We start from the raw sequence: 104,933 nt of genomic DNA, 5'->3' as shown, positions 1-104,933 counted from the left end.
GGCCAGTTCGTCGTGCGATAGCGGGCGGGAGACGGCTTGCTCATGAGTGCCCAGATAGGCGCCACGGGTCCCTACGCGAGCACCCGCCACAGGGTTGTGCAACAACGCCCTTAGGCTGCCTCAGCCTTTGGCACCTTTGTGTCCGACATCCTGTAGCGGAACGTTGTATCTGTCAGCCCAGCAGCATCGGAAAGTACAGCTGCGATGAGTTGGGCGGCAAAGATATCGAGAATGCCCTGCGCGATCAGGTTATCGGCCTTCGGCACCTTGATGACCGTCAGGCGGTTCCCATCCGGCACATCTTCGGTCGTGACAAGCAGCGCCGGGCAACCGATGGCGTCGACCTGCTGCGCCAGCTCGATTTCGCGCCCCGCGCCAAAGATCACGACGCCGGTGGTGGCATCCATCGCTTCCATCGGCCCGTGCAGGTAATGCCGGGTATCATAGGCCGAAGCTGGAATGCGAGCCGCTTCGCGGATCAGAAGCGAGGCGCCGTCCGCAGTGCCCAACGAGGCGACTGCGCCCACGCAGTCAATGGCTCGACGCGCCGAGAACAGCTCGCCCAGCCTCTCCATGCGGTTGCCCGCAGCCGCTAGCACCTCTTTCGCCAATTTTGGAATTGCAGCGAAGTCATCGCCGCCGCCGATCAGCTTCTCGAAGGCCATCCCCATCGCGAGCAAAGTGGCCGTATATCCGGTGCTGGAGGGGGTGGCGTCGGAGCCGTTGTTCAGCCGGATGTGCAGGTTAGCGGCTTGCGCCAGCGGGCTTTCCGGGTCGTTGGTGATCGCAAGGCGGCTGGCCTGGGGCAGCTTCTCCAACGCCGCAACGGTCTCGACACTGCGGCCCCGGTGCGAGAGGCCTACAAGGGCGTCGCAGAGATCCCAACCGTCGGCCATGTCGACCGACCGGATAGCGAAGCCACGGCGGCCCTTGGCCTGAAGCTCGGCGGCGCCCACGACGGCGGCAGCGAAGCTTGCTCCGATGCCAGTGACGCCAATCACCGGCTTGTCGAGGATCGACAGATCCAGATTGGCCAATTCGACGCGCGCTGCGGCATAGGTGTCCGCCAGCGCCTCGGGCTGACGGGCAATTGTGGAGCGATAGCTCATAGGTTCGTCCTTCCTGGAGTTACGGTCTGGCCTGCACCGGATGCGACCCCACCCCGGACACAGCTTTGGGGGGAGGTCAGCACGCGAGCGAGGCGGCAGGCGCCCTCGACCGGGCTGCCGGTGAAGAGATGCGGCGTCAGGCGATCGGCTGTGAGCTCAGCCAAGCCCTCAGTGAAGGCTTGCCAGAGACGCGGCTGCGAGACGATGACGCTGCCCCCCGCGACGGCATGGGCTGCCCCTGCCCCGCGCTTCTCGAGCAGCAGCACCATCTGCGCCAACGCCCGTCCACCTTCACGGACAACCTGCCTGGCGAGGTCCGATCCGCGGTCGGCGGCATCGAACACCGCAATAGCATGGCGGCCGACAGCCGTGGCCGAACCGAGTTGCCCAAGCGTGCTGCCCAGCCGCGGGACCGCCGGAACCTCCAGCGTCTCGATCATCGCCTCGACTAGGGGTCTCGCGCAGCCAGCCCGGCGTCGAAATGATGAGCCACGGCGCGGACGGCTTCGCGTACCAGGCTTGCCGCGCTGCCCTCATCGCCGATGATCCAGCCCCAGCCCCAGAAACCAGCATCTCGCCGGAAGCCGGTCGACAGACCGCGATGGCACCGGTGCCGGCGACGACGCCGATCTGCCCGTGTAGGCCGAGCGCAAGCGGCATTAACTCGGCATCATTGACGACGGCGAGCGGAACAAGAGTCCGTTTGGAAAAGGCGGCTTGGAAGGCGTCGCATTCATCGGCGTCGTCGCAGCCGTGAGCGCCGATCCCGAGCGCGACCACAGGATGGCCCCTGGTCAGCTCGGCTACCATGCCCAGCAGAGCCTGGGCATCGCTATCCCAATCGCGGCGGCGCCATTCGGCGCTGGGCCGGATCAGGTCGCGCGTGCCGCCTCCGTCTGCAAGTTCTGCGCGAAGATGCGTCTTGGTTCCACCGATGTCGATGCCGACGATCAGCGCTTCCGGATCGGCCCCTGGAACAGCCGTCATGCGAGCCGTCCACCCTTGGGACGGATGCGTTGCCCATCGGGTCCGAACAGGAGCGCGTACTGCAGGTCAGCTCTGGCTCGGACCTGGCCCTTGGGCCTTGCTGCGTCGCGGCCTGCGCGCACCGTTATGCGCGTGCCATCTTCGACAGTCATATGGACGAAGCTCTCGGCACCCAGTTCCTCCACAAGAGTCACCGTGCCGTCCAGCACCAAGCCCCCACCCTCGGCGTTGTCTGGGACCAGCCGAAGATGCTCGGGGCGAATCCCGATCTCGACCTGTCCTGACTCCGCCCTGACCCCGGCCATCGGCATCGCGGCGGACGCCCGCCCGCCTATGCCCTCTAGCCGGACCACTGCAGGTTCGACGGCAGCGATCCGGGCCGGGAGGAAGTTCATCTTGGGTGAGCCGACAAACCCGGCCACAAAACGGTTGTCTGGGTCATCGTAGAGCGCCAATGGCCCGCCGGCCTGCTGGATGCGCCCGCCATTCATGACGACCATCTTGTCGGCCAGCGTCATGGCCTCGACCTGATCGTGGGTCACATAGATCATGGTGGTACCCAGCCGCTGGTGCAGGTCCATCAGCTCGGCCCGCATCTGCACTCGGAGCTCGGCATCAAGGTTCGAGAGCGGCTCGTCGAACAGGAACACGCGCGGCTCGCGGACGATGGCGCGACCGATCGCGACGCGTTGCTTCTGTCCTCCGGACAGTTGTCCCGGTCGCCGGTCCATCAGCCGGTCGAGCTGCAGGATCGTGGCCGCGTGCGTCACCCGGCTCGTAATGAAGTCGCGAGCCTTATGGGCCATGCGCAAGCCGAACGAGACGTTCTGGAAGGTCGTCATGTGCGGGTAGAGCGCATAGGACTGGAAAACCATGGCCGTGCCACGCTCAGCCGGCTCGACCTTGTTCACGACCTGACCCTCGATGGAGATGGTCCCAGAGGAGATCTCCTCGAGGCCTGAGATCATCCGCAGCAGCGTGGACTTTCCGCAGCCGGAGGGGCCGACGAAGACGACGAACTCGCCCCGCTCAATGGAAAGGTTGATCTCGTTCAGGATGGGGACGGCGCCGTAGGATTTCGACACCGAAGAGATATCGAGAAAAGCCATTTGATGCTCCAATCAGCCCTTCGTCCCCGACATCGCGACACCTTCGACGATCTGACGTTGGAAGATCAGAAAGAAGATCAGCGGGGGAATGGCGGCCAGAAGGTTGGCGGTCATCACCGTATCGACGGTGTGGTGGGACAGAGGAGAGTTGAAGAGGCCGACAACCTGCCCGACCGTGTACATCTCGGGTCGCGAGGCGACGATGAGGGGCCACATGTAGTTGCCCCAAGTCTGGATGAAGGTGAGAATGGCCAGCGTGACCAATGCATTCCGGCACAGCGGTAGCGCGACGTGCCAGTAGATCTGGAAATGGCCCGCGCCGTCGAGCCGCGCGGCCTCGATCATGTCCTTCGGGATAGCCCGCATGAACTGGACCAGCATGAATAAGGCGAATGCCGAGGCGAGACCGGGCACGACCAGTCCTTGCATCGTGTTCAGCCATCCAAGGCGCGAGGTGAGCAGGTAGGTCGGAATGATCGTGACGGCGGTCGGCACCATCAGCGCGAGCATCACGATGCCGAACAGGATACGGCGGCCCGGGAACTCGAAGAGCGAGAATTCGAAAGCGGCCAGTGAGCCGATCAGCAGAACGCCAATAATCGTCAGCAGCGCATAGGCGATCGAGATGCCGTAGGCGCGAAGATACTCTGTCTCGGTGAAGATCATGTGGATCTTCTGAAGTCCCGCCGACAGCGAGGTCGGCCAGAGCCGTGGGTTGAGCGACACTGGTTCACCCGGCAGGGCGAATACGACGTTGATCGTCCACCAGATAGGGAAGATGGCAATGAGCGCGATGGTCAGGGCCACGACCCATTTGAGGACCACCCAGACCGTGATGCGGCTCATCTGCGCTCCCTCCACGTGCGCAGCCCGAACATGACGGCGGTCACCGCGACGATGGCGACGGTCAGCAGGAACCCATAGGCGGCGGCCTCGCCGAACTTCACTCCGCCGAACGCCCGCCCCATCATGTCCATGACCGGGAAGAGCAGAGCGTTACGGCGCCCGCCATAGCTAGCGAAGGACGAGCCCGTCAGCAGCCACGGCTTGTCGAAGACCTGCATGGCCGAGATCAGGCCGTAGGTGAACACGAAGAACAGCACCGGCCCCAGCATCGGCAAGGTGATGTGGACGATCTGCTGCCATTTATTCGCGCCATCGAGGCGCGCGGCCTCGTAGAGCTCGGACGGGATGTTTTTGAGACCGGCAAGAATGATGACCATGTTGAATCCGGCTGAGACCCAGATGTCCACGGCGATCAGCGCATAGAGCATCGTCCCGGTATCGTTGAGAAAGTTGACCGAGGGCATCCCCAGCCAGCCGAGGACCACGTTGAGCAGGCCGAAGTTCGGCGCGTAGATCCAGCGCCAGATGGTCGCGGCCAGGAAGGCCGGCAGAACTACAGGCAAGAAAAAGGCGTTGCGGAAGAAATTGGCCCAGCGCCCGGTGAAGCTGTCCACCAGAAGAGCGAGGCCCAACGCCGCGAGAATGCCGAGCGGGACCGTGAGAGCGATGTACCAAAGAAGGTTGGTCATGGCTCTCGAGAAATCACGGGAGCCGAGGACCTTTTCGTAGTTGCCCAGCCCGATGTATTCTGGCGTCTGCACGCCGTTCCAGTCGTGGAAGCTGTAATAGAAGCCACTGAGGATAGGATAAAGGAAGAATGCCGCGAACAGGATCATGAAAGGGGCGATCATGAGATAATGCGGCAAGTATCTCCGGAACGACATGCAGTGTCCTGTCTGAATGGCGGCCGGCGAGCTTCGCCGGCCGCAGGATGTGTCTGTCAGTTCAAGCGACCTATTCCGCCAGGCAGTCGTTCAGTTCGGCAATCATCTCCTTGGCGCCCTCTTCGGGGGTGTATTCCCCATCGGCTGTGGCCGAGGCGTAGTCGATCACGACCGAGTTGTAGCAGCTCGGCACCGAGTCGACGAAGTACGGCGCCGCGACATCCATGGCGCCGCGTGCTGCGTCGACCGAGACCTTGATGAGAGGCAGCGCCGCGACTTCGGGATCCGCCATGGCCGCCGCATTGGCGTTGTAGCGGGCCAGCAACGTCGCCCATCGCGCCATCTGAGCCTTCTCGGTGATGAAGGCGGCGAATTCGAACGCGATTTGCTGGTTCTCGCCGGGCGCGACCCCGATCATCTCGTAGCTACGGATACCGCCGGTCTTGCCGGCCTCATCACCGGGGATCAGAACGAAATCGTATTTGAGTCCGCTGTTTTGCGCTGCTTCCTCGTAGGTCGGATTCACCCAAGGACCCACCGTATGGAAGGCCAGCTGGTCCGAGATGAAGAGGTCCTTCGTCGCCTGATCGTTTCGGCTGGTGCCGCTGTTCAGCGGAGCCATATCCACAAACTTCTGAAGCACCCTGGTCATGATCTCCGGGTCAATCCGCGTGGTGCGGTCCTCCCAGTTGAAGCCCCAGGTGCTGCTGTCACCCGAGGTGGCGTAGATCTCGGCGATGGAGTTGAAGACCAGCGTCTCGTCCGGAATGGCATACATCCCGGCGTCTTTGACCTGCTGCATCTGAGCGAACCAGTCGTCCCACGTGGCGGGAGGCGTGCTGGTGTCGATGCCTGCCTTCTCCAGGACCGTCAGGTTGCGGAACAACAGCGACCCGAAGCCGGTATACGGAAGGCAATAAAGCTCGTCCGGCTTGGGCATGCAGCCGGCCAGCGCGCTCTCGTCAAACTGGTCGCGGAACTCCTGCGGCATGGCCATCCACTGGTCGTAGAGGTTGGACAGAGCTCCCACCTCGACTAGTTGCGCGCCCACCGACTGGGCGTTCATGAACACATCTGGCAGATCACCGCTGGCCGCCCCGGCCACCTGCCCTGCGGTCAGGTCGTCGTCGCCCTTGCCGGTGATGTTGATCGTCACCCCCGGATGCTGCTCGGTGAACTCCTTGATGAACTCCTGTTGCAGCGCGAGCGCGTCACCCTGCGCGAAGTCCGAATAGACCCAGTATTCGAGCGTCACATCCTGGGCGACGGCGGCTCCAGCTGCTCCAAGCGCAACCAGGGCAGAAGCGCCGGCGATACTAGCGCGCAGTTTATTCATGGTGTGCATGTGTCCTCCTGTTGGGCTCCGCCCTGCGTGCTGCGGGTCGGTCTGTTCTTGTTAGGCATCTTAACTAACTAAATTGAGCAGACAAGAGGGATGCTGTAGCTGGAGCTTGTAGACCTGCGGCGGAGACGGAATTAGGCTTCTTCGCCCAGAGTTGCAGCCACCGTGTGATCAATCGCAAGCCGCTCAATGCCCAGCACCGTGGCGTCGGCCCCCAGCGAACTGCTGCGGATTTCAGCCGCGTAGGAGAGGCGGTCGACCATCTGGCGCACTTTTGGCAGTAGCAGTGGCGAGGCGCCCAGCCCTCCGCCAAGCACCACAAGTCCCGGATCGACAACACTCACGCAGGAGGCGACGATCGCGCCAATATCGGCGGAGTGACGCTCCACGTGGCGGCGCGCCACTGAACTGCCTTGGTTAACTAAATGGAGGAGTTCGGCGGTGTCAGTTGGAGGCTCCCCTTCGTCTGCGGGCCAGTCAGCGTGGACACGGGCCATGAGCGCCTCGGCACCCAGATACTGTTCAGCTGCACCGGGTTGCGGTTCAAGTCCTGGGGCAAGCGGGAAGCTCAGGTGCCCAATCTCGCCCGCTCCACCGTTTCGGCCGCGGAGCAGTTGCCCGCCTAGCATCAGCCCCATGCCGATCTTCAGTCCGATTTGGATGTAGGCAAAGGTCGTCTCGCCCTGCGCTGCGCCATATTGTTGCTCGGCCACCGCTGCGCAGTTGACGTTGTTCTCCAGCACGACAGCAGAGCCCTTGGGTGGCCGGAAGGCGGTGAAGACCATATTCTGTCGGCTGGCTTCAGCATCGCCATCGGGTCCAACGACACGCGTAGGTACAGCGATACCCACCGTTCGAAGCGGGCCCCAGTCCGGGCCGGTCGAAGCTATTGCAGCGGCGACCTGACCGGCAACGGCGCGGCTGATCTCCTCATTGAGCACGAACTGCCGAATCGGCAGCCGATAGGCGCAGCTGTAAAGAAGCCTTCGATCGAGAGTGGAGACTCGCAGCCGGATGTGTGTCGCGCCAGCGTCCACCGCGAGCACGTGCCCAGCTTCAGGTCCAACTCTATACTGCGCCGCGCTCCGGCCCAGCGGACCCCGTATCAAGCCGATCATCTCGACATAGCCCAGCCGCTGCAGCTCACCGATAGCGGCTGACATCGTCGGCCGAGACAAGCCCAGCGCCGTGCCGATCTGCGGACGAGTAGATGGACCGTCGTATGCCAGCCGCCGGAACACCGCTCGCGCACTGCCAGTCAATGCCGGCCGCGCGGCGATTGCTTCACTCCGATTCAAAGAATCCCTCGGGCTACTAGGTCGCTCAAATGTGTCACTACGGACTCACTTGGTAAAGGTGCCCTACCCAAAGGGTCCGCGTGGAACTAGGGGCGGAGCGTAGGCGAGCTGCCAACTTTGATAATAGGCGTGGCCACGGACTTTGCTCGTTGCGTCGTGCCTTGGAGTGCGCCCGTGTCGTTGGACGGGATCGGGCTGCGTCTTTGAGACGGGCACGGGCCTTGCGGCTCTCGAACTAGATGGGGCTGAGGTAGCCCAAGGCGGAGTGTAGGCGCCGGGTGTTGTAGACCTTGTCGATGAAGCGGGGCAGATCGGCGGCGACATCCTCGTAGGTCTCATACTCAGCGAGATAGACGGCCTCGACCTTCAGCGTCTCCATGTGGCCTGCTGCCGCTTTCGTGGACAGCGGGTTGAGGTAGCGCCGCCTGCTGCCGCTCAAATTCCATCGGGCTGAGCCGGCCCGGCGCACGGCACGGGTTCGCAGGGGTAAGGACAGCTGGGACCGGCATGGAAGGCTGCGAGCCGCCCCTCCGGAGCGGCCCGCAGACGATTAGAAGGCTGGTTCGTGCTCCCCGACGTTCTCCGGCGTGACGATCGTCAGATCCATGGGGATGCGCTTCTCGACGGTCTCACCGTTCAGGATCTTAGCCATTGTATCGATGGCGAGACGGCCATCCACGGCCGGAGACTGGATGATCGTGGCGGCCATCTCGCCGGCCTGGAGGGCAGCGAAGGCGTCCTTCTGGCCCCCGATGCCCACGACCGGGGGCGGCGGCTGGTCCGGCCGCGCCTCCTTCCAGGCATCGAGGAAGCCACGCGCCATCATGTCGTCGTTGGCGTAGACCCCGGTGATCTCGTCGCCAAAGCGCGTGATGAGATCGCGGCTAGCCACCAGCGATTTCTGCTGGTCGAAGTCTGCGTTGACGGTATCGAGCACCTGTATCTGGCTGCCGATCTTGGCGAGCTCCTCGTTGAACCCGTCCACGCGTCCGATGGTGGTGCCATTCCCGGCCTGACCAGCGATGATGACGACCTTGCCCTGCCCGTTGAGGGCCGTGTTCAGAGCATCGGCTGCCATCTGTCCTTCCATGTAGACGTCGGGGCCGGTGAAGGACGAGTAGAGTGGCTCGGCCTGGGGGTCCATGGGCGAGTTGATCAGGACCACGGGGATGCCGGCCTGCTGGGCACGAGCAAGGCCGGGGATGTAGGCCTGGGGATCGAGAGGCCACAGGATGATGCCGTCGACGCCGCGGGCGATGCAGGTGTTCAGCTGGTCCGTGCCGGTCTGGGCGCTGAACTCCTGGCTGAGGCTCAGGATCTCGATGCCGAGCTCCTTGGCCCGGGCATTCAGCGCCTCATTGGCGGGCGTCACATAGGCGTGGCTGTCGGCCGCCGTCACGTAGCACACCGTCTTGGTGTCCTGGGCCATGGCTCCCGTGGCAAGGCCCAGGGCCGCACCTGCGGCCAGGATGAACGTGGTTCTCCGGTTCATTGAGGCTCCTCCCTTTGGTGATTGTTGTCGGCTGAACGTCATGGTGTTGCTGGGCGCGGGGTCGCCGCGCGGTCCAGGGCGACCAGGGCCAGAAGGATGGTCCCGGTGACGATTTCCTGCACGTAGGCGGGCACCGACTGGAACTCCATCGCGGTGGTGAGAGCCGCCAGGGTCAGGACGCCGCCCAGGGTCCCCAGAGCCGTGGCCCTACCCCCCTCCAGCCGCGTGCCCCCCACTACCACAGCCGTCAGCGCCAGGATGGTGAGGTCGGAGCCGAAGACCGGAGACCCGGTGTTGACCGAGAGGCTCTGGAGCACCCCGCCACCCCGGCGAGCAGCCCCGCGAAAGCGAAGGCCGCGATCATCATCCGTCCGGCATGCAGGCCACTGGCGGTCGCCGCGGCGGGCGACGACCCGAGCGCCAGGAGGCTGCGGCCGCCCACGGCGCGTGTGAGCCAGACATGAAGGAGGACCAGCAGGGCCAGGAACATGCCGGCCCGGAGCGTCAGCACGCCCAGGAACATCTGGCTGATGGTGAGCGAGAACATGATGTCCGTGCCGCTCATGGGCTGGCTGTCAGTGATCCAGTGACCGAGGGCGCGGAACGCGAGGAGAGTGGCCAGGGTCGCGACGAGGGAGTTGATCCCGAAGCCCACCACGACGATGCCGTTCACGAACCCGGCGAGGAGGCCCGCCGCAGTGCCGACGAGCGCGGATGGCCCGATTCCGAAGGAGGGCTGCAGCGCCATGGCCACGATGCCGCTCACAGCGAAGACCGCCCCGCCCGACAGGTCAATCTGGCCGGCCGCGAGAAGGACCGTGAGGCCAATGGCGAGGAGGCCGATCGAGGCCGCCCGGTCGAGGGCCAGCCCGGCCGTGGTCAGGCTCGTGAAGCCAGGCACAAGGATGGCGCCCGCGAGCAGCGTAACTATCAAGATGGCAATGACGCGGTGCCGAGCCGCTACATTCAGGACGCGTCTCATGATCCACCTCTCCGCCGGACCGCCACGTCGAGGGCGACGGCCGCGATGATGAGAAGGCCCAGGGCGAGCCCCTGCACGGGCGTACGGACTCCCGCCAGCGTCATGACATTGGTCAGGAGTTGCACGAAGACGAGGCCGCCCACGGCGCGCCCGACGCTGCCCTGTCCGCCGAGGATGGAGACACCCCCGACCACGACGGCGGTGATCGCGTCGAACTCGTAGCCTTGGCCGATGCCGGGGCGCGCGTTCTGAAGGGTGAGGCCGAGAAGCCCGCCGCTGACCCCTCCGGCCAGGCCTGTCAGCACAAAGGCGCCCGCACGGACCAGACGCACGGGCACAGTGGCGGCCGTGGCGGCGGCATAGTTGTCGCCAGTAGCGCGCGTCCAGCGACCCCAGACCGTCCGCGACAGGAGCAGGTGCCCCATCAGCGCTGCGAGGCCGAAGACGAGCACGATACCCGGGACACCGGCGATGCGGCCCTTCAGGAGGTCGCCGGACGTCGGATAGGCGCCGTAGACGATCACTCCGCCCACGCTCCACTGCGCGGCCCCCAGGATGATCGTCCCGGTCGCGAGGGTCACGATGATGGCATTGATCCGACCATAGCCGACCAAGACGCCATTGAGCACTCCAGCTGCGGTGGCGGCCATCACGCCGGCCCCAAACGCACCAACGGTGCCCAGGACAGGCTGAAAGGCGAGCGACAGAATGGCGCCAGTGGCCACCGTTGCGGGCACCGAGAGATCGGCCAGGCCGCCGGCCACCAGAACGAAGGTCATCGCCACCACCACGACGCCAATGATGGACATGGAGGTCAGGACGTTGAGCAAGTTACCGACGGTCAGAAAGCTGGGGGAAACGGCGGCTCCGATCCCGAGGACTAGGGAGAATGGCCAGGGGCAGCGCCAGCGACGACAAGAGGACAACGGCAGGAACCCGGCGGTGGCGGGTGGAGGCCGGCACGGCACTCATGCGGTGGCCTCGCCCGTGGCGAGCTCCATGATGCGAGCCTCGCTCAGCTCGCCCCGGGCGAGCGGCGGAGCGATCCGCCCCTCGTGCATGACGTAGACCCGGTCCGACACGGCCATGACCTCGGGCAGCTCCGACGAGATCATAAGCACCCCGAGGCCCTGCGCCACGAGATCCCCGATGATCGCGTGGATCTCGGCCTTGGCGCCCACGTCCACGCCCCGCGTTGGCTCGTCCAGGATGAGCACAGCGGGCTGAGTGGCCAGCCATCGGGCGATCACCGCCTTCTGCTGGTTGCCGCCCGACAGGGTAGCGATCCGCCGTTCGGGATCGGCGGGCGAGATGCCGAAGGTCCTGGCCTGCTGACGGGCGAGGCCCTGCTCCTTGCGGAGCCGCACCGTCCCGAGCCAGGCCAACCTGCTCAGGATGGGCAGGGTGATGTTCTCGCGCACCGACAGGTTGGGAGCGATGCCGTCCCGCTTCCGGTCCTCGGGCACATAGGCAAGGCCGGCGCGGCGGGCCTGAGCGGGCGAGCGCGGGCAGACCGGCACCCCACGCACCCGAATGGACCCGGCCGAGCGTGGTGCGAGGCCGAAGAGGGCCTGCGCCACCTCTGTCCGGCCGGCGCCCACCAGCCCAGTGAGCCCCACGATCTCGCCCGCGCGGACGGTGAGCGACACATGGCGGACGCGCCCGCCGTCCGACAGCCCCTCAACCTCGAGCACAGAGGCACCAATCGTGGCGGGCCGCTTGGGGAAGAGGTCGGTGACGTCCCGCCCGACCATGAGGCGGATCATCTCGGCCGCCGTCAGACCGGCGCAGAGCCGTGGCCCACCATGGCCCATCGCGGAGCACCGTCACCTCGTCCGCGATCTCCAGCACCTCGCGCAGGCGGTGGCTGATGTAGATGATGGAAGTTCCAGCCTCGCGCATCCGGCGCAGGACCGCAAAGAGAAGGTGCGCCTCGTGCTCGCTGAGCGAGGAGGTGGGCTCGTCCAGCACGATGATCCGGGGACGCGAGACATAGGCCTTGGCGATCTCCACGAGTTGCTGCTGGCTCACGGCGAGGTCGCCGACGCGGGCCCCTGGGTGCAGCTTCGCGCCAAGGACCGCCAGTACCTCCTGCGCGCCCCGCGTCAGAGCCTGCTTGTCCACGAAGAACCCCCGGCGCGGCATGCGCCCGAGATGGATGTTCTCCGCCACCGTCAGGTCCGGCGCGAGGTTAAGTTCCTGGTGGACCATAGCGATGCCGCGCGCCGCCGCGTCAGCCGGTCCCGAGAAGGTCACGGGAGCGCCGTCCAGGCGGATCTCGCCGGAGCTCGGCTGGTACTGGCCCGAGAGGATCTTCATCAGCGTGGACTTGCCCGCACCGTTCTCGCCTACGATGGCATGGACAGAGCCGGCACGGACCGTCAGGTCCACGCTGGAAAGCGCGCGCACGCCCGGAAAGGTCTTGGCGATGCCCCTCATCTCAAGGACGGGCGGGCTCATGCCAGCTCGTCCACCGACAGCGTCAGCCGGTAGGCGCGGGTCTCGCCGGGTGCGAGGATGGGCAGTTCGCCGTCCGCCCGGGCACGGGCGCGCCCGAAGATGGCGCGGGTGTTCACCGGCTCGAGGCCCATCACGTACTGGCGCCGGCGCAGGAGCTTCCACTGGAACATCGCGGGGAGCGTGGAGGCGTCCCACGATAGCGCAGCGACCAGGCCGAGGCGCGGGTTCTCAAGACGAGCCCGGCCCTCGGGGCCCTGCACGTCATGTACGAAGACCTGCTCGGGATAATCATCGACGGGCCCGTGGACCTCAGCCCAGGTGTCGAGGCCGGCGGCGGCGGGCGGGTCGCGGGGCGTGGGCGCAGGTCCGGGGCCAACGACCCGCGCGCCTTCGTCCAGGAACGGCCAGCCGAAGTTGCAGTGATAGAGGATCATGTGCCCTTCCGGGTCCATGCCCTCGTTGGTCACGCGATCCTCGATCCGGATGGAGGCGCCCCCGACCTCGGCCGAAATCGTCCGGTCGAGGCGAAGCGTCTCGCCGAAGAGGGCCGCCTGCCGCACGGTGCCGCCGATGATCACCTGCTGGTCGGTGACCTCGCAGCGCGTGACCGAGGCCGGCATCCGGCCGATCCGGCCATGCAAGCCGTGCTCCCGGCCACCGTCCAGCGAGGCCGGACCCATGCTGTCGAGGCCGCAGGTCGCAAGAAGTCCTCCGCCGAAGCCGCGCAGCCAATCCACGCCTCCTTCGCCGACACTCGCTCCAAGAGGGAAGTCGACGGGGGACCGCCAGGCGAGCGGGAGGCCGCGGAACGTCGCTCGGCCGATGTCGAGCGCACGGTCGGGCAGCACCTCGAAGGCGAGCCCCCCGCCCGCTCTCGACCAGGATGCGGCGGGTGCCGGTCCCCGGACCATCGATCGCCATCACGGCCTCTGCGCGGGCGATCTGGCCCAGACTTCCAATACGCTCGCGCCAATCGGCCGGAAGCTGGAGCCCGTTCATGTCACTGCTCATTGTTAGGTCGCCAGGGGCGCCGTGCTGCGGGCGATCGCACGTGAGTGCCAAGTGAGTCGTCCACTCGGCCAGCCCAGCTTGGCTTGGGTCGAAATGACGCCAACATCGATTTGGTCGAGCCTCCCCCGACGTTGAGGGAAGGGTTCCATGATTGACGCAACACTGCAAGATCTAATATGTTAGTTGAATCAGAAGGAGGTCTGATGGGGCGTGCTGCGGTCGTCCACGGAAGGCGGAGCCGGACGCAATCGCTGGCCGGGATGGTCTACGAGGACCTCAAGGCGGACATCTTGGCATTGCGGATCGAGCCGGGCACATCTTTGGATAAGGCAGAACTGTGCCTCCGCTTTGGCACGTCGCGATCTCCCATCAATGAGGCGATCCTTCAGCTTTCCTTGGAAGGGCTCGTGGACCTCGTGCCCCAGTCCGGGTCCTACGTGAGCCGACTCTCCGTCCCAGCGATCGCTGAAGGCGTGTTCCTGCGGGAGGCGATCGAGGTAGCGGCAGCCATCCACGTCGCCGACGAGGCCGATCCGCACGTGCTACGAGGCTTGCGACGCAACATCGCCATGCAGGAGTTGCTAGCAGCGGACGGCGATCAGGATGGACTTCATGACATGGACAAGGCTCTTCACGCCCTTATCTTGGAAGCCACCGGCCATCCGAGCATCCTAGACGTGGCGGCGGACGTCGGTCTTCGGCTGGAGCGGGCGCGTCGACTCGCGCTTCCAGCCCGCGAGCGCGCGGCGGACCTCGTCCAGGAGCACCGGGAGATCGTGGAGGCCGTGGCACGGGGCGATCACAAAGAGATCCGCCACGCGATGACCACCCACCTGCGCAGGCTGAACGAGCGAATTGGGCCGGTCGTGGAACGATTGCCGCATTACTTCAAGATAGAGTCGCAGAGACGTCCGTCTTGAACAGCATTAGGGAAACCGCCTACGGCCCAACTGGCATGAGTAGCATCACGTCCGTCCTGGCCGGACCAGGCTTGGCTTCCCGCGCCGTTGCTGGATCTCCGGGCCCCTCGCAGAGCGAAGTCGCCTAGGCTGGTCTCTTTGGGCAAATCTAACGGCGGTCCTTCACGATGAGGTTGATGATGTAGGACATGGTCGCTTCTCGGCTCTCGCTTTCCTTATCCCATCTGCGACGGCTCTCACTGCACCCGCCGTGCCTTGCTCATCGGTAACGTCCAGCTGCCGGTCCAGTTCGGTCGAGAAAGCCAGCGAGATCAGACCTCGGAAGAGTCAGGGCCTGGGTTCTTTCACAGCAGGTGTCGATGCTGCACTCTCGAGCCAACGTAGTCGGAACGGGCGCCGACGCGGCTGTGCTCATCGGCGTTGGGTAGGGATTGGGGGTGCTCCATGAGGCTGACGCGACGGCGGGTTCTGGCCTGGACCGCCGGCCTTCTGGCCGCGCCTGCCACGCTGGGCGCCTGTGCCGTGGGTGTAGAGCCTCTCCTCTTGGAGCGGGTGGTCAGCTACCGCGTCACGCCGAGCACGTGGGGCGCAACACCCACCCTGCGCATCGCCGTGCTCGCCGACCTCCATGCCTGCGAGCCCTGGATGACGGAACGGCGCATCGAGAGCATCGTCGCGCAATGCAACGCCCTAGGGGCTGACTTGGTCGTCCTCCTGGGCGACTACGTGGCCGGGCATCGCTTTACGACGGGCCAGGTCCCCTCGCCCAATTGGTCGCGGCCGCTCGCCCGACTCGTCGCTCCGCTCGGCGTCTATGCCATTCTGGGCAACCACGATTGGTGGGCGGATGAGACCGCGCAGCGGCAAGGCCGTGGCCCGGTGCTGGGGCGCCTTGCACTGGAGGCGGCCGGCATCCGGGTGCTGGAGAACGAGGCGGTGCGCCTCAGCCTGAACGGGTCAGCATTCTGGCTGGCCGGACTGGCCGACCAGCTGGCCCTGTTGCCAGGACGGCAGTGGGGACGGACCCGCATGACCCGTCTCGACGACCTGCCCGGCACGCTGGCCCAGATCCCCGACGGGGCGCCGGTCGTGCTGCTCGCGCACGAGCCCGACATCTTTCCCCAGGTGCCGCCCTCCGTGGCGCTGACCCTGTCGGGGCACACGCATGGCGGACAGGTGCGGCTCTTGGGCTACTCGCCGGTCGTGCCCTCGCGCTTCGGCAACCGTTACGCCTACGGGCACGTGGTCGAAGAGGATCGCCACCTGATCGTGTCCGGCGGGCTCGGCTGCTCCATCGCACCGGTCCGGCTGGGCGTGCCGCCGGAAATCAACCTCGTCGAGGTCGCCGGGCCGGCGCTGGCGTAGGGAACGCCGGCCGCTGCTCTGAGGACCAGCCGAGCGGGCCGAGGGACATCCGGGGGCGGCACGCTGGGCTCAGATGGCCGACAGGTAGTCAGCGGAGACGTAGCCCGTGATCTGCGGCGCGGCGGAAAGCGAGACCCGGCACCAGAGCTGACCCCCCTCGGTCACACAATCGCGGCGGATGAGCTGGGTGCCGTCCGGCAGACCCAGGACGATGCGGTAGCCCAGCCCTGGGCCGGTCCGCAGCTTCAGGAACTCGTCGGGCCCGGCCCCTTGAACTACAACGCGGCTAGCCTCTCCAGCGCCGCCGGCGCTGCAGCCGGCAAGAAGTGCGAGGGCCAGAAGAGTTGAAGCGACGCCGCGGCGCATGATCGGACCTCGTGTGCTAGCTCTGGGTGCTCAGGGTACAGCGGCTTTAGACCCAGATGCCCCACTTGGCCCGGTACTCGGCTACGAAGGCGGCTGGAAGGGCCGAGCGCCAGCCGCAGTCGCAGCGGAACTGGGCGCCGTCCCAGCGGGCGCGCGGCCAGTCGCGCGAACAGTCCTGAGCTCCGCAGTAGGGGGCATAGCCGGCTTGTGTCAGTAGGTTCTGTCGGACCACGTTCACGCCTACTCTCCTCCTCGAGCCCAACAGGAGTCTGCGCCGATTGCTGATGCCGTGACATCGGCCAGGGTCTAAGGGCCACCCAGAATAGACCACAGTGTTAGCGTTATAGCCGCACAACCTGCACGAGCTAACTTCCTCCTTGACCAGCCGGTGGGAGCGGGTCGGCGCGAGACTGTACTCCCACCTCTCCTCGAAAGGATCCGGACATGGCCAGCGACGACTCCGCCCAGAAGATGAAGGATGCCCTAAGAGCTGGTTTCAAAACGGCGCTCGTGGGTGCATAGGAGGCTGATGAAGCATTGCGCCCTCAACGTTGCGTATAGCCGCCGCTCGCTTCCACCGGGTTGTCCGGCGAGATCCCCTATTCTTGGAGCGTACGCGGCGACTCGCGCACCACTCAACATCTCCGGTCACGATAGAACAATAGAAGAACGGAATGCGAGCGTTCCGTGTCCCAGCGTCCGTTCGGAGTTCGTAGCAGGGGGTATTCGAAAAATGTAGCGGACACTGAGCGAGCCGCTCAGCAGCGAAGCTGAAGCCCCTGATCCGTGCTGGGCGCCTGCCGCTCGCTTCAGCTGATCGCTCCGGAGCCGGGGCGTGCGGCGGAAATACTGCGCCGGCCCAACCCGTCCCTTGAGGGTGCCTCCCTGCTGGAGATCATGCTGTGCGATGGCCTGCCGGGCATCTCCCGAGTCAGAACTCACCTCGTCGCCAGGATCGCGCGTTAGTTCGACCGTTCGACAAAGGCGCCGCCGTGCCCTGTCCTACCGGATAACCTCGGCGGCCGCACCCGCCTCTACCTTGCCCCAAGCTTGGTCGGCCGTGAGAACCGTGGGCGCCAAGCTCCACCGCCAGCGCTAGGCAGGCCCGGTCGCCGAGCGAGAGCCCCTGCGACCGCGTCGCGTGCCGCAGGTGACCTGAGGCTTAGGCCTGGACGGCCGTGAAGGGCCGGACCTCGAGGTTAAAATCACCCAGGGCCTCCTCGACCTCCTCCGCACTCAGACCACGCTCGCGTTCGGGGACTTAGTCAGTTCCCAGCTCAGGTGGATAGCGAACCAATACAAGACAGATGTTACCCCAACTGTTACCCCAGAACTCCGGAGCAACCGGCACCTTGGCCCTAATCTACTCTAACCTATTACTTTCAATGAGTAAAAATGGTGCCCGGGGGCGGATTTGAACCACCGACACGTCGATTTTCAGTCGACTGCTCTACCCCTGAGCTACCCAGGCACGGGGATGCGGGACGGTCGGTCCCGCATCGGGTGGCGGCCTTCTAGGCGACCCTTGCGGGGCTGTCCAGAGGGGTCGCGACGTAAATCGAGGGCCGCCCTCAGGCCGCGACCGGCGGGAAGCCCACGGCCTGCAGCGCCCCCGCGACCTCGCCCTCGGGCCGCTGCGACCGGACCTCGACCAGCCGCCCGTCCACGTCGATGCTGACCTCCGCCGCCGGGTCCAGCTTCTGGATGGCGCGGGTCACGCTGCGCGCGCAGCCGCCGCAGGTCATGTTGTCGATCCGGAACTTCATGGCACGTCTCCAAGTGGCACCTGCCCATCGAGATAGGGCTTCCCATCATGGCAAGGTCAAGGACCCGGCCTGCGACATTTTCCCCGCTCGTCCCATCTTGACCTTCCCATGATGGGAACCCTTATCTCCCTCAGCGGACCGATTCAGGAGACCGCGCCATGACCGCCGCGCCCCAGCCTCACAGCTTCGACACCATCGACCTCCCCGTCGTCGGGATGACCTGCGCCTCCTGCGTCGGCCGCGTGGAGCGCGCGCTCAAGGAGGTCCCCGGCGTCGCCTCCGCCTCCGTGAACCTCGCCACCGAGCGTGCCACCGTCACCGGCACCGCCCCCCGCGCGGCCCTCGTCGCCGCCATCGAGGACGCGGGCTACGACGTCCCCGCCGCGCCAACCTCCCTGGACCTCGCCATCGAGGGCATGACCTGCGCCTCCTGCGTCGCCCGCGTCGAGAAGGCGCTCCTCGCCGTCCCCGGCGTGACCTCCGCGAACGTCAACCTCGCCACCGAGCGCGCGACCGTCCAGGGCGCCGCCGACCCCGCCGCGCTCGTCGCCGCCATCGAGGACGCCGGCTACGACGCCCGTCCGATCCGGGCCCAGGCCGCCCCGGACACCGAGGCCGATGCCCGCCGCGAGGTCGAGCGCCGCGCGCTCCGCCGCGACCTCCTCGTCGCCGCCGCCCTGACGCTGCCCGTGTTCGTGCTGGAGATGGGCTCGCACTTCATCCCGGCGATCCACGCCTTCGTCATGAACACCCTCGGGATGCAGACGAGCCGCATCCTCCAGTTCGTGCTGACGAGCTTCGTCCTCTTCGGCCCCGGCTTGCGCTTCCTCCGCAAGGGCCTGCCCGCGCTCGGGCGTCTGGCACCCGACATGAACAGCCTCGTGGCCGTCGGCACCCTCGCCGCCTGGACCTACTCCACGGTGGCGACCTTCGCGCCCCGCGTCCTTCCCGCCGGCACGGCCAACGTCTACTTCGAGGCCGCCGCCGTCATCGTCACCCTGATCCTCCTCGGCCGCACCCTCGAGGCCCGCGCCAAGGGCCGCACCTCCGAGGCCATCCGACGCCTCCTCCACCTCCAGCCCCCCACCGCCCGCGTCCGCCGCGACGGCGCGGTCACGGAGATTCCCGCCGCCGACCTCCGCCCCGACGACCTCGTCGAGGTCCGCCCCGGCGAGCGCATCCCCACGGACGGCGAGGTCACCGAGGGCGGCAGCTTCGTCGACGAATCCATGATCACCGGCGAGCCCATCCCCGTCGAGAAGGGGCCCGGCGCCCGCGTCACCGGCGGCACCGTCAACCGCACCGGCGCCTTCACCTTCCGCGCCACGGCGGTCGGCGGCGACACGGTCCTCTCCCAGATCATCCGCCTCGTGGAGCAGGCGCAGGGCTCCAAGCTCCCCATCCAGGCCCTCGTGGACCGGGTGACGCTCTGGTTCGTCCCCGCCGTCATGGCCGCCGCCGCACTCACCTTCCTCGTCTGGCTGGTCCTCGGCCCCGACCCCGCCCTCACCTTCGCGCTGGTGAACGGCGTGGCCGTCCTCATCATCGCCTGCCCCTGCGCCATGGGCCTCGCCACGCCGACCTCGATCATGGTCGGCACCGGGCGCGGGGCGGAGCTCGGCGTCCTCTTCCGCAACGGCGAGGCGCTCCAGTCCCTCCGCGACGTCCGCGCCGTGGCGCTCGACAAGACCGGCACCCTGACCGAAGGCAAGCCCGCCCTGACCGACCTCGAGACCGCCCCCGGCTTCGACCGCGACGCGACCCTCGCCGCCGTCGCCGCCGTCGAGGCCCGGTCCGAGCACCCCATCGCCCGCGCCATTGCCGAGGCCGCCGAGGCGCGTGGCCTGACCTTGGCCGCAGCGGAAGGCTTCGCGTCCGTCACCGGCATGGGCGTCCGCGCCGAGGTGAACGGGCAGCGCGTCGAGATCGGCGCCGACCGCTTCATGGCCTCGCTCGGGCTCGACGTCTCCCCCTTCGCGGCCACGGCCCAGCGCCTCGCCGACGAGGGCAAGTCGCCCCTCTACGCCGCCCTCGACGGCCGGCTCGCCGCGATCCTCGCCGTGGCCGACCCGATCAAGCCCACGACCCCCGCCGCCATCGCCGCGCTCCACGCGCTGGGCCTCAAGGTCGCCGTGGTCACCGGCGACAACCGCCGCACCGCCGAGGCCATCGCCCGCCGCCTCCACATCGACGAGGTCGTGGCCGAGGTCCTCCCCGAGGGCAAGGTGGACACGATCAAGCGCCTGAAGGCCCAGCACGGCGCGCTCGCCTACGTGGGCGACGGCATCAACGACGCCCCGCGCTCGCCGAGGCCGACGTGGGCCTCGCCATCGGCACCGGCACCGACATCGCCATCGAATCCGCCGATGTGGTGCTGATGTCCGGGAGCCTCCGCGGCGTCCCCGACGCCATCGCCCTCTCGCGCGCGACCATGGCCAACATCCGGCAGAACCTCTTCTGGGCCTTCGCCTACAACGTGGTGCTGATCCCGGTCGCGGCCGGCATCCTCTACCCCCTGAACGGGACGCTCCTGTCCCCCGTCCTCGCCGCCGGGGCCATGGCGCTGTCCTCCGTCTTCGTCCTCGGCAACGCCCTGCGCCTGCGCCGCTTCGCCCCGAACCGCGCGGGCGAGGCGGCCCCCTCCCTCCAACCCGCCCCCGCGGAGTGACCGCCATGAACATCGGCCAAGCCTCCAAGGCCTCTGGCGTCTCGGCCAAGATGATCCGCTACTACGAGCAGGAGGGCCTGATCCCTCCCGCCGCCCGCAGCCTCTCCGGCTACCGCGCCTACACCGAGCAGGACGTGCAGCGCCTCCGCTTCATCCGCCGGGCCCGGGACCTCGGCTTCCAGATGGACGGCATCCGCGAGCTCCTCGCCCTCTGGTCCGACCGCTCCCGCCACAGCTCCGAGGTCAAGCGCCTCGCCCTCGACCATGTCGAGCGCCTGGAGGCCCGGATGCGCGAGCTCCGGTCCATGGCCGACACGCTCCGCACGCTCGCCGACTGCTGCGCCGGCGACGACCGCCCCGACTGCCCGATCCTCGCCGACCTCGGCCAGGACGGCACGCCTCCGGCACCGCCCTCGCCACCGCGCCTCCGCAGTCCCCGCGCCGCCTGAGGCGTCCCGCGCAAGCCTCCCCGCCGGGCGCCTCGACCCGCCGGCCGCCATGCGACCGGGCACCCCGCGAATCGGGGCGTCCCGTCCCTGCCACAGTCCCACGCGAATCGCGAATCGGCGCAAGATTTTCCGCAATCGGGACGGAACCTCGGAGCATCCTGCACCCACACCCCCAGCAGAGGAGCCCCCATGTCCGTCCGCCTGCCCGCCCTCCCCGCCCTGGTGGCCGGCCACGCGCTCAAGGCCGACGCGACGGCCGCCGCGCAGCGGGCGCTCGCCCAGGTGAGCCAGCTCCTCGCCTCCTACGACACCACCCGCGCGCTGCTCGACGACGTGCCCCACCCCGCGCGCGAGGCTCTGGCCGCCGCCATCCACCGCCGCTTCGCCGCCGCGGGCCGCCTGGCCGAGTCCTGCCGCGAGCGGCTCGACGAGGCCACGGGCTTCTGCGACGCGCTCCGCTGCGCCCCCTCGCCCACCACCATGGTCGAGGTGCCCGCCTCCTTCTTCGAGATGCTCTCGCCCTACATCGACGACGCCATGGCGCCGGTCCTCGCCGCCATCTCGCGCCGCGCGGGCCCGGGCTGCACCCCCGGGGACGTCGGCGCCTGGCTCTCGCGCCCCGGCTCGCCCCTGGCGGCCTGACCTCCGGAAACGACTCGGCCCCGAACGCCGGAGGGGTCCAGCGCCGGGGCCGAGAATCCGGCCCCCGAAGGGGCCGGAGCGACGTCGGATCAGTTCTGGGTCAGGTACTGGTCGATGTTCTCGGGGGTCACGAGCTCGAAGGGCACGTAGACCTTCTGCTCCACCGGCTCCCCACGGGCGAGCGCGAGCGCCGCGTCCAGCGCGCCCTTGCCCTGGCCGGCGGCGTTCTGGAACACGGTCACGTCGAGGTCGCCCGCCTGCATCGCGGCCAGCGCGTCCTGGGTGGCGTCCACGCCGCCGACGATCACGTCCTTCATGTCCATCCCGGCGGCCTTCATCGCCTGGATCGCGCCGATCGCCATCTCGTCGTTGTTCGAGACGACGGCGTCGAACTGCGTCCCGGCCGAGAGCCAGTTGGACATCAGGTCCGCGCCCTGCTGGCGGCTCCAGTTGCCGGTCTGCTCTTCCACGATCGTCATGAACGAGCAGTCGGGCGTGCCGATCACGTCATGCACGTCCTGGGTGCGCTGCACGGCGGCCTGGTTCGACAGCTCGCCCTGGATGACGATGATGTTGGCCTCGGTCTTGCCGGCTTCCTTGAGGAGGCGGCAGACCTCCTGCGTCTCCAGCGTGCCCGATTCCCGCTCGTCCGAGGCGACGAAGGCCTGGTTGTCGGGCAGCGAGTCGACGTTGATCGGCTGGCGGTTGACGTAGACCAGCGGGATGCCGGCGTTGGCGGCGGCCTGCGACATCGCCTCGGTGGCCGAGGTGTCCACCGGGTTCACGATGATCGCGTCCACGCCGGCGGCGATGAAGTTGTTGATCTGGTCGAGCTGCTTGCCCACGTCGTTGCCGGCGTCCTCGACCTGCACTTCCACGCCGTCCAGCGTGCCGGCGTATTCGGTGATCCCGTTGCGCAGCACGGTCAGGAAGTTGTCGTCGAACAGGGCCATCGACACGCCGACGGTCTCGGCCATGGCCGAGCTGGACATCAGGGCGGCAAAGCCGGCCAGGATCAGGGTCTTCTTCATAGGTGTTCCTCCCAGTGCGGCGTCCGGCTCGCCGCGGGTCCGATCATGCCGGAGGGCCTCCCGGTCAGGGACGCCCGATGACAGCGGTCGTCCGGACGGGGACCGCCCCCACGTCCGCGACGCCTGGATTCTCGATGGTGGCTTGCACGCCGGTCCTCTCCCGTCCTCGCGGCGTCGTTGGCCGACGCTCCCCCGCTCGCTGCGGTTCTTGCCCTCGGACTGCTACTCATCGCCTGCGTCAAGTCAACGCACCATTCTGGCCTTTCCGCCAAGTTTGACGGATTTGCCCTCAGCCTCCTGACGAGATTGCGTCACGCTTTGGGGAACCGATCCGGCCACCTGCGGTTCTCCCCCGCGACAGCCCCAGGCCCAGGGAGGCCCGCGATGCGCCTCGGTCCCGACGGCTTCCACGACCGCCGCGAGGCCGGCCGCCTCCTGGCCGAACGCCTCGCGCCCCTCTCGGTCCCGACCCCCGTCGTCCTCGCCCTCCCCCGGGGCGGCGTCCCCGTGGCCTACGAGGTCGCCCGCGCCCTCCGCGCGCCCCTCGACCTGATCCTGGTCCGCAAGATCGGCGCCCCCGGCCACGAGGAATACGCCATCGGCGCCGTCGTGGACGGCGAGCCCCCGCAGGTCGTCCGCAACGAGGCGGTCATCGCCGCCCTCCGCGTCCCCGAGTCCTACATCGCCGAGGAGACCGCCCGTCAGGTGGCCGAGATCGCCCGCCGCCGCGCCGCCTATCTGGGCCCCCGCCCGCCCCTCCCCGTCGAGGGCCGCACCGCGATCGTCGTCGACGACGGCATCGCCACCGGCGCCACCGTCAAGGCCGCGCTCCGGGGCCTTGCCCGGGCGCGCCCCGCCCGCCTGATCCTCGCCGTCCCCGTCGCCCCGCCCGAGGTGCTGGCCGAGCTCCGCCCCCTCGTGGACGAGCTCCACTGCCTCCTCGCCCCGGACCCCTTCCGCGCGGTGGGCCTCTTCTACGACGACTTCTCCCAGACCGCCGACGAGGAGGTCGTGACGCTGCTCGAACAGGCATCCGCGCATCGGTTCGGCGAAAAGGCCCCGAGGTAAGGGACTCCCGACTTTTCCGGCGCGCACGGCCGCACTACCACCGCAGCAGATTCTTGCCTGACGCTAACGGAAATCACTGGACAGGACGGCCCGCCTGCTCCATGTGAATGAACGTTCATTCACTTCGATTCGACTCAGGGGATTCGCCGCGTGCTCCAGCAGCCCATCGCCACCACCGACACGGCCGAGGCCAGACAGCGCGCCGAGGCGATCCTCGCCCATGCCCGGCAGGCCTTCGTGGAGAAGGGCTTCGACGGCGCCTCGATGCAGGACCTCGCCCGCGCGGCGGGCATGAGCGCGGGGAACTTCTACCGCTACTTCCCCTCCAAGGCCGCGCTCGTGGAGGCGATGATCGCCCGCGACCTGCAGGAGATCGACAAGGGCTTCCAGGAGATCATCGCCTCCCCCGACCCCCTCGCCGCCTTCCGCGCCCGCCTGCGCGAGGAGATCGTCAAGAAGTGCGAGGGGGGCGACCGCCTCTGGGCCGAGATCGCCGCCACCGCGACCCGCAAGCCCGAGGTCGCCGCCGCGCTGGGCGGCCTCGAGGAGGGGATCAGCCGTCGCATGGCGCAGGTCCTGGGCCATGTCGCGGGCCTCTCCGACAACGGGGCGCAGGCGCGCCTCGGCACCCACGCCCATCTCATCTTCCTCATCATGCACGGCGTCATGTGCGGCCCCTCGTCCAAGGGCTCGCCCGACGAGGGCCTCACCGACCTCGTCCTGCGGACCATCGACGGGGTGATCGACGACGCCCTCTCCCTCGCCAAGGACCGCTGACATGCCCGCCCTGATCCGTGCCCTGACCATCGCCGCCCTCCTCGCCGCGCCCGGACTCGCCCGCTCGCAGGAGGCGAGCGCCTCCGAGGCCCCGCCCGCGACCGAGACCGCGCTGCCCGCCATCACCGTCTCCGAGGTGCGTCCGCAGACCCTCACCGACCGCGTCGTCGCCTCCGGCCTCGTGGACGCCGTGGAGGAGGTGCAGGTCCAGCCGCTCGTCGAGGGGCAGCCCATCGACGCGCTCCTCGCCGACGTGGGCGACAGCGTGGAGGAGGGGCAGGTCCTCGCCCGCCTCTCGACCTCGACGCTGGAGCTGCAGCTCAGCCAGCTCGCCGCCAACCGCGCCTCCACCGAGGCGCAGATCGCGCAGGCCGAGGCCAACGTCATCCAGGCCACCGCCAACGCCGAGGAGGCCGAGCGCCAGGCCGCCCGCAACGCCGAGCTCGTGCAGGCCGGCTCCGTGCCCCAGGCCCAGGCCGACCAGACCGCCGCCGCCGCCAAGGCCGCGCGCGCCGGGGCCAACGTGGCCGAGCAGGGCGTGGCCTCCGCCCGCGCGCAACTGGAGCTCGTGGACGCCCAGATCGCCAACGCCCGGCTCCAGCTCTCGCGCACCGAGGTCAAGGCGCCCGTCGCCGGCCTCGTCGTCGCCCGCAACGCGCAGGTCGGCGCCATCGCCTCGGCCGCCGGCGCGGCGATGTTCACGGTCGTCCGCGACAACGCCATGGAGATGCGCGCCGACGTGTCCGAGCAGGACCTCCTGCGCCTCCGCCCCGGCCAGGTCGCCCGTCTCACGTCCGTCGAGGGCGCCGAGCCCATCGCCGGCACCGTGCGCCTCGTGGAGCCCGCCATCGACCCGACCACCCGCCTCGGCACCGCCCGCATCCAGATCGACGACCCGTCCCGCGTCGTGAAGGGGATGTTCCTCACCGCCGAGGTCATCGTGGCCGAGGAGGACCAGCTCGCCGTCCCCGTCACCGCCGTCGGCGCGAACGCGGAGGGCGCGACCGTCATGCGCGTGCGTGACGGCATGGTGGAGCGCGTGCCCGTGACGCTCGGCATCCGCGACGGCGGCCTCGTGGGCATCGCCGAGGGCCTCTCCGAAGGCGACCTCGTCGTCACCAAGGCCGGCGCCTTCGTCCGCCCCGGCGACCGCATCAATCCCGTGCCGGCCGACGCCCAGGCCAGCGCCCAGGCCCCTACGGAGTGACCCCATGAACTTCTCCGCCTGGTCCATCCGCAACCCGGTTGCGCCCATCCTGGCCTTCGCGCTCCTCCTCCTCCTCGGGTGGCAGAGCTTCAACACGCTCCCGATCACGCAATTCCCGTCCATCGACGTGCCGCTCGTGTCGGTCAGCGTCTCCCAGCCCGGCGCCGCGCCCGCCGAGCTGGAGACCCAGGTCACCCGCAAGATCGAGGACGCCGTCGCCGGCATCTCGGGCGTGAAGAACGTCCGCTCCACCATCACCGACGGCCTCAGCTCGACCATGGTCGAGTTCCGCATGGAGGTCCCGACCGACCAGGCCGTGCAGGACGTCAAGGACGAGATCGACCAGATCACGGGCGACCTGCCCGCCGACGTCGAGACGCCCACCGTGACCCGCGTGGACGTCGAGGGCGGGGCCATCATGACCTTCGCGGTCTCGGCCCCCGCCATGACCTTCGAGGAGCTCTCCTACTTCGTCGACGACACCATCAAGGGCGAGCTCCAGGGCCTGCCCGGCGTGGGCCGCGTCGACCGCTACGGCGGCGCCGACCGCGAGATCCGCGTGGACCTCGACCCCATCCGCCTCGACGCCTACGGCATCACCGCCGCCGCCGTCAGCCAGCAGCTCACGCTCACCAACGCCAACCAGGGGGCGGGGCGCAGCGAGCTCGGCAACGGCGAGCAGGCGATCCGCGTGCTGGGCGACCAGGGCGACGCCGCCCGCCTCGCCGCCACCACCATCGCGCTGCCGACCGGCCAGCAGGTGCGCCTGGACGACCTCGGCGCCGTCACCGACACCTACGAGGAGCTGCGCTCCTTCACCAAGGTCGGCGGCCAGCGCGTCGTGACCTTCGGCGTCTACCGCGCCAAGGGCGCCTCCGAGGTCAGCGTCTCCGAGGTGGTCAACGAGACGCTCGACGAGATCCGCGCCGCCAACCCCGGCGTGGCCATCACGCTCGTCGACGACACCGTCTTCTACACCGAGGGCAACTACGAGGCCGCGCTCCACACCCTGATGGAGGGGTCGATCCTCGCCGTCATCGTGGTGCTCCTGTTCCTCAGGAACTGGCGCGCGACGCTGATCTCGGCCATCGCCCTGCCGCTCTCGGCGATCCCGACCTTCTACGCGATGGACCTCCTCGGGTTCTCGCTCAACCTCATCTCCTTCCTGGCGCTGACGCTGGCCACCGGCATCCTGGTGGACGACGCCATCGTGGAGATCGAGAACATCCAGCGGCACATCCGCATGGGCAAGACGCCCTTCCGCGCCGCCATCGACGCCGCCGACGAGATCGGGCTCGCGGTGATCGCCACCACCTCGACCATCGTGGCGGTCTTCGTCCCCGTCTCCTTCATGCCCGGCATCCCCGGCCAGTACTTCCGGCAGTTCGGCCTCACGGTCGCCATCGCGGTGATCTTCTCGCTGCTGGTGGCGCGCCTCATCACGCCGCTCCTTGCCGCCTACTTCATGCGCGCCAAGGACGCCGCCGGGCACGAGCAGCGGGACGGCCTCGTCATGCGCGGCTACATGCGCTTCGTGAAGGCCACCGCCACCGGGCGGCTCCTCTTCATCCCGGCGCGCTACCTCACGCTCCTCACCGCCTTCGGCGTGCTGTTCGTGTCGGTCTACTTCATGATGCAGGTCCCGGGCTCGCTCTTCCCGCCGGACGACTCCAGCCGCTTCCAGCTCTCGGTCGAGCTGCCCCCGCAGCACCCTCGAGGACACCGAGCGCGCCACCGACGCCATCACCGCCGCGATCCGCGACGTGGACGGGGTCAAGGACGTGTTCGTTCTGGGCGGCTCCTCGCCCACCGGCGGGCTCGACGTGCGCCGCGCCGCCGTGTCGGTGATCCTGGACCGCCTCGACAACTCGCTCGAGCGCAAGCTCCTCGACATCGCCGACCGCATCCCCGTGGTCCGCGACCTCGTGCCCGACCTGCCGCCCCACGGCCGCATCCGCCCGCAATGGGAGATCGAGCAGGAGGTGGCGGGCCTCGTCGCGCCCATCCCCGACATCCGCGCCTACCGGCTCAACGTCGGCCCCGGCGGCGGCAGCCGCGACATCACCTACTCGATCCTCTCCAACGACGAGGCGGCGCTGAACGAGGGCGTGCAGCGGCTGGAGAAGGCCCTGCAGGGCGAGCCGCTCCTCGCCGGCGTCTCGGCCGAGGGCGCCCTGCCCCGGCCCGAGCTCCAGATCACGCCCCGCCTGGAGGAGGCCGCGCGCCTCGGCGTCACCACGGCCTCCATCGCCCAGACCCTGCGCGTGGCCACCATCGGCGACTACGACGCGAGTTGGCCAAGCTCAGCCTCGACAACCGCCAGGTCCCCGTCCGCGTCGAGGTCTCCGAGGCGACGCGCGACGACCTCGCCCGCATCGGCGCGCTGCGGGTGCCCACGGCGGGCGGTGGCTCGGTCCCGCTCGACGCCGTGGCCGACATCCGCATCACCGAGGGCCCCTCGGCCATCGAGCGCCTGAACCGCGAGCGGCTCGTGACCATCGGCGCCAACCTGCCCCCCGGCGTGCCGCTCGGCACCGCCACGGCGCGCTTCAACGAGATCGTGGCCTCCGTGCAGCTCCCGCCCGGCGTCCACACCGCCGAATCCGGCGACGCCGAGGTCCAGCAGGAGCTCGCGACCTCCTTCGTCAACTCGATGATCCTGGGCCTCCTGCTGGTGCTCACCGTGCTGATCCTGCTGTTCCGCTCGGTGATCCAGCCCTTCACCATCCTGTTCTCGCTGCCGCTCGCCATCGGCGGCGTGGCGGCGGCGCTGATCCTGACCCAGAGCCCGGTCTCCATGCCGGTGATGATCGGGATCCTGATGCTGATGGGGATCGTCACCAAGAACGCGATCCTGCTCGTGGACTTCGCGGTCGAGATGCGGGCCCGCGGCATGACCCGCTTCGAGGCGGTGGTCGAGGCCGGGCACAAGCGCGCCCGTCCCATCGTGATGACCTCCATCGCGATGTCGGCGGGGATGCTCCCCTCGGCGCTCGGCGTGGGCGAGGGCGGCTCCTTCCGAGCGCCCATGGCGACGGCGGTGATCGGCGGCATCATCGCCTCCACGATGCTGTCGCTGGTGGTGGTCCCGTCGTTCTTCCTCATCATGGACGACCTCCAGCGGGTCGCCTCCTGGGTCTTCGGCCGCTTCGTCGGCGCCAAGGAGGAGGAGCCCGCCGCCCCCGACCCGCGCGACCTCGCCGCCGCGCTGGACGACCGCCAGGCCGAGATCGCGGCGCTGGAGGCCCGCCTCCTCCGCCTCGAAGGCGACCGCCCGCACCGCCTCCCCGGCGGCCTCCACGTCGCCGAGTAGCGCCGCCGCGCGCGACGCCCCACGGGCCGGCCGGGACACCCCCGCGCCGGCCCGTTCCCCTTTCCGGGAGCCCCCTCCTTCGCCGGCCGGGCGGCGCCGCTCCGCGGGTTCTTCGTCCCGACCTATTGGACCTTCAACCTGTCCTGGCGCGAGGAGCCCGTCCGCCGCATCGACAGCGACGTCGGGCCCAAGGGCTGCCTGACCAAGCCAGGGATGCCCAACCGCGAAGGCAGTCACGAGCCACTCTGGCGCGGCATCCTGCCCTGACCGCCGTAGGGTGCGCTTCAGCACACCACACGAGGGCTCCATTCAAGCGGTCCCCGGGGGTCTCTCGCCGCAGGTGCGTGCTCGCACGCACCGCGCCGGCGGCGCAGGACGGCCCTGATTCGGAGCGGCAAGCGGTGCGTGCAAGCACGCTCCCGACGAGGGCGACGCAACACCCCCGCCGAGCGGATTTCCCCGCCGGATCAGCTTTGTAGCTGCGGGGTGTTGCGTCCCCCCACCCCCACCGAACGCCCCGTTCACCTCTCGTTAACCCCTTTGCGCCACTCTCCCGCCCAAGGCCCCGCTTCGCCTCCGCCCCTCCCCGGACCACCCCCGCCCGTCGAGGGCACCTCGGGTGCAGGAGGGGCGCAGACCCCGGCCCCTCGTGTGACCGCCTTCGGGCGCGGAGGGGACGGGTCGGACACGCGGGAGAGCCCCGGAGCCGCGCCGCTCCGAGATCCGACACGGCAAGGGCCTGAGGACGGACAGCGGCGGCAGGGGGGCGGACAAGGAGAGGACCGATGAACTAGCACCACGCCGGCCCGTCGCCCGCGGCCCCTGGCCCGAGGCGATGAGACCCGAGAGCCGGCACAACATGGACCGCCGCCCCGACCTGCCCACGCGGAGGGCGGCCGATGTCCCCAGGACCCCGCACGCCGGACACCCCGGCGGACCGGCCCTCCCGCTCGCGCGCCCTGAACCCGCAAGCCTGGAGACGCCGGAGGCCACGCGGGGGTCACACTATGGAAAGGGGCCCGCCACGCTGGGGACGCCCGGCCCCTAGTCCATATGGAACTGCTTCGGCAGCAGGTAGGGGAACCCCGTCGCCGGATCGGCCTCGACCTTCATGATCGGTCCCATCCACTCGCCCCAGCGGGTGTTCACCGGGTCCGCCGCGATGGCCCTCTGCAGCGCCGGCAGATCGTCGCACTCGAAGTAGCCGAAGAGCGTGAGCCCGTGCCGGAAGATGTTGTAGTTGCGGAACCCGGCCTTCCGCAGCGCCTCGGTCATCTCCGGCCAGATCTCGTCGTGGCGCTTCCTGTATTCCTCCTCGTAGCCCGGCCGGACCTCCAGCACCCACGCATATCCCGGCATCACGCCCCCCTGTTCCAGTCGTTGAACGCGTCGCGCAGCGCGACCGTCTCGGTCAGGACGTCGTCGAAGAGCGTCCCCATGTAGTCCTGGTGCACCGCCTCCAGGGCCAGCGCCCCCGCATACCCCACATCCCGCAGGGTCCCGAACAGCGCCGGGAAGTTGATCACCCCCTGCCCGAACTTCGCCTGCAGCACCCCCGGCCGCGCCTGCCGCAGATGCACGTGCGCCGCATGGGGCGCGAGCGGGTCCACCTCCTCCTGCCGGAACCCCAGGCAGACGAAATGCGCGTAGTCGAGCGCGAGCCGCACGCCCGTCGCCTCCACCAGCCGCCGCACCGGCTCCGGGCTCTCCGCCCAACTATGCACGTGCGGCTCCACGCAGACCCGCTCCCGCGCCCCCGGCACGTCCAAGAGCACCCTCAGGCTCTCCGCCGAGGCGCGGCCTGCCTCCTCCCGCGACTGCCCCGGGTTCACGATCCCCGGCAGCACGAACACCGTCCCGATCCCGGCGGCCTCCGCGAAGGCCAGCACCTTCTCAAGGTCCCGCGCGTTCGCCTCCACCGCCCCCGGGAGCGCAAGGTTCCGGTCCGCCAAGCCGTCCCCGAACAGATGATAGTAGTTGGCGACCCCGACCCCGAGGCCCCTCAGCCTCTCCGCCGCCCCTGTCGGGTCCGCCAGCACCTCGGCCTTGTCCAGCGCCGAGCGGTAGAACAGCCCCACGTCGATGCTCGGGATGCCCAGGACCTTCGCCAGCCCCGCCACCTCCTCCAGGGTCAGCCCCGGAAAGCTCCACGACGTGACCGACAGCCGCATCACGACACCCCCGTCGCCTCGACCTTGCCCGAGGCCGCCGCCCGATACATCGCATCCAGCGCCGCCGTCACCCGCAGCCCGTTCCGCGCGTTGGAGGCGTTCTCGACCTCCTCCCCCGCGCAGAGCCGCGCGAAGGCCTTCACCGGCAGCGACCCGTCATAGAGCCCCTCGAAGTCCGTCAGCGGCATCGCCTCGTCCGCCCCGTCGTGCCGCCGCAACTCCAGCCGCGCCGGCAGGTTCGAGAAGCTGACCATCCCCTCGGTCCCGTAGAGCCGCACGTCCGTGTGCATCCCCACGTGCTTCGGCACCGTCGAGGCCCCCGACAGCGCCAGCGTGGCCCCGCCCGACAGCCGCCCCATCGCCGCGTCGTAGTAGTCCACCCCCGAGGGCGACTTCACGTCGAGGCACCCGAGCTGCTCGATCCCGGTGTCGGTGACATAGGCCACCCAGGCCAGCGCATGGCTCATCTGCCCCCAGCCATAGCCGCCCGCCCGCTTGGGATCGGCCCAGGTCGAGGGCGGCGGCCGGAACAGGTGATCCGCCGTCTCCGCCATCGGCTTCCCGGCCATCAGGTCGTCGAGCGGCGACCCCATCTGCGCCACCACGTGCCGGAGCTGGCCGATCCGCCCGCCCCGCACCCACTCCGCCGCCTTGGCCGAGAACCTGGTGAAGTTGAGCCCCGTCGGCACCATCACCTCGCGCCCCGCCCGCTCCGCCGCCTGCGCGATGGCCCGCGCGTCCTGCACCGAGGTCGCCATCGGCTTCTCGACGAGCACGTGGCACCCCGCCTCCAGCCCCGCGACCGCCGGCCCGGCATGGGCCACGTGCGGCGTCGCCACCACCAGCCCGTCGAGGCGCTCCTGCGCGAGCATCCGGTCGAGGTCCCGATACCGTGCCGCGATCCCGAAGCGGTCCCCCGCCACCCGCAGCTTCTCCTCGTCGAGGTCGCAGATCGCCACGACCTCGGCATCCCGGCATCCCTGCAGCGTGGGGATGTGCATGACCACCGCCCACCAGCCGATGCCCACCACCCCGATCCGTGCCGTCATTCGTCCTCCTCCCCCACCGTCGACCGGTAGACGTTCCGCATATGCGCCGCCGCCGCCCGCGCCGCCGCCTCCGGGTCCCCTGCCCGCAGCGCGGCCAGCAGCTCCCGATGATCCCGCAGGCTCCGCTCCAGCACCCCCGGCGTCTCCGAGGCGCGCTTCCGCACCTCCAGGCCGAGCACGTTCAGGCTCTCGCCGATGCGCTGGAGGTAGGGGTTCCCGCAGCCCTCCCAGATCGCCTCGTGAAAGGCATAATCCGAGGCGCGGAACGCCGTCGGATCGGTCAGCGTCCCGGCCTGCCCGTCCAGGATCGCCTCCAGCCCGTCAAGCGCCACGTCGCTCATGTTCACCGCAGCCCGCCGCGCCACGTCGCTCTCGATCAGCGACCGCGCGTCATACAGCGCCCGGATGTTCGAAGGCTCTAGCGACACGAAGAACCGGATCGGCCCCAGCAGCGCCTCGGCGTCCAGCGCCGAAACGACGTGCCCACCCCCCTGCCGCGACCGCACCACGCCCAGGATCGCCAGCCCCTTGATCGCCTCCCGCACGGACGGCCGCGACACCCCCAGCGATTCCGCGAGGTCCCGCTCCGGGGGCAACTGGTCCCCCGGCCGCAGGTGCCGCGCGACGACGAGGTCCAGGATGCGCCGGGCCACCTGCTCGGCCACCGACTCCCTCTGGATCGGGTCGAGCACCGGCAGCTTCACGCGACCGTCCTCCCCGAGAGCCGCGCGCCCAGGCGCGGCACCAGCACCGAGGCGAGGAGCAGGAGCCCCACCACCCCCGTCTGGATGTGCCCGGTGACGTTCAGCAGCGCCATCCCGTTCCGCAGGCTCAGCACGATCAGGATGGCGAGGCCCACGCCCGTCAGCGTCCCGGACCCGCCGAAGATGCTGACGCCCCCCAGCAGCACCATGGTGATGATGTCGAGCTCGAACCCCTGTCCCACGTCGCCCCGCACGGCCCCCACCCGGGCGGCGAACAGCAGCCCCGCATAGGCCGCGACGAGCCCCGAGGCCATGAAGATCAGGATCTTGTGCCGCGCCGTGTCGATCCCCGCGTAATCCGCCACGTCCCGGCTCACCCCGATGACGTAGGTCTTCCGCCCGAACCCCGCCCGCTCCAGCACCACGTAAAGGACCATGAAGAGCAGGATGAACGACAGCAGCCCCAGCGTCAGCGGCCCGACCAGCCCCCTCTGCCCCAGCGCGTTGAACCAGTCGGGGAAGTTCCCGATGCTCCGGTCCTCCAGCAGCACCCGCGCCACGCCCCGGTAGCCGATGTAGGTCGACAGCGTCACCACCAGCGACGGCAGCCCGACCCGCGCCACGAAGACCCCGTTCACGAACCCTCCCGCGAGGCCGATCAGCAGGCAGAGCGCGCAGGCCAGCGGCGCCGGCATCCCCGCCTGGCCCACCATGGCGGCGAAGGCGCAGGCCGACAGCCCCATCATCGAGCCCACCGACAGGTCGATCTCGGCGTTGATGATGACGAAGGTCATCACCAGCGCGACGATGATCTTCTCGATGGAGAGCTGGAACAGGTTGACCTGGTTGCGGAGAGTCAGGAACTCCGGGCTGAGCCAGGCATTCGCCGCGTAGACCAGCGCGAGGACGACCAGCAGGAACGTCTCCCAGGGCCCGAGCGTCCAGAACCGCCTCATGGCGTGGCCTCCTTGGCGACGGGCGCCGCCGCCTTCTCGCGCCGGATGCGAAGCCGGTTCAGCCGCCGCATGAGCAGCGCGTCCGCCGAGACCGCCGCCAGGATCAGGAAGCCCAGCACCGCCTCCTGCCAGAACTCGGAGACCAGCTCCCACCGCACGAGCGAGTTCTGGATCAGGTCCACCAGCACCGCCCCGATCAGCGCGCCGATGACGCTGCCCGAGCCGCCGTTGATGCTGACGCCCCCCAGCACCGCCGCCGCGATGGATTTCAGCTCGAAGCCCAGCCCCGCGACCACGGTGATGTTCCCGAACCGCGCGAGGAAGAAGAGTCCCGCGAGCCCCGCCAGCGCCCCGCCGCCACGAAGGCCGCCAGCACCGTCCGTCGCGAGTCGATCCCCGCCATCTCCGCCGCATCCGGGTTCGAGCCCACCGCATAGAGCGCCCGCGCCGGCCGCAACCGCGCCAGCGCCAGGTGCACCATCACCACGACCACCGCCGCCGCCACGAAGGCCGCCCGGAACTGCACGCCCCCGACCGTGAAGAGCTGGAGGTTCGGGAAGTCCACCAGCCACTGCGGCAGATCCTCGGTGGTGATGCTCTGCGCCCCCGAGAACTCCACGAGGCTCGACCGGAAGATCGCCATGCTGGCCAGCGTCACGATGATCGACGGAATCCCCGCATAGGCCACCAGGAGCCCGTTCACGACCCCGAACCCCGCCCCGATCCCCAGCGCGGCGACTGCCAGCACCACCGGGTTCACCTCTGGGAAGGCCGACACGATGGCGCCCGTCGCATAGGCCACGAAGCCCACCACGGACCCGAGCGACAGGTCGATGTTCCGCGTCAGGATCACCAGCGTCTGCCCCGTCGCGATCAGCGCCACGATGGCGACTGAGGACGAGATCCGGTTGAAGAACCGCGCCGACAGGTAGCTGTCGATCTGCGTCGCGAAGAAGCCCGCGACCAGCACCAGCACCGCGAGCAGCGCAAGGATGCGCAAGGTTCCGGGCGAAAGCCGCGTCATGCCGCCAGACTCCCCTGCCCCGTCGCGAGCGCCATCACCGCCTCCTGCGACGCCTCCTCATGGCGGAGGACCCCCATCTGCCGCCCCTCGCGCATCACGAGGATGCGGTCCCCCAGCGCCAGCACCTCCGGCAGGTCCGAGGAGATCACGACCGCTGCGCCCCCCTGCCGCACGAAGTCGCGGATCAGCTCGTGCACCTCGGCCTTGGCGCCCACGTCGATCCCCCGCGTGGGCTCGTCGAAGATGAGGAGCTCCGGGTTCGTCTCCAGCCACTTCGCCAGCATCACCTTCTGCTGGTTCCCGCCCGACAGCTTCCCCACCGCCGTGTCCGCGTCCGCCATGCGGATGTTGAGCCTGCGCCGGTATTCCTCCGTCACCCGCCGCTCGGCCCGTTCCTTGAGCAGCCCCCACGATGTGAGCACCTTCCCCAAGGTCGCCAGCGTCATGTTCGACCGGATCGACATCGGCATGGCGAGCCCCAGCTTCCGCCGGTCCTCGGATACATAGGCGATCCCGAGCCCCATCGCCTCGCGGGGGCTCCCGATCCGCACGTCCCTGCCGCGCCAATGGATCGTCCCGGATGTCGCCGGATGCACCCCGAAGAGCGCAAGCCCCACGTCCGTCCGCCGCGCCCCGATCAGCCCGGCGAGGCAGAGCACCTCCCCCCGGCGGACCTCGAAGGAGACCCCCTCGAACACGTCCTCGACGCCAAGGTCCTCGACCCGCAGCACCACCTCGGGCGTCGCGTGGCTCGCGTCCTTGCGGAAGTAGTTGCCGACCTCGCGCCCCACCATCTCGGCGATCATGCGCTGGGGCGTGACCTCCGCGATGGGCCGCGTGGAGATGTGCTTGCCGTCGCGGATCACCGTCACCCGGTGCGCCACCTCGAAGATCTCCTCGAGGCGATGCGAGATGTAGACGACCGCGACCCCTTCCGCCGCGAGGCCCCGCGCGATGCGCCGCAACTCCCCCGCCTCGTGCGCCGAGAGCGACGCCGTCGGCTCGTCCATGATGAGCACCCGCACGTCCTGGCTCAGCGCCCGCGCGATCTCCACCGCCTGCTGCTCCGCCAGCGTCAGCCCCGAGGCCACCCGGGTCCGGGGGTCGGAGGCCCGCATCCCGATCCGCGCGATCAGCTCCCGCGCGCGGTCGCGCAGGATGCCCTTGCGCTGCACCAGCCCCAAGTCGGTCGCGCTGATGAAGATGTTCTCCGCCACGTCGAGGTCCGGGAACACCATCGGCTCCTGGTAGATCGCGCTGATCCCCTTGGCCCGCGCCTCGCGCGGCCCCGACAGCGCCACCGGCTGCCCGTCGATCTCCACGACCCCCGTCGTGGGCACGTGGACCCCGGTCATGGTCTTGATCATGGTGCTCTTGCCGGCGCCGTTCTCGCCCACCACGGCGTGGACCTCGCCGGGGTAGAGCTCCAGCGTCATGCCGGACAGCGCCTGGGTCGCGCCGAAGCTCTTGGACACGTCGCGCAGGGCAAGGACGGGGGCGGCCATGGGGGGAACTCCAGAAGAGGGGCGGCCCCGGGAGACGGGGGCCGCCCGATCGAGGCGCCTTATTTGGCGGCGGCCTCGACGTTCTCGCTGTTGTAGACGGTGAAGGGTCCCATCAGGACGCGCTTGGCGCCCTCGCGGCCGGGATCGGCCTCGATGGTGTAGTCGCCCATCCGACCCGCCGTGAACTGCTCGCCCACCTCGCCGGTCAGTTGCCCGGTCGCGAGGCCGTAGGCCACGTAGGTGGTCAGGTAGCCCAGGTCCCGGAAGTCCCACAGCGCGAACTGCGGCGCGCAGCCGTTCATCGTGTAGGACACCATCTCCGCCGGAAGCCCGAGGCCCGAGACCTTGATCTGCTCGCAGAGGCCCTCGTCCTGCATCGCCTTGGCCGCCGCCTGGATGCCCACGGTGGTCGGCGCCATGATGAGCTTCAGGTCGGGATGCGAGTCGACCAGCGCCAGCGCCCGGTTGTAGCTCTCCTCCGACTGATCGTTCCCGTAGACGGTGTCGACCAGCTCCAGCTTCGAGTACTTCTCGTCCGAGGACAGCACGTTGTTGAGCGACTCGATCCAGGCGTTCTGGTTCGCGGCGTCCGGCGAGGCGGAAAGGATGGCGAACTGCCCCTCGCCGCCCATGATGTCATAGGCCATGTCGGCCATGACGCGGCCCGTCTCCTCGAAGTCCACCTGGGCCACGAAGACGCTCTCGCCCTCGGCGCCGGGGATCGGGCTGTCCCAGGACACGACCTTGACGCCCGCCTCCTGCGCGGCCTGCGCCGCCGGGGCGATCTGGTCGCCCGCGTTGTTCGAGATCATCACCGCGCCGACGCCCTGCGTGGCCGCCGTCGTCATGATCTCGATCTGCCCGGCCACCGAGTTCTCGGGCGTCGGCCCCAGGAACTGCAGCTCGCCCGCATCCTGAAGCTCGTCGTGGGCTTCCTGCGCGCCCTCGTGGGCCTGGTCGAAGACCAGGATGCCGAGGAACTTCGGCAGCAGGATCATGCCCCCCGAATCCTGGCCGGGCTCCAGCGTCTTGGCCTGCGCGAGCGCCAGCGTCGCGCAGGAGGCGAGAAGGGCCGCAAGGCCCAGGGTCTTCAGCATCATCTTTCCTCCCGGAGGGTTCCATTCCATCCGCCTCGGGGGAGTCCCTCCCCTCCCCTCGAACGGTATCCCTGTCAGTCGGGCACCGGCTTCCGTGGCCCCTCGCCCCGCAGCGCCCGCGTCACGTCCTCGGCCACGAGCCCCTGCAGCCGCCCGATGGCAGCCTCCGAATACCAGGCGGCGTGCGGCGTCAGCAGGCAGTTGGGCGCGTCCCTGAGCGGCGAATCCTTCGGCAGCGGCTCGGTCACGAACACGTCCAGCGCCGCGCCGCCGATCACGCCCTCCTTCAGCGCCTGCGCGAGGTCGGCCTCCTCGATCAGGAACCCCCGTGCCGAGTTGACGAGGATCGCATTGGGCTTCATCCACCGCAGCCGCTGGGCGTTGAAGAACCCCCGCGTCTGAGCCGTCGCCGGCGCGTGGAGCGAGATCACGTCCGCCTCGCGCAGCAGCGTCTCGGCGTCCATCAGCGTCACCCCCAGCGCCTCGGCGTCCTGGGCCGACAGCCCCGGGTCCGACGCCGCGAACCTGAACCCGAACCCCTTGAGGCGCTGCAGCACCGCCCGCCCGATCTGCCCCAGCCCGAAGAACCCGAACACCGTCTCCCCGAATGGCTTGAGCGGCCGCGACACCTTCACCGCCGCCCACTCTCCGGCCCGCACCGAGGCGTCGGCCTGCGGCAGCTTCCGCAGCATGGCCAGCGCCATCGCCGCCGTGTGGTCCGCCACCTCGTCCGCGCAGTAGTCCGGCACGTAGCCGACCTTCAGCCCCGCCGCCCGAGCCGCCGCCATGTCGATGTTGTCGTAGCCCACGCCGTAGCGGATCACCGTCCCGCCCGGCGCCATTCCTTTTGCGGCGGCCTCCGTGAACGGCGAGAACTGCACGAGCGCCACGTCCGCGCCCCGCACGGCCTCGGCCACCTCCTCGGCGGTCTTGGCCTGGAAGGCCTCGAACTCCGCGCCGGCCTCGCGGGCGGCGCGTTCCTCCTGGTCGAGGCTCGGGAAGGTGCGGTCGGTGACGACGACGCGGCTCATGGGGACACCGTAAGATAGTCGTGGATGATCTCGCCGGGGACGAGGGTGAAGTCCGCGCGCCAGAGGAAGCCCTCCAGGGGCTCCACCACCGGCAGGCGGAAGACGGGAAGCTGCGCGTTGGGCCGCAGCTCCACGGTGCAGGGTCCGCCCCAGGCCTCGTGGACCACGACCTCGGACAACCTGCGCGAGGTGAGCTGCCGGATCGCAGGCCGCCCGTCGATGTGGTCCACCGCCTTGAGGTTCAGGTTCGTGGCGAAGTCGAAATGCGGCTTCAGCGCGTCCGGCGACACCGCCCGCTGCTTGTAGGCCATGGTCCCGGTCAGCACGTCGATCCCGTTCCGCTCGATCCGCCCGACCACGAGGTCGCCGCGATAGTCCAGCGAGAGGTTCGCGAGCTTCTTCGGCTGCCCATGCACCTCCCGCCCATGCGCGACTCCCACGTCCGAGGACAGCGCGAGATACGGCGAGTAGGCGCCCATCCGGTCGCCGAGCCGTGCCCCCACCATCACGTTGGCCTCGCCATAGGGCCCGAGCCAGTCGGTATCGTTCATCTTGTAGATGTGGACGCAGGCCACGTCGCCCACCGGCTCCAGCGGCGGGGGCAGCAGGAAGGCCATCGCCTCCGGGTCCGTGCGCCAGTACAGCGTCAGGATCTCCGCGTTGCGGAAGCGGAACGGAAACGGCGGGATCGTCGGCGCGTCCCAGGGCGTCGAGAACCCGCCCGCGCGGATGTCGCCCTCGGTCGGCCTCCTCAGCCCCCAGCGCGCGCTCACGCGCCCATCCTCCGCCAGCAGCGGCACATATCTCCTCCCACGGGGCCTTCGGCTTCGGACGCCGAATTGGTCTGACCAATTTGCAGGTCGGAGGAGGCGTGGGTCAAGTGGAATCTGCGAGCCACCCGGCCCCTGGCAGAGACATGCGCGCCACGGGAGCCCGCCGCGAGGAGGCGCCCGCTAGGGCACGCCCGGAAGGCGAGACGACCTAGCCCGCCACCCCGGCCTGCCACGCGCGCACGGCCTCCACCGGCCAGAGCAGCATGAGCACGTTGAGTGCGAGCCCGTCGCGGATCATCCAGGTCGTGAAGGCCTCGAAGGCCAGGGCCAGCAGGACCGAGGCCCAGACCGGCAGCCTCCGCGCCAGCCAGAAGCCGACCGCCATGCACCCCACGTCCATGACCGAGTTCAGCACGGAATCGCCCAGGTAGTCCTTGGACACCGTCGCGTTGCGGTACCGCTCGATCACCGCGTCCGAGTTCTCGGTCAGCTCCCAGGCGCATTCCACGACCACCGCGATCAGGAACCGCCAGCCGAGCGCCAGTCGCCGCGCCACCAGCCACAGGACGCCGAAGAACAGCAGCCCATGGATGACGTGGCTCGGCGAATACCAGTCGAGGAGGTGCTGCGACCCCTCCGGCCCCCAGGGGTCGTCGTACCAGAGCTGGACGTGCCCCGACGACGGCCACGCCTGCCGCCCGTCGAGCAGCAGCCAGGCGGCGCTCAGCGCCACGACGACGAGCGAGAGGATCCAAGGGCGGGCGTCGCGCGACATGGTCCGGACCCAACCATGCGCGACCCCGGCGGGCAACGGGCGGTCCAGCCCCGACGTCAAGCCGGCAAGGGACTGTGGCGGATCGCCACAGGTGGGGCTCTCCCGCCTTGAACAGCCCGAGAGAAACAGTCAGGCATGGCCCATCGCGCCAAAGGGGGAACCCCGCCATGATGGTCTGCCACTGCAACGGCATCTCGGACCGCGACATCCACGCCGCCATCGACTGGATGCGCGCCGCGGACGGCGAGACGATCATCACCCCGGGCAAGGTCTACCGCGCGCTGGGCAAGCGGCCCGATTGCGGCGGCTGCCTCCCCCACTTCCTTGCCACCATGGAAGGCAATCCTAACCTTCAGGTGCCAGCAGGCGTTCCGATCCTGCGCGCGCAACTGAAGGACAGGGCATGAAGGGCGACCCGCAAGTCATCGACTATCTCAACCGGGCCCTCCGGAGCGAGCTCACCGCCGTCAGCCAGTACTGGCTGCACTACCGGCTGCAGGAGGACTGGGGCCTCGGGCATCTGGCGAAGAAGAGCCGCGAGGAGAGCATCGAGGAGATGCACCACGCCGACCGGCTGATCGCGCGCATCATCTTCCTGGAAGGGCACCCGAACCTCCAGAAGCTCGACCCCCTCCGCATCGGCCAGAACGCCCGCGAGACCCTGGAGGCGGATCTGGCGGCCGAGCGGGACGCCGTGACGCTCTACCGCGAGGCCTACGCCTATTGCGACAAGGTGGGCGACTACGTCTCCAAGAAGCTCTTCGAGGAGCTCCTGGCCGACGAGGAGGGTCACACCGACTTCCTCGAGACCCAGCTCGGCCTCTTCGACCGCATCGGCGGCGCGCATTACGAGCACCTCAACGCCGAGCCCGCCAACGAGGCCGACTCGGGCGGCGCCGGCGAGGACTGACCTCCGACGCGACGGGGAGCCCGGAGGCTCCCCGATCCCTCATCCGTCCGGCGCCGGCGCCGGCCCGGCGCCTCAGGAGCTGCTGCTCACCTGCGGCATCCGCAGGCCGGCGGACCCGCACTTGACGATCACCGGCCGCATGACATCGCCCCAGCAGCCCTGGCCCGAGTGGTAGCGCGCCGAGCGGTGCAGCTCGACCGAGAGGCCCGAGTCCACCGCCGCGCGGATGACGTCGCTCAGGCGCTCGATCTGCTCGGCCACGGATTCGATGGCGTCCATCTGCCGGTCGGTGAGGGCGAGCGAGCCTTCGAGGGTATGGGAGGTCATGTCGAACATGGGTCTTCTCCTCAGGCGTGGGTGAACTGGGCGGTTTCGGTGGATTCGCCCATGGCGGTCGTGGAGGACTTGCCCTGGGTGATGGTGGTGGACACGAGGTCGAAGTAGCCGGTCCCGACCTCGCGCTGGTGCCGCACGGCGGTGAAGCCTTGCTTGGTCGCCGCGAACTCGCGCTGCTGGAGCTCCGAGTAGGCGTCCATGCCCCGGTCGCGGTAGCCGTCGGCGAGCTCGAACATCGACAGGTTCAGCGAGTGGAAGCCCGCCAGCGTCACGAACTGGAACTTGTAGCCCATGGCGCCCAGCTCGCGCTGGAACTTCTTGATGGTCTCGTCGTCGAGCTTGGCCTTCCAGTTGAACGAGGGCGAGCAGTTGTAGGCCAGGAGCTTGCCCGGATACTTCCTGTGCACCGCCTCCGCGAACTTCCGCGCGTCGTCGAGGTCGGGGTGCGAGGTCTCCCACCACAGCAGGTCCGCGATCTCGGCATAGGCGAGGCCCCGCGCGATGCAGTGGTCGAGGCCGGTGCCGGGCTTCAGCCGGAAGAAGCCCTCGGGCGTGCGGTTCTCGCGGTCGATGAACGGATGGTCCCGCTCGTCCACGTCCGAGGTGATGAGCTGGGCGCTCTCCGCGTCCGTCCGCGCCACGGTGATCGTGGGCACCCCCATCACATCCGCCGCGAGGCGCGCGGCCACGAGGTTCCGCTCGTGCGCCGCCGTGGGGATCAGGACCTTGCCGCCCAGGTGGCCGCACTTCTTCTCGCTCGCGAGCTGGTCCTCGAAGTGGACGCCCGCCGCGCCCGCCTCGATGAAGGCCTTCATGATCTCGAAGCTGTTCAGCGGCCCGCCGAACCCGGCCTCGGCGTCGGCGACGATGGGGACGTACCAGTCGCGGGTGACGTTGCCCTCGCTGGCCTCGATCTCGTCGGCGCGGCGCAGCGTCCGGTTGATCCGGCGGCACAGCTCCGGCGCGGCGTTCGCCGGGTAGAGCGACTGGTCGGGATACATCGCGCCCGCCGTGTTGGCGTCGGCCGCCACCTGCCAGCCCGAGAGGTAGATGGCCCTCAGCCCCGCGCGGACCTGCTGCATCGCCTGGTTGCCGGTGACGGCGCCCAGCGCGTTCAGGAAGGGCTGCTCGTGCAGGTCCTTCCACAGGCGGTTCGCGCCCCGCTCGGCCAGCGTGTGCTGGACGGTGAGCGAGCCGCGAAGCTTGGCGACGTCCTGCGGCGCGTAGGGTCGGTTGATCCCGTCGAAGCGCCCTTCGGGGGCGTGCGGGACGAGGTCCTGGAAGGTGAGGTCGGTCATGTGGGCGGTCCCGGATGGCGTTGCTGTTGGGGACCATGATGCGGCAGTGCAGCGTCCGAGCAAGACGGACAGCCTCGCCCAAAGGATGACTTGTCAAAATTCCACAACCTGTCATCTGTAAAGCTGTCTCTGCTTTGACAGGAGCCCGGCATGGACCTCGACGCCCGCCGCAAGATCATGGCCGGACCGCAGCTCCGCCGGCTCCGCTCCACGCTGGGCCTCTCGCAGAGCGCCATGGCCGCCGAGCTCGGCATTTCGGTCAGCTACCTGAACCTCGTGGAGCGCAACCAGCGCCCGCTGACCGCGCAGCTCCTGATCCGCCTGTCGGAGACCTACGCCATCGACGCCCGCGACTTCGCCGGGTCCGAGGATGGCCAGGGCGCCGCCGAGCTGGAGGAGGTGCTGGCCGACCCCCTCCTCGCGCCCCTCCAGGTCCCCCGCTCCGAGATCCGCGCGGCGCTCGACCAGGCGCCGGCGCTGGTCGCGGCCCTCAAGCGCCTCCACGCCGCCTATGCCGGGGCGGCGGAGCTCGGCTCTGGCGTGGCAGGCGCGCAGTCCGAGGCCGAGCGCGGCGGCCCCCTCCCCGGCGGCGCCGACGCGGTGGAGCGGGTGCGGACCTTCCTGCAGGAGCACGACAACCACTTCCCGGCGCTGGAGGACCTGGCGGAGGCGCTGAGCGCCGAACTGGGGCAGGTCGAGGGCGACCTCCTTCACGCCCTGACCCTGCGGCTGCGGGCCCGGCACGGGATCCGGGTGCAGGTCATGGCGCACAAGGACATGGGGGTGACCCTGCGCCACTACGACCGCCACCGGCGCAAGCTGATGATCTCGGAGCTTCTGGAGCCCCCCGGCCGCACCTTCCAGGCCGCCTACCAGCTCGGCCTCCTCGAGGCGGGCGGGGTCATCGGCGGGCTCCTCGACGGCTCGGGGCTCACCGACCCGCAGGCCGGAAAGCTCGGCCGGATCACGCTGGCCAACAGCTTCGCGGCGGCGCTGATGATGCCCTATGGCCGCTTCCTGGGTGCGGCGCAGGAACTGGGCTACGACGTGGAGATGCTGGGCTCCCGCTTCGGCGCGAGCTGGGAGCAGGTCGCCCACCGGCTGACGACCCTGTCCCGCCCCTCGGCGCGGGGCATCCCGTTCTTCATGGTCCGCGTGGACAACGCCGGGAACGTGTCCAAGCGCTTCTCCTCGGGCGCATTTCCCTTCTCGCGCTTCGGGGGGACCTGCCCGCGATGGAACCTCCACGACGCCTTCCGCCATCCGGGGCGGGTGCTGACCCAGCTCATCGAGATGCCGGACGGCAAGCGGTGGTTCTCGATCGCCCGCATGGTGCGCCGGATCGCGACGCCCTGGGGCGAGCCCGAGGCCGCCTTCGCGGTCGGCCTGGGCTGCGAGGAGCGCTGGGCCTCGCACCTCGTCTACGCGCGGGGGCTCAGGGAGATGCGCCCCACCGGCATCGGCGTGAACTGCCGGCTCTGCGAGCGTCCGAACTGCCCCAGCCGCGCGGCGCCCCCGCTTCTGGGCGGCTTGGAGCTCAGCGAGGCGACGCGGGGGCTGTCGCCCTTCGGACGCTAGGCGGCGGGGCGGTCGCCCTCGCGCTCGGCCACGGCCTTGGCGAGGCGGATCACGTAGCCGGCCCAGTCGAAGCGGGGAGCGGGAGCCTCACCGGCGGCCACGCGCAGGCCGCGCAGCAGCGGCAGCTCGGGCAAGGGCGGATCGTAAATCAGCAGGTCCATCCGATTCGTCCCGTTCGCGACTTATCATGGGTTAACAAACCGGGACCGGGGACGCCAAGGGGGGCCGGTAGGCACCCCGGACTTCGGTCCGTGCGCGCCCGGGTCCCAGGACGACGGCGACGGCCCACCCCGGGGCCCCGCACCTCCGGCAGCCCGACCGAGGCCCGGACACCGGGGACCAGCCCTCGTCCCGCGACTCCCATGGCCCTGGACGTCACGACGGCCCGGGTCGAGGCGCGGCAGGCGCCTCCGGGTCGCCCCTTACGGCAGGCGCGTCAACCGGGTCGAACTTGATCCTGGAGTAGATTTGGTGGAGCCAAGGAGGATCGAACTCCTGACCTCTTGCATGCCATGCAAGCGCTCTCCCAGCTGAGCTATGGCCCCTAACCGTGGTGTCGGGCTTGGGTGGCCTCGACGCGACGCTCTCTAGTGGGCGCCGGAGGGGAGCGCAAGGGCTGATTTCGCCCTCCCTCCCCCGACCCGGCGGCAAGGCCGGGCAAGGGTCGGCGGGGCGCCACCAGGGGCGCCCCGCCGGAACTTTTCACTCGTCGTCGCCGGCGACGTCGCCGAGGTCCTCGAAGGAGACCTCCTCGTCCTCGTCGTCCTCCAGGACCTCGTCCCCGAGGTCCGCGTCGTCCTCGACGACCGCGTCGTCGTCGTCGAGCAGCAGGTCGTCCTCGTCCCCGATCTTCAGGCGCTTGGTCTGGGCATCCTCGGCGTCCGCCACCATGGTGCGCGAACGGCCCACGTCGATGTTGACGACCTGGCCGGTGTAGGGGCTCACGATGGGGGTGCGGTTCAGGTCATAGAAGCGCTTGCCCGTCGTCGGGCAGACCCGCTTCTTGCCCCATTCTTCCTTGGGCATGGGTAATTCTCCGGTTGTCACGCAGGGTCGGGCCACGTAGGCTCTGCGCTGCAGCGCATCGGGGTCCCCTGCCACAGTGGGGAACGCCTGTCAAAGCCTTTGGGTCCGCGGAGGGGACGCATGGACCATATCCTACCGGGCGATCCGCCCGTGGCCGTGTCCCTGCGCCGCTCCGCGCGGGCCCGGCGGCTCAGCCTGCGCATCTCCGGCACCGATGGCCGCGTCACCCTCACCCTCCCGCTCCGCGCCCGCCTCGGCGACGGCCTCGCCTTCCTGCGCGAGAGGGAGGGCTGGCTGCGCGGCCATCTGTCGCGGGCGCCGGTGGCCATCGTCCCCGCCTTCGGCCGCGCCATCCCCTTCGAGGGGCGCGAGGTCCTGCTGTGCCGGACCGAGGGCGGCCTCCGGCTGGAGGGCGACCGCCTCCTCATGCCGGGCCGGGCCGACGGCCTTTCGGGTCGCCTCGCGGGCTTCCTCCGGGCCGCCGCGCGGGATCGCCTCGCCGCGGCCTGCGACCGCCATGCGGCCGCGCTGGGCCGGCGCTACCGCAAGCTCACGCTGCGCGACACCCGCTCGCGCTGGGGCTCCTGCACCTCGGACGGCGACCTGATGTTCTCCTGGCGCCTCGTCCTCGCGCCGCCGCCCGTCCTCGACTACGTCGTCGCCCACGAGGTCGGGCACCTCGCCGAGATGAACCATTCCCCGGCCTTCTGGGCCGTGGTGGAACGGCTCTGCCCCGGCCACGAGGGTCCGCGCGACTGGCTCCGGGCCGAGGGGGCGGGCCTCCATCGGCTGCGGCTGAATTGACGCGCCGGGCCCCCGCGCCCACAACGGCCCCATGACCGCCGAGCCCCGCCCGCTCCCCGACAAGTCCCCCGATTCGGGCGCCCGCGCCCATGACCGCGTCTACCGCGCCCTGCGCGCCCGCATCATGCACGGCGAGGTCGCCCCCGGCGCCGCCCTCACCCTGCGCGGCATCGGCAAGGAGTTCGGCGTCTCCATGACCCCCGCGCGCGAGGCCGTGCAGCGCCTCGCCGCCGAGGGGGCGCTGACCCTCTCCCTCTCCGGCCGCATCTCCACGCCGGCGCTGTCGAACGAGCGGATCGAGGAGCTCGCCACCCTCCGCGCCATGCTGGAGCCCGAGCTCGCCTCCCGCGCCCTCCCCCGCGCCCACTTCGCGCTGATCGACCGCCTGGAGGCGATCAACGAGGGGGTGAGCCGCATGGTCGCCCGCCACGACGCCATCGGCTACATCCGAACCAACCTCGAGTTCCACCGCACGCTCTACCTCCGCGCCCAGTCCCCCGCGATCCTCCAGCTCTGCGAGACGGTCTGGCTCCAGCTCGGCCCCACGATGCGGGCGCTCTACGGCCGCCTCCAGCGCACCGAGCCGCCCCGGAACCACCGCCTGATCCTCGCCGCGCTCAAGGCGGGGGACGAGCCCGGGCTGCGCCTCGCGGTCAGGACGGACGTGACGCAGGGGCTGAGGATGCTGAAGGGATGAGACCTTGAAATACTACCACGCGGCCTGGACCCACGACCTCCCCGACGAGCCGGTCTGGATGGCCTACGAGGTCTCCGAGGACGGCAACGTCACCCGCATGGTCGAGCACTTCGCCGTCGGCTGGACCGACTACCGCATGGCCACCCGCGAGGAATGCGAGAACCTCATCGACCAGCCCTTCGACCCCGCCGCGTTCGACGAGGAGGCCATGACCCTCCGCGAGATCACGCCGGACTGGTTCGCGGGGCTCTGGCGCAAGCAGGACGCCAGCTAGGACGACAAGGCCGCCCCACCCCGGCTTGACATCCTGACTATTTTACTCAACTATCCTCTTTAGCCATCCCGGCCACCCGGGAAAGCCATCGCCCGTCCCCGTATCCGAGGCTTCTCGATGGTCCCGATCTCCCTCGTCCCGCCCCTGCCGCCCTCTGTCCTCCCGACCCCGACCCACGACGCCCGCGACCTCACAGGCCCCACGGGGCTGGCGCGGATCGTGCTCGACGGACAGGCCTACACCCTGCGCATCACCCGCGCGGGCAAGCTGATCCTCACCAAATGAGCAGCGCGCATCTCCAGGGCAGCGCCCCGGTCGGGCACCTTGACACCCTGCCGCCGCTCGAAGGCCTCTCCGTCCGCGCGCTGCGGCGCTGGTGCGACGGCGGCGCCGAGGCGCTGGCCGAGGATCTCGGCTGGGCCCTGGGCGAGGACCGGGGCGAGCGCGCCGCGCGGGCCTTCGACGCGCTCTGCCGCCATTGCCTCGCCTCCTGCCGCCGCCCGCTCATGCGCCATGGCGGCGGCTGTCCCTGCCTCGGCGCCGACGAGGCCGCCTTCGCGCAGCTCGTCCAGACCGCCACCGAGGGCGAGCGCGAGGACGCGCTGATGCTGGCCTGCTGCATGGTGCGCCCCGACCTCGCCCCCGCCCTCGTCCACCTCGCGCAGATGGCGGGCCTCGCGCTCCGCTCGGCTCTCGCATCGTCGGAGCGGCCTGCCGCCGTCCACTGACTTACGCCGCGTTAATCACCTAGCCGCCGGCCGCGAAGCACGATATGGCGCCGCGATGCAGCATGGCGGGGGTGAAGCAGATGCGTGAATGGTGGCGAGACGCGGTGATCTATCAGGTCTATCCCCGGTCGTTCCAGGATTCGAACGGCGACGGGGTGGGCGACCTGCCCGGCATCACCCGGCGCCTCCCCCATGTGGCGAGCCTCGGCGTGGACGCCATCTGGCTCTCCCCGTTCTTCGCCTCGCCCGACCGCGACATGGGTTACGACGTGTCGGACTACACGGCCGTGAACCCGCTCTTCGGGACGCTGGAGGACTTCGACGCCCTGGTGGCCGAGGCGCATAGGCTCGGCCTCAAGGTCATCATCGACCAGGTCCTCTCGCACACCTCGGACCAGCACCCCTGGTTCAAGGAATCCCGCCAGGACCGCGTGAACCCCCGGGCCGACTGGTATGTCTGGGCCGATCCCAAGGCCTACGGCACGCCGCCCAACAACTGGCTCTCGGTCTTCGGCGGCTCCGCCTGGCACTTCGAGGCCCGCCGCCGGCAATACTACCTCCACAACTTCCTGACCGAGCAGCCCGACCTCAACTTCCACAACGAGGAGGTCGTGGACGCGCTCCTCGATTCGATGAAGTTCTGGCTCGACCGCGGCGTGGACGGCTTCCGCCTCGACACCGTCAACTTCTTCGTTCACGACCGCCAGCTCCGCGACAACCCGCCCTCCGACTGGATCGAGTTCCCCGCGAACCCCTACGAGGCGCAGGACCACCGCTTCTCCAAGACCCGCCCGCAGAACATCGCGGTGCTCCAGCGGATGCGCCGGCTCACCGACCAGTACAAGGACATCATGATGGTGGGCGAGGTCGGCGAGGCCGCGCGCCAGATCGACATCATGGCCGAATACACATCGGGCGGCGACAAGCTGCACATGGCCTATTCCTTCGAGTTCCTGAGCCACGACCACACGGCCGAGCACTTCCGCTCGCGCATCTCGCGCTTCCTGGAACGCGCCCCGAACGGCTGGCCCTGCTGGAGCTTCTCGAACCACGACGTGACGCGCCACGCGACGCGCTGGACCAAGCCCGGCGGCGACGTGGATGCCGTGGCCAGGCAGAGCATCGCCCTCCTGACGAGCTTCCCCGGCACGCTCGGCCTCTACCAGGGCGAGGAGCTGGGCCAGCTCGAGACCGACATCGAGTTCCACGAGCTCCGCGACCTCGGCTACGTCGCCTTCTGGCCCGAGATCAAGGGCCGCGACGGCGCCCGCACGCCCATGGTCTGGGAGCACGACCAGACCAACGCCGGCTTCTCGACCGGCCTCCCCTGGCTCCCCGTCAAGGAGCCCCAGGCCGCCCGCGCCGTGGACCTGCAGGAGGCGAGGAACGACAGCGTCCTCCATGCCTACCGCTCCTCGCTCGCCTTCCGGAAGTCCCACGAGGCGCTCCGCCTCGGCACCACCGACTTCCTCGACCTCCCCGAGCCGATCCTCGGCCTCCGGCGCAGCCATGGCGACCAGCACCTGACCTGCCTCTTCAACCTGAGCGAACGGCCCCTGCGCCTCACCCTCTCGGCCGAAGCGCTGCCCGTCGGCCCCTCCCAGGCCGAGGTGAAGGGGACCTCCGTGCGCCTCCCCGCCCACGGCTTCGTCTACCTGCAGTCCAAGGCCCCCGTCGCCGTCGCCCCCGAGGCGCTGGGCGAGCCCGGCTCCTCCCGCCAGCCCGGCATGGCCTCGGCGACCTGACGTCCGTGCCGCCCCGGGGGGTTCACTTCCCCCGGGCGCGCGGCTAGCGTCCGCGCCACCATGACGGATAGCGCAAATCTCGGCGTCGATATCGGCGGCACCTTCACGGACGTTGTGCTCGAAACGGGCGGGCGTCTCTTCTCCACCAAGGTCCTCACGACCTACGCCGCGCCCGAGGACGCGATCCTCGACGGGATGCGCCAGGTCTGCCGCAAGGCGGGCCTTTCGCCCTCCGTCCTCACCAGGATCATCCACGGCACCACGCTCGCCACCAACGCCCTCATCGAGCGTCGCGGCGCCCGCACCGCCCTCATCACCACCGAGGGCTTCCGCGACGTGATCGAGATGCGGACCGAAAGCCGCTTCGAGCAGTACGACCTCAACCTCGTCCTGCCCGAGCCGCTGATCCCCCGCGACCACCGCTTCACCCTGAAGGAGCGCGTGGACGCCGGCGGCAACGTCCTCCACCCGCTCGACCGCGCCGACATCGAGGCTCTGGCCGAGAAGCTCCAGGGCTTCGATTCCGTGGCCGTGGGCTTCCTCCACAGCTACCTCCGCCCCGACCATGAGCGCCTCGTGCGCGAGGTGCTGGCCGAGAAGCTCCCGAACCTCAGCGTGTCCCTGTCGAGCGACGTCTCCCCCCAGATGCGGGAATACGAGCGCTTCAACACCACCTGCGCCAACGCCTACGTCAAGCCGATGATGGAGAGCTACCTTGGCCGCCTCGCGTCCCGGCTGGCCGATGAGGGCGCCACCTGCCCCATCTTCCTGATGCACTCCGGCGGCGGCATCGTCTCCATCGAGACGGCGGCGCAATACCCGGTCCGCCTCGTCGAATCCGGCCCCGCCGGGGGCGCGATCTTCGCCGCCGACGTGGCCCGCCGCCATGGCCTCGACAAGGTCCTGAGCTTCGACATGGGCGGCACCACCGCCAAGATCTGCCTGATCCGCGACTTCACCCCCAAGACCGCCCGCGTCTTCGAGGTCGCGCGAAGCTACCGCTTCAAGAAGGGCTCCGGGATGCCCATCAGCATCCCCGTCATCGACATGGTGGAGATCGGCGCGGGCGGCGGCTCCCTCGCGCACGTCGACTCCATGCGCCAGATCCGCGTCGGCCCCGAGAGCGCCGGCTCCGAGCCCGGCCCCGCCGCCTACGGGCGCGGCGGCCTGCGCCCCGCCGTCTCCGACGCCGACCTCGTCCTCGGCCGCCTCGACCCCGACAACTTCGCGGGCGGCACCATCCCCCTCCACCCCGACCGCTCCGAGGCCGCCCTCCGCGCCGAGGTGGGCGACCGCCTCGGCATGGACCCCGTCCAATCCGCCTTCGGCGTCTCCGAGGTGGTGGACGAGAACATGGCCAACGCCGCCCGCGTCCATGCCGTCGAGAACGGCGAGGACCTCGCCGACTACACCATGATCGCCTTCGGCGGCGCCGCGCCCCTCCACGCCGGGCGACTCTGCGAGAAGCTCGGCATCACCCGCCTCCTCGTGCCCCCGGGCGCCGGGGTCGGCTCCGCCATCGGCTTCCTCCGCGCCCCCTACGCCTTCGAGGCCACCCGCTCCGTCTACATGCGCCTCGACGCCTTCGACGGCGCGACGGCCAAGTCGATCCTGTCGGACCTCGCCGAGGAAGCCTCCGCCTTCGTCCGCTCCTGCGACGCACACGCCACGATCCTCACCGACGCCAAGCTCTTCATGCGCTACAAGGGCCAGGGCTGGGAGATCCCGGTGGCGCTCGACGCCGACCTGACCGCGAATCCCACGACGGAGGCCCTGCGCGACCGCTTCACGCAGGACTACGCCGCCCTCTTCGGCCGCGCCGTCGAGGGCCTCCCCATCGAGATCACCGTCTGGGCCGTCAACGCCTCCACGCCCCTCGCCGCCGCCCAGCCGACGCCCGACGCGACCGCGAGCGACAGGGCCGAGGGCACGCCCCGCCGCCTCTTCGACCCCGTCGCCGGTGCCTGGGCCGACGGCCAGTCCATCCCGCGAGAACGCCTCACGGACGGCACGATGGCCGACGGCCCCCTCGCCGTCACCGAGGCCGAGACGACGGTCATCGTCCCGCGCGGCTTCACCGTCACCGGCCGCGCCGATGGCGTGCTCGACATCCGGCGGCCCGGCTGATGCGCGCGCCCTCGCCGCGCCAAAATTCTTCACCGAAGAATTTTGACGTCCCATCGATTCGCCCGCACCCGCCACAACATCTAGGCGCCACCCGCTCCTGGTTAACGCGCCTTAATACTTTCTCCCAATCCGATCAGCTACTTGCGCGCCCACCACTCCGTCCCGCGCAACGCCCGTTGCCGTCAGACTTCGTTAACCCCGCCCTGCGAATCTGTCCTCAGCTCGTCAGGAACAGGAGGTAAGCCATGAGCGTCCAGAACCAGATCATGTGGAACCGCCTGATCTCCATCGTGGAGGAGCAGGCGCAGGCCCTCATCCGCACCGCCTTCTCGACCTCCGTGCGCGAGGCCGGCGACCTTTCCGCCGGCATCTACGACCGGCGCGGCCGGATGCTCGCCCAGGCCGTGACCGGCACGCCGGGCCACGTCAACGCCATGGCCGCCGCCGTCGCCCACTTCATGCGCGAGATCGGCACCGACACGATGGCCGAGGGCGACGTCTACGTCACCAACGACCCCTGGATGGGCACCGGCCACCTCCACGACATCACCGTGGTCACGCCGGTCTTCCACAAGGGCCAACTGGTCGCCTACTTCGCCTGCACCGCCCACGTCGTGGACATCGGCGGCCGGGGCTTCGGCGCCGACGGCGAGTCGATCTACGAGGAAGGCCTCCAGATCCCGATCATCCGCTTCGCCGACAAGGGCGAGGTCAACAAGACCCTGATCCAGATGCTCCGCGTCAACACCCGCGAGCCCGATCAGGTGATCGGCGACATCTACGCGCTGGCCGCCTGCAACGAGGTGGGCCTCCGCCGCCTCGGCTCCATGCTCGACGAATACGGCCTCCCCGATATCGAGGCGCTCGCCGACTTCATCGTCGACGCCTCCCACGACGCGACCGTGCAGGCCATCGCGAGGCTGCCGCGCGCCAAGGCCTCCAACACCATGACCACGGACGGCTACGCGACGCCCATCGTGCTCGCCTGCACCGTCGAGACCCACCCCGACCACGTCCACGTCGACTTCACCGGCTGCTCCGCACCCGACCCCAAGGGGATCAACGTCCCCTTCATCTACACGGTCGCCTACGCCGCCTACGCCCTCAAGATCGCCATCGCGCCCGAGGTGCCGAACAACGCGGGCTCCCTCGCCCCCTTCCGCGTCAGCGCGCCCGAGAACACCATCGTCAACGCCAAGCGCCCGCATCCGGTGTCCTTGCGCCACGTCATCGGCCACCTGATCCCCGACACGGTGTTCGGCGCCTTCGACCAGATCGTCCCCGACATGGTCCCCGCCGAGGGCGCGGGCGCGCTCTGCAACTTCCAGGTCTCGCTCCGTGGCCCCAACGGCGAGCGGTCCGAGGTGCTGACCTTCAACTCCGGTGGCACCGGCGCCCGCCCCACGCTCGACGGCCTCAACGCCACGGCCTTCCCCTCGGGCGTGATGACCATGCCCGTCGAGGCCACCGAGCACGCCGGCCCCGTCGTCATCCACCGCAAGGAGCTCCGCCCCGACTCGGGCGGCGCGGGCCAGAGCCGCGGCGGCCTCGGCCAGTTCATGGAGGTCGGCCCCCGCGACGGCTTCGCCATGGAGTTCCGCGCCCAGCTCGACCGCATGAAGTTCCCCGCGCGCGGCCGCAAGGGCGGCGCGCCCGGCGGCCCGACGGTGGTCCAGCTCTCCGACGGCACCCAATACCCCGCCAAGGCCCGCTTCCAGGTGCCCGAGGGCCAGACCGTCCAGCTCGCCTTCCCCGGCGGCGGCGGCATGGGCGAGCCCTCCCAACGCGACCTCCAGGCCGTCGCCCGCGACGTGCGCCTCGGCTACGTCTCCGAGGAGGCGGCCAAGCGCGACTACGGGTGGGAGGCGTGATGCCCCAGCACTCCTCCTACGACGTGGTGATCGTCGGCGGCGCCATGATCGGCTCCTCGGTCGCCTGGTGGACGATGCGCGACCCCGATTTCAAGGGCCGCATCCTCGTGATCGAGCGCGACCCGACCTACGCCCAGGCCGCCTCCTCGCTCTCCCATTCCTCGATCCGCCAGCAGTTCGGGTCCGAGGTGAACGTCCTCGTCTCCCGCTTCGCCGCCGAGTTCATCCACAACTTCCGCGACTGGATGCAGGACCCCGAGGCCCCGGCCATCAGGCTCCAGAGCTTCGGCTACCTCTACCTCGCCGACAATCCCGCCTTCGCCGAGGTGCTGCGCGACAACGCGGTCATGCAGAACCGCCTCGGCGCCGCGACCCGCATCCTAGGCCCCGACGAGATCAAGGCCGAATGGCCCTGGTTCGAGGTGGGCGACATCCTCTGCGGCTCGCACAACGCGGTGGACGAGGGCTACTTCGACGGCACCAGCGTCTTCGACTGGTTCCGCCGCAAGGCCCGCCAGATGGGCGTGGAGTATATCCAGGACGAGGTCACGGGCTTCGACATGGCGAACGGCCGCGTGACCGGCGTGCGCCTCGCCTCGGGCCCGACGGTCGGCACGGGCACGGTGGTGAACGCCTCCGGCACGCGCGGCTCGCGCATGGCCCGGATGGTCGGCCTCGACCTGCCAGTGGAGCCGCGCAAGCGCTACTCCGTCCTCTTCGCCTGCGCCGAGCCCATCACCAAGGACCTGCCCCTCACCATCGACCCCACGGGCGTCCACTTCCGGCCCGACGGCGCCAACTTCCTGGCCGGCTGCTCGCCCGACCCCGACCCGGCCGCAGACCCCGAGGACTTCCACATGGACCATGCCATCTGGGAGGAGCACATCTGGCCGCACCTCGCCGCCCGCGTCCCCGCCTTCGAGCGCCTCAAGGTCCTGCACACCTGGGTCGGCCAGTACGACTACAACACGCTCGACCAGAACGCGGTGCTGGGGCCCTCGCCCGAGGTGCCGAACTTCCTCTTCGCCAACGGCTTCTCCGGCCATGGCTTCCAGCAGGCCCCCGCCGTGGGCCGGGGCCTCGCGGAGCTGATCGTCCATGGCGCCTACCGCAGCCTCGACCTCTCCCCGCTCGGCTACGACCGCGTCCTCCGCCGCGAACCGCTGCGCGAGCGCGCCATCATCTGAGGGAACGCCCATGCTCAAGAAGATCGTCCTCACCGGCGCCGCGGGCGACCTCGGCTCCCGCCTCCGCGAGCCCCTGTCACGCATGTGCGAACAGCTCGTCTCCGTGGACATCAAGGACGCCACCGGCCCCTTGGCCGCCAACGAGACCTGGGCCAGAGCCGACTGCGCCGAGATGGACCAGGTCACGCCCCTGATGGAGGGCGCCGAGGTCGTCGTCCACTTCGCCGCCATCCCCGACGAGAGGTCCTTCGAGGAGCTCCTCCGCCCCAACTTCCTCTCCTCCTACGTGATCTGGGAGGCCGCCTACAAAGCCGGCGCCCGCCGCGTCGTCTACGCCTCCTCGGTCCACGCAGTCGGGATGCACGAGACCAACGCCGGCATCGACACCGACGCCCCGCATCGCCCCGACACCTTCTATGGGCTGAGCAAATGCTTCACCGAGGACCTCGCCCGCCTCTACTGGGAGAAGCGGGGTCTGGAGGCCGTCTGCTGCCGCATCTTCTCGGGCACCGAGAAACCGCAGAACCCGCGCGCCCTGGGGACGTGGCTCTCGCGCGGCGACCTCGTCCAGATGGTCGAGCGGGCAGTGGACGCGCCAACGACCGGCTTCTGCGTCGTCTTCGGCATCTCGAACAACGACCGCGCGCCGGTCTCGAACGCCAAGGTCTCGTTCCTGGGCTACCGCCCCAAGGACAACGCCGAGGACCATGCGGCGGACATCCTCGCCAAGGCCGCCAAGCCCGACCCGCAGAACCTCGCCCAGATGCGCCTGGGCGGCCCCTTCGCCACCGTCCCGCTGGGCGAGAGCGGCGTGGCCGGCATGGCCAAGCTGGTGAAGAAGGGCTGACCTCACCCTTGCGGTCGGGCGGGCCTCGGGAAAGACTGCCCCAAGGGCAGTCACCCGGGAGCCAGCAGGACATGAGCGGCCACGTCCGCACCCTCCGCCACGCCGACATCCTCGGGGGCGACGCCGTCGCCCTCGCTCGGGCGACCCTCTCTCCCACCCGTCCCTCCTGTCTCCACGATCACGACTTCTTCGAGTTGCTCTGGGTCCAGAACGGCACCCTCCGCCACCACACCCCGGACGACCGCCGCGACCTCCCCGAGGGGACGCTCCTGTTCCTCGGCCCCGAGCACGCCCACGCCCTCCAGGGCCGGGGCGAGGACACGCTGGTCGTCTCCGTCACGCTCCACCCCGGCCTGATCGCCGCGCTGGCCGAGCGTCACCCGAGCCTCCCCGGCCGCCTCTTCTGGGGCACGGCGCCCACGATCCTCCCCCGCGACAGCCGCCAGCTCCTCGACCTGAACCAAGCCGCCCTCCGCCTCGAACGCGGCCCCCGCGACGCGCTCGCCGCCGAGGCCTTCCTCCTCCCGCTCCTGGCCGGACTCCTGGCCGAGGACACGCCGCTGCCGGAGGAGGCCCCCGCCTGGCTCCGCGCCGCCTGCGCCGCCGCCCACAGTCCCCGGGTCTTCAAGGATGGAGCGGCGGGCTTTGTCCGCGTCTCGGGCCGCGCCCATCCTCACGTCAGTCGCACCGCCCAGCGTTTCCTCGGCCAGACCCCGACCGAGTTCGTGAACGCCCTCCGGATGGCCCACGCCGCCCGCCGCCTCGCCGGGACCGAAGACCCCCTGCCCGAGATCGCCACCGAGGTCGGGATCGAGAACCTGAGCCACTTCCACCGCCTCTTCCGCGAGGCGCACGGCTTCACCCCCGCCGCCTGGCGCCGCCTGCACCAGCGCGACGTGACCCAGCCCGGCCCCAAGCTGCGCGAGGACGTGGCGGAAGATTTTTGACCGCCCGGTCAATTCTTGCCCCAGAGGGGCGATCCATGCGACACCACGCGCAGACAAGGGAGGTCGCCCGTGCAGATCGACAGACCCCAGGCCATCGCCAAGGCCCCGCTCCACGAGCCCCGCAACCCGGGGATGCCGCTCGACCTCGACTGGATGCGGCGCGTCCAGGCCAACACCTCGGCCATCGAGAGACGCGCGGCGACCCTGCCCGGCCGCCGCTCCGTCAAGAAGGACTGGCAGGCGGCGTGGCTCCTCAAGGCCATCTCGCTCATCGACCTGACGACGCTCTCGGGCGACGACACCGAGGGCCGCGTCCGCCGCCTCTGCGCCAAGGCCCGACAGCCGGTGTCGCGCGAGATCCTCGACAAGCTCGGGCTGCCCGGCCTCACGGTCGGCGCGGTCTGCGTCTATCACGACATGGTCCCCGCCGCCGTTGCCGCCCTGCGCGGGACGGACATTCCCGTCGCCGCCGTCTCGACCGGCTTCCCGGCGGGCCTCTCGCCCCTCCATCTCCGCATCGCCGAGATCGGGGAAAGCGTCGCGGCGGGCGCCAGGGAGATCGACATCGTCATCTCCCGCCGCCACGTCCTAACCGGCAACTGGCAGGCGCTCTACGACGAGATGCGCGAGATGCGGGCCGCTTGCGGCGAAGCGCACGTCAAGGCGATCCTTGCGACTGGCGAACTCGGAACGCTCCGCAACGTCGCCCGCGCGAGCCTCGTCTGCATGATGGGCGGCGCCGACTTCATCAAGACCTCGACGGGCAAGGAGGGCGTGAACGCCACCCTGCCCGTGACGCTGACGATGCTCCGCGCGATCCGCGACTACAACGACGCGACCGGCATCAAGGTCGGCTACAAGCCCGCCGGCGGGATCAGCAAGGCCAAGGACGCGTTGAACTACCTCGCGCTGGTGAAGGACGAGCTCGGCAGCCGCTGGCTCCAGCCGGACCTCCTGCGCTTCGGGGCCTCCTCGCTCCTCGGCGACATCGAGCGGCAACTAGAGCACCACGTCACCGGCGCCTACTCCGCCTCCTGGCGGCACGCCCTGGCGTGACAGCCACAGCCAAGCGATTCCCGCAGGGGCGACGCAACGCTCGTTGGTCTCAGAAACCGTTAACCGATCTCCGGTAGGTTGGACCTCAACCAGACGAATCACCCGGAAAGGGTCCCGCGATGACGATCAAGGAAATCTTCGAGACCATGGACTACGGCCCCGCGCCCGAGAGTGCCTCCGAGGCCCTGGCTTGGATCGCCTCCCACGGGGGCCGCTTCGGCGGCTTCATCGACGGATCGTTCAGCGAGCCGGGCGAGACCTTCCCGACGAAGAACCCCGCGACCGGCGAGACGCTGGCCGAGATCACGCAGGCCACCCAAGCCGACGTGGACCGCGCCGTGGCCGCCGCCCGCAAGGCGCAGCCGGGCTGGGCCGCCCTCGGGGGCCATGGCCGCGCCAAGGTCCTCTACGCCATCGCCCGCATCCTCCAGAAGCAGTCCCGCCTCTTCGCGGTCCTGGAGACGCTCGACAACGGCAAGCCCATCCGGGAAAGCCGCGACATCGACATTCCGCTCGCCCAGCGCCACTTCTACCACCACGCGGGCTACGCCGAGCTGATGGAGACGCAGCTTCCCGACCGCGCCCCCCTCGGCGTCTGCGGGCAGGTGATCCCCTGGAACTTCCCGCTCCTGATGCTGGCCTGGAAAGTCGCCCCCGCCCTCGCCATGGGCAACACGGTCGTCCTCAAGCCCGCCGAATACACGTCGCTGACCGCCCTCCTCTTCGCCGACCTCTGCCGGCAGGCGGGGGTGCCCAAGGGCGTCCTCAACGTCGTCACCGGCGATGGCGCCGTGGGCGAGATGGTGGTCCGCGCCGACGTCGAGAAGATCGCCTTCACCGGCAGCACCGCCGTGGGCCGCATCATCCGCGAGGCGACCGCCGGGACAGGCAAGTCGCTGACCTTGGAGCTCGGCGGCAAGTCTCCCTACATCGTCTTCGACGACGCCGACATGGACTCGGCCGTCGAGGGGCTGGTGGACGCGATCTGGTTCAACCAGGGCCAGGTCTGCTGCGCCGGAAGCCGCCTCCTCGTGCAGGAAGGGGTCGCCAACGCCTTCTACAGGAAGCTCAAGTCCCGGATGGACCGGCTCCGCATCGGCGACCCGCTCGACAAGGCCATCGACATCGGCGCGGTCGTGGACCCGGTCCAGCTCGCCACCATCACCCGCCTCGTGGACGCCAACACCGAGGGCGAGCGCTACGTCGCCCCCTGTCCCATCCCGGCCACCGGCTCCTTCTACCCCCCGACCCTCATCACCGGCCTCTCCCCTGCGGCGAGCCTGATGCAGGAGGAGATCTTCGGACCGGTCCTCGTCGCCACCACCTTCCGCACCCCCGCCGAGGCGGTGGAGCTTGCCAACAACACCCGCTACGGCCTCGCCGCGACGGTCTGGACCGAGAACATCAACCTCGCGCTCGACGTGGCGCCCAAGCTCGCCGCCGGAGTGGTCTGGATCAACGGCACCAACATGTTCGACGCCGCCGCCCCCTTCGGCGGCGTCCGCGAGTCGGGCTTCGGGCGCGAGGGCGGCTGGGAGGGCCTTGCGGCCTACACCAAGGCCGGCGGGAAACCCGGTGAAGCCCTGAAGCCCATCCCCGCCTTCACTGGTGAGGGCGAGGCCACGGACCCGCTCGACCGCACCCACAAGCTCTACATCGGCGGCAAGCAGGCCCGACCGGACGGCGGCTACTCCCGCGCGGTCTGGGGTCCCAAGGGCGCGCTCCTCGGCCATGCGAGCCTCGCCAACCGCAAGGACATCCGCAACGCCGTCGAGGCCGCCAACGCCGCCAAGTCCTGGGGCCGCACGACGGGGCACGCCCGCGCGCAGATCCTCTACTTCCTCGCCGAGAACCTGTCCGCCCGCTCAGACGAGTTCGCCCGCCGCATCGACGGCCTGACCGGGAGCGGCGGCGCGCAGGAGGTGGAGCACTCGCTCCGCACCCTCTTCCGCTGGGCCGCCTGGGCCGACAAGGTCGACGGCCGCGCCGCCGGAGCGCCGTTCCGGGGCGTCGCCCTCGCCATGCGCGAGCCGGTCGGCACCATCGGCATCCTCTGCCCCGACGCCTTCCCGCTCCTCGGCCTCGTGGCGACCATGGCCCCCGCCATCGCGCTGGGGAACCGGACGGTGCTGGTCGCCTCGGAGCCCTTCCCGCTCGCCGCGACGGACTTCTACCAGGTGCTCGAGACCTCGGACGTGCCGGGCGGCGTGGTGAACATCCTGACCGGCTCGCACAAGGAACTAGCTCCGACCCTCGCGGCGCACTTGGACGTGGACGCGGTCTGGAGCTTCTCCGGCCAGCCGCTCGCGCCGGTGATCGAGGCCAAGTCCGCCGGCAACCTCAAGCGCACCTGGGCCGAGACCCGCTCGCGTGACTGGACGAGGGCCGACGACCGCAGCTTCATCGACGCCGCGACAGAGGTGAAGTCCGTCTGGATTCCCTATGGAGAGGGCTGAACAGCCCTCTCCCGTGTCGGCGTCATGACCGCCCGAACCAGCCCTTCCGCTGCGACGGCGTCTGCCACGCGGCCGCCATGGGATCGCGCCGCCGCTGGTTCCAACGGCGGATGCGAGCCCAGATCGTCCAGACGATGGCGACCAGCACGATCAGCAGGATGATGTTGAACCACGGGATGATCCGCTCGTCCGGGCTCGTGGCCGGGCGCATCGAGATCGCGTTGGGGAACATCGACAGGTAGTTGATGCGCCAGCCGTAGTAGCGCACCACCATCCACTTGGGCGTCTCGGCCGTCGAGATGGCGTTCTGCGCCTCGGCCTGCAGGTCGGCGCTGTTGAACTTCAGGTACCAGGGGAAGCCGAAGCCGGTGTCCTCGTTGCGGAACACCAGCGGCCCGCCGCTCCGCTTGATCGTGTTGATGAAGAACACGTCCGCGCCGACCTGGCCTGTGCCAGCCGTGGTCGTCTGCTCGCCGAAGGAGCGGAAGCCGCGATATTCGTCCGGCGAGACGATGCGGTTCTCGGCCCCCGTGACGTAGACCACGGCGTGCTTGGGCAGCACGTAGTGGAGGAAGGACCCCACCACCAGCAGCACCAGGAGCGTGACCACCCATTTCAGAACGCGCATCGATTCTTTCCTATCTGGACCCGTTCACGAGATAGAGCAGGAGCATGAGCGCCGCCATGGGCGCCACGATCACCAGCCAGAGGAGCCTCTTGCGGAGCGAATGGTCGTACTCCGCCATGCCGTCCCGCAGATGGGTGTCCCGCTCCACGAGTTGGTCCCCCGCCTCCCACTCCTCCGCGAGCCGCCGCCTCTCGCGAAGGCGCAGGACGACCGAGAGTGCGAGGTAGATCATCACCAGAAGGACGAGGAACCCGACGACGACACGCAGGAACGCCATGTCAGCGTCGCCTCACCGAGCCCCAGGGGTCCGACCCGGTCGATGAGGTCGTCGCGCCGGGGGCGCGGCTCGGCCGGGGTGCCCCAGGGGCCAGGGGTTGGCGTGACCGGCTCGGCCATGGGCTCCTCTGGGCCGAACAGCGCCTCGCGGGTGCCGGCCTCGTCCATCTTGTACTCGCGGGCGAGGAGGTCGGCGACATAGCCGCGCTTCGCCTCGGGCCAGGTCTGGTAGTGCTGGATGAACAGCTCCTTGTGGCAGATGAAGAGCTGGCGCACGTCGAGCGGCGACAACTCCGCCAAAAGACGGCTCACGAGGTCGGCGTTCGGGCCGCGCTTCGGCCGCAACGTATAGAAGTAGGCCGGGTGATCCGAGGTGATGCGAGGCCAGCGGGCGCCCTCCTCCGCCCAGGCGACGAGCTGCGCGAGTCCCTCCCACTCCGGCGGCAGCCGCCCGGCCATGCGGCGGGCCAGAGCCTGAAGGTCGCGCCGGGTCGCGCCCTCGCGCAGGTGCCCCTCGGCCCCCGCCACGTCCGCGACGATGAAGTCCATCTTCTGCCGGAGACTCGCGGCCACGGCCGCGCCGCGCCCGGTCACGATGGGCTCGGCCAGCTCGTTGGCCGCGAGGAACCTGGCGATGCCGGTGCGGTCCTGGAGGTCCATGACCTCCTCGACGGGCAGCGGCCCGATCTCGTTCTTGTCCCCGGCCACGATGGCCGCCGGATGCGGGACCGAGCGGAAGATGTAGACCCCGCCGAAATGCGAGGTCCAGAAATCGTCCTGCTCGAAGGTCATGGCCTTGAGGCGCACCGGGTTGCGCGTCAGGTCCCCGGTGACCTCGGCCAGCCGGATCATCTCGCCGATGAGCGTGTCGTCCCACCAGGCGTCCGGCTCGGACTTGAAGCGGTCGATGAGGCCCCCCAGCCTCTCGGCCGTGGCGACAGTCCCCTGGGTGGTATCGGCCTCCACCGTCACCTTGCGGATGTCGAAGAGCCGGGCGGGCGCGTCGGCGGCATAGACCGAGTTGATGAGTTCGCCCGCCACCGCATCCCGCGCCGTCAGCGCGAAGAGCTCGGCCTCGTTCGCCTCGATGAACTGGCGCAGGATGCCGCGCGAGGTCGAGAATTCGGCGTTGAGCAGCGGCGCGTCCCTCTGGTCGGTGGTGAGAAGGATGAACTGCCGGTTGAAGCCCGGGTGGTTGAGGTATTCATCGTCGCCCAGCTCGTCCCCGATCTCGGGCGAGAAGCCGGAGATGTCGATGTGGAAGTCCTCGAGAGTCGACTCCTTCCGCGTCAGGTGCCGGAGGGCGCGCCGGTAGCGCTCCACCAGCACGGGGCTGTCCACGAGGACCAAGCCACCGAACAGCAGGCCCTTCTCGACGAGGCGCCTCACCACGTCTTCTCCTTCCAGTGTCGGGGCAGGTTCGCGACCGACAGGACCATGATGGGCGCCCAGACCAGCGCCGAGGCAAGCCCCAAGCGGAGAAAATGCAGCCAGCCGCCAAGGACGCCCATGTCGAGGACCACGGCAAGAGGCACGCCCTGCCCGACATAGAGCAGCAGGAAGAACAGCGTAGCGAGCCCGATCAGGATCAGGGTCGAGACCAGCGCCAGGAGCATGAGCGGCCAGACCCCCTCGGGCCAGACCCGCGTGAGGAGGCGGGGCACCAGCCATCCCAACACCGCAAGCACCAGGGCGGGCAGGAGGAGGCCCGAGGAGAACTCGCGGATCACGGCGCCCCCTCTCGGCGAGGTAGCGGCGCTTGGCCTCCTCCGAGCGGCGCAGGTCGCGGACCATGGCCTCGATGGCCGTCTCGTCGGACTTGTCGGCGTAGCGGAATTCGGAATCGGCGTAGCGGTTGATCTCCTGCAGGACCATCTCGACGGTGATCGGGGTCCGAAGCTCGCGGATCATCGCGGCCTTGGTGTCGTAGTCGCGGCGCAGGAACAGGTCGGGGTTCGCCATCCACTCGTCGGGAAGCTCCACGTCCATGGCCCGGACCTTGATCGCGTCCGTGATGTTCTTGATGGCGCGGCCCGTGAAGCGCGGCTCCACGTCTTGGATCGCCTTGAGGTATGTCCCGATCTTCGCGAGCGTGTCGAGGGGGCCCGCCAGAGCCTGCACTCGTTCCCAGACAGCGAGGAGCGCCTCCTCCTTGGGACGGCCGTGGGCGGCGTAGCTCTCGGCCACGGCGCGCTGGAGCGCCTGCGCCTCGAACAGCCGGTGATCGCCCACGGGGATGGCGTGGTTCTTGCCCAGGAGCAGCGCGAGGATATCGATGTAGTCGGCTCGGCTCTGCGGCCCGTCGACAAGAAATCGCGCGCCGGCCCGCTGTCTTAACGCATCATCAACGTTTTCCGGGTAGTTCGAGAACATCCCGAAGGTGCAGTTGCCTCGAACCACCGTGTTCGCGCCCGCGAAGCTCTCCATCAGCACCGCCGTGATCTCGAGCTGCCCGGCCGAGGCGTTGCGGTCGCCCCGCTTGCCCGCGAGCTGGTCGATGTCGTCGATGGTGCCGAAGCCGATCACCGTCGGGTCGGTGATCTCGGTGATGAAGGCCTTGGCGTTCTGGCCGGACTTGCCTTGGTAGGAGTCGATGCTGTCCGTGCTGAGGTTCCGGTAGCGGAACGGATTGCCCGCGACCTCGCAGTAGTCGTGGATCAGGCCCGCCATCATCTGGATCAGCGTCGTCTTGCCTGTTCCCGGCGCGCCGTCGCCCATGAAGGTGAAGATGAAGCCCCCCTCCTCCGCAAAGGGGTTCCGGCGACGCTCGAAGTCGTAGGCCATCAGCATCTTGGACAGCTTCATGGCCTGGTGCTTGGCGATGTGGTTGCCGACGACCTCCTCCGGCTTCTTGAAGGTCATCTGGAGCGCGGGCCCGCGCCCCTTCCGCGACGGCGTGAAGCCCTGGACCGTGAGGTCGTCCGCCGCCACGCGCCAGTTGGCCGAGGTGAAGGCCCCAAGCCCCGGCGCATGGGCCGCCCGCGCTGCGACCCGGGCCATCAGCGCCTCAGCGAAGGCCAGCACGGTCCCGGCGAGGCGCTGGTCGGTGGTGGCGAGGCCGGCCACGTCCTGGTCCAGCTCCCACAACGCGCCCATGAGTGCGAGGGGGGCGTTGTCGGTCAGCACCTCGTCGAGATGGCCGATTTCCACCGGCTCCCCGCCCGCGTGGGGGGCCAGCAGCACCGACAGAGCCGCCGCGAAGACATGGAGCGTCACCAGCGCCTCGGCGGTCGAGAGCTCCGAGAAGTCGGCCTGCCGGTCGGGGGTGAGGCTCCCGGCGGCGTTGGCGCGCTTGAGGTCGGCGAGGCCGGAGCGGAGCGCCACCTGCTCGGCCAGCGCCATGGCGATGGCGAGCGCCCGCCGGATCGCCTGCGCCACCGTGGCCTGAAGCGGCGAGGGCAGCCCCTCGGACCCCGGCACCGCCTCGATCCGCGCGAGGAGGTGGACCGAGCCCGGCAGCGTCGCCCGCTGCGCCGTCAGCCCCGGCGTGGTCGGGCGGAAGGCGCGGCGGGTGCCGATCCCCGGCGACCTCTCCGGCACGGGCGCAGCCGTTCCCTGCGCGATCCGCGGCGCGTGGTCGAAGCCCTGAAGGATGTTCAGCGCCTGCGGATAGTGCCGTCGGATGTCCTCCTCCCGAAGCTCCATGAGGTCGGCGCTGAGGCTCATTCGCGTCTCACTTGAACGACAGGATGCGCCCGCCCTCGCCCACCACGACCTTCCGCATCTGCCGGAAGGCGGGCGGGTCGAACTCGGCCAAGGCCTGATAGGGTCGGGCGGGCAGGATGAGGGAGCGGTCGATCCCCGAGACGCCCCGCTCCTTGGGCTCGGCCAAGGCGAAGACCTCGCGCTCGGTGGTGGAGAACCAGCCCGACTGGTCCACCTCGACCCGCTCGGACAGGAGGTCCTCCTCGGTCCAGGCGAGCGCCCAGTCCTCGCCCTCGGGCGCGCGGGCCTGGGCCAGGACCTCGCGGATCGGGCCGTCCTGGCTGGTGAAGGTGGAGGAATACATCGGACCAAGCTTGATGCGGCGCAGGCGCTTGGGATGGAGGTCGTCGAAATCCTGGTCGAACCCCCGCGCGATGGTCAGGAGCGTGAGGCCCCCCACCGACTGCGCCATCAGGTGCCGCTGCACGAGCGGCCAGCGTGTCGTGTCCTTGGGAAGGCCCTCGCGGCCGGTGTCCTCCAGCGTCATCAGGTAGATCACCGGCAGGTTGTCGCCCGCCTCGTAGACGCCCCAGCGGAGGAGATACCGCCGCCGCTCCGCCCGCCCCTCCCCGAGGTTGCCGAGCCAGACCGCCTCCGGGTCGTTGCGCGTCCAGAACAGCCCGCCCTTTCGCAACTCCTCGTAGTAGAGCCGCTGGCTGAGAGCGTATTGCAGCCGGGTCGGCGTGACGCGCTCCGACAGGATCACGCGGACCATCTCGTCCTTGAGCCTCTCGGCCGTGGGCGTGCTGGCGAGGTGCCGCTCGGCCTGCGTCGCGTCCGCCGCCATCTCCATGAGCTCGGCCGCGACCGGGAAGCCCGAATCCACACGGTCGAAGGTGAGCTGCGCCGCCCCGGCCGTGGCGCCCGCGAAATGGTACTTCAGCGCCAGCGCCCGGAAGGTGAGGTTGAGCGACACGAGGCTCCGCGCCAGCGCCTCGACTTCCGGCGCGGTCATGCGCCCGGCCGCCTGCTCCTCGGCGGCGACCTTGGTCAGGTGCGTGGTGATCCGCTCGAACTTGCGGAAGTAGCGCCGCGTGGCGAGGGTGTCCTCGATCACTTGGTGGTCGAGCGTCAGCTCCGGCGCGGGCATCAGGGCTGCGTCTGCCAGCAGCGGTCGCGCACCACCTTGTCGTCGGGGCCGAGGTCCGTGATGCAGCGCGTGATGGCGTCGGGATCGGCAGCCGGCGGCTCGGTCACCTGGGTGTCATCAGCCGGCACTCGGTCCGGGTGAGCCCAGAAGGTGACGATCCGAAGGCCTCCGTCCGGTCCCAGAACGGAGCTCGTGGTCACCAGATCGAGGTCCGAGTAGGCGAGCTGTGCAGACGTGGAGTCCGTCTCCACCCACTGCCCTTCGGCCGCCGCTCCCTGTGCGCCGCAGAGGGTCAGCAGTGCGACACCGGCCAGTCGCCCGAGGGTCATTGCTGCGCGCCGTAGAGGTTCTTGTCGTGCTTCTCCACGATCGCCTGGAAGCGCCGCATGAACCTCTCGTCGGCCCGGGCCTTGGCCTCCATCACATCGCGCGAGAAGATCATCTGCTCCTCATGGGCCTCCAGCATGTCGGCCATCCGCGCGTTGGTGGCGGCGCCGATGCCGGCCATGGCGGTCTGGGCCTCCTGGTCGGTCTTGACGCCGATCTCGTTGATCCGGTGCGCCACGTCCTGCTGCTGCGCGGTCTTGAGCGACTTGGACAGCGCGTCATACAGCACCACCCGCTGCCGCGTGTCGGTGCGAAGCTTGTTGATGAGCACCATCTGCGTCGCCGCCTGGTTCTGGAGCGAGTCGATCCAGGTCTTGCCGCTCTCGATGTAGCGCTCCAGCGTCTGCGACAGCGCGAGCTTCACCTGCTCCTGCCGCACGAGCTCGTTGTGGCGGGAGTTCATCCCGGCGAGGTCGGTCTCCAGCCGCGTCCGCGCGGCGGGGTCGGCCTCGGCGCCGATGCGATTCTCGAGGTCGATGATCCTGGGGTCCATGGCCGTGATCTCGGCCCGCACCCCTTCCAGCTCGGTCACGACCTGCTCGCGCTCGGCCAGGGTCGAGGCGAGGTTGCCCTCCACGCGGGTCTTCTGCTCCTCCAGCATCCCGAGCTGCCCTTCGAGGAGCTTCACGATGGTGTCGGACTTGGCGATCAGGTCCTGGAGCTTGTCGTCGATGGTGGCGAGCCGCATCCGCTCCTGCCGCATGGCCTCGGACTTGGACTGGGAGAAGAAGCCCACGAAGCTTTCCCAGCCGGTCTTGCTCCGCATCTCCTGAAAGTCGCGCGAGAAGGCCTCGGTCACGTCGTCGAGGCCCATGATGAGCTCGGCGATGTTGGCGTTCATCACCTCGGTGTGCTTGTGCACGTCCTGCAGCGTGGCGTTCTCGATATCGAGGCTGACCTCGGTCCCCTGTGCCATGGTCTGGCGCGCGCCCTCGATCCGGGAGGTCAGCTCGGAGATCTTGGCCTGCGCCGCCGCGACCTGAGCCTGGCTCTCGCGGATCTGGGTCTCGAAGTCGGCCATGATGTCCTCCCCGTGGCTCGCAATTCCGTGTATCTGGTGAGTGTAGCGCCCTTTGCAAAGGGCCGTCACGCCTCGAATCAGGGTGCGTCAGGGGACCCGATGAGCGAAGAACTGTTCCGTTTCCTGTCGCGCAACGCCGCCGCGCCCGTGGTCTCGCGCCCGCCGAAGGAAAGGGTCGTGGCGGGTGATCCGGTCTTCACCACCTGGAACGCCGAGGAGCGCGGCAACCTCTATTGCGGCATGTGGCAGGCCACGCCCGGCAAGTGGCGCATCCTCTACGAGGAATGGGAATATTGCCGGATCGTCGAAGGCCTCTCGGTCATCACCGAGGAGGGCGGCGCCGCCCGCATCGTGCGGGCGGGCGACAGCTTCGTGATCCGCCCAGGCTTCAAGGGCACCTGGGAGGTTCTGGAGACGACGCTCAAGGACTACGTCGTCGCCACCTGACCAAGGGGTCGGGGCATATCCCCCTTTCGGGACCCTGGCCCCACCGTTCGGGAGGCCCGTCAGCCCTGCGCCGGCTCGAAGCCCGCGCCGACCATGTCCACGGCGCCTGCGATCGGCCCCCGCTCGTCGTAGATGTCGGACGCGTCGGGGATGTAGTCCACTCCGACCTGCGCCGCCGGGTTGCCGTAGAACTGCTCGGGCACCATCGCCTGCGGCACGGGCGGACGCTGCCCTTCGCCCGTGTAGAAGGGCGGGAGCTGGATGCCCCGGTTACCATGAGAGGTCCCTCGATCCGCTCGGACTGTTCGCGGGTGCGGATCACCACCCGGGTGCCCGATGGCACGCGGTCGAAGAGGTCGATGGCGTCGTGGTTGAAGAGCCGGATGCAGCCCGCGCTGCCCGAGTTGCCGATGGACGACCAGTCGTTGGTGCCGTGGATGCGGTAGTAGCTGTCGCGCGAGCCGCGATAGAGGTAGAGCGCGCGCGCCCCGAGCGGGGACGAGAGGCCTCCGGGCACGCCGCCACGGTAGGGGCCGTATACCTCCGGCTCGCGCCGCAGCATGTTCGCGGTGGGGGTCCAGCCCGGCCACTCGGCCTTGCGACCGATGCTGAACGAGCCGCTGATCCCCAGCCCCTCGCGTCCGACGGCGATGGGATAGCGCACCGCCATGCCACCCGGCTCCACCCAGTAGAGGAACTTGGCATAGGGATCGATCTCGATGGTGCCGGGGGCGGCGGTCCCGCGATAGGGAACCGTGGCGCGCTTGTTCACGCCCTGGAGATAGCCGGGCGGGACGGGCGGCAGCGTGTAGCCGTCATCCTCGATGATGCCATAGCCCGGCACGATCTGGGAGACGGGCACGCCACCGATAGTCTCCTCGGGCTGCTGCGGCTCGGGCGGCGGGGCCTCGCAGGCCGCAAGCGACAGGGCCGCGCAGAGGCCGAGGGCGCCGAGCGCCGCCCGGGGGCCGGACAGGGAAAGGAACATCGGCAGGTTCACCTTGGGCAGAAGGGGTCGGGGGGCACGATAACAGGCCGGACCGGAGGCGCAATCCGTCACGTCCCGTCGCTTGTGGACAAGTCGGGTGCCTCCCGATTCCGGCGGGACGCCGCCGACGGCAGGGTTTCCGGACTGTCGGCGCCGGGCCATCGGCACTAAAGGACGCGCCGCGAGTTCCAGAGCCGGAACCCCCTGACCGGCGCACTTTTGAGAGATCGTTCCTTGACCCGTTCGAACCGGCACTCCGCCCCTGCAGGTCGCGCCCGGCCCGCCGACTGGGTCCGGGTAGCGACGCGGCCGGGCTATGGCCTGGGCCTCCTTCCGGCCGCGCTCTCGGTCCAGCCGGTCGGCACGCTCCTGGTCCTGGGGCTGGCCGCGACTCTCGCCGCGGCCAGGAAGGCGCCGAGGATCAGCCCACGACGTTGAACGAGGGCCCGTAGGGATAGCCCGTGATGTCCTCGGCCCCGTCCTCGCCGATCACCAGGATGTCGTGCTCGCGGTAGCCGCCGGCGCCGGGCTGGCCCTCGGGGATCGTGAGCATCGGCTCCATGGAGACGACGTGCCCGGGCTCGAGCACCGTGTCGATGTCCTCGCGCAGCTCCAGCCCGGCCTCGCGGCCGTAGTAGTGCGACAGCACTCCGAAGGAGTGGCCGTAGCCGAAGGTCCGGTACTGCAGGAGATTCCGCTCCTCGAGGAAGGCGTTGATCTTCTGCGTGACCTCGGCGCAGGAGACGCCCGGCTTGAGGAGGCTCATGCCGTATTCATGGGTGGCGACGTTGGCCTCCCAGACCTTGAGGCTCGCCTCGTCGACCTCGCGCACGAACATCGTGCGCTCCAGCGCGGTGTAGTAGCCCGAGATCATCGGGAAGGTGTTGAGGCTCAGGATGTCGCCGACCTGGAGCTGGCGCGCGGTCACCGGGTTGTGGGCGCCGTCGGTGTTGATGCCGGACTGGAACCAGACCCAGGTGTCGCGATACTCGGCGTCCGGGAAGCGCTTGGCGATCTCGAGCTCCATCGCGTCCCGCCCGGCCATGGCGACGTCGATCTCGCGCGCGCCGGCCTTGACCGCCTCGCGGATGGCGTAGCCGCCGACGTCGGCCACGTTGGCCCCGGCGCGATCAGCTCGATCTCGGCGGCGGACTTCTTCATGCGCTGGCGCATGGAGCCCTGGGCGATGTCCACCCGGCGCGAGGGCTTGAGGAAGGCGTCGAGCTTCTGGCTCTGGAGAAGCGTCAGGTGGTCCTCCTCGACGCCGATGACCTTGCCGGTGCCCGAGACCTGCTCGACGGCCCGCCAGTAGTTGTCGCGCGCCCAGTCGGTGTAGGTGATGTTGTCGCCATGGCCGCGCCGCCAGGGCTGGCCCGCGTCGATGCCGGCGCTGATGGTGACGCTCTGGTCCCTGGTGACGACCAGGCCGTAGGGCCGGCCGAAGGAGCAGTAGAGGAAGCCCGAATAGTAGGCAATCCCGTGCATCGAGGTGAGGACGGCCACGTCCACGCCGGCCTCGGCCATGATGGCGCGCAGGCCCTTGAGGCGGGCCTCGTATTCCTCGGCTGCGAAGGGCAGGACGCGCTCGCCCTGGTGGAAGCGATAGCTCGCGGGGCGGGGCGTGTTCATCGGTGCGTTCATCGGTTCAGACCCTCTGATGGGGCCCGACCCATGTGTAGCGCGGACCCCGAAAGGTCCCGGCGTACAGGACGGACAGGAGCGCGCCGGTGGTCCGGCGTGGCGACGCCATCGCCTCGCTCCATCCCTAGGATAACGCGGGGGAGGCCCCTCGCACAAGCGGGCTCATGCATCGAGGACCGTCCGGGTCAGGAGGCTTCCGGGCTCCTCGAGCCCTGCGATCACGTCGAAGTGGTGCCGGCCGGGGTCCACCACGAGGGGCGCATCCCAGGCCCGGGACAGCCAGAGCGCCTGGTCGCGGAAGGCGGGGCGCTCGGATTCGCCGACCCAGACGGTGACGGGGACCTGCGGCGTCGGGCGCAGCATCGGGCTCTCGGCCACCGCTTCGGCCTCGGAGAGGCGCAGCGTCTCGTTCAGGTCCGTGTGCCTCAGCGGCAGGAGGTTCGAGAGCGGCGAGATCGGCACGGCCCGGGCGAGGCGGTCGCGGACGGCGAGCGGCACGTCGGCGCAGGCGAGGCGGGCGACGACGTGGCCGCCGGCGGAATGGCCGGTGAGGTGGACCGGTCCCGCGACCTCTTGCGCGGCGCGCTCCACGGCGCGGGCGCAGGCGCGGGCGATGGCGCCGACGCCGACCTCGGGACAGAGCGGATAGGAGGGGAGCGCCACGGCCCAGCCTCTCGCGACCGCTCCGGCGGCGAGGTGGGAGAAGTCGGACGCCGAGAAGGCCATCCAGTAGCCGCCATGCACGAACACGAGGAGGCCGCGCGGCGCTCCCTCGGGGCGGAACAGGTGGAGCCTCTCGCGCGGGTGCTCGCCATAGGGGATATCCTCGGGCGGGTGGGCGGCGCGGAAGGCGGCTGCGGCCTCGGCCCAGCGCGCAGGGAACTCGGCGCCGCCGGGGATGTGGATCGTGTTGGCATAGGCGTCGGAGAGGTCGGCCATGGGGTCCCCTTGGGCGCTAACGGTCTGGACGGCGGGCGCCGGGCGTGGTGAGACGGTGGGAACCCAGCGGAGGCCATCATGCTCGACCATGTCACCGATCTCAGCTCGCTCCTCAAGCGGCCCGACCTGCTGGTCGAGCGCGCCTATGTCGCCGGCGAATGGGTGCAGTCCGACGCCGGCAGGACCTTCGACGTCGTGAATCCCGCCCGAGGCGACGTCATCGCCCGCGTCGCCGACCTGAGCCGCGCGGAGATCGCCCGCGCCATCGACGCCGCGCACGCGGCGCAGAAGCCCTGGGCCGCCAGGACCGGCAAGGAGCGGGCCAAGATCCTCCATCGCTGGTACGAGCTGATGATGGAGCATCAGGAGGACCTCGCCATCCTCATGACCGCCGAGCAGGGCAAGCCCCTCTCCGAGTCGCGGGGCGAGGTGGCCTATGGCGCGGCCTATGTCGAGTGGTTCGCCGAGGAGGCCAAGCGCATCTACGGCGAGACGATCCCGGGCCACCTGCCCGACAAGCGCATCACCGTCATCAAGCAGCCCATCGGCGTCGCCGCCGGGATCACGCCCTGGAACTTCCCCAACGCCATGATCGCCCGGAAGGTGGCCCCGGCGCTGGCGGCCGGCTGCGCCTTCGTCTCGCGGCCCGCGTCCCAGACGCCGCTCTCCGCGCTCGCCATGGCGAAGCTCGCCGAGGAGGCGGGGGTGCCGAAGGGGGTGTTCAGCGTGGTCACCTCGACCGCCGCCTCGGAGGCCGGCAAGGAGTTCTGCGAGAACCCCAAGGTGCGCAAGCTCACCTTCACCGGAAGCACGGAGGTGGGGCGCGTCCTGCTGCGGCAGGCGGCGGACCAGGTGATGAAGTGCTCGATGGAGCTCGGCGGGAACGCGCCCTTCATCGTCTTCGACGACGCCGACCTCGACGCCGCGGTGCAGGGCGCGATCGTGTCGAAGTTCCGCAACAACGGCCAGACCTGCGTCTGCGCGAACCGCATCTACGTGCAGGCCGGGGTCTACGACGCCTTCGCGGGCAAGCTCGCCGAGGCGGTGGGGCGGATGCGGGTGGGCGACGGGCTGGAGCAGGGCACGGACCTCGGCCCGCTCATCGAGCCCAAGGCCGCCGACAAGGTGAAGGAGCATCTGGAGGACGCGCTCGCCAAGGGGGCCAAGGTCCTGACCGGGGGTCACGGGCATCCGCTGGGGGGCAACTTCTTCGAGCCGACCATCGTGACGGGGGCCACCGGGGAGATGCTGGTCGCCAGGGAGGAGACCTTCGGGCCCTTCGCGCCGCTCTTCCGCTTCGAGGACGAGGCGGACGTGATCGCGCAGGCGAACGACACGATCTTCGGGCTAGCCTGCTACTTCTACGCGCGCGACCTGAGCCGGGTGATCCGGGTTCAGGAGGCGCTGGAATACGGGATGGTGGGCGTGAACACCGGCCTCATCAGCACGGAGGTCGCGCCCTTCGGGGGCGTGAAGCAGTCGGGGCTGGGCCGCGAGGGGTCCCGGCATGGGATCGAGGATTACCTGGAGATGAAGTACATCTGCACGCAGGTGTGACGGGTCGGGACGGTCGAACGGCATGGGGGCTCTCCGGGTCTGGTTGATTCGGAGAGTGCCAGGGAAAGGTTAACGAATCGTGGGACCAACGCGCGGTGGTGGTAACGGAAGGTTAACGGCGGGGTACGAAGCGGAGGATGGGCTTAAACCCGCTCTGCGGTGCATGTAACGAGGGAGACGAGGCCATGGTGGGCGAGAGGCCGATCTTTGCGGAGGATGAATCCGGGCGGCTGGTGCCGATGACGCCGGCCGCGCCACCCTCTGAGGACGAGCTTCAGGACCTCATCGCGGAACATCCCGACATTGTCGGGGAGGAGCAGGGAGAACTCCTGTTCCTCGCCCGCGAGCAGCCCGTCACGGACAGCGAGGGTGGAGCAGGGCGCTGGTCGCTCGACCATCTCTTCGTGACACGGGGGGCGGTGCCGGTGCTTCTCGAGGTCAAGCGCGCGACCGACACACGACTCCGGCGGGAGGTCGTCGGGCAACTCCTCGACTATGCTGCCAACGGGACGGCCTACTGGCCGACGGGCACACTCGAGGGTGCGTTCCGAGCAACCTGCGCCGAGCGGGACGAGGACCCGGACGAACGGCTGGCGGAGTTCCTGGGCGAAAGCGAGGCTTCCGACTTCTGGAGCCAGGTCGAGACGAACCTTGCGGCCGGGCGGGTCCGCCTCGTGATCGCCGCCGACCTGATCCCGCCCGAGCTGGCCAGGATCATCGAGTTCCTCAGCGACCAGATGCGGGCCGAAGTGCGGGGCGTGGAGCTACGCTACTACCGCAGCGCCGCCGGGAGGCGGACGCTCGTGCCGCGCATCGTGGGCCTGACGGAGCGGGCACGGGCGATGAGAGGTGAGGACCCGCAAGGACCTCGCGCGACATCTCTGGGAGAATGGCTGGACCTGATGCGAAGCGAGCGAGGAGAGGCTGTGACAGGTCCGGCAGAGCGCTTGGTGGCCTTGCTCAAGGAGCTCGGCGCCGAGTTTGGCACGAGGAAGGACAGCATTACGGTAGGCTTCGTCGTGCCGGGTCGTGAGATGGTGAAACCACTGCGTCTCACTTGGCGAGGGCGCGTTCGGCTCGTTCCGGCCTCTTTAAGCTCCCTGCCGGCGTTTGGAACATCGGATTCCCGACGAGAATGGCTGGAGAAGATCAAGGCCCAAGTCGGCGAGCTTTCTCGCACTGACCGGGAACCATATCTTCGTATCGACAGGCTGACCGGCGAGCGATGGTTGGCTTTTGAGAGCATCCTTCGCGAACTCGTGGGCCGCATCAAATCTCGATAAGTCTTGAGTTAGAATTCGGCGAACCTGAATGAACTCCTGCGTGGCCGAACTTACAGACTGGGCCTCCCCGCCCGACCAGCGTATCTCCGCCCCGTCTCTCCCCTGCTTCCCCGAGCCCTCCCATGACCGCCTCCGCAGCCCCCCTGCCGCGCGCCCTCTCCCCGGAAGCGCGGACGGCGGTCTACTACTCGACGCTGTTCATGGGCGCGGCGCTCTCCAACGTCTATGCCGGCCTCTGGATGGCCGGGAAGGGGCTCTCGCCGGACGAGATCGGGGCGGTGAACGCGGTGCCCCTCGCGGTGATGCTGGTGCTGAACTGGCTCGTGGGGCGGCTCGCGGACCGGGCCTCGGACTGGCGGGGGGTGATCGTCGGAGGGGCGTTGCTGGCGGCGCTGTTCCCGCTGGGGTTCTTCGCGGCGGATGGATTCTGGGGCATCCTCCTGGTCTGGACGCTGGCGGGGTTGCCGCACATGGCCACGGTCCCGGTGCTGGACGCCGCCGCCATGCGGATGACGGCGCGGCGGGGGACGGCCTTCGGCGCCCTGCGCGCCTGGGGGACGGCGGGCTACCTGGCCGTGCTGCTCGTCGCGGGCTGGGTCATGGAGCGGCTGGGACCGGCGGGCTTCGCGCCGCTCATGGTGGGGCTCGCGGCGGTGCGGGCGGTGGCGGCCCTGGGCCTGCCGCGATTCCGCGCGCCGGAGGGCGAGACCGAGGCCAGGGGCGCGCGCCACCTGCGCGAGGTGATGCGGCCCTGGTTCCTGCTGCCGCTCCTGGGCGGAGCGGCGGTGATGGCCACGCATCTCGTGCTCAACGCCTTCCAGGGGCTGCTCTGGCAGGCGCAGGGCTTCGGGCTGGGGACGATCAGCCTGCTGATCGCGCTGGGCGCGGCCTCGGAGATGCTGGTGTTCTTCGCCTTCGGCCGGATCTTCGGGCGGTTCCGGGCGCGGACGCTGATGCTGGCCTCGGCGGGGCTGACCGCGCTGCGCTGGGCGATGATGGCGCAGGCGCCGGGGCTGCCGATGGCGATCCTCCTCCAGGCCTCGCACGGGCTGACCTTCGCGATGGGATTCCTGGCCGCCGTGCAGTTCATCGCCAACTGGACGAGCGAGGAGATCGCGGCCGAGGCGCAGGGGTTCTTCGTGGTCCTGCAGCAGGCCCTGTCGGTCGCCACGATGTCGGGCTTCGGGCTGCTGATGGCCCATTGGGGCGTGGGGGCGCACTGGGGCTCGGCCGCCGTCGCGGGGCTCGGGGCGCTCGCGATCTGGGCGTCGTGGCGGCTGCAGGGGCCGTGACGCTTGCCGCGCCGCCGCGCGCCCCATAGTTACAGGGCGTCCGGTGCCCTTTGGCCGGGCGTCGCATCGTGAGGACTCCCCTGCCCCGCCCCGCCTTCCCGCCGGACCCCGCGCCGTGCTGACGGAACTCCTCATCGTCGCCGTCCTGATCCTGTTCAACGGGGCGCTTGCCCTGTCCGAGCTGGCCGTGGTCTCGGCCCGGCCGGCGCGGCTGAAGCCGCTGGCCGAGGGCGGCGACAAGGGCGCGCAGGCGGCGCTGGACCTCGCCGCCGATCCGGGGCGGTTCCTCTCGACCGTGCAGATCGGCATCACCGTGGTCGGCGTGCTGTCGGGCGCCTTCTCGGGCGCGACGCTGGGCCTGCGGTTCTCGGGCTGGCTCGCGGCGCGGGGGGTGGACCCGGACTGGGCCAGCACGCTGGGCGTGGGCGCGGTGGTGGTGCTGCTGGCCTACCTGTCGCTGATCGCGGGGGAGCTGGTGCCCAAGCAGATCGCGCTCAAGGATCCGGAGCGGGTGGCGCGGCGCGTGGCGCCGACCATGGCGGTGGTGAGCCGCGTGGCCTCGCCCATCGTCTGGGTGCTGGACGCTTCGGGGCGGGCGGTGCTGCACATGCTGGGCCAAGGCGGCGAGGAGCGGGCGGGCGTCACCGAGGAGGAGGTGCGCGTGATCCTGTCGGAGGCGCACCACGAGGGCGTCATCGAGGGGGCTGAGCGCGAGATGATGTCGGGGGTCATGCGGCTGGCTGACCGGTCAGCGCGCGGGCTGATGACGCCGCGCCGGGACGTGGAGATGCTGGCGGTGGACGCCTCGCCCGAGGCGACGCTGGAGGCGATCCGCGAGAGCGGGCGGCCGCGCCTGCCGGTGCAGGACCCGGAGACGGACGAGGTGCTGGGCGTCCTCTACGTCGTGGACGCCTTCGCGGCGATCTCGCGGGGGGAGCCGCTGGACCTGCGGCGGCTGATGCGCGAGGTGCCGGTGATCTACGAATCCGCCGACGCGCTCGACGTGATCGAGATCCTGCGCGAGGCGCAGAACCACATGGGGCTGGTCTACGACGAGTACGGCGGGTTCCAGGGGATCGTGACCACGGGCGACATCCTCGAGGCGATCACCGGCGCCTTCCGCGAGGAAGCCGAGGAGGAGCCCGCCATGCACGAGCGCGAGGACGGCAGCATCCTCGTGTCGGGCTGGATGGCGGCGGACGAGTTCACCGAACGCATGGGCATCCCGCGCGAGCTGGCCGGGGATTACGAGACGGTTGCGGGCCTCGTGTTGAACCAGCTCCACCGGCTGCCGCAGCTCGGCGACAAGGTGGAGGCCGGGGGCTGGCGCTTCGAGGTGCTGGACCTCGACGGGCGGAGAATCGACAAGCTCCTGGTGACGCGCGCGGAGTCGTGACCAAGGACCGGCGTCCCCCGTGCGTCCAAGGGGCACGATGCGGATGACGGCGAGCGACGAGGACCTGGCGAAGGCGGCCGCCCTGGGGGATGGCGCGGCCTTCGCGTCGCTGCTGGGCCGCCACTACGACCGACTGTTCCGGCTGTGCTTCCGGCTGACGGGCGGGCGGGCCGAAGCGGAGGACCTCTGCCAGGACATCTGCGCGGCGCTGCCCGCGAAGCTTCGGGCCTTTCGCGGGGAGGCCAAGGTCACCACATGGCTCTGGCGGGTCGCGGTGAACGCCTCGCACGACCGGCGGAGACGGCGCGCGACCTACGTCAGGGCCTCGGAGGGCTGGGGCGACTGGGAGACGGCCCGGCAGGACGCCATCGCGGAGGGGCGCGAGCGGGCGGACTGGCTGATGGCGGCACTGGCGCGGCTGCCGGAGGACCTGCGGGACACGCTGGCGCTGGTGCTGGACGAGGTGAGCCACGCGGAGGCGGGGGCGATCCTGGGGGTCTCGGAAGGCACCGTCAGTTGGCGCGTGTCCGAGGCCAAGAAAAGGCTGCGCGCCCTGCGCGCGGCGGAGGAGGCGTGATGACGCCCGACGACGACTTCGACCTCGACGAGATGAAGGGGGCCTGGGACGCGGCGACGCCACGGCCCGACCCCGGGACGAGGGCGGCGCATCTGCGGCTCGCGCAGGAAAACTTCGACCGGCTCCAAGGGACGGTGCAGGCCGCGCGTCCCACTCCCGAACGCCAGGGGGGCGTCTGGACGGGAGTGAAGAGGATGCTGAACGCGTTGACGAGCCGGGGGGCGCTGACCGCGACCACGGCGCTGGTGGCCTGCGGGTTCCTGGTGATGACGCCGGTGGGGCGCGAGGTCTGGGAGCGGGGCGAGCGCATGGCGCGGCCCGAGCAGCCGACGGGACCGGGGACCGCCGCGCCCGAGCCGATCTCGCAGCCCGAGGCATCCGGTGGAGGCGGGCGAACGACCGCGACGGCAACGCTCAAGAGCGGACCCGGGACCGAGGACGGTGCAGCCGTCGTCGAGGCGGCCCGCCTGCAGGTGCCGGAGGCGGACACGCTGGCCGACGACGTGGCTCCGACCCCCGAGCCCGCGCCTGCCGTGACCGCGCAGGTGGCCCGGGAGGAGGCGCCGCCCGCCGGCGCCCCGGCGCGCGAGGCCCGGCCCGCCGACACGGATGCAGTGGCGCAGGAGCAGGCGGCGTCCGACTACGGGAACGCCATGGCGGACGAAGCGGCGCCCCAGGTGCTCGGGGAGGCCGAGTCCTACGCCGCCCCCTCGGCGCCTCCGGCGGGAGCGGTGGCCGGCATCCTCGCGCAGCCGGGGACGGGGATGTCGACGTTCGGCCTCCGCGCGCCCGAGGAGCAGTGGCTTCCGCCGCCCGAGCCGAACACCGAGGCCTTCTCGAACGACGAGCCCAACCCTCTCAAGGTCACGGCGGAGGAGCCGGTCTCGACCTTCTCCATCGACGTGGACACGGCCTCCTATGCGGTGGTGCGGCAGTCGCTTCTCTCTGGCGTCCTGCCGCCCCCGGAGGCGGTGCGGATCGAGGAGATGGTCAACTACTTCCCCTACGACTACGCCGCGCCCGAGCCCGGCGAGGGGCCGTTCCATCCGACCGTCAGCGTCATGCCGACGCCGTGGAACCCGGACACGGAGCTCGTGGCCATCGACCTCCAGGGCGAGATGCCGGCGGTGGAGGACCGGCCGCCGCTGAACCTCGTGTTCCTGATCGATACCTCGGGGAGCATGGAGGACGCGAGCAAGCTTCCCCTCCTCAAGCAGAGCTTCGGGCTGATGGTGGACCAGCTCCGGCCCGGGGATCAGGTGGCCATCGTGACCTACGCGGGGAGCGCGGGGCTCGTGCTGCCGCCGACACCGGCGAGCGACCGGACGGGTATCCTGGCCGCGCTGAACGGGCTGATGGCCGGGGGGTCCACCAACGGGCAGGGTGGGCTGGAACAGGCCTATGACGTGGCGAAGGGCATGGAGGGCGACGGCGAGGTCACGCGGGTGATCCTGGCGACGGACGGGGACTTCAACGTGGGGCTCTCCGATCCGTCCGCGCTGGAGGACTACATCGCGAAGGAGCGGGAGTCGGGCGCCTTCCTGTCGGTGCTGGGCTTCGGGCGCGGGAACCTCGACGACGCGGTGATGCAGGCGCTGGCGCAGAACGGCAACGGGCAGGCGGCCTACATCGACTCGCTCTCCGAGGCGCAGAAGGTGCTGGTGGACCAGTTGACGGGCGAGCTCTTCCCCATCGCGCAGGACGTGAAGGTGCAGGTGGAGTGGAACCCCGCCACGGTCGCGGAATACCGGCTGATCGGCTACGAGACGCGGGCCTTGCGGCGCGAGGACTTCAGCAACGACCGCGTGGATGCCGGGGAGCTGGGGGCCGGGCACGCGGTCACGGCGATCTACGAGGTGACGCCGGTGGGGAGCCCCGCGCGGATGACCGACCCGCTGCGCTACCAGCCTCAGGCGGTCGCGTCCGAGCCCGGGGCGGCGCCCACGGGCACGGAGGGCGAGCTGGGCTTCCTGCGGTTGCGCTGGAAGGAGCCGGGCGGGACGGAGAGCGCGCTTCGGGAGACGCCGATCACCGGGGAGGAGCCCGCTGGGCAGGAGGCGCGCTTTGCCGCCGCCGTCGCGGGCTGGGGCCAGCTCCTGCGCGGGGAGGAGCAGTGGCTGGGAGGCTGGGGCTACGAGGACGCCATCGAGCTCGCCAATGCGAGCCGGGGCGAGGACCCCTACGGCTACCGGACCGAGGCGGTGCAGCTCATGCGGCTGTCGGAGAGCCTGGACCGCTAGGGCCACGGAGCCAGGCGAGGCCGGCCTCGGTGTCCGCCCGGGGCCGGTATTCGCCGCTGACCCAGCCGCCGTAGCCGTCGGCGTCGAGGCAGGCGAAGAAGGCGGGGTAGTCGATCTCGCCCCCCTCGGGCTCGTGGCGGCCGGGGTGGCCCGCGACCTGGACATGGGCGACGAGGGGGCGGACCTCCTCCCAGGTGGCCAGCACGTCGCCGGTGATGCGGTGCGCGTGGTAGGCGTCGAACTGGAGGCGGAGGTTCGGGGCGCCGACCTCCTGGAGGATGTCGACGGCGAGGGCGAAATCGCTCAGGAAGTAGCCCGGCATGTCGGCCTGGTTGATGGGCTCGATGGTGAGCTGGAGGCGCGGGGCGGCGCGCGCGGCCCAGGCGAGGTTGCGCACGAAGGTGGCGCGCGCCTCGGGGCCCTCGGTGGTCCCGGCCATGACGTGCAGGTGGCGCGCGCCCAGGGCGGCGACGTAGCGGGCGGCGCGGCGGAAGTCGGAGCGGAAGCGCTCCTCCAGGCCCGGGATGGCGGCGAAGCCCCGGGGGCCGCCCGCATAATTGGGCGGCGGGCAGTTGATGAGGACCAGCGTCAGGCCGGTGCGGTCGAGCTGCTCCTGCATCAGGGGCACGGGGTCGTCGTAGGGGAAGAGGATCTCCACCCCCTCGAAGCCGGCGGCGCGGGCCGCCGCGAAGCGCTCGAGGAGCGGCAGCTCGGTGAAGAGCATGGACAGGTTGGCGCAGAAGCGGGGCATCGGGTCCTCCGGGCGCCGCCATCATGCGCGGGCGGGGCGGGCCCTGCCAATCCCCCGGGACCAAGGTCGGGAACCGACCCGGCGGTGACGCCTCCGCCCCTCGCCCCGCCGTCCGGGCCGTGCTAGCTGCGGCGGGTCCGTGCCGTTCGAGGTGCCCCATGACCGCCCGCCCCCTGCCCGCCTCCGACGCCCCCGCCCGGCGCGACGGGCTGCTCTCGGGGAACCTGCTCGCGGCGGCCTCGATGGCGATCTGGGCGGCGGGATTCCCGGCAGCAGAGGGGCTCCTTGAGACCTGGCAGCCCTTCGCGCTGGTGCCCGCGCGATTCGCCATGGCGCTGCTGCTTCTGCTTCCCGTCTGGGTGGCGGTCGAGGGCTGGCCGAGGGGCCTGCCCTGGGGGCGCTGCCTCCTCGTGGGTGGGATCGGGATCGGCGGCGCGGCAGTGGCGCTGATCTTCGCGCAGGCGGTGACGGACCCGGTGACGGTGGCGGTGATCGCCTCGGTCTCGCCGCTGACGGCGACGGTGGTGGAGTGGGCCTTGGAGCGCAAGCCGCTCACGCGGTCCTTCGTCTGGGGCCTGGGCGCGAGCATCCTGGGCGGGGTCGTCGCGACGATGGGCGGCGGGGGCGGCGAGGGGCACCTGCTCCTCGGCGGCGCGCTCGCGGTGCTGTCCTGCCTCCTCTACTCCTGGGGAAGCCACGAGACGGTCCGGAGCCTGCCCGGCCGCTCGGCGCTGGCGCAGACCTCGTCCATCATGGTCGGGGCCTTCGTCGGGACCCTGGCGGTGCTTCTCGTGGCGCTGGCAGTGGGACAGGCGGCGCTGCCGGCGCATCCCTTCGCGCCGCGCGACCTCGGGCTCCTCGCGGTCTACGGGATGGGCGGGATGGCGGTGTCGCAGTTCCTCTTCGTCCTGGGCATCCGGCGGATCGGCGTGGCGCTGGCGAGCTTCCACATCAACGTGGCGCCCTTCTACGTCATGCTCATCATGGTGGCGCTGGGCGGCGACTGGTCCTGGACGCAGGCGCTGGGCGCAGCCATCGTGGCAGGGGGCGTGCTGCTGGCGCAGCGGTAGGGCGGCATCCCGTTCCAGGGCGTCCCCCGGAGGGCGGGCGCAGCTTCCCATACCCCGCCGGGCGGCCACCCGGGGACGGGTTCACCTTGGCAGGAATATGCTAAGAAACCGTTAACGGCGGGAAAGAAATCGGACAACGTCCGGGCACGGCGGTCGAGGGGCCTTGGAGGGACGCTCCGCTCGGATGCCGTCCTAATCCGGCAGCTCGGCCGCCGGGATGATCGGGAAGAACGTCCCCTGCGAGGTCACGCCGAACCAGTCGGCGCCCTCGTGCCCACGCACCTCGCCAAGGTCCACGAGGCGGTAGAAGGTCTTGCGGTCGATCAGCGCCTCGAGGTTCGCGCGGACGAGGATGTAGGGCGAGGGCTCGCCGGTGTCCCGGTCGCGCTCCACGCGGATCGGGTGGTCGGGACCGGCCGTCACCTCCTCGTCCACGTTGGTGCGGAAGGTGAGGGCGCCTCCCCCGGCCTCCACGTCCACGGCGACGAAGGGGGCGTCGTCCACGGCGATGCCGACCTTCTCGACCGGCGTCACGAGGACGTAGCCGTCCGGGTCCTTGCGCAGGATCGTGGAGAAGAGCCGCACCATGGCGGGGCGGCCGATGGGGGTGCCGAGGTAGAACCACGTCCCGTCGCGGGCGATCCTCATGTCGATGTCGCCGCAATGGGGTGGGTTCCACAGGTGCACCGGCGGCAGGCCCCGCCTGGGCGCGGCCTGGGACGCCGCCTTCATCAGGCCGTCCGCCGAAGGGGCGGCGCTGACACTTGTCTCACTCTTCTTTGTCTTCCCCATCCCGAATGACCACTCTACTCATTGAAGCCGAAAGTAGGGCCTCAGGGGAGAGTTGTCATGGCCGATGCGGATCTGGTCGGTCGGATCGAGGCCCTGGAGGAGCGGCTCGCGCAGGCGCGGAGCAGCATCAGTCGGCGCTTCATCGGGCAGGAGCGGGTCGTGGACCTGACCTTGACGGCGCTCCTGTGCGGCGGGCACGCGCTGCTGGTGGGCCTGCCGGGGCTGGGCAAGACGCGGCTCGTGGATACGCTGGCGACAGTGATGGGGCTCCAGGGCGGGCGCATCCAGTTCACGCCGGACCTGATGCCGGCCGACATCCTGGGGAGCGAGGTGCTGGAGACCGCCGCCGACGGGACGCGGGGCTTCCGCTTCATCCCGGGGCCGATCTTCTGCCAGCTCCTGATGGCCGACGAGATCAACCGCGCCTCGCCCCGGACGCAGTCGGCGCTCCTCCAGGCGATGCAGGAGCGGGAGGTGACGATCGCGGGCCAGCACCGGCCGCTGGGGGTGCCCTTCCACGTCCTCGCCACCCAGAACCCCATCGAGCAGGAGGGGACCTATCCCCTGCCCGAGGCGCAGCTCGACCGCTTCCTCGTGCAGGTCGATGTCCCCTACCCCACCCGCGCGACGGAGAGGGAGATCCTGCTGGCCACCACCGGCGCCGAGGACGCACAGGCGACGGCGGTCTTCACCGGGGGCGAGCTCCTGGCGGCGCAGACGCTGCTGCGGCGGATGCCGGTGGGCGAGGCCATCGTGGAGATGATCCTCGACCTCGTGCGCGCCTGCCGTCCGGGGGATTCGGCGGCGCCTGCTTACGTCAACGAGCAGGTGGCCTGGGGGCCGGGTCCCCGCGCGGCGCAGGCGCTCATGCTCGCGGTGCGCGCCGAGGCGCTGCTGACGGGACGGCTCGCGCCGTCGCCGGAGGACGTTAGGAAGCTCGCGGTGCCGGTGCTGGAGCACCGGATGGCGCTCAGCTTCGGGGCTCGCGCCCAAGGGGCCGACCTCACCGGCCTCATCGAGCGTGTCGCCACCGAGACGACGCGGGTCGAGGCCGCCGCGTGACGGAAGCCTCCGCCAGCCTGCGCGCCGAGGCCGAGGGGCTCTCGGCGCCGCTGCCCGCGCTGTTGGCCGAGGCGCAGCACCTCGCGGCGACCGTGGTCCTGGGGGAGCATGGGCGCCGGCGCGCGGGCATGGGCGCGGACTTCTGGCAGTATCGCGCGGCGCAGCCGGGGGACGATTCGCGGGCCATCGACTGGCGGCGGTCGGGGCGCGCGGACACGGCCTTCGTGCAGGACAAGGAATGGCAGACGGCGCAGACCGTGATGGTCTGGGTGGACCGGGGCCGGTCCATGGCCTTTGCCTCGGAGCCGAAGCATCCGACCAAGGCGCACCGGGCGCGGGTGCTGGCGTTGGCCGCTGCGATCCTCCTCGTGCGTGGGGGGGAGCGGGTCGGGATGGGCGGGGCCAGCGGGCTGCCGCCGCGCCGGGGGACGACGATGCTGACGCGGCTGACCGAGGCGTTGGCGGAGGATCAGGGGGGCGAGTATGTCGCGCCGGACACCGCCGGGATGCCGCCGCGCTCGCGGGCGCTGTTCGTGTCGGACTTCCTGGGCGACCCGGCGCCGGTCGAGCACGCGGTGGCCGAGGCGGCGGACCGAGGGATCAAGGGGGCGCTGCTGCAGGTGCTCGACCCGCAGGAGGAGGCCTTCCCGTTCCTGGGCCGCACCATCTTCGAGAGCATGGGCGGCGGGATGCGGCACGAGACGCTGAAGGCGGGGGAATTGCGCATCCGCTACCTGGAGCGGCTGGCCGGCCGGAAGGCGCGGCTGCGTGACCTTGCCCGCGCGACCGGCTGGATGTTCAGCACCCACCACACGAGCACGCCGCCCGCGACGGCGCTGCTGTGGCTCCACGCGGCCCTGGAGCGGCGCGCCTGATGTGGACGCTGGGACCCCTGGGCTTCACGGCGCCGTGGCTCCTGCTGGGGCTGGTGGTGCTGCCGATCCTGTGGCTGATCCTGCGGGCGGTGCCGCCGGCGCCGATCCGGCGGCGGTTCCCGGGGGTGGCGCTGCTCCTGGGCCTGGAGGACCGCGAGGCACAGGCGGACCGCACGCCCTGGTGGCTGATGCTGATCCGCATCGTCGCGGTCGGCGCGGTGATCCTGGGCTTCGCGGGGCCGATCCTGAACCCGCGCGAGGACCGGGGCGGGTCTGGGCCGCTCCTCGTGCTGCTCGACGGGACCTGGGCGGACGCGCGGGACTGGTCGGCGCGGATGGACCGGGCCGAGGCCCTGCTGGGCGAGGCCACGCGGGACGGGCGCACCGCCGCCGTGGTGGCGCTGACGACGCCGCCCGAGGGGGCGCCGGTGTTCAACGACGGCGAGGTCGCGGCGCAAGGGTTGCCGAACCTCGCGCCCAGGCCGTGGCTGCCCTCGCCCGAGGCGGATGCGGACTGGGCCGAGGCGCTGACCTCGGTCGAGGGTGGGTTCGACACGGTCTGGCTGTCGGACGGCTTGGCGCGTGAGGGGCGCGAGGCGCTGCTGCAGGCCTTGGAGGACAAGGGGACCGTGACCGTGGTGCAGGCGCCCCGGCAGGTCGTGGCGCTGAAGCCCGCGACCTTCGAGGAGGGGCGGATCGTGCTCTCGGCCACTCGGACGCCGACCGGACCCGCCGCCGAGGTGCCCGTCGCGGCCATCGGGCTCGATCCCGCCGGGGCCGAGCGGCAGCTTGCGACGGCGACGCTGGCCTTCGAGGCGGGGGCGGCAGAGGCCCAGGTGGAGCTGGAGCTTCCGGCGGAGCTGAGGAACCGCGTGACGCGGTTCGAGCTGCCGGGCGTCCGCTCGGCGGCGGCGGTGTCGCTGACCGACGACGCGCTGCGGCGGCGCGAGGTGGGCCTCGTGGCGGGCGGCGCGGGGGAACGGGAGCAGTTGGATCTGCTGGACCCGCTCCACTACCTGCGCGAGGCGCTGGCCCCGAACGCCGACCTCGTGGAAGGGACGCTGTCGGACGTGATCCTCGCCAACCCCGACGTGATCGTGCTGGCGGACGTGGCGCAACTCGCCGAGGGCGAGGCCGAGGACCTGTCCGAGTGGGTCGAAGGCGGCGGGCTGCTGCTGCGCTTCGCGGGGCCGCGCCTTGCGGCCTCGGACCTCGCGCGGACGGAGGAGGACCCGCTCCTGCCGGTGCGGCTGCGCGCGGGGGGGCGATCGGTCGGGGGCGCGATGAGCTGGGGCGAGCCCAAGGCCCTCGCGCCCTTCACCGAGGACTCGCCCTTCTTCGGGCTGGCGATCCCGGAGGACGTGACCGTGAACGCGCAGGTGGTGGCGCAGCCGGACCCGACGCTGGCCGAAAGGGTGATCGCGCAGCTCACCGACGGGACGCCGCTGGTGACGCGCAAGGCGCTGGGCGAGGGCCAGGTCGTGCTGTTCCACGTCACCGCCAACGCCGAGTGGTCGAGCCTGCCGCTCTCCGGGCTCTTCGTGTCGATGCTGGAGCGGCTCTCGGTGTCGTCCCGTGCCGCGCCCGCCACGGCGGCGGAGCTGGAGGGGACGACCTGGGTGCCGGAGTCGGCGCTCGACGCCTATGGGGAGTTGCGGCAGCTCGACACCCAGCCGGGCGTTCCGGGCGAGCGGATCGCCGAGGGGCGCGCGGGGCCGGACCTGCCGCCGGGGCTCTATTCCGGCGAGGACCGGCGGATCGCGGTCAACGCGGTGGATGCGGACATGGTGCTGGAGCCGGCGTCCTGGCCGGAGTCGGTGATCCTCGAAGGGCTCGACGTGGTGCGGGAATTGCCGCTGAAGGGGGCGCTGCTGGCCTTCGCGCTGGCGCTCCTCCTCGCGGACGTGCTGGCGTCGCTGGCGCTGTCGGGGCGGCTGCGCGGGCAGCAGCGCGTGGCCAAGGTGGCGGCGGTGGTGCTTGCGACGATGCTCTGGCACCCGGCGCCGGGGCAGGCGCAGGAGGCGGCGCAGGCGCCCTCGACCGAGGCCGCGCCCGACCCGGAGGCCGATGCCTTCGCGCTCGCCGCGACGGAGCAGGTGGTGCTGGCCCATGTCGTCACCGGCGACAGGGAGGTGGACGACCTCGCGGAGGCGGGACTCCTGGGGCTGTCGAACGTGCTCTGGGCGCGGACCGCCGTGGAGCCCGCGCAGCCGAAGGGCGTGGACATCGAGACGGACGAGCTGTCGTTCTTCCCCTTCCTCTACTGGCCGGTCACGGCGGACATGGCGATCCCCTCGCGGCAGGCCTACGAGAAGCTGAACCGCTACCTCGCCACCGGGGGCATGATCCTCTTCGACACGCGAGACGCCGACATGGGCGGCTTCGGGACGGCCACGCCAGAGGGCGAGCGGCTGCAGGCCATCGCCCGGGGGCTCGACATCCCGCCGCTGGAGCCGATCCCGCAGGACCATGTGCTGACGCGGACCTTCTACCTGCTGCAGGAGTTCCCGGGCCGCTACAACGACCCGGAGATCTGGGTCGAGGCCTCGCCCCCCGACGCCGAGCAGGCCGAGGGGATGCCCTTCCGCGACCTCAACGACGGGGTGACGCCGGTCGTGGTCGGCGGCAACGACTGGGCGGCGGCCTGGGCGGTCGATCAGACCGGGATGCCGCTCCTCCCCGTGGGGCGCGGCATGGCGGGCGAGGAGCAGCGGGAATACGCGATGCGCTTCGGCGTCAACCTCGTGATGCACGTGCTCACGGGCAACTACAAGTCGGACCAGGTCCACGTCCCGGCGCTGCTGGAACGGCTGGGCCAGTGAGCCGGACGGGAGCCCGCGATGACGGTTGACCAGATCATCCTCGACCCCCTGCTGCCGTGGTGGGCGGTCTACGCGGCGGCGGCGCTGGTCGTGCTGGCCGTGGGGCTGGCGGCGTTCCGGGGGCTCTCGGGGTGGTGGCTGCGGGGGCTGGCCGGGGTGGCGCTGGTGGCGGCGCTGCTGAACCCCTCGCTCCAGCAGGAGGAGCGGGAGCCGCTGACGGACATCGTCGTCGCCGTGGTGGACGAGAGCGCCTCCCAGCGGATCGGCGACCGGACGGACCAGACCGAGGCGGCGCTGGAGCACCTCGAGGCCGAGGTCGCGGCGCGGCCCAACACCGAGCTTCGCGTGACCCGGGTGGGCGACGCCGAGGGCGACGGCGGCTCCCTGGTGATGGGCGCGCTGGCCGAGGCGCTGGCGCAGGAGCCGCAGGGGCGGATCGCGGGGGCGGTGCTCATCACCGACGGGCGGGTGCACGACCTCCCGGCCGCGCCGCAGATGCCGGCGCCGCTCCACATGCTGCTGACCGGGCACGAGGGGGACTGGGACCGGCGGCTGGTCGTCAAGAACGCGCCGGCCTTCGCCATCCTCGACGAGGAGGTCACGCTGACTGTCCGCGTCGAGGATCAGGGCGACGGCCCCGGGGCCACGACCGTGCCTCTCACCATCGCCGTGGACGGCGGCGCGCCGATGAAGTTCGACGTGCCGCTGGGCGAGGACATGGAGTTGCCGCTGGTGCTCCCGCACGGGGGCATGAACGTGCTCCAGTTCGAGACGCCGGAGGTCGAGGGCGAGCTCACCAACAGGAACAACGCCGCCGTGGTGCAGATCAACGGGGTGCGCGACCGGCTGCGGGTGCTGCTGGTCTCGGGCGAGCCGCATCCGGGCGAGCGGACCTGGCGGAACCTCCTGAAGTCCGACCCCTCGGTGGACCTCGTGCACTTCACGATCCTCCGGCCGCCCGAGAAGCAGGACGGCGTGCCGGTCGAGGAGCTGTCGCTGATCGCCTTCCCGACCTACGAGCTCTTCGTCGAGAAGCTCTCGGACTTCGACCTCGTGATCTTCGACCGCTACCGGCGTCAGGGCATCCTGCCCAACGAATACCTGCAGAACGTCGCCGATTACGTGGCGCAGGGCGGCGCGGTGCTGGTCACGGCGGGCCCGGAATACGCCAGCGCGGAGTCGGTCTACCGTTCGCCGCTGGGCGCCGTGCTGCCGGGGGCGCCCACCGCGCGGGTAGTCGAGCAGGGCTTCGTGCCGGAGTTGTCCGACCTCGGCCAGCGCCATCCGGTGACGGAGGGGCTGGAGGAGCTCGCGCCCCGGCCCGTGGCCGAGGACGGGACCCCCGGCTGGGGCCGCTGGTTCCGGGAGATCGACGTGACCCCCTCGCCCGAGGCGACCTCGGTCATGCAGGGGCCGGAGGGGCGGCCGCTGCTGCTGCTGCAGCGCGTCGGCGAGGGTCGGGCGGCGCTGCTCGCCACCGACCAGTCCTGGCTCTGGGACCGGGGCTACGAGGGCGGCGGGCCGCAACTGGAGCTGCTGCGCCGCCTCGCCCACTGGCTGATGAAGGAGCCGGAGCTTGAGGAGGAGGCCCTCTGGGTCGAGCCTGCCGGCCAGACCATGCGGATCATCCGGCGGACGCTGGGCGACACGGTGCCGGACGTGACCATCACCCATCCCGACGGGACCGAGTCGGTGGTCCAGCTCCAGCAGGTCTCGCCGGGGCGGTTCGAGCTGCAGTGGCAGGCGCCGGAGATCGGGCCCTACAAGCTCACCGACGGGGAGGAGAGCACGGTGATCGCGCTCGGCCCCGCCGCGCCGCGCGAGTTCGAGCAGACCATCGCCACCGGGAGCGTGGTGCAGCCGGTCGTGGAGGCGACGAATGGCGGCATCCAGCGGATCGAGGACGGGCTGCCCTCCCTGCGCGACGTGCGCGAGGGGCGCCCGGCCTCGGGGCGTGGCTGGATCGGGATCACGCCGAGGCAGGCCTTCCTGACGGCGGACATCAGCATCATGCCGCTGCTGCCAGCCTGGGCCTTCCTGCTGCTGTCGGCGCTGCTGATCCTCGGGGCCTGGGTGCGCGAGGGGCGGCGGTAGCGCGCTACTCCTCCTCCAGGATGTCCCTCGGCACCGAGGCGAACTCGCGCACCGTCAGGAAGCCCGTGACCATCAGGGCCGCGAGCGCGAGGAACAGCGGACCCGCCAGCCAGGCGAGCGAGGCCAGAGCGAAGTACATGGACCGGAGCCCCCGGCTGAAGTTGAGCGCGGCGCGGATCACCAGCTCGGCCGCGCGCATGGCCCGGGGCATCGCCTTGGGATGCGTGGGGTCCGAGGGGACGGCGCCCATCGTCACCGAGGCATAGCCGAAGACCCGGTTCGACCAGACGAACTTGAGGAAGGCGTGCGTCAGCAGCAGCGCCGAGGGGATGAGCCGGACCTGCCAGAGGAGCGCGGGGGCCTCCCTCTGCCCGATCTCCTGCGCGAAGCCGGTCAGGGGCTCGACGTTGCCGATGAGCGCCAGGATGCCGCCCACGGCGAGGATCGCGGTGGAGGCGAAGAAGGCCGTCCCCTGCCGGAGCGAGGCCATGATCTGCGCGTCGAAGATGCGGTTGTCGCGGCGGACGAACTCGCGCATCCACTCGCGCCGGACGCCGGCCATCATCACCGTGACCGAGGGGCGGCCCCTGGGCGGGTGCTCGGTGACCCAGCCGATCCCCAGCCAGGCGAGGACCAGCAGGGCGAGCGCCGCCACGTCGGCCGGATCGAGGGCGGAGCGGAGGACGGCGGGGATCAGGGCCTCGGGCATGAGGCGGACCCTAGGTCACGGCCGCGCGACTTGCCAGCACCGGGGCGCGGACCTAAGCCTCACTCATGCCTCCAGGAGGGTCGCCCATGGATATGCCCGCCCCCAGCCCCGCGATCCTGGCCCGCAAGGGGGCGATCGTCGACCGCCTGCGCGCGATGCTGCCGCCCGGCCACGTCATCGACGACCCGGCCGAGACGCGCGCCTACGAATGCGACGCGCTGACCGCCTACCGCTGCCCGCCTCTCTGCGTGGTGCTGCCGACCTCGACGGAGGAGGTCTCGGCCGTGATGAGGCTCTGCCACGAGGAGCGGGTGCCGGTGGTGCCGCGCGGCGCGGGGACCTCGCTGGCCGGGGGGTCGCTGCCCACGGCGGACGCGGTGGTGCTGGGCGTGGCGCGGATGACGCGGGTGCTCGAGACCTCCTACGAGGACCGGGTGATCCGGGTGCAGACGGGGCGGACGAACCTCTCCGTGTCGATGGAGGTCGAGGCGGAGGGGTTCTTCTACGCGCCCGACCCGTCGTCGCAGCTCGCCTGCGCGATTGCCGGGAACATCGCCATGAACTCGGGCGGGGCGCATTGCCTGAAGTATGGGGTCACGACCAACAACCTCCTGGGCGCGACCGTGGTGCTGATGGACGGGACCGTCGTGGAGATCTGCGGGCCCGAGGCGGAGGCCCTGGGACTTGATCTGCTCGGCGTGGTCTGCGGGTCAGAGGGACAGCTCGGCGTCGTGACCGAGGCGTGGCTGCGCATCCTGCCCCGGCCCGAGGGGGCGAGGCCGGTGATGATCGCCTTCGACGCGAATGAGACGGCGGGGGCCTGCGTGAGCGCGGTGATCCGGGCGGGGCTGCTGCCCGTCGCCGTCGAGTTCATGGACCGGCCCTGCATCGTGGCCTGCGAGGCCTTCGCCAAGGCCGGCTACCCGGATTGCGAGGCGCTGCTGATCGTCGAGGTCGAGGGGTCGGAGGCCGAGATCGCGGACCAGCTTTCGCGCATCACGGAGATCGCGCGGACCTTTCAGCCGCTGGAGATCCGGGAGGCCAGGGACAGCGCGGAGGCGGCGCGGATCTGGCTGGGGCGCAAGTCGGCCTTCGGGGCGATGGGGCAGATGGCGGACTACATCTGCCTCGACGGGACGATCCCGGTGTCGCAGCTCGCCCCCGTGCTGGGGCGGATCGGGGAGCTCGCGGAGAGCTACGGGCTGCGGGTGGCGAACGTGTTCCACGCGGGGGACGGCAACATGCATCCGCTGATCCTCTACGACGCCAACGCGGGCGAGATCGACAAGGCCGAGGCGCTGGGGGCCGACATCCTGCGGCTCTGCGTCGAGATGGGCGGGTGCCTGACCGGAGAGCACGGGGTGGGCGTCGAGAAGCGCGACCTGATGGAGACGCAGTTCCGGGCCGACGACCTGGAGGCGCAGATGCGGGTGAAGGACGCCTTCGACCCGGACTGGCTGCTGAACCCGGCGAAGGTGTTCCCGCTCCATGTGAGCGCGAGCCGGAGGGCGGCGGAGTGAGGGGCAGGCGTTGCAGGGGGGCGCTGCCCCCCGTCGCCATGCGACTCCCCCCGGGATACTTGACGGCAGGGAAAGGCAAGGACCCATGCTGACGCCGCGCAACGAAGCGGAGCTGTCCGGGATGATCCGCTCCGCGCCCGGGCCGCTGGCCGTGGGCGGGGGCTTCACGCGGGGAGGCGTCCGCGAAGGAGAGCCGCTCTCGGTCGCCGCGATGTCGGGCGTCGTCCTCTACGAGCCCGACGCTCTCACCCTCGTCGCCAGGGCCGGAACGCCGGTGGCCGAGGTGGAGCGCGTGCTGGGCGAGGCCGGGCAGCGGCTGGCCTTCGAGCCGATGGACCTGCGGGCGCTGCTCGGGACGACCGGGGAGCCCACGCTGGGCGGGGTGATCGCGACGAACGCCTCGGGGCCGCGGCGGGTGCAGTCGGGGGCGGCGCGGGATTTCCTGCTTGGGATGCGCTTCGTGGACGGGACCGGGATGGCGGTGTCGAACGGCGGGCGGGTGATGAAGAACGTGACCGGGCTCGACCTCGCGCGGCTGCTGGCGGGGAGCCACGGGACGCTGGGCGTCATCACCGAGGTGGCGCTGAAGGTGCTGCCCGCGCCGGAGGCGACCATGACGCTGAGCTTCCAGGGACATGACCCGGGCAAGGCGGTGGCCTGCATGGCGGCGGCGCTGGGTTCGCCCTTCGAGGTGACGGGCGCGGCGCATGACGCGGAGGCGGGGGTGACGCGGCTGCGGCTGGAGGGCTTCGCGCAGGCGGTGGCGGTGCGGGCGGAGCGGCTGGCGCGGAAGCTCTCCGCCTGGGGCGCGGCGGAGGTCTCGGAGGGGCCCGGCGACTGGGCGGCGATCCGGGACGTGGCGGACTTCGCCGGGCGGGCCGGGGACGTGTGGCGGCTCTCGGTGCGGCCCTCGCGGATGGCCGAGGCGCTGGCGTTGGCCGGAGGCGCGCAGCGGCTCGACTGGGGCGGCGGGCGCGCCTGGGTGCTCGTGCCGGAGGGGGCGGACCTGCGGGGGCGGCTCGGGCCGTTCGGCGCGCGGGCGGTGCTGGCGCGGGCCTCGGCGGAGACGCGGGCCGCGTTCGGGACTTTCCCGCCCGAGGAGCCGGCGGTGGCGATGCTGTCGCAACGGCTCCGGGCGCGGTTCGATCCACGCGGGCTCTTCAACCCCGGCCTCATGGCGGCGCGGGCCGCGTGACCAATCTTCAGGCGATTCGATAGATGCAGACCAACTTCACGCCCGAGCAGCTCCGCGATCCCGCGACGGCCGAGGCCAACGCGATCCTGCGGAGCTGCGTCCATTGCGGCTTCTGCACGGCGACCTGCCCGACCTACATGGTGCTGGGCGACGAGCTCGATTCCCCGCGCGGACGCATCTACCTGATGAAGGAGATGCTGGAGACCGGGCGCGACCCCGATCCGGCGACGGTCAAGCACATCGACCGGTGCCTGAGCTGCCTCGCCTGCATGACGACCTGTCCGTCGGGGGTGCATTACCGGCATCTCGTGGATCACGCGCGGGCCTATATCGAGGAGCGCTACAAGCGGCCCTGGTCGGATCGGATGCTGCGCCGGCTGCTGGCCTGGGTGCTGCCCTATCCGGGACGGTTCCGGCTCGCGCTGCTGGGCGCGAAGGTCGGGCGTCCCTTCGCGGGATGGCTGCCGGACAAGCGGCTGCAGGCGATGGTGCGGATGGCGCCGAGGCTCATCCCGCCGGTGAGCCGGGCGGAGGACCCGCAGACGCATCCCGCCCAAGGGGAGCGGCGGATGCGGATCGGGCTGCTCACGGGATGCGCGCAGCGGGCGCTCAATCCCGGGATCAACGAGGCGGCGATCCGGCTGCTCACGCGCATGGGTGCGGAGGTGGTGATCCCGCGCGGCCAGGGCTGCTGCGGAGCGCTCACGCATCACATGGGCAAGGAGGACGAGGCGCGGGCCATGGCGGCGGGCAACGTTCGCGCCTTTGCCGAGGAGCACGCGCGGGAGCCCTTGGACGCCATCATCGTCACCGCCTCGGGCTGCGGGACGACGGTGAAGGACTGGGGGCACCTCCTCGCGCGGACGCCGGACGCCGAGGCGGCGGAGGCCATGGGCGCGCTCGGGCGCGACGTGACCGAGGTTCTGGCGCGGCTGGACCTGCCGGAGCTGCCGGACCGGGGGATGCGGGTGGCCTACCATTCGGCCTGCTCGCTCCAGCACGGGCAGCGGGTGAAGGTGGAGCCGATCGCGCTGCTGAAGCGCGCGGGCTTCACGGTGGCGCAGCCGCGCGACAGCCATCTCTGCTGCGGCTCGGCGGGGACCTACAACATCCTCCAGCCCGAGATCGCGGGGGAGCTGGGGCGACGCAAGGCGGAGACGCTGGAGGAGACGAGGCCCGACGTGATCGTCGCGGGCAACATCGGTTGCCTCATGCAGATCGGCGCCAACACCGGAGTGCCCATTCTCCATACCGTCGAGCTTCTCGATTGGGCATATGGGGGTCGCCTGCCGGCCACAGTGGCGGAAAAAATCGAGCCGCGAGGGAACCGCCCTATTTCGGCCCACAACGCTGCGTAAGGATCGCCCCAGGGACGGTGGAGGCAACGACCTCCGCGGGACAGTGGGAATGATCGCATGCGGCTGGCAGGGCTCCTGCTGGCGGTGACCCTCGGCTGGGCGCTGCCGGCACTTGCACAGGATTCGGGGCTGCACGGCCTCCGGACCGGCGAGGAGGCGGCGCCGTGGGAGGCCGTGGGGCGGCTCGACATCGGCGGCAAGGGCTTCTGCACGGGGACGCTGATCGCGCCGGACCTGGTGCTGACCGCCGCGCACTGCCTCTACGACCGGGCGACCGCGACGCCGGTCGAGGCGAGCCGGATCGAGTTCCGGGCCGGGCTGCGCGACGGCTGGTCGGTGGCGACGCGGATGGCGCGGCGGGCGATGCCGCCCCCCGCCTATCGCTTCGACCCCGGGGCGGGCGCGGCGGAGAGCCGCAACGACCTCGCGCTCGTGGAGCTCGACCAGCCCATCGGGACGGCGGGGGTGCATCCCTTCGAGACCGCGCCCGAGGTGGCGGCCGGGGCGCAGGTCAGCGTCGTCTCCTACGCCGTGGGCCGGGCCGAGGCTCCGGCGCTGCAGGACGCCTGCGGGGTCCTGGGCCAGGAGCGGGGCGTCTTCGTGCTGACCTGCGACGTGGACCACGGGTCCTCGGGCGCGCCGATCTTCCAGATGGACGGGAGCATCGCGCGCATCGTCTCGGTGGTCTCGGCCAAGGGGCAGCTCGGCGGGCGGCAGGTGGCGCTGGGGACCTCGCTCACGCAGCCGCTGGCGGAGCTGCGGGCGGCCTTCGAGGCGCAGGCGGGCGGGCTGCCGCCGCAGGTCACGACGCTGAGCGCCGGAGAGCGGGGCGACGCGGGGGCGCGCTTCGTCCGCGTGGACGGGGACTTGAACGCGGCGGCGGCGCTTCCCAGATAACGGTGACCGGGGCGCCGACGAGGGTCCCGGGACGACAAAGGGCCAGTCCCCTCAAGGGGATGGCTTCACACCGTTATCGCTCAATGAGGATGACCATGCGTTCCTTCGACCTTGCGCCGCTTTACCGCGCGACCGTCGGCTTCGACCAGATCGCCGACCTGATGGACCGTCTCCTGACCCAGGACGCGGCCGCCACCAACTACCCGCCTTACAACATCGAGAAGCTCGACGACGGCTCCTGGCGCATCTCGATCGCCGTGGCCGGCTTCTCCTCGGACGAGCTCTCGGCCGAAGTGCGCGAGAACGCCCTGATCGTGACCGCCCGCAAGGGCGAGGACACCGCGACCGAGCGGAAGTTCCTGCACCGGGGCATCGCGACCCGCGCCTTCGAGCGCCGCTTCCACCTCGCCGACCACGTCCGGGTGACGGGCGCGGCCCATGTGGACGGGATGCTGCACATCGACCTCGTGAAGGAAGTGCCGGAGGCGCTGAAGCCCCGCCGCATCGAGATCGCGAAGTCGGCCCCGCAGGATGCCAACCTCGTCGAGGCCAAGGCGGTCAACTGATCCGGCGGGCTTGGGCCACGGGCCTTTGCCGTGATGGTTGAGGGGGCGCGGACCGAAGGGTCCGCGCCCTTTTCGCATGGAGAAAGGGTCCCGGGTCGTTACGGAAGGCGCGTGGAAAGCCACGCCGCCCGTCGTGCCCGGGGGCCACCTCGTCCGACGGCCAAGCCGGCACGGGTGGGGGCAGGCTTCGGCCTGCAAGCGGCTGGGTCTTTGCGGCGCGGCCCATGGCGCCTCCCAGGAGGTGGGGGGCCCGCGCCCACCTTTCAAAGAGCTCTCGTCCGTGAAGCCTCTCACTCCTTGGGGTGCCCCGGACATGGACGGATGATTGTGGTCCCGAGCCTCGACGCGGGGGGCCAGCCGTCCAACGGCCCTTCGCGCGGGGGAGCGGCGCTTCCCGGACCCCTGCCCCGTCCTCCTCCGGCCTGCACCCTGGCGGGTGGTCTGGGGCGGGAGGCGCGGGCGGCAGGGGTGCCGCTCCTGATCTCGATGGGGAGGAGGGTGCGGGAGCGGAGTTAACGAATGGTGAACGGGGCGTTCGATGGGGGGCGGGGGAACGCAACACCTTGGGGGTAAGAGGCTGGTCGGGTGTGGAAATATCTCAGCCCGGGGTGTTGCGTCGCCCGTAGGGGGGCTTCGGCCCGCCACACGAGGCTGGACGAATCACCACCGTCTCGGGCCGGAGATGGCGGGCTGAAGCCCGCCTTACGTGGGTGAGATGCGTTCTGGCCGGCGGAGGCGTCGGATGGTGGGGTGGAGCCCCACCCTGCGGGGAAAGGACGGGGAGGCGGGTTGAGGCGTTGCATGGTGCGCTGAAGCGCGCCCTACGATTCTGGATCCGAGGCGAATCGGGGCCGCCCACGCGGTGGGCGCGGACAGGCATCCCATGATGGAGCGGAGGCGCTCGGCCCTGCGAAGCCGTCGCCGGACGGGCCGGGCCCAGGCCTAAGCCGGGCGGTAGGCTAGCCTGATGACGTCCTCGTCCATCTGGTCGCTGCCCTGGAGGCGCAGCGGTGGCCGGGGGCCGGCGAAGAACGGCGTGCCGGAGCCCAGCACGACCGGATGCAGGTAGATGCGATACTCGTCGATGAGGCCGAGCTCCGTCAGGCCCTGCGCGAGGCGCGGGCCCGCCACGTCGACATCGCCCTCGAACTCGGCCTTCAGGCGGCGGGCCGCGGTCGCGAGGTCGTCGGCGACGAGGCGCGCGTTGGGGCCGACGGAGGTCAGCGTGCGGGATACGACCCATTTGGGCTGGCGGCGCCAAGCCTGCGCGAACTCGCGGTCGGCGTCGTCCCAGTCGGGCTGGTCGTCATCCCAGTAGCGCATGATCTCGTACATCCTGCGGCCGTAGAGGCTGCCTGCCAGTGCGCGGGTCTGGCCGATGAAGTGCCGGAAGAGCTTGGGCCCGGGCCGGAACGCCGTGTGGTCGACGTAGCCGTCCAGCGACTGGTTCATGCCAAAGACGAGCCTCGCCATGTCAGGGTCTCTCCTCTCGCAGGTTCGGGACCCACGGGTTCGCGGGTCCTCGGTCCGGCGTCCCTAGTGCGCCTCCGCCCAGGTCCGCCCGCACCCCGCCTCCACCACCAACGGCACGTTCAGCTTCACCGCCGGATCGGGCGCGGCCACCATCACCTTGCGCGCCCGGGCGATCAGCTCCTCCTCGGCGCCACGCTCCACCTCGAACAGCAACTCGTCGTGGACCTGGAGGAGCATCTTCGCGGGCAGCCCCTCGATGGCGGGGTCCATGCGGATCATGGCGCGGCGGATGATGTCGGCGGCGGTGCCCTGGATCGGGGCATTGATCGCGGCGCGGCGGGCAAAGGCGGCGCCGGGGCCCTTGGCGTTGATCTCGGGCGTGTGGATCCTGCGGCCGAAGAGGGTCTGGACGTAGCCGCGCTGCTTGGCGCCCTGGATCACGCTGTCCATGTAGGCCTTGATGCCCGGGAACTTGACGAAGTAGCGGTCGATGAACTGCTGCGCCTGGTCCTTGGGGATGCGGAGGTTGCGGGCGAGGCCGAAGCCGCTGATGCCGTAGATGATGCCGAAGTTGATCGCCTTGGCGCGGCGGCGCAGCTCCGAGGTCATCTGGTCGAGGGGGACGCCGAACATCTCCGACGCCGTGATGGCGTGGATGTCCTGACCCTCGCGGAAGGCCTCCTTCAGCTCCGGCAGGTCGGCCATGTGGGCGAGGAGGCGCAGCTCGATCTGCGAGTAGTCGAGCGAGACGAGGACCTTGCCCTCCGGGGCGACGAAGGCCTCGCGGATGCGGCGGCCCTCCTCGGTGCGGACGGGGATGTTCTGGAGGTTGGGGTCGGTGGACGCCAGCCGCCCGGTGTTCGCCCCGGCGATGGAGTAGGACGTGTGGACGCGGCCCGTCTCGGCGTTGATCGCGTTCTGGAGGGCGTCGGTGTAGGTGCTTTTCAGCTTCGACACCTGCCGCCAGTCGAGGACCTTGCCGGGCAGCGGATGCTCGGTGGCGAGGTCCTCCAGCACGTTCACGTCGGTGCCGTAGGCGCCGGTCTTGCCCTTGACCCCGCCGGGGAGCTTCATCTCGTCGAAGAGGAGCTCGCCCAGTTGCTTGGGAGAGCCGAGGTTGAAGGGGCGGCCCGCCATCTCCTGCACCTCGGCCTCCAGGGCGGCCATCTTCTGCGCGAAGGCGCCGGACATCCGCGAGAGGGTGTCGCGGTCGACCTTGACCCCGGCCATCTCCATGTGGGCGAGGACGGGGACCATGGGACGCTCCAGCGTCTCGTAGACGGTCGTGACCTTCACCTGATGGAGGCGCGGGCGGAAGGTCAGCCAGAGGCGGAGCGTCACGTCCGCGTCCTCGGCGGCGTAGGGGGTCGCCCGCTCGATGGGGACGCGGTCGAAAGTGACCTGGGACTTGCCGGTGCCGATCAGCTCCTTGATCGGGATGGGGACGTGGCCGAGGTAGCGCTCGGAGAGCTCGTCCATGCCGTGGTTGTGCAGGCCCCCGTGGAGGGCGTAGCTCATCAGCATGGTGTCGTCGAAGGGCGCGACCTCGATCCCGTGGCGGGCGAGGACCTTCCAGTCGTACTTGATGTTCTGGCCGATCTTCTGGATGTCGTCGGCCTCCAGGACCGGCTTCAGCGCGTCCAGCACCTCCTGCAAGGGCAACTGGTCCGCCGCGAGGGCGTCGCCGCCGAAGAGGTCGGCGGTGGGCGAGGACTTGTGACCCACGGGGATGTAGCAGGCGACGTTGGGGGCGGTGGCGAGGGAGATGCCGGCCAGTTCCGCCACCATCTCGTTGAGCGAGGTGGTCTCGGTGTCCACGGCGACGTGCCCGGCCTCGCGGATGCGGGCGATCCAGGCGTCGAGCTGGTCGCGGGTGCGGACGGTCTCGTAGCCAGCGCGGTCGATGGGGGGAGGGCCTGTTCCTCGACGGGAGGCAGGTCCTGCCGCATCTGGCCCGCGTCCTCGGTGATGATTGGGGCCTCGCGGCCGAGGCGCTGGGCGAGCTTCTTGGAGAGGGTGCGGAACTCCATCCGGGCGAGGAAGCCCAGCAGCTCGTCGGGGTTCGGGTCGCGGGCCTCGAGCGAGTCGAGGTCGAAGTCGAGCGGCATGTCGCAGGAGAGCTGGACGAGGGTCCGCGAGAGGCGGATCTGGTCGGCGTGCTCGATCAGGGTCTCGCGGCGCTTCTGCTGCTTGATCTCGGGCGCGCGGGCGAGGAGCGTGTCGAGGTCGCCATATTCCTGGATCAGTTGCGCCGCCGTCTTGGCGCCGATGCCGGGGGCGCCGGGGACGTTGTCCACCGCGTCGCCCATGAGGGCCTGCACGTCCACCACCCGCTCGGGGTAGACGCCGAACTTCTCCAGCACGCCCTCGCGGTCGATGCGCTTGTTCTTCATGGGGTCGAGCATCTCGACCCCCCGCCCACGAGCTGCATCAGGTCCTTGTCGGAGGAGACGATCGTGACGCGGCCCCCGGCCTCGCGCGCCTTGCAGGTGAGGGTCGCGATGATGTCGTCGGCCTCGAAGCCCTGGATCTCGTGGCAGGAGATGCCGAAGGCGCGCGTCGCCTCGCGCGTCAGCGGGAACTGGGGGACCAGCTCCTCGGGCGGCGGGGGGCGGTGGGCCTTGTACTGGTCGTAGAGCTCGTTCCGGAAGGACTTGGACGAGTAGTCGAAGATCACCGCGACGTGGGTCGCGGCGTCGGGGCCGGTGTTGTTCTCCACGTAGCGGAGCAGCATGTTGCAGAAGCCCGCGACGGCGCCCACGGGCAGGCCGTCGGACTTGCGCGTGAGCGGCGGCAGCGCGTGGTAGGCCCGGAAGATGAAGGCCGAGCCGTCGATCAGGTGCAGGTGGCACCCCTTGCCAAACGTCATCGCCGTCCCCCGTTTGTTCCGTTCCCCCTCATGCCACGGGGCGCGCCCCGGTTCCAGCGGAACGCGGGGGATCGGCGCCCGGCGGACCGTGTCGTGAGAAGCACGCATCTGTGGTATGATCGCCACGCGGCCTGGGCCATAGGGGCCGCGCGCTCCGGTCCAGGGAGGGACGGGACATGATCTTCATCACGCAGGGCCGATTCACGCAGACCGCCATGAAGGGCATGGTGGCGAAGCCGGAGGACCGCGCCGAGCAGGTCCGGGGCCTGATCGAGCGGGCGGGCGGGCGCATGGTCGCCTATTACGTCACGCTCGGGGAATACGACTTCCTGATCGTCTCGGAGGGCGAGATCGACCTTCCGTCCTACATGGGGACGATGGCCGTCGCCGCGGCGGGCGGCGGCGTGTCGGACCTCAAGAGCACGATCGCGCTGAGCTCCGCCGACATGAAGGGAGCGCTGGAGAAGGCGCAGGCGTCCTCGGGTCAGTTCCGCTCGGCCGGTCAGGCCTGACGCATCCTTCAGGGGCCGGTCCGGCCCCCTGCCCTCAACCCGGCTGCGGGCCGCGCACCTCGCCCGAGAGGTCGGCGGGCTGCGCGTGGTCGGCGAGGCCGGGGGTCGCCGGATGCGCGCGCTGGAAGTCCTCGTGGACGAAGCGGGCGTCGCAGTAGCCGCAGTCCACGAAGCCCTCCTCGTGCGGGATCGAGAGCCAGACGCGGGGATGGCCAAGCGCGCCCTCGCCGCCGTCGCAGCTCACCCGCCAGGCGGTCACGACCTTGACCTCGGGCGGCGGGAGGCCGTCGGGCGCGGGGTGGTCCACGCGGCGGAGCATGATCTGGGTGGACATGGGCGGACTCCCTGGTTCGGCGATCGGTGGGGTCTTAGCCCAGCGCGGCGGCGGGGGGAAGGACGGGGGCGTCAGGGGGCCGGGGCGTCGAAGACCACCTTGAAGGGGTGGAGCTCCAGCCGCATCAGGCCCTCGGCCACCGAGGGGTCGGACTCGGCCAAGGCGCGGGCCTGGGCCTCGTCGGCCGCATCGAAGACGCAGAAGCCGTAGTCGCCGTTCTCGGCCCGGCCGACGTAGCGGACGATCCCCTGTGCGTGGAGCTTCTGGAGGTGCTCGAAGTGGCGGCCCATGAGGGCCATCTCCTGCGGCTGGATGGTGGCCACGAAGTCCGCGCGGGGCGGCAGGATGCGGTAGGCGTAGGTGGGCATCGGTCCCTCAGAAGAGCTGCTGCGCCGCGCGGGAGAGGAAGAAGCCATGGCCGGAGGCGTTCTGGCAGGTGAGGCCCTGCTCGGTCACGGAGCAGGCGATGGGGCCGAAGCGGACGGCCTGGCCGTAGGGCAGCACGGCGCCGTTCGGGTCCCGCACGGTGTCGCCATGGCAGCCCAGCCCGGCCGGCCCGGTGGAGGAGACCGTGAAGCGGTCGCCCCATTCGAGGTCGCAGTCGGCGGGCCGTGGCATGAGCGGCCGGGAGTCATTCCGCTGGAGGATCTCGCAGTCCACGAAGGTGCCGTCCGCGCCCTGCACGCCCATGCAGTGGATGTTGTCGGAGGGCGTGCGGAAGAAGGTCAGGGTGTCGGCCGCGGCGCCGGCGGGGACGAGCGCGACCGCGAGCAGGAGCGCGCGGGTCATGTCAGGCCCCCGTGCGGGTGAGCATGGGGCCGAGCGGGCGGCCGCCGAGAATATGGACGTGGAAGTGGGGCACCTCCTGATGGCTGTCCGGCCCGGCGTTGGCGATGGCGCGAAACCCGTTCTCGATGCCCGCGATGCGGCTCACCTCGGCCACGGCGGCGAGGAAGCCCGCCTGCTCGACGGCGGTGGCGTTGGCGGCGAAGTCGGAGAGGTCCAGGTAGGCGCCCTTGGGGATCACGAGGACATGGACGGGCGCCTGCGGGCGGACGTCGTGGAAGGCGAGCGCGTGCTCGTTCTCGAAGACGGTCCTGTTCGGGATCTCCCCGCGCAGGATGCGGGCGAAGACGTTGCCGGGATCGTAGTCGGTGGCCACTCGGGTCCCCTCCCTCGGTTGCGGCGCCGGACGCGCCCTTCGGGCGGCATCCTGCCTTGGGCCGGCGCGCTCCGCCAGGGGTCGCGAGGCGGGAGTCCGGGACGATGGCGCGGGCCGGTGGCCGGGAAAGGGACGGCGCGCCGGCCCCGGCCGGACTGTGGCCGCGCCGCCACGCCCCGGGGAAGGCCCGCCGCCACGATCCGGCCGCAAAGGCCAGCAAACAAGGCGCCGGCCATGCGGCGCGTCGGCGGGGGTCCGCCGGAGTGGAGCTTCGGTGCGGAGGGCACGGAATTTCCTTGGCTTGATCCCGATCGCGTGAAGGCCCTACACCATTGGCCATGACGAACCTCGACCCCACCGCGGCATCCTTTCCGGGCCCGGGTCCGGATGCAGCACGATCCCTGCCGACCAGGGGCCGGGGACGGCTGTCCAGCCGGAGGGGGTCCCTGCCTCCGATGCCACTCAGCAAGCGGCTCTTCGACGTCACGATCGCCCTGCTTCTCGTGGCCCTGCTCTGGCCGGTGCTGCTGGGGCTGACGCTGGTGCTGCTGATCGTCGAGGGGCGGCCGATCTTCTATCTGGGCGAGCGGATGTGCTCGCCCACGCGGTCGTTCAAGCAGGTCAAGTTCCGCACCATGCGCGTCGGCACCGACGCGGTGGGCGGCGTCACGGGGGGCGACAAGGCCCGCGCCATCTCGCCCCTGCACCGGATCCTGCGGCGCACCCGCGCGGACGAGCTGCCGCAGCTCGCCAACGTCCTCCTGGGCCACATGAGCCTGGTGGGCCCGCGCCCGCCGATGCGCTCCTACGTCGAGGCCTACCCGGAGATCTACAACCGCGTGCTCCAGTGCCGCCCGGGCGTCACCGGCCTCGCGACGCTGCGCTTCCACGAGCACGAGGAGCGGCTCCTCGCCCCCTGCCGGACGGCGGAGGAGACCGAGGCCGTCTATCGCCGCCGCTGCGTGCCCCGCAAGGCGCGGCTCGACCTGATCTACCAGGCGCGCCGGACGCTGTGGATGGACATCGTCTTGGTCATCCAGACCGCCCGGAAGCCCTTCTGGCGCCTGCCGCGCCGCAACCCCTTCTTCACCGGTCCCCGCATCGTCGCCCGCAAGGGCGCGCGGCGGAACGCCATGGCGCGGGCCGAGGCCCGCACGATCGTCCGCCAGGCGAAATCCCAGCCCGCCGAGTGAGGGCGCCCGGCGCGGGCCGGCTTGGGGCCGGCGGCCCCTATCGGGGCGGCGCCTCGTAGCCCCAGGGATTGGCGGACTGCCAGGCCCAGAGGCTCCTGACCATGTCGTCGAGGCCGAGCTCGGCCCGCCAGCCGAGCTCCCGGTTGGCCTTGTCGCAGCTCGCGCGCGATTCGGCGATGTCGCCGGGGCGGCGTGGATGGACCTCGGCGGGGAGCTTGCGGCCCACGGCCCGCTCGAAGGCGGCGAGCATCTCCTTGACCGACACGCCCCGGCCGGTGCCGAGGTTGTAGACCAGCGTGCCGGCGGCGGTGGCGGCCTTGTCCAGGGCGGCGACATGGGCGCGGGCGAGGTCGGTCACGTGGATGTAGTCGCGGATGCCGGTGCCATCGGGGGTCGGGTAGTCGTCGCCCCAGATGCGGAGCGCCTCGCGACGGCCGGCGGCGACCTGGGCGAGGAAGGGCATGAGGTTCTCGGGCACGCCCCTCGGGTCCTCGCCCATGCGGCCCGAGGCGTGGGCGCCCACCGGGTTGAAGTAGCGCAGCAGCACGGCGGTGCGCCCCTCGCCCTGCGAGGCCCAGTCGGTCAGGAGCCGCTCGGCCGTGGCCTTGGTCTGGCCGTAGACGTTGTTGGGCGAGAGGGGATGGTCCTCGTCGAAGGGGAGATACCGGGGCTCGCCGTAGACGGTGGCGGAGGAGGAGAAGATGATTCGGCCGCAGCCCGAGGCCTCCATGGCGCGCAGGAGCGCGACGGTGCCGGCGACGTTGACGTCGTAGTAGTCCACGGCGTTCTTCGCGCTCTCGCCCACGGACTTGAGGCCGGCGAAGTGGATCACGGCATCGGGGCGGTAGCGCGCGACGGCCTCGGTCAGGCGGGCGGTGTCGCGGATGTCGCACTCCGCCAGCTCGAAATGGCCGTTGGTGAGCTCGCGCACGCGGTCCAGCGCCTTGGATGAGCTGTTGGCGAAGCTGTCCACCACCAGCGCCTCGTGCCCCTGGCCCAGAAGCTCCACCAACGTATGGGTCCCGATGTAACCCGCGCCGCCCGTCACCAGCACCTTCATGCCCGACCGTTCCTTCGTGGTTGCCCTGCCTTCGCTTCCGAGGTGTCATGCGGAGGACGAGGGACGCAAGGGGTTTCCGGATGGACGATGCCATCGCCTTCGCCGACCGCGCGGGCTTGCGGGCCTGGCTCGAGGCGCATCACGGCACGGCGCGGGAGCTGCTGGTGCGGATCGCCAAGGCGGGATCGGGCGTGGCCTCCGTCACCTGGGAGGATTGCGTGGTCGAGGCCATCCGGGTGGGCTGGATCGACGGGGTCAAGAAGGGCGCCGGGCCGGAGGCCTGGGTGCAGAGGCTGACGCCGCGCCGCAAGGGGTCCGCGTGGTCGGAGCGGAACCGGGGCCACGCGGAGCGGCTGATCGCGACGGGGGAGATGGCCGAGGCGGGGCTGCGGGAGGTCGAGGCCGCCCGGGCGGACGGGCGATGGGACGCGGCCTATGCGGGGCCTTCGGGCCTCGTGATCCCGGAGGACTTCCTGGCGGCGCTGGAGACGCGGCCCGCCGCGAAGGCGACATTCGAGGGGCTCAACCGCCAGAACCTCTATGCGATCTACTACCGGCTCCACACGGCGAAGCGGCCCGAGACGCGGGCCAAGCGGATGGCTGCCCTCCTCGCCACGCTGGAGGCCGGCGGGCGGTTTCACTGAGTGGCGAGGCGGGCCCGTCCTTGCGCGGTGACGCGGAGGCGGGCCTCGACGAACATCGGGCTCCCCTCGACCTCGGCCTCGCGCCGGTCGGAGGTCCGGTGAAGCTCCACCTCCGCGGCGCCGGCGGCCTGGGCGCGGGCGGTGGCCTCGGCGTCCAGGGCGTCGGAGAGGGCCGAGAGCGCCTCGCCCTGGTCGGCGAAGCGCCGGGGGCCGTCGGGAAGGTGGGCGATGAAGACGCCGGGGGCGGGGCTCGTCACCGTGCCCTCGACGGCGAGGGCCACGCGGCCCACCACGGCGCCGACGGCGTTGGCGACCTCGGCGTGCTCGGGGACCTTGGCATCGGTGCCGAGGCGGCGACCCACGGCGGGGTAGTAGGTCCGGGCCGAGGCGCCGAGCGCGATGACGGGGACGCCGATCGAGAGGCGGGGGGGGGGGGGGCCGGCG

95 protein-coding genes, 2 tRNA genes and 8 pseudogenes are annotated in these 104,933 nt (G+C 70.4%); 47 read left to right on the top strand and 58 right to left on the bottom strand.

Going from position 1 to position 104,933, the window contains the following annotated elements; genetic code table 11:
• Window positions 1–110: 110 nt before the first annotated feature.
• From RUMESO_RS02810 to RUMESO_RS02755, 15 genes are all read right to left on the bottom strand, one after another.
• Window positions 111–1,109 carry an SIS domain-containing protein gene (locus RUMESO_RS02810; RefSeq protein ID WP_037277915.1) on the bottom strand — a complete coding sequence of 333 codons (999 nt, stop codon included), beginning with the start codon at window positions 1,107–1,109 and terminating at the stop codon, window positions 111–113.
• A gap of 291 nt (window positions 1,110–1,400) precedes the next feature.
• Window positions 1,401–2,096, bottom strand: a complete 696-nt coding sequence (locus RUMESO_RS23795; protein WP_245639115.1) for an ROK family protein — start codon at window positions 2,094–2,096, stop codon at window positions 1,401–1,403.
• The gene (locus tag RUMESO_RS02800; protein WP_037277912.1) at window positions 2,093–3,205 is read right to left on the bottom strand and encodes an ABC transporter ATP-binding protein; all 1,113 of its coding nucleotides are present in this window, start codon (window positions 3,203–3,205) and stop codon (window positions 2,093–2,095) included. Before RUMESO_RS02800 ends, RUMESO_RS23795 begins: the two co-directional genes overlap by 4 nt.
• 12 nt (window positions 3,206–3,217) lie before the next feature.
• Window positions 3,218–4,051: a carbohydrate ABC transporter permease gene (locus tag RUMESO_RS02795; protein ID WP_037277911.1), complete on the bottom strand. Its 834-nt coding sequence runs from the start codon at window positions 4,049–4,051 to the stop codon at window positions 3,218–3,220.
• Complete coding sequence (locus tag RUMESO_RS02790) at window positions 4,048–4,917, bottom strand: carbohydrate ABC transporter permease (protein WP_245639113.1); 870 nt, start codon at window positions 4,915–4,917, stop codon at window positions 4,048–4,050. Before RUMESO_RS02790 ends, RUMESO_RS02795 begins: the two co-directional genes overlap by 4 nt.
• Before the next feature lie 88 nt (window positions 4,918–5,005).
• Window positions 5,006–6,280, bottom strand: coding sequence for an ABC transporter substrate-binding protein (locus tag RUMESO_RS02785; protein ID WP_245639112.1), 1,275 nt, complete (start codon window positions 6,278–6,280; stop codon window positions 5,006–5,008).
• A gap of 131 nt (window positions 6,281–6,411) precedes the next feature.
• Window positions 6,412–7,323 (bottom strand): ROK family protein, encoded by a 912-nt coding sequence (locus tag RUMESO_RS02780; protein ID WP_245639111.1) that lies wholly within the window; start codon window positions 7,321–7,323, stop codon window positions 6,412–6,414.
• A gap of 487 nt (window positions 7,324–7,810) precedes the next feature.
• Window positions 7,811–7,954 (bottom strand): integrase core domain-containing protein, encoded by a 144-nt coding sequence (locus RUMESO_RS24880; RefSeq protein WP_156362643.1) that lies wholly within the window; start codon window positions 7,952–7,954, stop codon window positions 7,811–7,813.
• Between the two features lie 171 nt (window positions 7,955–8,125).
• Complete coding sequence (locus RUMESO_RS02775) at window positions 8,126–9,067, bottom strand: sugar ABC transporter substrate-binding protein (RefSeq protein WP_037277907.1); 942 nt, start codon at window positions 9,065–9,067, stop codon at window positions 8,126–8,128.
• 38 nt (window positions 9,068–9,105) lie between these two features.
• Window positions 9,106–9,384 carry an ABC transporter permease gene (locus RUMESO_RS26055; RefSeq protein ID WP_211262761.1) on the bottom strand — a complete coding sequence of 93 codons (279 nt, stop codon included), beginning with the start codon at window positions 9,382–9,384 and terminating at the stop codon, window positions 9,106–9,108.
• A complete protein-coding gene (locus RUMESO_RS02770; protein WP_211262760.1) occupies window positions 9,315–10,049 on the bottom strand; it encodes an ABC transporter permease in 735 nt (244 codons plus the stop codon). Before RUMESO_RS02770 ends, RUMESO_RS26055 begins: the two co-directional genes overlap by 70 nt.
• A complete protein-coding gene (locus RUMESO_RS02765) occupies window positions 10,046–11,017 on the bottom strand; it encodes an ABC transporter permease (RefSeq protein WP_281177520.1) in 972 nt (323 codons plus the stop codon). Before RUMESO_RS02765 ends, RUMESO_RS02770 begins: the two co-directional genes overlap by 4 nt.
• Complete coding sequence (locus tag RUMESO_RS26050) at window positions 11,018–11,815, bottom strand: ATP-binding cassette domain-containing protein (protein WP_211262758.1); 798 nt, start codon at window positions 11,813–11,815, stop codon at window positions 11,018–11,020.
• Window positions 11,730–12,509: an ATP-binding cassette domain-containing protein gene (locus tag RUMESO_RS26045; protein WP_211262757.1), complete on the bottom strand. Its 780-nt coding sequence runs from the start codon at window positions 12,507–12,509 to the stop codon at window positions 11,730–11,732. The genes RUMESO_RS26050 and RUMESO_RS26045 overlap by 86 nt, the downstream gene beginning before the upstream one ends.
• Entirely contained in the window at window positions 12,506–13,420 is a 915-nt protein-coding gene (locus tag RUMESO_RS02755) for an aldose 1-epimerase family protein (protein WP_051520948.1), read from the bottom strand. The genes RUMESO_RS26045 and RUMESO_RS02755 overlap by 4 nt, the downstream gene beginning before the upstream one ends.
• A gap of 303 nt (window positions 13,421–13,723) precedes the next feature.
• Here RUMESO_RS02755 and RUMESO_RS02750 point away from each other — a divergent pair, with 303 nt between their 5' ends.
• Both RUMESO_RS02750 and RUMESO_RS02745 read left to right on the top strand, forming a co-directional pair.
• Window positions 13,724–14,440 (top strand): GntR family transcriptional regulator, encoded by a 717-nt coding sequence (locus RUMESO_RS02750; RefSeq protein WP_051520947.1) that lies wholly within the window; start codon window positions 13,724–13,726, stop codon window positions 14,438–14,440.
• 444 nt (window positions 14,441–14,884) lie between these two features.
• The gene (locus RUMESO_RS02745) at window positions 14,885–15,805 is read left to right on the top strand and encodes a metallophosphoesterase (protein WP_037277905.1); all 921 of its coding nucleotides are present in this window, start codon (window positions 14,885–14,887) and stop codon (window positions 15,803–15,805) included.
• A 69-nt stretch (window positions 15,806–15,874) separates the two neighbouring features.
• On the opposite strand, the gene RUMESO_RS02740 is transcribed toward RUMESO_RS02745, so the two are convergent.
• From RUMESO_RS02740 to RUMESO_RS02725, 4 genes are all read right to left on the bottom strand, one after another.
• Window positions 15,875–16,171, bottom strand: coding sequence for an SH3 domain-containing protein (locus tag RUMESO_RS02740; RefSeq protein ID WP_037277904.1), 297 nt, complete (start codon window positions 16,169–16,171; stop codon window positions 15,875–15,877).
• A 46-nt stretch (window positions 16,172–16,217) separates the two neighbouring features.
• A complete protein-coding gene (locus tag RUMESO_RS02735) occupies window positions 16,218–16,409 on the bottom strand; it encodes a hypothetical protein (protein ID WP_037277902.1) in 192 nt (63 codons plus the stop codon).
• A 1,158-nt stretch (window positions 16,410–17,567) separates the two neighbouring features.
• Window positions 17,568–17,642: transfer RNA gene (locus RUMESO_RS02730), tRNA-Phe, on the bottom strand.
• Between the two features lie 100 nt (window positions 17,643–17,742).
• Window positions 17,743–17,937, bottom strand: coding sequence for a heavy-metal-associated domain-containing protein (locus RUMESO_RS02725; RefSeq protein ID WP_037277901.1), 195 nt, complete (start codon window positions 17,935–17,937; stop codon window positions 17,743–17,745).
• A 158-nt stretch (window positions 17,938–18,095) separates the two neighbouring features.
• Between RUMESO_RS02725 and RUMESO_RS02720 the strand changes: the two are divergent.
• From RUMESO_RS02720 to RUMESO_RS02710, 3 genes and pseudogenes are all read left to right on the top strand, one after another.
• A pseudogene (locus tag RUMESO_RS02720) lies at window positions 18,096–20,605 on the top strand (CopZ family metallochaperone).
• Between the two features lie 5 nt (window positions 20,606–20,610).
• Entirely contained in the window at window positions 20,611–21,054 is a 444-nt protein-coding gene (cueR, locus tag RUMESO_RS02715) for a Cu(I)-responsive transcriptional regulator (RefSeq protein ID WP_037277900.1), read from the top strand.
• A gap of 189 nt (window positions 21,055–21,243) precedes the next feature.
• Window positions 21,244–21,696, top strand: coding sequence for a hypothetical protein (locus RUMESO_RS02710; RefSeq protein WP_037277899.1), 453 nt, complete (start codon window positions 21,244–21,246; stop codon window positions 21,694–21,696).
• 89 nt (window positions 21,697–21,785) lie between these two features.
• Here RUMESO_RS02710 and RUMESO_RS02705 read toward each other — a convergent pair whose 3' ends face one another.
• On the bottom strand, window positions 21,786–22,727 hold the full coding sequence (locus RUMESO_RS02705; protein ID WP_037277897.1) for a sugar ABC transporter substrate-binding protein: 942 nt from the start codon (window positions 22,725–22,727) through the stop codon (window positions 21,786–21,788).
• 384 nt (window positions 22,728–23,111) lie between these two features.
• On the opposite strand from RUMESO_RS02705, the gene RUMESO_RS02700 reads away from it, so the two are divergent.
• The 5 genes and pseudogenes from RUMESO_RS02700 (at window position 23,112) to RUMESO_RS26740 (ending at window position 29,092) form a co-directional block, all read left to right on the top strand.
• Complete coding sequence (locus RUMESO_RS02700; RefSeq protein ID WP_037277895.1) at window positions 23,112–23,795, top strand: phosphoribosyltransferase; 684 nt, start codon at window positions 23,112–23,114, stop codon at window positions 23,793–23,795.
• Between the two features lie 150 nt (window positions 23,796–23,945).
• On the top strand, window positions 23,946–24,572 hold the full coding sequence (locus tag RUMESO_RS02695) for a TetR/AcrR family transcriptional regulator (RefSeq protein ID WP_245639110.1): 627 nt from the start codon (window positions 23,946–23,948) through the stop codon (window positions 24,570–24,572).
• Between the two features lies 1 nt (window position 24,573).
• Window positions 24,574–25,779: an efflux RND transporter periplasmic adaptor subunit gene (locus RUMESO_RS02690; protein WP_156362639.1), complete on the top strand. Its 1,206-nt coding sequence runs from the start codon at window positions 24,574–24,576 to the stop codon at window positions 25,777–25,779.
• 4 nt (window positions 25,780–25,783) lie between these two features.
• Window positions 25,784–28,004, top strand: a pseudogene (locus RUMESO_RS26750) (efflux RND transporter permease subunit); the annotation flags it as partial.
• A gap of 68 nt (window positions 28,005–28,072) precedes the next feature.
• The gene (locus tag RUMESO_RS26740) at window positions 28,073–29,092 is read left to right on the top strand and encodes an efflux RND transporter permease subunit (RefSeq protein ID WP_245639117.1); all 1,020 of its coding nucleotides are present in this window, start codon (window positions 28,073–28,075) and stop codon (window positions 29,090–29,092) included.
• 1,044 nt (window positions 29,093–30,136) lie between these two features.
• Here RUMESO_RS26740 and RUMESO_RS02680 read toward each other — a convergent pair.
• The 12 genes from RUMESO_RS02680 to RUMESO_RS02630 form a co-directional block, all read right to left on the bottom strand.
• On the bottom strand, window positions 30,137–30,451 hold the full coding sequence (locus RUMESO_RS02680) for an L-rhamnose mutarotase (protein ID WP_037277893.1): 315 nt from the start codon (window positions 30,449–30,451) through the stop codon (window positions 30,137–30,139).
• Complete coding sequence (locus RUMESO_RS02675) at window positions 30,451–31,263, bottom strand: sugar phosphate isomerase/epimerase family protein (RefSeq protein ID WP_037277892.1); 813 nt, start codon at window positions 31,261–31,263, stop codon at window positions 30,451–30,453. The genes RUMESO_RS02680 and RUMESO_RS02675 overlap by 1 nt, the downstream gene beginning before the upstream one ends.
• Window positions 31,263–32,312, bottom strand: a complete 1,050-nt coding sequence (locus RUMESO_RS02670; RefSeq protein ID WP_037277890.1) for a Gfo/Idh/MocA family protein — start codon at window positions 32,310–32,312, stop codon at window positions 31,263–31,265. Before RUMESO_RS02670 ends, RUMESO_RS02675 begins: the two co-directional genes overlap by 1 nt.
• Window positions 32,309–33,016, bottom strand: coding sequence for a FadR/GntR family transcriptional regulator (locus tag RUMESO_RS02665; RefSeq protein ID WP_051520946.1), 708 nt, complete (start codon window positions 33,014–33,016; stop codon window positions 32,309–32,311). Before RUMESO_RS02665 ends, RUMESO_RS02670 begins: the two co-directional genes overlap by 4 nt.
• Window positions 33,013–33,972, bottom strand: a complete 960-nt coding sequence (locus tag RUMESO_RS02660) for an ABC transporter permease (RefSeq protein ID WP_037277889.1) — start codon at window positions 33,970–33,972, stop codon at window positions 33,013–33,015. The genes RUMESO_RS02665 and RUMESO_RS02660 overlap by 4 nt, the downstream gene beginning before the upstream one ends.
• Window positions 33,969–34,268 (bottom strand): ABC transporter permease subunit, encoded by a 300-nt coding sequence (locus tag RUMESO_RS26040; protein WP_211262762.1) that lies wholly within the window; start codon window positions 34,266–34,268, stop codon window positions 33,969–33,971. Before RUMESO_RS26040 ends, RUMESO_RS02660 begins: the two co-directional genes overlap by 4 nt.
• Window positions 34,241–34,996 carry an ABC transporter permease gene (locus tag RUMESO_RS02655; RefSeq protein WP_211262756.1) on the bottom strand — a complete coding sequence of 252 codons (756 nt, stop codon included), beginning with the start codon at window positions 34,994–34,996 and terminating at the stop codon, window positions 34,241–34,243. The genes RUMESO_RS26040 and RUMESO_RS02655 overlap by 28 nt, the downstream gene beginning before the upstream one ends.
• Window positions 34,993–36,501 carry a sugar ABC transporter ATP-binding protein gene (locus RUMESO_RS02650; RefSeq protein ID WP_037277887.1) on the bottom strand — a complete coding sequence of 503 codons (1,509 nt, stop codon included), beginning with the start codon at window positions 36,499–36,501 and terminating at the stop codon, window positions 34,993–34,995. The genes RUMESO_RS02655 and RUMESO_RS02650 overlap by 4 nt, the downstream gene beginning before the upstream one ends.
• Window positions 36,502–36,560: 59 nt before the next feature.
• The gene (locus tag RUMESO_RS02645; protein ID WP_037277885.1) at window positions 36,561–37,601 is read right to left on the bottom strand and encodes a rhamnose ABC transporter substrate-binding protein; all 1,041 of its coding nucleotides are present in this window, start codon (window positions 37,599–37,601) and stop codon (window positions 36,561–36,563) included.
• A 71-nt stretch (window positions 37,602–37,672) separates the two neighbouring features.
• Entirely contained in the window at window positions 37,673–38,629 is a 957-nt protein-coding gene (locus RUMESO_RS02640; protein ID WP_037277884.1) for a C-terminal binding protein, read from the bottom strand.
• Window positions 38,626–39,402, bottom strand: a complete 777-nt coding sequence (locus tag RUMESO_RS02635) for an acetoacetate decarboxylase family protein (protein ID WP_156362637.1) — start codon at window positions 39,400–39,402, stop codon at window positions 38,626–38,628. The genes RUMESO_RS02640 and RUMESO_RS02635 overlap by 4 nt, the downstream gene beginning before the upstream one ends.
• 208 nt (window positions 39,403–39,610) lie before the next feature.
• Entirely contained in the window at window positions 39,611–40,177 is a 567-nt protein-coding gene (locus tag RUMESO_RS02630; protein ID WP_037277938.1) for a DUF2585 family protein, read from the bottom strand.
• A gap of 167 nt (window positions 40,178–40,344) precedes the next feature.
• Between RUMESO_RS02630 and RUMESO_RS02625 the strand changes: the two genes are divergently transcribed.
• Complete coding sequence (locus RUMESO_RS02625; RefSeq protein WP_037277883.1) at window positions 40,345–40,584, top strand: (2Fe-2S)-binding protein; 240 nt, start codon at window positions 40,345–40,347, stop codon at window positions 40,582–40,584.
• Window positions 40,581–41,087, top strand: a complete 507-nt coding sequence (gene bfr, locus RUMESO_RS02620) for a bacterioferritin (protein ID WP_037277881.1) — start codon at window positions 40,581–40,583, stop codon at window positions 41,085–41,087. Before RUMESO_RS02625 ends, bfr begins: the two co-directional genes overlap by 4 nt.
• A 72-nt stretch (window positions 41,088–41,159) precedes the next feature.
• Here the strand turns inward: bfr and RUMESO_RS02615 are convergent, their stop codons facing one another.
• Window positions 41,160–41,423 carry a hypothetical protein gene (locus tag RUMESO_RS02615; RefSeq protein WP_051520945.1) on the bottom strand — a complete coding sequence of 88 codons (264 nt, stop codon included), beginning with the start codon at window positions 41,421–41,423 and terminating at the stop codon, window positions 41,160–41,162.
• 11 nt (window positions 41,424–41,434) lie between these two features.
• A complete protein-coding gene (gene aceA / locus RUMESO_RS02610; RefSeq protein WP_037277880.1) occupies window positions 41,435–42,721 on the bottom strand; it encodes an isocitrate lyase in 1,287 nt (428 codons plus the stop codon).
• A gap of 150 nt (window positions 42,722–42,871) precedes the next feature.
• On the opposite strand from aceA, the gene RUMESO_RS02605 reads away from it, so the two are divergent.
• Entirely contained in the window at window positions 42,872–44,299 is a 1,428-nt protein-coding gene (locus RUMESO_RS02605) for a helix-turn-helix domain-containing protein (RefSeq protein WP_037277879.1), read from the top strand.
• Here RUMESO_RS02605 and RUMESO_RS24875 read toward each other — a convergent pair.
• The 3 genes from RUMESO_RS24875 to RUMESO_RS02595 form a co-directional block, all read right to left on the bottom strand.
• Window positions 44,296–44,460 (bottom strand): hypothetical protein, encoded by a 165-nt coding sequence (locus tag RUMESO_RS24875; RefSeq protein ID WP_156362635.1) that lies wholly within the window; start codon window positions 44,458–44,460, stop codon window positions 44,296–44,298. The two genes, RUMESO_RS02605 and RUMESO_RS24875, sit on opposite strands and share 4 nt — an antisense overlap.
• Window positions 44,461–44,768: 308 nt before the next feature.
• A tRNA-Ala gene (locus RUMESO_RS02600) sits at window positions 44,769–44,844 on the bottom strand.
• 157 nt (window positions 44,845–45,001) lie between these two features.
• Window positions 45,002–45,325 (bottom strand): TIGR02300 family protein, encoded by a 324-nt coding sequence (locus RUMESO_RS02595; protein ID WP_037277878.1) that lies wholly within the window; start codon window positions 45,323–45,325, stop codon window positions 45,002–45,004.
• Between the two features lie 120 nt (window positions 45,326–45,445).
• Between RUMESO_RS02595 and RUMESO_RS02590 the strand changes: the two genes are divergently transcribed.
• From RUMESO_RS02590 to RUMESO_RS02535, 13 genes are all read left to right on the top strand, one after another.
• A complete protein-coding gene (locus RUMESO_RS02590; RefSeq protein ID WP_037277877.1) occupies window positions 45,446–46,129 on the top strand; it encodes a M48 family metallopeptidase in 684 nt (227 codons plus the stop codon).
• A gap of 31 nt (window positions 46,130–46,160) precedes the next feature.
• Window positions 46,161–46,826: a GntR family transcriptional regulator gene (locus tag RUMESO_RS02585; RefSeq protein WP_037277875.1), complete on the top strand. Its 666-nt coding sequence runs from the start codon at window positions 46,161–46,163 to the stop codon at window positions 46,824–46,826.
• Window positions 46,827–46,830: 4 nt separating this feature from the next.
• The gene (locus RUMESO_RS02580; protein ID WP_037277874.1) at window positions 46,831–47,100 is read left to right on the top strand and encodes a DUF6881 domain-containing protein; all 270 of its coding nucleotides are present in this window, start codon (window positions 46,831–46,833) and stop codon (window positions 47,098–47,100) included.
• Window positions 47,101–47,217: 117 nt separating this feature from the next.
• A complete protein-coding gene (gene hemP / locus RUMESO_RS23790; protein WP_082483308.1) occupies window positions 47,218–47,385 on the top strand; it encodes a hemin uptake protein HemP in 168 nt (55 codons plus the stop codon).
• Entirely contained in the window at window positions 47,382–47,828 is a 447-nt protein-coding gene (locus RUMESO_RS02575) for a hypothetical protein (protein ID WP_037277873.1), read from the top strand. The genes hemP and RUMESO_RS02575 overlap by 4 nt, the downstream gene beginning before the upstream one ends.
• An 80-nt stretch (window positions 47,829–47,908) precedes the next feature.
• Window positions 47,909–49,573, top strand: a complete 1,665-nt coding sequence (locus RUMESO_RS02570; RefSeq protein ID WP_051520951.1) for an alpha-amylase family glycosyl hydrolase — start codon at window positions 47,909–47,911, stop codon at window positions 49,571–49,573.
• 60 nt (window positions 49,574–49,633) lie between these two features.
• Window positions 49,634–51,700: a hydantoinase/oxoprolinase family protein gene (locus tag RUMESO_RS02565; protein WP_037277872.1), complete on the top strand. Its 2,067-nt coding sequence runs from the start codon at window positions 49,634–49,636 to the stop codon at window positions 51,698–51,700.
• Between the two features lie 245 nt (window positions 51,701–51,945).
• On the top strand, window positions 51,946–53,571 hold the full coding sequence (locus RUMESO_RS02560) for a hydantoinase B/oxoprolinase family protein (protein ID WP_037277871.1): 1,626 nt from the start codon (window positions 51,946–51,948) through the stop codon (window positions 53,569–53,571).
• Entirely contained in the window at window positions 53,571–54,758 is a 1,188-nt protein-coding gene (locus RUMESO_RS02555; RefSeq protein WP_037277870.1) for an NAD(P)/FAD-dependent oxidoreductase, read from the top strand. Before RUMESO_RS02560 ends, RUMESO_RS02555 begins: the two co-directional genes overlap by 1 nt.
• Before the next feature lie 10 nt (window positions 54,759–54,768).
• A complete protein-coding gene (locus RUMESO_RS02550) occupies window positions 54,769–55,605 on the top strand; it encodes an NAD-dependent epimerase/dehydratase family protein (protein WP_037277869.1) in 837 nt (278 codons plus the stop codon).
• Between the two features lie 71 nt (window positions 55,606–55,676).
• Window positions 55,677–56,552, top strand: a complete 876-nt coding sequence (locus tag RUMESO_RS02545) for a helix-turn-helix transcriptional regulator (RefSeq protein ID WP_037277867.1) — start codon at window positions 55,677–55,679, stop codon at window positions 56,550–56,552.
• A gap of 69 nt (window positions 56,553–56,621) precedes the next feature.
• Window positions 56,622–57,608 (top strand): deoxyribose-phosphate aldolase, encoded by a 987-nt coding sequence (deoC, locus tag RUMESO_RS02540; protein ID WP_051520944.1) that lies wholly within the window; start codon window positions 56,622–56,624, stop codon window positions 57,606–57,608.
• A gap of 119 nt (window positions 57,609–57,727) precedes the next feature.
• Window positions 57,728–60,064, top strand: coding sequence for an aldehyde dehydrogenase family protein (locus tag RUMESO_RS02535; RefSeq protein WP_037277865.1), 2,337 nt, complete (start codon window positions 57,728–57,730; stop codon window positions 60,062–60,064).
• A gap of 22 nt (window positions 60,065–60,086) precedes the next feature.
• Here the strand turns inward: RUMESO_RS02535 and RUMESO_RS02530 are convergent, their stop codons facing one another.
• From RUMESO_RS02530 to RUMESO_RS02505, 7 genes and pseudogenes are all read right to left on the bottom strand, one after another.
• Window positions 60,087–60,692, bottom strand: coding sequence for a DUF1523 family protein (locus tag RUMESO_RS02530; protein WP_051520943.1), 606 nt, complete (start codon window positions 60,690–60,692; stop codon window positions 60,087–60,089).
• A 10-nt stretch (window positions 60,693–60,702) separates the two neighbouring features.
• Window positions 60,703–60,969, bottom strand: coding sequence for a hypothetical protein (locus tag RUMESO_RS02525; protein WP_037277863.1), 267 nt, complete (start codon window positions 60,967–60,969; stop codon window positions 60,703–60,705).
• Window positions 60,924–62,270: pseudogene (locus RUMESO_RS28055) on the bottom strand (DUF6638 family protein); the annotation flags it as partial. The gene RUMESO_RS02525 and the pseudogene RUMESO_RS28055, both read right to left, overlap by 46 nt.
• A gap of 432 nt (window positions 62,271–62,702) precedes the next feature.
• A pseudogene (locus RUMESO_RS02520) lies at window positions 62,703–64,634 on the bottom strand (AAA family ATPase); the annotation flags it as partial.
• A 7-nt stretch (window positions 64,635–64,641) separates the two neighbouring features.
• Window positions 64,642–65,763, bottom strand: coding sequence for a hypothetical protein (locus tag RUMESO_RS02515; RefSeq protein WP_037277861.1), 1,122 nt, complete (start codon window positions 65,761–65,763; stop codon window positions 64,642–64,644).
• Window positions 65,763–66,092: a hypothetical protein gene (locus RUMESO_RS02510; RefSeq protein WP_037277859.1), complete on the bottom strand. Its 330-nt coding sequence runs from the start codon at window positions 66,090–66,092 to the stop codon at window positions 65,763–65,765. Before RUMESO_RS02510 ends, RUMESO_RS02515 begins: the two co-directional genes overlap by 1 nt.
• Window positions 66,089–67,171 carry a hypothetical protein gene (locus RUMESO_RS02505; RefSeq protein WP_037277857.1) on the bottom strand — a complete coding sequence of 361 codons (1,083 nt, stop codon included), beginning with the start codon at window positions 67,169–67,171 and terminating at the stop codon, window positions 66,089–66,091. The genes RUMESO_RS02510 and RUMESO_RS02505 overlap by 4 nt, the downstream gene beginning before the upstream one ends.
• Window positions 67,172–67,270: 99 nt before the next feature.
• Between RUMESO_RS02505 and RUMESO_RS02500 the strand changes: the two genes are divergently transcribed.
• Window positions 67,271–67,618 (top strand): cupin domain-containing protein, encoded by a 348-nt coding sequence (locus tag RUMESO_RS02500; RefSeq protein ID WP_037277855.1) that lies wholly within the window; start codon window positions 67,271–67,273, stop codon window positions 67,616–67,618.
• Here the strand turns inward: RUMESO_RS02500 and RUMESO_RS23775 are convergent.
• Window positions 67,593–68,606 (bottom strand): L,D-transpeptidase, encoded by a 1,014-nt coding sequence (locus RUMESO_RS23775; RefSeq protein WP_245639109.1) that lies wholly within the window; start codon window positions 68,604–68,606, stop codon window positions 67,593–67,595. The genes RUMESO_RS02500 and RUMESO_RS23775 overlap by 26 nt on opposite strands.
• A 234-nt stretch (window positions 68,607–68,840) precedes the next feature.
• On the opposite strand from RUMESO_RS23775, the gene RUMESO_RS24870 reads away from it, so the two are divergent.
• Complete coding sequence (locus tag RUMESO_RS24870) at window positions 68,841–69,044, top strand: hypothetical protein (protein WP_156362634.1); 204 nt, start codon at window positions 68,841–68,843, stop codon at window positions 69,042–69,044.
• Here RUMESO_RS24870 and RUMESO_RS02495 read toward each other — a convergent pair.
• Together RUMESO_RS02495 and RUMESO_RS02490 are read right to left on the bottom strand one after the other, a co-directional pair.
• Window positions 69,028–70,235, bottom strand: a pseudogene (locus tag RUMESO_RS02495) (aminopeptidase P family protein). The gene RUMESO_RS24870 and the pseudogene RUMESO_RS02495 overlap by 17 nt on opposite strands.
• 174 nt (window positions 70,236–70,409) lie before the next feature.
• Window positions 70,410–71,186: an alpha/beta hydrolase gene (locus RUMESO_RS02490; protein ID WP_037277853.1), complete on the bottom strand. Its 777-nt coding sequence runs from the start codon at window positions 71,184–71,186 to the stop codon at window positions 70,410–70,412.
• A gap of 78 nt (window positions 71,187–71,264) precedes the next feature.
• On the opposite strand from RUMESO_RS02490, the gene RUMESO_RS02485 reads away from it, so the two are divergent.
• The 6 genes from RUMESO_RS02485 to RUMESO_RS02460 all read left to right on the top strand — a co-directional run bounded on the left by RUMESO_RS02485 (window position 71,265) and on the right by RUMESO_RS02460 (window position 79,531).
• Window positions 71,265–72,743, top strand: a complete 1,479-nt coding sequence (locus tag RUMESO_RS02485) for an NAD-dependent succinate-semialdehyde dehydrogenase (RefSeq protein ID WP_037277851.1) — start codon at window positions 71,265–71,267, stop codon at window positions 72,741–72,743.
• Window positions 72,744–72,928: 185 nt separating this feature from the next.
• The gene (locus tag RUMESO_RS02480; protein WP_051520942.1) at window positions 72,929–74,026 is read left to right on the top strand and encodes a PDDEXK family nuclease; all 1,098 of its coding nucleotides are present in this window, start codon (window positions 72,929–72,931) and stop codon (window positions 74,024–74,026) included.
• Window positions 74,027–74,148: 122 nt separating this feature from the next.
• Window positions 74,149–75,318, top strand: coding sequence for an MFS transporter (locus RUMESO_RS02475; protein WP_037277849.1), 1,170 nt, complete (start codon window positions 74,149–74,151; stop codon window positions 75,316–75,318).
• A gap of 115 nt (window positions 75,319–75,433) precedes the next feature.
• Window positions 75,434–76,714, top strand: coding sequence for a hemolysin family protein (locus RUMESO_RS02470; protein ID WP_037277847.1), 1,281 nt, complete (start codon window positions 75,434–75,436; stop codon window positions 76,712–76,714).
• A gap of 43 nt (window positions 76,715–76,757) precedes the next feature.
• Entirely contained in the window at window positions 76,758–77,291 is a 534-nt protein-coding gene (locus RUMESO_RS02465) for an RNA polymerase sigma factor (protein WP_037277927.1), read from the top strand.
• A complete protein-coding gene (locus RUMESO_RS02460) occupies window positions 77,291–79,531 on the top strand; it encodes a YfbK domain-containing protein (RefSeq protein WP_037277845.1) in 2,241 nt (746 codons plus the stop codon). Before RUMESO_RS02465 ends, RUMESO_RS02460 begins: the two co-directional genes overlap by 1 nt.
• On the opposite strand, the gene RUMESO_RS02455 is transcribed toward RUMESO_RS02460, so the two are convergent.
• Window positions 79,500–80,282, bottom strand: a complete 783-nt coding sequence (locus tag RUMESO_RS02455; protein WP_051520941.1) for a hydroxypyruvate isomerase family protein — start codon at window positions 80,280–80,282, stop codon at window positions 79,500–79,502. The genes RUMESO_RS02460 and RUMESO_RS02455 overlap by 32 nt on opposite strands.
• Before the next feature lie 158 nt (window positions 80,283–80,440).
• Between RUMESO_RS02455 and RUMESO_RS02450 the strand changes: the two genes are divergently transcribed.
• A complete protein-coding gene (locus RUMESO_RS02450; RefSeq protein ID WP_051520940.1) occupies window positions 80,441–81,352 on the top strand; it encodes a DMT family transporter in 912 nt (303 codons plus the stop codon).
• Window positions 81,353–81,544: 192 nt separating this feature from the next.
• On the opposite strand, the gene RUMESO_RS02445 is transcribed toward RUMESO_RS02450, so the two are convergent.
• Window positions 81,545–82,144 carry a DUF1285 domain-containing protein gene (locus tag RUMESO_RS02445; protein ID WP_037277842.1) on the bottom strand — a complete coding sequence of 200 codons (600 nt, stop codon included), beginning with the start codon at window positions 82,142–82,144 and terminating at the stop codon, window positions 81,545–81,547.
• Between the two features lie 57 nt (window positions 82,145–82,201).
• On the opposite strand from RUMESO_RS02445, the gene RUMESO_RS02440 reads away from it, so the two are divergent.
• From RUMESO_RS02440 to RUMESO_RS02425, 4 genes are read left to right on the top strand one after another with little or no spacing between them, the layout of a single operon-like run.
• A complete protein-coding gene (locus RUMESO_RS02440) occupies window positions 82,202–83,206 on the top strand; it encodes an AAA family ATPase (protein WP_037277838.1) in 1,005 nt (334 codons plus the stop codon).
• The gene (locus RUMESO_RS02435) at window positions 83,203–84,081 is read left to right on the top strand and encodes a DUF58 domain-containing protein (protein WP_037277835.1); all 879 of its coding nucleotides are present in this window, start codon (window positions 83,203–83,205) and stop codon (window positions 84,079–84,081) included. Before RUMESO_RS02440 ends, RUMESO_RS02435 begins: the two co-directional genes overlap by 4 nt.
• A complete protein-coding gene (locus RUMESO_RS02430; RefSeq protein ID WP_037277834.1) occupies window positions 84,081–86,903 on the top strand; it encodes a DUF4159 domain-containing protein in 2,823 nt (940 codons plus the stop codon). Before RUMESO_RS02435 ends, RUMESO_RS02430 begins: the two co-directional genes overlap by 1 nt.
• An 18-nt stretch (window positions 86,904–86,921) precedes the next feature.
• Window positions 86,922–88,997 (top strand): membrane protein, encoded by a 2,076-nt coding sequence (locus RUMESO_RS02425; protein WP_037277831.1) that lies wholly within the window; start codon window positions 86,922–86,924, stop codon window positions 88,995–88,997.
• 4 nt (window positions 88,998–89,001) lie between these two features.
• On the opposite strand, the gene RUMESO_RS02420 is transcribed toward RUMESO_RS02425, so the two are convergent.
• The gene (locus RUMESO_RS02420; RefSeq protein WP_037277830.1) at window positions 89,002–89,706 is read right to left on the bottom strand and encodes a DUF599 domain-containing protein; all 705 of its coding nucleotides are present in this window, start codon (window positions 89,704–89,706) and stop codon (window positions 89,002–89,004) included.
• An 86-nt stretch (window positions 89,707–89,792) separates the two neighbouring features.
• On the opposite strand from RUMESO_RS02420, the gene RUMESO_RS02415 reads away from it, so the two are divergent.
• The 5 genes from RUMESO_RS02415 (at window position 89,793) to RUMESO_RS02395 (ending at window position 95,242) form a co-directional block, all read left to right on the top strand.
• Window positions 89,793–91,226, top strand: a complete 1,434-nt coding sequence (locus RUMESO_RS02415) for an FAD-linked oxidase C-terminal domain-containing protein (RefSeq protein WP_037277827.1) — start codon at window positions 89,793–89,795, stop codon at window positions 91,224–91,226.
• Window positions 91,227–91,314: 88 nt separating this feature from the next.
• Window positions 91,315–92,421 carry an FAD-binding protein gene (locus RUMESO_RS02410; protein WP_037277923.1) on the top strand — a complete coding sequence of 369 codons (1,107 nt, stop codon included), beginning with the start codon at window positions 91,315–91,317 and terminating at the stop codon, window positions 92,419–92,421.
• A 23-nt stretch (window positions 92,422–92,444) separates the two neighbouring features.
• The gene (gene glcF, locus RUMESO_RS02405) at window positions 92,445–93,779 is read left to right on the top strand and encodes a glycolate oxidase subunit GlcF (RefSeq protein ID WP_037277825.1); all 1,335 of its coding nucleotides are present in this window, start codon (window positions 92,445–92,447) and stop codon (window positions 93,777–93,779) included.
• A 57-nt stretch (window positions 93,780–93,836) separates the two neighbouring features.
• Window positions 93,837–94,676, top strand: a complete 840-nt coding sequence (locus tag RUMESO_RS02400; RefSeq protein ID WP_051520939.1) for a trypsin-like serine peptidase — start codon at window positions 93,837–93,839, stop codon at window positions 94,674–94,676.
• 95 nt (window positions 94,677–94,771) lie between these two features.
• On the top strand, window positions 94,772–95,242 hold the full coding sequence (locus RUMESO_RS02395; protein ID WP_037277824.1) for an Hsp20 family protein: 471 nt from the start codon (window positions 94,772–94,774) through the stop codon (window positions 95,240–95,242).
• Between the two features lie 942 nt (window positions 95,243–96,184).
• Here RUMESO_RS02395 and RUMESO_RS02390 read toward each other — a convergent pair.
• Window positions 96,185–96,715, bottom strand: a complete 531-nt coding sequence (locus RUMESO_RS02390) for a dihydrofolate reductase family protein (protein WP_037277822.1) — start codon at window positions 96,713–96,715, stop codon at window positions 96,185–96,187.
• A gap of 63 nt (window positions 96,716–96,778) precedes the next feature.
• Window positions 96,779–99,584, bottom strand: a pseudogene (gene polA / locus RUMESO_RS02385) (DNA polymerase I).
• Window positions 99,585–99,760: 176 nt separating this feature from the next.
• Between polA and RUMESO_RS02380 the strand changes: the two are divergent.
• Window positions 99,761–100,096, top strand: a complete 336-nt coding sequence (locus RUMESO_RS02380; protein ID WP_051520938.1) for a GYD domain-containing protein — start codon at window positions 99,761–99,763, stop codon at window positions 100,094–100,096.
• A 115-nt stretch (window positions 100,097–100,211) separates the two neighbouring features.
• On the opposite strand, the pseudogene RUMESO_RS02375 reads toward RUMESO_RS02380, so the two are convergent.
• The 4 genes and pseudogenes from RUMESO_RS02375 to RUMESO_RS02360 form a co-directional block, all read right to left on the bottom strand.
• Window positions 100,212–100,415, bottom strand: a pseudogene (locus tag RUMESO_RS02375) (zinc-finger domain-containing protein); the annotation flags it as partial.
• An 86-nt stretch (window positions 100,416–100,501) separates the two neighbouring features.
• Window positions 100,502–100,798 carry a YciI family protein gene (locus RUMESO_RS02370; RefSeq protein WP_037277821.1) on the bottom strand — a complete coding sequence of 99 codons (297 nt, stop codon included), beginning with the start codon at window positions 100,796–100,798 and terminating at the stop codon, window positions 100,502–100,504.
• A gap of 7 nt (window positions 100,799–100,805) precedes the next feature.
• Entirely contained in the window at window positions 100,806–101,219 is a 414-nt protein-coding gene (locus RUMESO_RS02365) for a DUF6636 domain-containing protein (RefSeq protein ID WP_037277819.1), read from the bottom strand.
• A 1-nt stretch (window position 101,220) separates the two neighbouring features.
• Window positions 101,221–101,592, bottom strand: coding sequence for an HIT domain-containing protein (locus tag RUMESO_RS02360; protein ID WP_037277818.1), 372 nt, complete (start codon window positions 101,590–101,592; stop codon window positions 101,221–101,223).
• Window positions 101,593–102,047: 455 nt separating this feature from the next.
• Here RUMESO_RS02360 and RUMESO_RS02355 point away from each other — a divergent pair, with 455 nt between their 5' ends.
• The gene (locus RUMESO_RS02355; RefSeq protein WP_082483305.1) at window positions 102,048–102,785 is read left to right on the top strand and encodes a sugar transferase; all 738 of its coding nucleotides are present in this window, start codon (window positions 102,048–102,050) and stop codon (window positions 102,783–102,785) included.
• 37 nt (window positions 102,786–102,822) lie between these two features.
• Here RUMESO_RS02355 and galE read toward each other — a convergent pair whose 3' ends face one another.
• Window positions 102,823–103,845 (bottom strand): UDP-glucose 4-epimerase GalE, encoded by a 1,023-nt coding sequence (galE, locus tag RUMESO_RS02350; RefSeq protein WP_037277817.1) that lies wholly within the window; start codon window positions 103,843–103,845, stop codon window positions 102,823–102,825.
• A gap of 80 nt (window positions 103,846–103,925) precedes the next feature.
• Between galE and RUMESO_RS02345 the strand changes: the two genes are divergently transcribed.
• The gene (locus tag RUMESO_RS02345) at window positions 103,926–104,489 is read left to right on the top strand and encodes a YdeI/OmpD-associated family protein (RefSeq protein ID WP_051520937.1); all 564 of its coding nucleotides are present in this window, start codon (window positions 103,926–103,928) and stop codon (window positions 104,487–104,489) included.
• On the opposite strand, the pseudogene RUMESO_RS25595 reads toward RUMESO_RS02345, so the two are convergent.
• Window positions 104,483–104,933: pseudogene (locus RUMESO_RS25595) on the bottom strand (hydantoinase/oxoprolinase family protein); the annotation flags it as partial. The gene RUMESO_RS02345 and the pseudogene RUMESO_RS25595 sit on opposite strands and share 7 nt — an antisense overlap.

Origin of the sequence: Rubellimicrobium mesophilum DSM 19309 (genome assembly GCF_000600335.2) — a bacterium.
In the GTDB taxonomy this organism is placed as follows: domain Bacteria; phylum Pseudomonadota; class Alphaproteobacteria; order Rhodobacterales; family Rhodobacteraceae; genus Rubellimicrobium; species Rubellimicrobium mesophilum.
The sequence above is the reverse complement of the archived record's forward strand: the minus strand, read 5'-3'. Positions and strand labels throughout refer to the sequence as shown.

Bases quoted from the DNA above. Each gene is read 5' to 3' on its own strand.
- RUMESO_RS02575 (WP_037277873.1), top strand. From the start codon at position 47,382: ATGAGCAGCGCGCATCTCCAGGGCAGCGCCCCGGTCGGGCACCTTGAC.
- RUMESO_RS02345 (WP_051520937.1), top strand. From the start codon at position 103,926: ATGGACGATGCCATCGCCTTCGCCGACCGCGCGGGCTTGCGGGCCTGG.
- RUMESO_RS02675 (WP_037277892.1), bottom strand. From the start codon at position 31,263: ATGCGGCTGTCGGTCACGTCGTGGAGCTTTCCGGGGCTGACCCTGGAG.
- RUMESO_RS02370 (WP_037277821.1), bottom strand. From the start codon at position 100,798: ATGCCCACCTACGCCTACCGCATCCTGCCGCCCCGCGCGGACTTCGTG.
- RUMESO_RS02550 (WP_037277869.1), top strand. From the start codon at position 54,769: ATGCTCAAGAAGATCGTCCTCACCGGCGCCGCGGGCGACCTCGGCTCC.
- RUMESO_RS02740 (WP_037277904.1), bottom strand. From the start codon at position 16,171: ATGCGCCGCGGCGTCGCTTCAACTCTTCTGGCCCTCGCACTTCTTGCC.
- RUMESO_RS26050 (WP_211262758.1), bottom strand. From the start codon at position 11,815: ATGATCCGCCTCATGGTCGGGCGGGACGTCACCGACCTCTTCCCCAAG.
- RUMESO_RS02510 (WP_037277859.1), bottom strand. From the start codon at position 66,092: ATGACCCTCGGGCGACTGGCCGGTGTCGCACTGCTGACCCTCTGCGGC.
- RUMESO_RS02505 (WP_037277857.1), bottom strand. From the start codon at position 67,171: ATGGCCGACTTCGAGACCCAGATCCGCGAGAGCCAGGCTCAGGTCGCG.
- RUMESO_RS02690 (WP_156362639.1), top strand. From the start codon at position 24,574: ATGCCCGCCCTGATCCGTGCCCTGACCATCGCCGCCCTCCTCGCCGCG.
- RUMESO_RS02785 (WP_245639112.1), bottom strand. From the start codon at position 6,280: ATGCACACCATGAATAAACTGCGCGCTAGTATCGCCGGCGCTTCTGCC.
- RUMESO_RS02380 (WP_051520938.1), top strand. From the start codon at position 99,761: ATGATCTTCATCACGCAGGGCCGATTCACGCAGACCGCCATGAAGGGC.
- RUMESO_RS02630 (WP_037277938.1), bottom strand. From the start codon at position 40,177: ATGTCGCGCGACGCCCGCCCTTGGATCCTCTCGCTCGTCGTCGTGGCG.
- RUMESO_RS02585 (WP_037277875.1), top strand. From the start codon at position 46,161: ATGACCGCCGAGCCCCGCCCGCTCCCCGACAAGTCCCCCGATTCGGGC.
- RUMESO_RS02440 (WP_037277838.1), top strand. From the start codon at position 82,202: ATGGCCGATGCGGATCTGGTCGGTCGGATCGAGGCCCTGGAGGAGCGG.
- hemP (WP_082483308.1), top strand. From the start codon at position 47,218: ATGGTCCCGATCTCCCTCGTCCCGCCCCTGCCGCCCTCTGTCCTCCCG.
- RUMESO_RS02400 (WP_051520939.1), top strand. From the start codon at position 93,837: ATGCGGCTGGCAGGGCTCCTGCTGGCGGTGACCCTCGGCTGGGCGCTG.
- RUMESO_RS02390 (WP_037277822.1), bottom strand. From the start codon at position 96,715: ATGGCGAGGCTCGTCTTTGGCATGAACCAGTCGCTGGACGGCTACGTC.
- bfr (WP_037277881.1), top strand. From the start codon at position 40,581: ATGAAGGGCGACCCGCAAGTCATCGACTATCTCAACCGGGCCCTCCGG.
- RUMESO_RS02625 (WP_037277883.1), top strand. From the start codon at position 40,345: ATGATGGTCTGCCACTGCAACGGCATCTCGGACCGCGACATCCACGCC.
- RUMESO_RS02490 (WP_037277853.1), bottom strand. From the start codon at position 71,186: ATGGCCGACCTCTCCGACGCCTATGCCAACACGATCCACATCCCCGGC.
- RUMESO_RS02595 (WP_037277878.1), bottom strand. From the start codon at position 45,325: ATGCCCAAGGAAGAATGGGGCAAGAAGCGGGTCTGCCCGACGACGGGC.
- RUMESO_RS24880 (WP_156362643.1), bottom strand. From the start codon at position 7,954: ATGGAGACGCTGAAGGTCGAGGCCGTCTATCTCGCTGAGTATGAGACC.
- RUMESO_RS02725 (WP_037277901.1), bottom strand. From the start codon at position 17,937: ATGAAGTTCCGGATCGACAACATGACCTGCGGCGGCTGCGCGCGCAGC.
- RUMESO_RS02645 (WP_037277885.1), bottom strand. From the start codon at position 37,601: ATGATGCTGAAGACCCTGGGCCTTGCGGCCCTTCTCGCCTCCTGCGCG.
- RUMESO_RS02480 (WP_051520942.1), top strand. From the start codon at position 72,929: ATGGTGGGCGAGAGGCCGATCTTTGCGGAGGATGAATCCGGGCGGCTG.
- RUMESO_RS02810 (WP_037277915.1), bottom strand. From the start codon at position 1,109: ATGAGCTATCGCTCCACAATTGCCCGTCAGCCCGAGGCGCTGGCGGAC.
- RUMESO_RS02705 (WP_037277897.1), bottom strand. From the start codon at position 22,727: ATGAAGAAGACCCTGATCCTGGCCGGCTTTGCCGCCCTGATGTCCAGC.
- aceA (WP_037277880.1), bottom strand. From the start codon at position 42,721: ATGACCGACCTCACCTTCCAGGACCTCGTCCCGCACGCCCCCGAAGGG.
- RUMESO_RS02500 (WP_037277855.1), top strand. From the start codon at position 67,271: ATGAGCGAAGAACTGTTCCGTTTCCTGTCGCGCAACGCCGCCGCGCCC.
- galE (WP_037277817.1), bottom strand. From the start codon at position 103,845: ATGAAGGTGCTGGTGACGGGCGGCGCGGGTTACATCGGGACCCATACG.
- RUMESO_RS02555 (WP_037277870.1), top strand. From the start codon at position 53,571: ATGCCCCAGCACTCCTCCTACGACGTGGTGATCGTCGGCGGCGCCATG.
- RUMESO_RS24875 (WP_156362635.1), bottom strand. From the start codon at position 44,460: ATGGACCTGCTGATTTACGATCCGCCCTTGCCCGAGCTGCCGCTGCTG.
- RUMESO_RS02365 (WP_037277819.1), bottom strand. From the start codon at position 101,219: ATGACCCGCGCGCTCCTGCTCGCGGTCGCGCTCGTCCCCGCCGGCGCC.
- RUMESO_RS02660 (WP_037277889.1), bottom strand. From the start codon at position 33,972: ATGAGGCGGTTCTGGACGCTCGGGCCCTGGGAGACGTTCCTGCTGGTC.
- RUMESO_RS02700 (WP_037277895.1), top strand. From the start codon at position 23,112: ATGCGCCTCGGTCCCGACGGCTTCCACGACCGCCGCGAGGCCGGCCGC.
- RUMESO_RS02430 (WP_037277834.1), top strand. From the start codon at position 84,081: ATGTGGACGCTGGGACCCCTGGGCTTCACGGCGCCGTGGCTCCTGCTG.
- RUMESO_RS02445 (WP_037277842.1), bottom strand. From the start codon at position 82,144: ATGGGGAAGACAAAGAAGAGTGAGACAAGTGTCAGCGCCGCCCCTTCG.
- RUMESO_RS02425 (WP_037277831.1), top strand. From the start codon at position 86,922: ATGACGGTTGACCAGATCATCCTCGACCCCCTGCTGCCGTGGTGGGCG.
- RUMESO_RS02515 (WP_037277861.1), bottom strand. From the start codon at position 65,763: ATGCCCGCGCCGGAGCTGACGCTCGACCACCAAGTGATCGAGGACACC.
- RUMESO_RS02395 (WP_037277824.1), top strand. From the start codon at position 94,772: ATGCGTTCCTTCGACCTTGCGCCGCTTTACCGCGCGACCGTCGGCTTC.
- RUMESO_RS02535 (WP_037277865.1), top strand. From the start codon at position 57,728: ATGACGATCAAGGAAATCTTCGAGACCATGGACTACGGCCCCGCGCCC.
- RUMESO_RS02415 (WP_037277827.1), top strand. From the start codon at position 89,793: ATGGATATGCCCGCCCCCAGCCCCGCGATCCTGGCCCGCAAGGGGGCG.
- RUMESO_RS02565 (WP_037277872.1), top strand. From the start codon at position 49,634: ATGACGGATAGCGCAAATCTCGGCGTCGATATCGGCGGCACCTTCACG.
- RUMESO_RS02530 (WP_051520943.1), bottom strand. From the start codon at position 60,692: ATGCGCGTTCTGAAATGGGTGGTCACGCTCCTGGTGCTGCTGGTGGTG.
- RUMESO_RS02460 (WP_037277845.1), top strand. From the start codon at position 77,291: ATGACGCCCGACGACGACTTCGACCTCGACGAGATGAAGGGGGCCTGG.
- RUMESO_RS02560 (WP_037277871.1), top strand. From the start codon at position 51,946: ATGAGCGTCCAGAACCAGATCATGTGGAACCGCCTGATCTCCATCGTG.
- RUMESO_RS02355 (WP_082483305.1), top strand. From the start codon at position 102,048: ATGCCACTCAGCAAGCGGCTCTTCGACGTCACGATCGCCCTGCTTCTC.
- RUMESO_RS02615 (WP_051520945.1), bottom strand. From the start codon at position 41,423: ATGTTCGACATGACCTCCCATACCCTCGAAGGCTCGCTCGCCCTCACC.
- RUMESO_RS02640 (WP_037277884.1), bottom strand. From the start codon at position 38,629: ATGAGCCGCGTCGTCGTCACCGACCGCACCTTCCCGAGCCTCGACCAG.
- RUMESO_RS02525 (WP_037277863.1), bottom strand. From the start codon at position 60,969: ATGGCGTTCCTGCGTGTCGTCGTCGGGTTCCTCGTCCTTCTGGTGATG.
- RUMESO_RS02570 (WP_051520951.1), top strand. From the start codon at position 47,909: ATGCGTGAATGGTGGCGAGACGCGGTGATCTATCAGGTCTATCCCCGG.
- cueR (WP_037277900.1), top strand. From the start codon at position 20,611: ATGAACATCGGCCAAGCCTCCAAGGCCTCTGGCGTCTCGGCCAAGATG.
- RUMESO_RS02795 (WP_037277911.1), bottom strand. From the start codon at position 4,051: ATGAGCCGCATCACGGTCTGGGTGGTCCTCAAATGGGTCGTGGCCCTG.
- glcF (WP_037277825.1), top strand. From the start codon at position 92,445: ATGCAGACCAACTTCACGCCCGAGCAGCTCCGCGATCCCGCGACGGCC.
- RUMESO_RS02485 (WP_037277851.1), top strand. From the start codon at position 71,265: ATGCTCGACCATGTCACCGATCTCAGCTCGCTCCTCAAGCGGCCCGAC.
- RUMESO_RS02455 (WP_051520941.1), bottom strand. From the start codon at position 80,282: ATGCCCCGCTTCTGCGCCAACCTGTCCATGCTCTTCACCGAGCTGCCG.
- RUMESO_RS02650 (WP_037277887.1), bottom strand. From the start codon at position 36,501: ATGGCCGCCCCCGTCCTTGCCCTGCGCGACGTGTCCAAGAGCTTCGGC.
- RUMESO_RS02605 (WP_037277879.1), top strand. From the start codon at position 42,872: ATGGACCTCGACGCCCGCCGCAAGATCATGGCCGGACCGCAGCTCCGC.
- RUMESO_RS02670 (WP_037277890.1), bottom strand. From the start codon at position 32,312: ATGACGGCACGGATCGGGGTGGTGGGCATCGGCTGGTGGGCGGTGGTC.
- RUMESO_RS02775 (WP_037277907.1), bottom strand. From the start codon at position 9,067: ATGAACCGGAGAACCACGTTCATCCTGGCCGCAGGTGCGGCCCTGGGC.
- RUMESO_RS02710 (WP_037277899.1), top strand. From the start codon at position 21,244: ATGTCCGTCCGCCTGCCCGCCCTCCCCGCCCTGGTGGCCGGCCACGCG.
- RUMESO_RS02590 (WP_037277877.1), top strand. From the start codon at position 45,446: ATGGACCATATCCTACCGGGCGATCCGCCCGTGGCCGTGTCCCTGCGC.
- RUMESO_RS02465 (WP_037277927.1), top strand. From the start codon at position 76,758: ATGACGGCGAGCGACGAGGACCTGGCGAAGGCGGCCGCCCTGGGGGAT.
- RUMESO_RS23775 (WP_245639109.1), bottom strand. From the start codon at position 68,606: ATGTTCCTTTCCCTGTCCGGCCCCCGGGCGGCGCTCGGCGCCCTCGGC.
- RUMESO_RS26045 (WP_211262757.1), bottom strand. From the start codon at position 12,509: ATGAGCCCGCCCGTCCTTGAGATGAGGGGCATCGCCAAGACCTTTCCG.
- RUMESO_RS02755 (WP_051520948.1), bottom strand. From the start codon at position 13,420: ATGGTCCGGGGACCGGCACCCGCCGCATCCTGGTCGAGAGCGGGCGGG.
- RUMESO_RS02800 (WP_037277912.1), bottom strand. From the start codon at position 3,205: ATGGCTTTTCTCGATATCTCTTCGGTGTCGAAATCCTACGGCGCCGTC.
- RUMESO_RS23795 (WP_245639115.1), bottom strand. From the start codon at position 2,096: ATGACGGCTGTTCCAGGGGCCGATCCGGAAGCGCTGATCGTCGGCATC.
- RUMESO_RS02475 (WP_037277849.1), top strand. From the start codon at position 74,149: ATGACCGCCTCCGCAGCCCCCCTGCCGCGCGCCCTCTCCCCGGAAGCG.
- RUMESO_RS02545 (WP_037277867.1), top strand. From the start codon at position 55,677: ATGAGCGGCCACGTCCGCACCCTCCGCCACGCCGACATCCTCGGGGGC.
- RUMESO_RS02750 (WP_051520947.1), top strand. From the start codon at position 13,724: ATGGGGCGTGCTGCGGTCGTCCACGGAAGGCGGAGCCGGACGCAATCG.
- RUMESO_RS02745 (WP_037277905.1), top strand. From the start codon at position 14,885: ATGAGGCTGACGCGACGGCGGGTTCTGGCCTGGACCGCCGGCCTTCTG.
- RUMESO_RS02680 (WP_037277893.1), bottom strand. From the start codon at position 30,451: ATGCCGGGATATGCGTGGGTGCTGGAGGTCCGGCCGGGCTACGAGGAG.
- RUMESO_RS02655 (WP_211262756.1), bottom strand. From the start codon at position 34,996: ATGACGCGGCTTTCGCCCGGAACCTTGCGCATCCTTGCGCTGCTCGCG.
- RUMESO_RS02450 (WP_051520940.1), top strand. From the start codon at position 80,441: ATGACCGCCCGCCCCCTGCCCGCCTCCGACGCCCCCGCCCGGCGCGAC.
- RUMESO_RS02770 (WP_211262760.1), bottom strand. From the start codon at position 10,049: ATGAGACGCGTCCTGAATGTAGCGGCTCGGCACCGCGTCATTGCCATC.
- RUMESO_RS02420 (WP_037277830.1), bottom strand. From the start codon at position 89,706: ATGCCCGAGGCCCTGATCCCCGCCGTCCTCCGCTCCGCCCTCGATCCG.